Origin of the sequence: Mycobacterium sp. E2989, assembly GCF_001667595.1 — a bacterium.
Lineage (GTDB): Bacteria > Actinomycetota > Actinomycetes > Mycobacteriales > Mycobacteriaceae > Mycobacterium.
Genome location: NZ_LZJX01000001.1, coordinates 56,281 through 142,742, shown reverse-complemented (window position 1 = coordinate 142,742; position 86,462 = coordinate 56,281). Strand labels below are relative to the sequence as shown.

Annotated in this window: 73 protein-coding genes, 1 tRNA gene and 2 pseudogenes (1 of these 76 running past the window's edge); 26 read left to right on the top strand and 50 right to left on the bottom strand. The window is 70.2% G+C overall.

Going from position 1 to position 86,462, the window contains the following annotated elements; translation table 11 throughout:
- The 14 genes and pseudogenes from A5680_RS00640 to A5680_RS00575 form a co-directional block, all read right to left on the bottom strand.
- Positions 1-1,743: type I polyketide synthase (locus tag A5680_RS00640; RefSeq protein ID WP_304442363.1), on the bottom strand; the 1,743-nt coding region annotated here is incomplete at its 3' end.
- Between the two features lie 78 nt (positions 1,744-1,821).
- Positions 1,822-2,883, bottom strand: coding sequence for a type III polyketide synthase (locus tag A5680_RS00635; protein ID WP_067815049.1), 1,062 nt, complete (start codon positions 2,881-2,883; stop codon positions 1,822-1,824).
- A 109-nt stretch (positions 2,884-2,992) separates the two neighbouring features.
- The gene (argH, locus tag A5680_RS00630) at positions 2,993-4,411 is read right to left on the bottom strand and encodes an argininosuccinate lyase (RefSeq protein ID WP_055402769.1); all 1,419 of its coding nucleotides are present in this window, start codon (positions 4,409-4,411) and stop codon (positions 2,993-2,995) included.
- Entirely contained in the window at positions 4,408-5,628 is a 1,221-nt protein-coding gene (locus A5680_RS00625; protein ID WP_055402771.1) for an argininosuccinate synthase, read from the bottom strand. Before A5680_RS00625 ends, argH begins: the two co-directional genes overlap by 4 nt.
- 18 nt (positions 5,629-5,646) lie before the next feature.
- Entirely contained in the window at positions 5,647-6,141 is a 495-nt protein-coding gene (locus A5680_RS00620) for an arginine repressor (RefSeq protein WP_055402773.1), read from the bottom strand.
- Complete coding sequence (gene argF, locus A5680_RS00615; protein WP_055405788.1) at positions 6,138-7,067, bottom strand: ornithine carbamoyltransferase; 930 nt, start codon at positions 7,065-7,067, stop codon at positions 6,138-6,140. Before argF ends, A5680_RS00620 begins: the two co-directional genes overlap by 4 nt.
- Positions 7,064-8,248, bottom strand: a complete 1,185-nt coding sequence (locus A5680_RS00610) for an acetylornithine transaminase (RefSeq protein ID WP_067815047.1) — start codon at positions 8,246-8,248, stop codon at positions 7,064-7,066. The genes argF and A5680_RS00610 overlap by 4 nt, the downstream gene beginning before the upstream one ends.
- Complete coding sequence (gene argB / locus A5680_RS00605; protein ID WP_055402779.1) at positions 8,245-9,132, bottom strand: acetylglutamate kinase; 888 nt, start codon at positions 9,130-9,132, stop codon at positions 8,245-8,247. The genes A5680_RS00610 and argB overlap by 4 nt, the downstream gene beginning before the upstream one ends.
- The gene (argJ, locus tag A5680_RS00600) at positions 9,129-10,340 is read right to left on the bottom strand and encodes a bifunctional glutamate N-acetyltransferase/amino-acid acetyltransferase ArgJ (protein WP_055402781.1); all 1,212 of its coding nucleotides are present in this window, start codon (positions 10,338-10,340) and stop codon (positions 9,129-9,131) included. The genes argB and argJ overlap by 4 nt, the downstream gene beginning before the upstream one ends.
- A pseudogene (gene argC, locus A5680_RS00595) lies at positions 10,337-11,396 on the bottom strand (N-acetyl-gamma-glutamyl-phosphate reductase). The gene argJ and the pseudogene argC overlap by 4 nt, the downstream one beginning before the upstream one ends.
- Before the next feature lie 39 nt (positions 11,397-11,435).
- Positions 11,436-13,922 (bottom strand): phenylalanine--tRNA ligase subunit beta, encoded by a 2,487-nt coding sequence (pheT, locus tag A5680_RS00590; RefSeq protein WP_067815045.1) that lies wholly within the window; start codon positions 13,920-13,922, stop codon positions 11,436-11,438.
- On the bottom strand, positions 13,922-14,965 hold the full coding sequence (gene pheS / locus A5680_RS00585) for a phenylalanine--tRNA ligase subunit alpha (protein WP_067815043.1): 1,044 nt from the start codon (positions 14,963-14,965) through the stop codon (positions 13,922-13,924). The genes pheT and pheS overlap by 1 nt, the downstream gene beginning before the upstream one ends.
- Positions 14,966-15,084: 119 nt before the next feature.
- Complete coding sequence (locus A5680_RS00580) at positions 15,085-15,891, bottom strand: rhomboid-like protein (protein ID WP_055402790.1); 807 nt, start codon at positions 15,889-15,891, stop codon at positions 15,085-15,087.
- A 17-nt stretch (positions 15,892-15,908) separates the two neighbouring features.
- Positions 15,909-16,799, bottom strand: a complete 891-nt coding sequence (locus A5680_RS00575) for an adenylate/guanylate cyclase domain-containing protein (RefSeq protein WP_067815041.1) — start codon at positions 16,797-16,799, stop codon at positions 15,909-15,911.
- Between the two features lie 191 nt (positions 16,800-16,990).
- Between A5680_RS00575 and A5680_RS00570 the strand changes: the two genes are divergently transcribed.
- Positions 16,991-18,034, top strand: coding sequence for an oxygenase MpaB family protein (locus A5680_RS00570; RefSeq protein WP_067815039.1), 1,044 nt, complete (start codon positions 16,991-16,993; stop codon positions 18,032-18,034).
- Here the strand turns inward: A5680_RS00570 and A5680_RS00565 are convergent.
- From A5680_RS00565 to infC, 4 genes are all read right to left on the bottom strand, one after another.
- A complete protein-coding gene (locus A5680_RS00565; protein ID WP_067815033.1) occupies positions 18,021-18,812 on the bottom strand; it encodes an RNA methyltransferase in 792 nt (263 codons plus the stop codon). The genes A5680_RS00570 and A5680_RS00565 overlap by 14 nt on opposite strands.
- A 3-nt stretch (positions 18,813-18,815) precedes the next feature.
- The gene (gene rplT / locus A5680_RS00560) at positions 18,816-19,211 is read right to left on the bottom strand and encodes a 50S ribosomal protein L20 (RefSeq protein ID WP_046184507.1); all 396 of its coding nucleotides are present in this window, start codon (positions 19,209-19,211) and stop codon (positions 18,816-18,818) included.
- 67 nt (positions 19,212-19,278) lie between these two features.
- Complete coding sequence (gene rpmI, locus A5680_RS00555; protein WP_055402798.1) at positions 19,279-19,473, bottom strand: 50S ribosomal protein L35; 195 nt, start codon at positions 19,471-19,473, stop codon at positions 19,279-19,281.
- A 30-nt stretch (positions 19,474-19,503) separates the two neighbouring features.
- Positions 19,504-20,109, bottom strand: a complete 606-nt coding sequence (infC, locus tag A5680_RS00550; protein WP_082459830.1) for a translation initiation factor IF-3 — start codon at positions 20,107-20,109, stop codon at positions 19,504-19,506.
- Positions 20,110-20,517: 408 nt separating this feature from the next.
- On the opposite strand from infC, the gene lysX reads away from it, so the two are divergent.
- The 5 genes from lysX to A5680_RS00525 all read left to right on the top strand — a co-directional run bounded on the left by lysX (position 20,518) and on the right by A5680_RS00525 (position 27,851).
- Positions 20,518-23,871, top strand: coding sequence for a bifunctional lysylphosphatidylglycerol synthetase/lysine--tRNA ligase LysX (lysX, locus tag A5680_RS00545; protein ID WP_082970225.1), 3,354 nt, complete (start codon positions 20,518-20,520; stop codon positions 23,869-23,871).
- A 76-nt stretch (positions 23,872-23,947) separates the two neighbouring features.
- Positions 23,948-25,432: an alpha/beta hydrolase family protein gene (locus A5680_RS00540; RefSeq protein WP_197499705.1), complete on the top strand. Its 1,485-nt coding sequence runs from the start codon at positions 23,948-23,950 to the stop codon at positions 25,430-25,432.
- Positions 25,433-25,438: 6 nt separating this feature from the next.
- Positions 25,439-25,870, top strand: a complete 432-nt coding sequence (locus tag A5680_RS00535) for a DUF6653 family protein (protein ID WP_055402803.1) — start codon at positions 25,439-25,441, stop codon at positions 25,868-25,870.
- Between the two features lie 5 nt (positions 25,871-25,875).
- Complete coding sequence (locus tag A5680_RS00530) at positions 25,876-26,124, top strand: hypothetical protein (protein ID WP_067815026.1); 249 nt, start codon at positions 25,876-25,878, stop codon at positions 26,122-26,124.
- 29 nt (positions 26,125-26,153) lie between these two features.
- Positions 26,154-27,851 (top strand): serine/threonine-protein kinase PknH/PknJ, encoded by a 1,698-nt coding sequence (locus A5680_RS00525; protein ID WP_067815023.1) that lies wholly within the window; start codon positions 26,154-26,156, stop codon positions 27,849-27,851.
- Positions 27,852-27,858: 7 nt separating this feature from the next.
- Here A5680_RS00525 and uvrA read toward each other — a convergent pair whose 3' ends face one another.
- Entirely contained in the window at positions 27,859-30,762 is a 2,904-nt protein-coding gene (gene uvrA, locus A5680_RS00520) for an excinuclease ABC subunit UvrA (RefSeq protein WP_067815020.1), read from the bottom strand.
- 110 nt (positions 30,763-30,872) lie between these two features.
- Here uvrA and A5680_RS00515 point away from each other — a divergent pair, with 110 nt between their 5' ends.
- On the top strand, positions 30,873-31,559 hold the full coding sequence (locus A5680_RS00515) for an MBL fold metallo-hydrolase (protein ID WP_067815017.1): 687 nt from the start codon (positions 30,873-30,875) through the stop codon (positions 31,557-31,559).
- Positions 31,560-31,628: 69 nt separating this feature from the next.
- On the opposite strand, the gene A5680_RS00510 is transcribed toward A5680_RS00515, so the two are convergent.
- Entirely contained in the window at positions 31,629-32,072 is a 444-nt protein-coding gene (locus A5680_RS00510; protein WP_055402815.1) for a universal stress protein, read from the bottom strand.
- Between the two features lie 283 nt (positions 32,073-32,355).
- Between A5680_RS00510 and A5680_RS00505 the strand changes: the two genes are divergently transcribed.
- Positions 32,356-33,927, top strand: coding sequence for a glycosyltransferase family 39 protein (locus tag A5680_RS00505; protein WP_067815075.1), 1,572 nt, complete (start codon positions 32,356-32,358; stop codon positions 33,925-33,927).
- 53 nt (positions 33,928-33,980) lie between these two features.
- Positions 33,981-34,700: an MgtC/SapB family protein gene (locus A5680_RS00500; RefSeq protein WP_067815014.1), complete on the top strand. Its 720-nt coding sequence runs from the start codon at positions 33,981-33,983 to the stop codon at positions 34,698-34,700.
- A gap of 8 nt (positions 34,701-34,708) precedes the next feature.
- On the opposite strand, the gene A5680_RS00495 is transcribed toward A5680_RS00500, so the two are convergent.
- The 3 genes from A5680_RS00495 to A5680_RS00485 are packed head-to-tail and all read right to left on the bottom strand — an operon-like array spanning position 34,709 to position 40,425.
- Positions 34,709-36,118, bottom strand: coding sequence for an MFS transporter (locus A5680_RS00495; protein WP_055404961.1), 1,410 nt, complete (start codon positions 36,116-36,118; stop codon positions 34,709-34,711).
- Between the two features lie 57 nt (positions 36,119-36,175).
- Complete coding sequence (uvrB, locus tag A5680_RS00490) at positions 36,176-38,332, bottom strand: excinuclease ABC subunit UvrB (protein ID WP_055404960.1); 2,157 nt, start codon at positions 38,330-38,332, stop codon at positions 36,176-36,178.
- A 56-nt stretch (positions 38,333-38,388) separates the two neighbouring features.
- On the bottom strand, positions 38,389-40,425 hold the full coding sequence (locus tag A5680_RS00485; RefSeq protein ID WP_067815011.1) for a serine/threonine-protein kinase: 2,037 nt from the start codon (positions 40,423-40,425) through the stop codon (positions 38,389-38,391).
- 278 nt (positions 40,426-40,703) lie between these two features.
- On the opposite strand from A5680_RS00485, the gene A5680_RS00480 reads away from it, so the two are divergent.
- Complete coding sequence (locus A5680_RS00480; protein ID WP_197499704.1) at positions 40,704-43,295, top strand: FHA domain-containing protein; 2,592 nt, start codon at positions 40,704-40,706, stop codon at positions 43,293-43,295.
- 12 nt (positions 43,296-43,307) lie between these two features.
- Here the strand turns inward: A5680_RS00480 and A5680_RS00475 are convergent, their stop codons facing one another.
- Positions 43,308-44,054, bottom strand: coding sequence for an SDR family oxidoreductase (locus A5680_RS00475; protein WP_156349687.1), 747 nt, complete (start codon positions 44,052-44,054; stop codon positions 43,308-43,310).
- An 84-nt stretch (positions 44,055-44,138) separates the two neighbouring features.
- Here A5680_RS00475 and A5680_RS00470 point away from each other — a divergent pair, with 84 nt between their 5' ends.
- Genes A5680_RS00470 through A5680_RS00460 form a run of 3 tightly spaced genes read left to right on the top strand, consistent with a single transcriptional unit; the run spans position 44,139 to position 45,990 of the window.
- Complete coding sequence (locus A5680_RS00470) at positions 44,139-44,579, top strand: DUF402 domain-containing protein (RefSeq protein WP_055404957.1); 441 nt, start codon at positions 44,139-44,141, stop codon at positions 44,577-44,579.
- A complete protein-coding gene (ligD, locus tag A5680_RS00465; RefSeq protein WP_082970224.1) occupies positions 44,564-45,568 on the top strand; it encodes a non-homologous end-joining DNA ligase in 1,005 nt (334 codons plus the stop codon). The genes A5680_RS00470 and ligD overlap by 16 nt, the downstream gene beginning before the upstream one ends.
- A gap of 11 nt (positions 45,569-45,579) precedes the next feature.
- Entirely contained in the window at positions 45,580-45,990 is a 411-nt protein-coding gene (locus tag A5680_RS00460; protein WP_067815008.1) for a hypothetical protein, read from the top strand.
- Positions 45,991-46,018: 28 nt separating this feature from the next.
- On the opposite strand, the gene A5680_RS00455 is transcribed toward A5680_RS00460, so the two are convergent.
- The 4 genes from A5680_RS00455 to polA all read right to left on the bottom strand — a co-directional run bounded on the left by A5680_RS00455 (position 46,019) and on the right by polA (position 52,526).
- The gene (locus A5680_RS00455) at positions 46,019-46,984 is read right to left on the bottom strand and encodes a DUF2889 domain-containing protein (protein WP_067815006.1); all 966 of its coding nucleotides are present in this window, start codon (positions 46,982-46,984) and stop codon (positions 46,019-46,021) included.
- 6 nt (positions 46,985-46,990) lie between these two features.
- Complete coding sequence (coaE, locus tag A5680_RS00450; RefSeq protein WP_067815004.1) at positions 46,991-48,205, bottom strand: dephospho-CoA kinase; 1,215 nt, start codon at positions 48,203-48,205, stop codon at positions 46,991-46,993.
- 12 nt (positions 48,206-48,217) lie between these two features.
- The gene (rpsA, locus tag A5680_RS00445; protein WP_067815002.1) at positions 48,218-49,663 is read right to left on the bottom strand and encodes a 30S ribosomal protein S1; all 1,446 of its coding nucleotides are present in this window, start codon (positions 49,661-49,663) and stop codon (positions 48,218-48,220) included.
- A 202-nt stretch (positions 49,664-49,865) separates the two neighbouring features.
- The gene (gene polA / locus A5680_RS00440) at positions 49,866-52,526 is read right to left on the bottom strand and encodes a DNA polymerase I (protein WP_197281346.1); all 2,661 of its coding nucleotides are present in this window, start codon (positions 52,524-52,526) and stop codon (positions 49,866-49,868) included.
- A gap of 146 nt (positions 52,527-52,672) precedes the next feature.
- On the opposite strand from polA, the gene A5680_RS00435 reads away from it, so the two are divergent.
- Positions 52,673-53,128 carry a Zn-ribbon domain-containing OB-fold protein gene (locus A5680_RS00435; RefSeq protein WP_055405545.1) on the top strand — a complete coding sequence of 152 codons (456 nt, stop codon included), beginning with the start codon at positions 52,673-52,675 and terminating at the stop codon, positions 53,126-53,128.
- The gene (locus A5680_RS00430; protein ID WP_055405544.1) at positions 53,125-54,324 is read left to right on the top strand and encodes a lipid-transfer protein; all 1,200 of its coding nucleotides are present in this window, start codon (positions 53,125-53,127) and stop codon (positions 54,322-54,324) included. The genes A5680_RS00435 and A5680_RS00430 overlap by 4 nt, the downstream gene beginning before the upstream one ends.
- A 168-nt stretch (positions 54,325-54,492) precedes the next feature.
- On the opposite strand, the gene A5680_RS00425 is transcribed toward A5680_RS00430, so the two are convergent.
- A complete protein-coding gene (locus tag A5680_RS00425) occupies positions 54,493-55,107 on the bottom strand; it encodes an ANTAR domain-containing response regulator (RefSeq protein ID WP_156669602.1) in 615 nt (204 codons plus the stop codon).
- 113 nt (positions 55,108-55,220) lie between these two features.
- Here A5680_RS00425 and A5680_RS00420 point away from each other — a divergent pair.
- Positions 55,221-55,297: transfer RNA gene (locus A5680_RS00420), tRNA-Leu, on the top strand.
- A gap of 359 nt (positions 55,298-55,656) precedes the next feature.
- On the opposite strand, the gene A5680_RS00415 is transcribed toward A5680_RS00420, so the two are convergent.
- Positions 55,657-55,845: a hypothetical protein gene (locus A5680_RS00415; RefSeq protein WP_055404139.1), complete on the bottom strand. Its 189-nt coding sequence runs from the start codon at positions 55,843-55,845 to the stop codon at positions 55,657-55,659.
- Positions 55,846-56,069: 224 nt separating this feature from the next.
- Between A5680_RS00415 and A5680_RS00410 the strand changes: the two genes are divergently transcribed.
- The 6 genes and pseudogenes from A5680_RS00410 (at position 56,070) to cydC (ending at position 64,029) form a co-directional block, all read left to right on the top strand.
- Positions 56,070-57,410 carry an adenylate/guanylate cyclase domain-containing protein gene (locus A5680_RS00410; protein ID WP_055404138.1) on the top strand — a complete coding sequence of 447 codons (1,341 nt, stop codon included), beginning with the start codon at positions 56,070-56,072 and terminating at the stop codon, positions 57,408-57,410.
- A gap of 28 nt (positions 57,411-57,438) precedes the next feature.
- On the top strand, positions 57,439-58,035 hold the full coding sequence (locus A5680_RS00405; protein WP_156669603.1) for an HdeD family acid-resistance protein: 597 nt from the start codon (positions 57,439-57,441) through the stop codon (positions 58,033-58,035).
- An 86-nt stretch (positions 58,036-58,121) separates the two neighbouring features.
- Positions 58,122-59,594, top strand: coding sequence for a cytochrome ubiquinol oxidase subunit I (locus A5680_RS00400; RefSeq protein ID WP_067814993.1), 1,473 nt, complete (start codon positions 58,122-58,124; stop codon positions 59,592-59,594).
- Between the two features lie 26 nt (positions 59,595-59,620).
- Positions 59,621-60,661: a cytochrome d ubiquinol oxidase subunit II gene (gene cydB / locus A5680_RS00395; RefSeq protein ID WP_067814990.1), complete on the top strand. Its 1,041-nt coding sequence runs from the start codon at positions 59,621-59,623 to the stop codon at positions 60,659-60,661.
- Between the two features lie 62 nt (positions 60,662-60,723).
- Positions 60,724-62,337, top strand: coding sequence for a thiol reductant ABC exporter subunit CydD (cydD, locus tag A5680_RS00390; RefSeq protein WP_067814987.1), 1,614 nt, complete (start codon positions 60,724-60,726; stop codon positions 62,335-62,337).
- A pseudogene (gene cydC, locus A5680_RS00385) lies at positions 62,324-64,029 on the top strand (thiol reductant ABC exporter subunit CydC). Before cydD ends, cydC begins: the two are co-directional and overlap by 14 nt.
- Here cydC and A5680_RS00380 read toward each other — a convergent pair.
- The 10 genes from A5680_RS00380 to A5680_RS00335 all read right to left on the bottom strand — a co-directional run bounded on the left by A5680_RS00380 (position 63,963) and on the right by A5680_RS00335 (position 75,048).
- Positions 63,963-65,360 (bottom strand): bifunctional lysylphosphatidylglycerol flippase/synthetase MprF, encoded by a 1,398-nt coding sequence (locus tag A5680_RS00380; RefSeq protein ID WP_067814977.1) that lies wholly within the window; start codon positions 65,358-65,360, stop codon positions 63,963-63,965. The pseudogene cydC and the gene A5680_RS00380 sit on opposite strands and share 67 nt — an antisense overlap.
- A 143-nt stretch (positions 65,361-65,503) precedes the next feature.
- Positions 65,504-66,412: an acyl-CoA thioesterase II gene (locus tag A5680_RS00375; protein ID WP_055404132.1), complete on the bottom strand. Its 909-nt coding sequence runs from the start codon at positions 66,410-66,412 to the stop codon at positions 65,504-65,506.
- 47 nt (positions 66,413-66,459) lie between these two features.
- Positions 66,460-67,878: a pyruvate kinase gene (gene pyk / locus A5680_RS00370; RefSeq protein ID WP_055404131.1), complete on the bottom strand. Its 1,419-nt coding sequence runs from the start codon at positions 67,876-67,878 to the stop codon at positions 66,460-66,462.
- 75 nt (positions 67,879-67,953) lie between these two features.
- On the bottom strand, positions 67,954-68,373 hold the full coding sequence (locus A5680_RS00365; protein ID WP_067814974.1) for a DUF2752 domain-containing protein: 420 nt from the start codon (positions 68,371-68,373) through the stop codon (positions 67,954-67,956).
- A gap of 38 nt (positions 68,374-68,411) precedes the next feature.
- The gene (locus tag A5680_RS00360; RefSeq protein ID WP_067814972.1) at positions 68,412-69,776 is read right to left on the bottom strand and encodes a prolipoprotein diacylglyceryl transferase; all 1,365 of its coding nucleotides are present in this window, start codon (positions 69,774-69,776) and stop codon (positions 68,412-68,414) included.
- The gene (gene trpA, locus A5680_RS00355; RefSeq protein ID WP_156674965.1) at positions 69,776-70,618 is read right to left on the bottom strand and encodes a tryptophan synthase subunit alpha; all 843 of its coding nucleotides are present in this window, start codon (positions 70,616-70,618) and stop codon (positions 69,776-69,778) included. The genes A5680_RS00360 and trpA overlap by 1 nt, the downstream gene beginning before the upstream one ends.
- Entirely contained in the window at positions 70,585-71,847 is a 1,263-nt protein-coding gene (trpB, locus tag A5680_RS00350) for a tryptophan synthase subunit beta (protein WP_055404127.1), read from the bottom strand. Before trpB ends, trpA begins: the two co-directional genes overlap by 34 nt.
- Before the next feature lie 72 nt (positions 71,848-71,919).
- Positions 71,920-72,738 (bottom strand): indole-3-glycerol phosphate synthase TrpC, encoded by an 819-nt coding sequence (gene trpC, locus A5680_RS00345; protein ID WP_055404126.1) that lies wholly within the window; start codon positions 72,736-72,738, stop codon positions 71,920-71,922.
- Positions 72,739-72,833: 95 nt separating this feature from the next.
- Positions 72,834-73,517 carry a TIGR02234 family membrane protein gene (locus A5680_RS00340; protein WP_067814967.1) on the bottom strand — a complete coding sequence of 228 codons (684 nt, stop codon included), beginning with the start codon at positions 73,515-73,517 and terminating at the stop codon, positions 72,834-72,836.
- Complete coding sequence (locus tag A5680_RS00335) at positions 73,510-75,048, bottom strand: anthranilate synthase component I (RefSeq protein WP_067814964.1); 1,539 nt, start codon at positions 75,046-75,048, stop codon at positions 73,510-73,512. The genes A5680_RS00340 and A5680_RS00335 overlap by 8 nt, the downstream gene beginning before the upstream one ends.
- 51 nt (positions 75,049-75,099) lie before the next feature.
- Here A5680_RS00335 and A5680_RS00330 point away from each other — a divergent pair, with 51 nt between their 5' ends.
- A complete protein-coding gene (locus A5680_RS00330) occupies positions 75,100-75,570 on the top strand; it encodes a peroxiredoxin (RefSeq protein ID WP_055404123.1) in 471 nt (156 codons plus the stop codon).
- Here A5680_RS00330 and A5680_RS00325 read toward each other — a convergent pair.
- Positions 75,560-76,654 (bottom strand): calcium:proton antiporter, encoded by a 1,095-nt coding sequence (locus A5680_RS00325; RefSeq protein WP_055404122.1) that lies wholly within the window; start codon positions 76,652-76,654, stop codon positions 75,560-75,562. The genes A5680_RS00330 and A5680_RS00325 overlap by 11 nt on opposite strands.
- Before the next feature lie 105 nt (positions 76,655-76,759).
- Here A5680_RS00325 and A5680_RS00320 point away from each other — a divergent pair, with 105 nt between their 5' ends.
- Positions 76,760-78,277 carry a serine/threonine-protein kinase gene (locus A5680_RS00320; protein WP_067814961.1) on the top strand — a complete coding sequence of 506 codons (1,518 nt, stop codon included), beginning with the start codon at positions 76,760-76,762 and terminating at the stop codon, positions 78,275-78,277.
- Here the strand turns inward: A5680_RS00320 and hisI are convergent.
- The 8 genes from hisI to hisD are packed head-to-tail and all read right to left on the bottom strand — an operon-like array spanning position 78,274 to position 84,645.
- Complete coding sequence (hisI, locus tag A5680_RS00315; RefSeq protein ID WP_067814959.1) at positions 78,274-78,621, bottom strand: phosphoribosyl-AMP cyclohydrolase; 348 nt, start codon at positions 78,619-78,621, stop codon at positions 78,274-78,276. The two genes, A5680_RS00320 and hisI, sit on opposite strands and share 4 nt — an antisense overlap.
- On the bottom strand, positions 78,618-79,403 hold the full coding sequence (gene hisF, locus A5680_RS00310) for an imidazole glycerol phosphate synthase subunit HisF (protein ID WP_055404119.1): 786 nt from the start codon (positions 79,401-79,403) through the stop codon (positions 78,618-78,620). The genes hisI and hisF overlap by 4 nt, the downstream gene beginning before the upstream one ends.
- A 1-nt stretch (position 79,404) precedes the next feature.
- On the bottom strand, positions 79,405-80,205 hold the full coding sequence (locus tag A5680_RS00305) for an inositol monophosphatase family protein (protein WP_067814957.1): 801 nt from the start codon (positions 80,203-80,205) through the stop codon (positions 79,405-79,407).
- Positions 80,206-80,212: 7 nt separating this feature from the next.
- A complete protein-coding gene (gene priA, locus A5680_RS00300) occupies positions 80,213-80,947 on the bottom strand; it encodes a bifunctional 1-(5-phosphoribosyl)-5-((5-phosphoribosylamino)methylideneamino)imidazole-4-carboxamide isomerase/phosphoribosylanthranilate isomerase PriA (RefSeq protein WP_067814951.1) in 735 nt (244 codons plus the stop codon).
- On the bottom strand, positions 80,947-81,570 hold the full coding sequence (hisH, locus tag A5680_RS00295; protein ID WP_067814948.1) for an imidazole glycerol phosphate synthase subunit HisH: 624 nt from the start codon (positions 81,568-81,570) through the stop codon (positions 80,947-80,949). Before hisH ends, priA begins: the two co-directional genes overlap by 1 nt.
- Positions 81,567-82,199: an imidazoleglycerol-phosphate dehydratase HisB gene (hisB, locus tag A5680_RS00290; RefSeq protein WP_067814945.1), complete on the bottom strand. Its 633-nt coding sequence runs from the start codon at positions 82,197-82,199 to the stop codon at positions 81,567-81,569. Before hisB ends, hisH begins: the two co-directional genes overlap by 4 nt.
- Positions 82,196-83,332: a histidinol-phosphate transaminase gene (locus A5680_RS00285; RefSeq protein WP_067814942.1), complete on the bottom strand. Its 1,137-nt coding sequence runs from the start codon at positions 83,330-83,332 to the stop codon at positions 82,196-82,198. Before A5680_RS00285 ends, hisB begins: the two co-directional genes overlap by 4 nt.
- A complete protein-coding gene (gene hisD, locus A5680_RS00280; protein ID WP_156674967.1) occupies positions 83,329-84,645 on the bottom strand; it encodes a histidinol dehydrogenase in 1,317 nt (438 codons plus the stop codon). The genes A5680_RS00285 and hisD overlap by 4 nt, the downstream gene beginning before the upstream one ends.
- A 105-nt stretch (positions 84,646-84,750) precedes the next feature.
- Between hisD and A5680_RS00275 the strand changes: the two genes are divergently transcribed.
- Positions 84,751-85,173, top strand: a complete 423-nt coding sequence (locus A5680_RS00275; RefSeq protein ID WP_055404207.1) for a nitroreductase family deazaflavin-dependent oxidoreductase — start codon at positions 84,751-84,753, stop codon at positions 85,171-85,173.
- A gap of 116 nt (positions 85,174-85,289) precedes the next feature.
- Here A5680_RS00275 and A5680_RS00270 read toward each other — a convergent pair whose 3' ends face one another.
- Complete coding sequence (locus A5680_RS00270; RefSeq protein WP_067814938.1) at positions 85,290-86,318, bottom strand: zinc-binding dehydrogenase; 1,029 nt, start codon at positions 86,316-86,318, stop codon at positions 85,290-85,292.
- A gap of 40 nt (positions 86,319-86,358) precedes the next feature.
- Between A5680_RS00270 and A5680_RS00265 the strand changes: the two genes are divergently transcribed.
- Positions 86,359-86,462 carry the 5' portion of a TetR/AcrR family transcriptional regulator gene (locus A5680_RS00265; RefSeq protein ID WP_067814932.1) on the top strand. The gene runs 481 nt beyond the window's last position, so only the first 104 of its 585 coding nucleotides appear in the window; its start codon is at positions 86,359-86,361; its stop codon lies off the right edge, out of view.

The window sequence follows — 86,462 nt, the reverse complement described above, 5'->3', positions numbered from 1 at the left end:
CAGCAATTCGGCGCCCATGCCGACCCACTGCGAACCCTGGCCGGGGAACACGAACACCGTCTTGCCCAGCGGCCGCGCCCGGCCCACCACCGCGCCCGCGCCCGGGGTGCCGGCGGCCACGTCGGCCAGCTCCGCGACCAGGCGCGCGCGGTCGGCGCCCACCAGCACCGCGCGGTGCTCGAACAGCGACCGCGTGCAGACCAACGACCAGGCCACGTCGACCACCCGCAGCCCCGGGTCGTCGGTCACCCGCGCCAACAGCCGCGCCGCCTGGTTGGCCAGCGCGTCGGGCGAGCGGGCCGACAGCACCCACGGCGCGGGCGCGTCGTCGCCGGCCGCGGGTGCGGAAACCTCTTGCGGCGCCTGCTCGACGATGACGTGCGCGTTGGTGCCGCTGATGCCGAACGACGACACCCCGGCCCGGCGCGGCGCGTCGTCGGGCGCCGGCCATTCCCGCGCCTCGGTCAGCAGCGAAACCGCCCCCGCCGACCAATCCACGTGCGGCGTGGGCACATCCACGTGCAACGTCTTGGGCATCACCCCGTGCCGGATGGCCTGCACCATCTTGATCACCCCGCCGGCGCCGGCCGCCGCCGAGGTGTGGCCCATGTTCGACTTGATCGATCCGAGCCACAGCGGCCGGCCGGCCGAACGGTCCTGCCCGTAGGTCGCCAGGACCGCCTGCGCCTCAATCGGATCCCCGAGCGTGGTGCCCGTCCCGTGCCCCTCGACCAGGTCCACGTCGGCGGCGGCCAGGCGCGCGTTGGCCAGCGCGGCGCGGATCACCCGCTGCTGCGACGGGCCGTTGGGCGTGGCCAATCCGTTCGAGGCGCCGTCCTGGTTCACCGCCGACCCGCGCAGCAACGCCAGCACCGGGTGCCCCAGCCGCCGTGCGTCGGACAGCCTTTCCAGCACCAGCACCCCGACGCCCTCGGAAAATCCGGTCCCGTCGGCGGCCCCCGCATACGCCTTGCACCGGCCGTCGGAGGCCAGCGCCCGCTGCCGGCTGAACTCGATGAACATCGCCGGCGTCGCCATCACCGTCACCCCGCCGGCCAGCGCCAGGTCACACTCGCCGGCGCGCAGCGACCGCGCCGCCAGGTGCAGGGCCACCAACGACGACGAGCAGGCGGTGTCCACCGACACGGCCGGGCCCTCCAGGCCCAGCGCGTAGGCCACCCGGCCCGAGGCCACGCTCAGCGTCGAACCGCGCAGCCCGTAGCGCTCCAGGTGTCCGGGCACCCGCCCCTGCCCGCCATAGGACCCGTGGAAGATCCCCGCGAACACCCCCGTCGGCGACCCGCGCAGCGCGGCGGGGTCAATCCCGGCCCGCTCCAACGCCTCCCAGGACACCTCCAGCAACAGGCGTTGCTGCGGGTCCATCGCCAGCGCCTCGCTGGGGGCGATGGAGAAGAACGCGGCGTCGAAGTCGGCCGCGTCGGCCAGGAACCCGCCGCACCGGGCGTAGGACTTTCCGACCGCGTCGGGGTCCGAATCGAACAGGCCCGCCAGGTTCCAGCCCCGGTCGGTCGGGAACTCGGAGACCACGTCGCGGCCCTCGACGACCATCTGCCACAGCGCCTCCGGGGAATCCACCCCGCCGGGGTACCGGCAGCCCATCCCGACCACCGCGACGGGTTCGGTTGCGGCGGCGAGGTATTCGCGAGCCTCGCGCTTGAGCCGCTCGTTCTCCTTCAGCGATGCGCGCAGGGCCCTGACGAGCTCGTCGGAGTCGCCGGTCATGAGTCGCGGCCTGGGCGAGAAAGCGGGGTCATCGGTTCCATCGGTGAATCTTGGGGAGGCACAAGCAGAAACGCCCTGTCAGTGCCAGCGCAACAATACGAGCTCGGAGCAGAATCCGGGACCCATCGCGATCATCAGGCCGGGGCTTTCGCTGGGCGGCGGCTTGGCCAGGGTGTCCCGCAGCACGTGCAGCACCGAGGCCGAGGACAGGTTGCCGATCTCGCCGAGCGAGCGCCAGGTCAGTTCGAGCGCGTCCGGCGGCAGGCTCAGGCTCGCGTTGATCGCGTCGATGATCTTGGGGCCCCCGGGGTGGCTGACCCAGGCGCCGATGTCGGTCGTCGTCAGCCCGTGCGCGCCGAGGAACCCGGTGACGTCGCGCTCGATGTGCTCCTCGACCACCTCGGCCAGGTCCTTGGCCAGGACGAGCTCGAACCCGGCGGCGCCGACGTCGTAGCCCATGGTCCGCAGCGAATCGGGGTACAGCGTGCTGCGCGAGTCCAGGATGGCGGGCCCGCCGGCGGCGACCTTCTCGGCGCGGCGCTCGCCGACCCCCACCACGGCCCCCGCCCCGTCGGCGAACAGGGCGCTGCCCACCAAACCCGGCAGCGACGGCTTGTATCCCGGGTAGGTCAGCGAGCAGAGCTCGACCGAGATCAGGGCCGCGGCGGCGTCCGGCGCCCCCCGCAGGTAGTCGTTCAGCCGGGCCACGCCCGCGGCCCCGGCCACGCAGCCCAGCCCGAACAGCGGCACCCGGCGCACGTCGTCGCGCAGGCCCAGCCGGCCCGCGATCCGCGCGTCCAGGGAGGGCACCGCGAGGCCGGTGACCGTCGTGGTGATCAGCACGTCGAGGTCCTGGGGCCGCAGGCCGGCCTCGTCCAGGGCGCCCGACAGCGCCTCGCAGCCGAGGTCGACGGCGTTGTCGATGAAGATCCGGTTGGCCACGCCGAAGTCGGTCAGGGTGGGGTACCGCTCCAGGGGAAGCACCAGGTGGCGGCTGTTGACCTTGGCGCTGACGTGCAGCTGCCGGACGATGTCCTCGTAGCCTTCGAAGTCCGGGATGCTGACGAAGAAGTCGGTGAGCTCGCGCTGGGAGTAGCGGTACGGTGGCAAGGCACCGAACACGCCGGCGACGACGCTCATTGCTCCCACCCCCTGACGACGAAGATCAGGGTCGAAATGTTCACCCGGATCGCTTCCTGCGAGAAGTTTAATCGGCCCGGGAGCGCCCGGCACAGAAACCAAAGTCCTCTCATCGGCCACCGCCCAGCCGCGTTTTGAGCCGTTCGCACTCGGCCAGGACGGCTTCGAGCTGCTCGGCGACCCTGGCCGGCGCGGTTCCGCCCCGCCCGTCGCGCGACGACACCGAGCCCTCGATGGTCAACACGTCCCGCACCTCCGGCGTCAGCTCGGGGCTGATGGCGGCCAGCTCGTCGTCGGTCAGCTCGTCGAGCCCGACCGCGCGCCCCTCGGCCGTGCGCACGGCGGCCCCGGCCGCCTCGTGCGCGGACCGGAACGGCACCCCCCGGCGCACCAGCCATTCGGCGATGTCGGTGGCCAGCGTGTATCCGGCCGGGGCCAGGGCCGCCATCCGCTCGACGTCGAACGTCAGGCTGGCGACCAGGCCGGCCATCGCCGGCAGCACCAGCTCCAGCTGGGCCACCGAGTCGAACACCGGCTCCTTGTCCTCCTGCAGGTCGCGGTTGTAGGCCAGCGGCTGGGCCTTGAGCGTCGCCAGCAGGCCGGTCAGGTTGCCGATCAGCCGCCCGGACTTGCCGCGGGCCAGCTCGGCGATGTCGGGGTTCTTCTTCTGCGGCATGATCGAGCTGCCGGTGGACCACGAATCGTGCAACCTGACGTAGCCGAACTCCGTCGAACTCCACAGGATGAGGTCCTCGGCCAGCCGCGAGAGGTCCACCGCGATCATCGCGAACACGAAGGCGGCCTCGGCGGCGAAGTCGCGGGCCGCGGTCGCGTCGATGGAATTGGCCGCGGCGGCGTCGAAACCGAGCTCCGCGGCGATCGCGTCCGGGTCCAACCCCAGCGACGAGCCGGCCAGCGCCCCCGAGCCGTACGGGGACACGGCCGCCCGCTTGTCGAAGTCGACGATGCGGTCGACGTCGCGCAGCAGCGGGTGCGCGTGGGCGAGCAGGTGGTGGGCCAGCAGCACCGGCTGGGCGGACTGCAGGTGCGTCTTGCCCGGCATGATGGCGCTGGGGTGCGCGGCGGCCTGGGCGGCCAGCGCGGCCACCACCTCCAGGGCCGCGTCGGCGACCCGGCGCACCGCGTCGCGCAGCCACATCCGGAACAACGTGGCCACCTGGTCGTTGCGCGACCGCCCCGCGCGCAACCGGCCGCCCAGGTCGGGGCCGACCCGGTCGATCAGCCCCCGCTCCAGCGCGGCGTGCACGTCCTCGTCGGTCACCAGCGGCGTGAAGCTGCCGTCGGCCACGTCCTGCGCCAGGCTGTCCAACCCGGCCAGCAGCCCGTCGCGCTGCTCGGAGGTGAGCAGCCCGGCGTGGAACAGAATCACGGTGTGGGCGCGCGAGGCGACGATGTCGTAGGGGGCCAGCACCCAGTCGAAGTGGGTGGACTTGCTCAGGGCGGCCAGCGCGTCCGACGGTCCGTCGGCGAACCGCCCGCCCCACAGCGAGCCCTCGCGCGTGCTCACGTCGCGGTCGGACCTTCGTCGGCCGCCAGGTCGCGGCGGGACGCGATCTTCGACGACAGCCCGTGCACGTAGACGAAGCCCTTGGCGGCCGACTGGTCGAAGCTGTCGCCCTCGTCGTAGGTGGCCAGGTTGAAGTCGTAGAGCGACTCCGCGCTGCGCCGGCCGTTGACGGCGATGTGCCCGCCGTGCAACACCATCCGGATCTCGCCCGTCACGTGCTCCTGGGTCTTCGCCACGAACGCCTCCAGCGCGGTCTTCAGCGGCGAGTACCAGAGCCCGTCGTAGACCAGCTCCGCCCAGCGCTGGTCGGTGTGCCGCTTGAAGCGGCCCAGTTCGCGCTCCAGCGTGACGTGTTCGAGCTCGGTGTGGGCGGTGATCAGCACCATCGCCCCGGGGGCCTCGTAGATCTCGCGGCTCTTGATGCCCACCAACCGGTCCTCGACCACGTCGAGGCGGCCCACGCCCTGGCAGCCGGCGCGGCGGTTGAGCTCCTCGATGGCCTGTAGCACGGACACCGGTTTGCCGTCGATGGATACCGGGACCCCGCGCTCGAACCCGACGATCACCTCGTCGGGCGTGTTCCAGTTGATGGTGGGGTCTTCGGTGTAGGAGTAGATGTCCTTGGTGGGTGCATTCCAAAGGTGTTCCAGGAAGCCGGTTTCCACCGCGCGGCCCCACACGTTCTGGTCGATGGAGAACGGCGAGCGCTTGGTGACGTTGATCGGGATGGCGTTCTCCTCGGCGAACGCGATCGCCTTCTCCCGCGTCCAGGCGTAGTCGCGGACGGGCGCCAAAACCTCCAAATCCGGTGCCAGCGAAGCGAATCCGACCTCGAACCGGACCTGGTCGTTACCCTTTCCGGTGCAGCCGTGCGCGACGGTGGTGCCGCCGTGCTCGCGGGCGGCCGCCACCAGGTGCTTGGCGATCAGCGGCCGGCTGATGGCCGACACCAGCGGATAGCGGTCCATGTAGAGGGCGTTGTTCAGGATGGTGGGCAGGCAGTAGCCCTCGGCGAACTCGTCGCGGGCGTCGACGACGACGGCCTCCACCGCGCCGCAGTCCAGGGCCCGCTGGCGGACGACCTCCATGTCCTCGCCGCCCTGGCCGAGGTCGATGGCCACCGCGACGACCTCGCGGCCGGTTTCCTTGCCGATCCAGCTGATCGCGACCGAGGTGTCCAGACCGCCCGAATACGCCAGGATGACGCGATCCGACATGAACCAATCTCCTTAGTTTTAGGTGAGCTCTTCTAGGGTGCGGGCCAGCTCGGCGCCGGTCATCGGCTCCCGGGCGGCCACGAAGACGGTGTCATCGCCGGCGATGGTGCCGACGACGTACGGTAACGCCGCCCGGTCGATGGCGCTGGCCAAATAGTTGGCGCCGCCGGGCGGGGTGCGCAGCACCGCGAGGTTGGCGCTGGCGTCGGCCGACACCAGCAGCTCGCCCAGCAGCCGGGACAGCCGCGCGGTGCCGCCGGACACCCCGCGCACCGGGCTGCCGTCCTCGGGAACGATGTAGACGCCGACGCCGCCGTCGGCTCCGCGCAGCTTCACCGCGCCGAGCTCCTCGAGGTCGCGCGACAGGGTGGCCTGGGTGACCTCGATGCCCTCGTCGGCCAGCCGGGCCGCCAGCTCGCTTTGGCTGCTGATCGACGCCGACGACAGGATGGCCACGATGCGGTCCTGCCGCCCGGCCCGGGTGGTCTCGGCGGAAGCCTTCGAGCGGGTCATGAGCGTCGCTCCAGCAGCCACACCAGCAGCGCCTTCTGGGCGTGCAGCCGGTTCTCGGCCTCGTCCCAGACCACGCTGGCCGGCCCGTCCATCACCGCGTCGGTGATCTCGTCGCCGCGGTGGGCCGGAAGGCAGTGCAGCACAATCGCTTCCGGGTCGGCCAGGCCCAGCAGCCGCTCGTTGATCTGGAACGGACGGAATGGGGTGCGGCGGTCGAGCCCGTCGGCCTCCTGGCCCATCGACGTCCAGGTGTCGGTCACCAGCACGTCGGCGCCGCGCGCGGCCGCGTCGGGCTCGGCGCTGAGGGTGACCGAGCCGCCGGTCGTTTCCGCGCGTTCCGTCGCGGCCGCGACGAAGGCCGGGGCGGGGGCGAAGCCGTCGGGCGCGGCGATCGTGACGTGGATGCCGGCGGTCACCCCACCGAGCAGCAGCGAGTGGGCCATGTTGTTGGCGCCGTCGCCGAAGTAGGACATCCGCAGCCCCGCAAGGGATCCCTTGCGTTCGGCGATGGTCTGCAGGTCGGCGAGCACCTGGCAGGGGTGGAACTCGTCGGAGAGCGCGTTGACCACCGGCACGGTCGCCACCTCGGCCATGGCCTCGAGCCGGTCCTGTCCGAAGGTGCGCCACACGATGGCCTCGACGTAGCGGGACAGCACCCGCGCGGTGTCGGCCAGCGTCTCGTCGCGGCCCAGCTGCGTGCTGCGGGCGTCGACGACGACGGCGTGCCCGCCGAGCTGCGCGATGCCCACCTCGAAGGAGAACCGGGTGCGGGTGGAGTTCTTGTCGAAGAGCACCGCGACGCCGCGCGGGCCGTCCAGCGGCCGGCAGCAGAACGGATCCTTCTTCAGCTCGGCGGCCAGCTGCAGCACCTCGGCCTGCTCGGAGGGCGACAGGTCGTCGTCGCGCAGGAAATGGCGGGGCGTCATGCCGCGGCCTTGTCCAGGATGCCCGGCAGCGCGCCGACGAAGGCGTCCAGCTGGGCCTCGGTGATGATCAGCGGCGGGGCCAGCCGGACGACCTCGGGCGCGGCGGCGTTGACCAGGAATCCGGCTGCGCGCGCGGCACTTTCGGCCTCCTTGGCCCGCGGCGCGGTCAGCACCAGGCCCTGCAGCAGCCCCCGCCCGCGCACGTGGTCGATCAGCGGGTGGTTCAGGGACTCGACGCCGTGCCGCACCGACTTGCCCAGCACCTCCGCGTGCCGGATCAGGTCCTCGTCGGTGATCACCCGCAGCACCGCCCGCGCCGCAGCGGCGCAGATCGGGTTGCCGCCGAAGGTGCTGCCGTGCAGGCCGGGGGTCAGCAGCTCGGCGGCCCGCCCGACGGCCAGGCACGCGCCGATGGGCAGCCCGCCGCCCAACCCCTTGGCCATGGTCACGACGTCCGGGGTGATGCCGTCGTGCTGGTGGGCGAAAAACGCTCCGGTGCGGCCCATCCCGGTCTGCACCTCGTCGAGCACCAGCAGCGCGCCGTGCCGCGAGGTGATGTCGCGCGCGGCCCGCAGATAGCCCTCCGGCGGGACCACGACGCCGCCCTCCCCCATGATCGGTTCGAGGAACACCGCCGCGGTGGCGTCGTCGACGGCCGCGGCCAGCGCGTCGGCGTCCCCGTAGGGCACGTGCGTGACGTATCCGGGCAGCGGCTCGAACGGCGCCTGCTTGCTGGGCTGGCCGGTCAGTGCCAGCGAGCCCATCGTGCGGCCGTGGAAACCGCCCTGCGCCGCAACCAGTTTCGTGCGCCCGGTGAGCCGCGACAGCTTGAACGCGACCTCGTTGGCCTCGGTTCCCGAGTTGCAGAAGAACACCCGGGCGGGCGCGTCCGCGCCGAGCAGCGCCACCAGCTCCTCGGCCAGCGCGATGCCGGGTTCGCTGGCGTACAGGTTGGAGGTGTGGCCCAGCGTGGCCATCTGGTGGGTGACGGCCTCGATGACCGCGGGGTGGCGATGCCCGAGGACGTTGACCGCAATGCCGCCGAGCAGGTCCACGTAGCTGTTGCCGTCCACGTCGGTGACCACGGCGCCGTCGCCGCTGGCCAGGGCGAGCGGCGGGGTGCCGTAGTTGTTCATCATCACGGCTTCCCAGCGCTGCTTCACTGTTTCCCCTTGGCTCATGTGGGCACCACCTTGGTGCCGGTCCCCGCATCGGTGAAAAGCTCGACCAGCACGCAGTGTTCGACCCGCCCGTCGATGACGTGCGCGCTCGGGACGCCGGCGGTGACCGCCCGCAGGCACGCCTCGACCTTGGGGATCATGCCCGCCTCCAGCGTGGGTAGCAGTTGCGCGAGTGTGCCGGTGTCGATTTCGCTCACCAGCGAGCCGCGGTCGGGCCAGCTGGTGTAGAGGCCCTCGACGTCGGTGAGCATCAACAGCTTCTCGGCCCGCAGCGCCTCGGCGAGCGCCGCGGCGGCGGTGTCGGCGTTGATGTTGTGCACCACGCCCTCGGCGTCCGGGGCCAGCGTGGACACCACCGGAATGCGGCCCGCCGCAATCAGATCCAGCACCGCGGCGGTGTTGACCCGTTCGACGTCGCCGACCAGGCCGATGTCGGTGGCCACGCCGTCCACGGTCACGCTGCGCCGCACGGCGGTGAACAGTTGCGCGTCCTCGCCGGTGATGCCGACGGCGTAGGGCCCGTGCGCGTTGATCAGGTTGACCAGTTCGCGGCCCACCTGTCCGAACAACACCATCCGCGCCACGTCGAGCACTTCGGGTGTGGTGACCCGGAAGCCGCCCTTGAAGTCGCCCTCGATGCCCAGCCGGCGCAGCATGGCGGTGATCTGCGGGCCGCCGCCGTGCACGACGACGGGCAGGATGCCGCAGTTGCGCAGGAAGGCCATGTCGGCGGCGAAGGCGTGCCGCAGCGTGTCGTCGGTCATGGCGTTGCCGCCGTACTTGATGACGACGACCTTGCCGTACAGCTGCTTGAGCCAGGGCAGGGCTTCGGCGAGCACCTGCGCCTTGACGCCGGTCGGCAGCTGCTCCGTTGTGAAAGTCATGAGCTGTACGCCGAGTTCTCTTCGACATAGCCGTGCGAGAGGTCCGTGGTGCGGACCGCGGCGTGGCCGTCACCCACGCGCAGGTCGACGGTGATGTCGATGTCGGCGCCGGACAGGTCCACCTCGCGCGCGCCCGGCGCCCCGACACCGTCGACGCACACGGCGAAGCCGTTGAACGACACCGTGATTCGATCGGGGTCGAGGGGAATCGGCGCCATCCCGACGGCAGCCAGCACCCGGCCCCAGTTGGGGTCCGACCCGAACACCGCGGTCTTGACCAGGCTGTCGCGGGCGATCACCCGCGCGGCGGTCAGCGCGTCGTCCTCGGAGGCCGCCCCGGTCACCGTCACGGTGACGCGCTTGGTGACGCCCTCGGCGTCGGCCTGCAGCTGCGCGCACAGGTCGTCGCACACCCGCAGCACGGCGTCGTCGAGATCGGCCTGCGCGGGCGTGATCCCGCTGGCCCCGGACGCCAGCAGCAGCACGGTGTCGTTGGTCGAACACGCGCCGTCGATGTCGAGCCGGTCGAAGGTGCGGGCGGTGGCGCGGCGCAGCGCGGTGTCGAGCGCCGCGGCCTCGACGTTCGCATCGGTGGTCAGCACGCACAGCATGGTGGCCAGCGACGGCGCCAGCATGCCCGCGCCCTTGGCCATCCCGCCGACCGTCCAGTTGCTCCGGTGGTGCAGCGCAACCTGTTTCGGCACGGTGTCGGTGGTCATGATCGCGCGCGCCGCCTCGTCGCCGCCGCTCAGACCGCCGGCCATGTCCTGAACGATCGCGCGCACCCCGGCGAGCACCTTGTCCATCGGCAGCCGGTCGCCGATCAGCCCGGTGGAGCACACCGCGACCTCGATGGCCCCGGTTTGCGTCCCCCAGTCCGACAGCGCGGCGGCGACGGCCTCGGCGGTGGCGTGGGTGTCCTGGAAACCGCCGGGCCCGGTGCAGGCGTTGGCGCCGCCGGAGTTGAGGATCACCGCGCGCAGCGCGCCGGTGGTCAGGACCTGCTGGCTCCACAGCACGGGCGCGGCCTTGACCTTGTTGCGGGTGAAGACGCCCGCCGCCGCGTAGTCGGGCCCCTCGTTGAACACCAGGGCCAGGTCGGGGTTGCCCGACGCCTTGATGCCGGCGGCGATCCCGGCGGCCCGGAACCCGGCGGGCGCGGTGACGCCCTGTTCGCGCACCAGGCGCGCCTCGGCTGTGTGGGTCACGGGGCGACCCCGACCACCGAAAGGCCTTGTGCCTCCGGCCAACCCAGCGCGAGGTTCATCGCCTGCACCGCCGCGCCGCCGGTGCCCTTGACCAGGTTGTCGATGGCGGCGATGGCCACGAACGTCTCCGCGGCCTCGTCCACCGCGACGGCGACGTGTGCCGCGTTGCTGCCGATCACCGATCCGGTGCGCGGCAGTTGACCCTCGGGTAGCAGGTACACGAAAGGCTCTGCGTCGTAAGCCTTTTCGTAGGCGGCCCGCAGTTGTGAGAGCGGCGCGCGGGTCCGCGCCGTGCAGGTGGCCAGGATGCCCCGCGAGGTCGGGATCAGGACCGGGGTGAACGACACCGTGACGTCGCGGTCGGTGACCGCCCGCAGCCCCTGGGCGATCTCGGGCGTGTGGCGGTGGGCCCCGGCGATGTTGTAGGCCCGGGCGGACCCGATCACCTCGGAGCCGAGCAGGTCGGTCTTGGCCGCGCGGCCGGCCCCGGAGGTGCCGCTGACGGCCACCACGGTGACGGCGGGCTCGATCAGGTCCTCGGCCATCGCGGGGAGCAACGCCAGCAGCGCCGCGGTCGGGTAGCAGCCCGGCACGGCGATCCGGCGCGCGCCGCGCAGCCGCTCCCGCGCGCCGGGCAGTTCCGGCAGTCCGTAGGGCCAGCTTCCGGCGTGCGGGGAGCCGTAGAACCGCTCCCACGCCGCGGCGTCGGTGAGCCGGAAGTCGGCGCCGCAGTCGATGATCAGGGTGTCGGGGCCCAGCTGGTCGGCCAGGGCGGCCGAATGCCCGTGCGGCAGGCCCAGGAACACCACGTCGTGGCCGGCCAGCACGGCGAGTTCGGTGGGCTCGACCACGCGGGAGGCCAGCGGCGTCAGGTGCGGGTGGTGCTCGCCGAGCGTGCTGCCGGCGCTCGTCGCGGCGGTCAGCGACCCGATGGCGAGCCGGCCGTCGGCGTAGGCGGGATGCCCGAGCAAAAGGCGCAGGATCTCACCGCCCGCATAGCCGCTGGCCCCGGCAACCGCCACCCTCAATACGTCGGCCATTCCGCCGATTCTGCATGGTTATGCAATGCTTTGCAAATCCATTCCAGAGCGGCGCTCAGGCCCGCAGTTCGGCGCCGACCGCCTCGGCGGCGCGCCGCACCGCGGCGTCCCGGGCGGCGCTGGCGTCGTCCTCGGTCAGCGTGCGGTCCGGGGCGCGGAAACGCAGGGCGAACGTCAGCGATTTGCGGTCCTGCCCGACCTGCGGGCCGGTGAAGACGTCGAACAGTTGCAGGTCTTCCAGCAGCTCGCCGGCGCCCTCCCGCACGGCGTCGGCCACCGCCTGCGCCGGCACGTGCGCGGGCACCACCAGGCTGACGTCCTGGAAGACCGCCGGGAACGGCGACACCCTCGGCGCCGGCAACGCCTCGGCGATGGGAATGGCGTCGAGGTTGAGCTCGACGGCGCACGTGCCCTTCGGCAGCCCGGAGCGTTCGATCACCGCCGGGTGCAGCTGCCCGGCGTGACCGACCACGGTCTCCCCGACCAGCACCTCGGCGCACCGGCCCGGATGCCAGGGCAGCCGCTGCGCCGCCCGCAGCCGCACCTCGACCCCGCTGGCGCGGGCGACGATGCGCACCGCCTCGAACGCGTCGGCGGCCTCGGCCCGGCGGCCGGGCCCCCACGGGCCGCGGCGCTCGCGCAGCCCGGTCAGCACCGCCGCGACGTGCTGGGGCTGGCGGGGCAGCGAGGCGTCCAACAGGGCGATCTCGGTGTCCGTCGGTCGCCGGTGCACGGGGATGGGCCGCACGCCGCGCGTCTCGTCGGTCGGCTGCACCACCTGCGCCAGCGCGTACAGCGCGACGTCCACCAGACCCCGGGACACGTTGCGCACCAACGCCTCCAGCAGCGCCGGCAGCAGCGTGGTGGCCAGGTGCGGGCGGTCGGCCTCCAGCGGGTTGAGCACCTGCGTGGTGGCGCGGCGCGGATCGTCGGCCGGCAGCCCCCACAGGTCGAACACGCCCGCGGGCAAGAACGGCGTGGGCAGGATTTCGACGTAACCGTGTTGGGCCAGCGATTTGCCGATCGCGCGGCGCCGCTTCTGCCCCGCGGTGAGGCCACGGCCCGCGGGGGCCGCGGGCAGCACCGACGGGATGACCTCCAGGCCCTCGAGGCGCAGCACCTCCTCGACGAGGTCGGCGGGCTGCAACAGGTCGGGCCGCCAGCTCGGCGGCGTCACCGTGAGCGCCGCGCCGGAGTCGACCACCAGCGCGCCGATCTGCGCCAGGCGCCGCGCGGTGGTCCCGGCGGGGTAGGCCACCCCGGCGACGCGGTCGGGCAGGTCGGCGGGAACGTGGATCGGCGGAAGCGACCAGTCGTCGGTCGGGGGCTCGCCGCGCCAATCGGTCAGCTTCTCCGACACCGCTCCCCCGGCGATCTCGACGAGCAGGGTGGCGCACCGGTCCAGCGCGGCCACCGAGATCGCCGGGTCCACCCCGCGCTCGTAGCGCCGGGCGGCCTCGCTGGGCAGGTGCAGTCGGCGCTGGGTGCGCGATACGGCGGCGGGGTCCCAGACCGCCGCCTCCAGCAGCACGTCGGTGGATTCGGGGCGCACCTCGGTGCTGGCCGCGCCCATCACGCCGCCGATCGCCGCGGTCGCGCGGTCGTCGACGATGAGGACATCGGTCGGGTCGAGCCGGCGCTCGATGTCGTCGAGGGTGACCACGGTCTCGCCGGGCCGGGCGAACCGCACGGCCAGGCCCCCGGAGATGCGGTCGCGGTCGTGGGCGTGCATGGGGTGGCCGAGTTCGAGCATCACGTAGTTGGTGACGTCCACCGCCGGCGAGGTCGCGCGGATGCCGGCCAGCAGCAGCCGCCGTTGCAGCCACCACGGCGACACGGCGGCCGGGTCGATACCGGTCACCGGCCGCAGGGCGAACCGGCGGACACCGGTTTCGGGCTGCACGGTCAACGGCCAGGCCTCGCCGTTGGCGGGCAACTGCTTGACGTCCGCCGGGTCGACGAACTCGAGGTCGTAGGCGCAGGCGATCTCCCGCGCCAACCCGCGCACCGACATGCCGTAGCCGCGGTCGGGGGTGATCGCCAGGTGGAAGACCACGTCGTCCAATCCCAGCACCGCGGCGCCGTCGGCGCCCGGGTCGGCGGTACCGGCCGGCAGCACCAGGATCCCGGAATGGTCCGCGCCCAAGCCGAGTTCGGCCGCCGAGCAGATCATGCCGTCGGAGTCGCGGCCGTAGGTCTTGCGCGCGGTGATCGCGAAGCCGCCGGGCAACGTGGTGCCGGGCAGCGCCACCACCACCAGGTCACCGACGACGAAATTGGTTGCGCCGCAAACAATGTCGCGGGGCTCGGGCTCACCGACATCGACCCGGCAGGCGCGGATCGGCTTCTTGAACCCGGTGAGCTCCTCGATGCCGGCGACGCGGCCCACGGTCAGTGGGCCCTCGACCGGGCCGAGGGTGACCACCTCCTCGACCTCGTGGCCGATCCGCACCAGCGCTTGCTCGAGCTCCTCCGGGGCGACGTCCCAGCCGGGCGCGCCCGCGGCCACGACGTCGCGCAACCAGCTGTAGGCGATGCGCATCAGGCCCCCACCCCGAACGGCAACGAGAACCGGACGTCGCCCTCGACCATGTCGCGCATGTCCGGGATCCCGTTGCGAAACTGCAGCGTGCGCTCCAGGCCCATCCCGAAGGCGAACCCGGAGTACACCTCCGGGTCGATTCCCGCGGCCCGCAACACGTTCGGATGCACCATGCCGCAACCGCCCCACTCCACCCAGCCGGGGCCGCCCTTCTTGCCGACGAACCACACGTCGACCTCGGCGGAGGGTTCGGTGAACGGGAAGAAGTGCGGACGGATCCGGGTGCGCGCCTCGGGACCGAACTCGGCGCGGGCGAACGCGTCCAGGGTGCCGCGCAGGTGCGCCATGGACAGGCCCCGGTCCACCGCCAGCCCCTCGACCTGATGGAAGACCGGCGTGTGGGTGGCGTCCAGCTCGTCGGTGCGGAAGGTGCGCCCGATCGAGATGATGTAGACCGGCAGCTCGTGGGCCAGCAGCGTGCGCACCTGCACGGGCGACGTGTGGGTGCGCAGCAGCTGCCGGGAATCCTCCGGCGCGATGTAGAAGGTGTCCTGCTCGCTGCGCGCGGGGTGGTCCGCGGGGAAGTTCAGGGCGTCGAAGTTGAACTGCTCGGTTTCCACCTCGGGGCCCTCCGCGAGCTCCCACCCCATCGCGATGAAGGTGTCGGCGATGTGCTCGGCCAGGATGGTGATCGGGTGCCGGGCGCCGACCGGCTGCCGGCTCGACGGCAGCGTGACGTCGATGCCCTCGGCGGCCAGCACCGCCGCGTCGCGTTCTTCGCGCAGGGCCGCCAGCCGCGCGTCGTAGTCGCGCTGCACCTCGGTTCGCGCGGAGTTGACCCGCTTCCCGGCGTCGGCGCGCTCCTCCTTGGGGACGCCGCCCAGCGCCTGGCGCGCCAGCGCCAGCGGGGAGCGGTCGCCGAGGTGCTCGGTCTTCACCCGCGCCAGCGCGTCCAGGTCGCCGGCGAGCGCGATCGCCTCCCGGGCGGCGCCGACCGCCTCGGCCAGGGCGTCCGGTGACAGGTCGACGGGCTGAGCACCCACGCGGCGACACTCTCCTTGCTGATGAGGGGCGGGCTCGAAGTTGCCCAGCGGCAAGTGCCGATCATAGTGATGTGGTGCGTGTGGCCCGGCGGGCGCTTCGCCCTAAGGGCGGCGGTTGCCTAGCCGGTCGTGACGGGCTGCGGGCTCCTCAGCGCGGGGTCGCCCACCACGGCGCCGCGGCCGGTGACGATCTGCACCAGCTTGTGCGCGGCCAGGGCGCCGAGGACGCCGAACGCGGGCGCGGCGGCCATCGTGCCCCAGTGATGGGCCAGGATCAGGAAGCCGAAGCCCGACGAGGCCACCAGCATCCCGAGCCGCAGCGGCGTCCAATGGATGGGCTGGCGGAACCGGGCGGACACCAGCACGCCGAGGACGACGGCGGCGGTATGGCCGGCGTCGGTGAAATCGCCGCCGATGATCGCCGAGGCGAGCCCGGCCGACACCCACCAGCCGACCCAGGCGGCCCGCCAGCGCTGGGGAATGACCGCGGTCATCGCGCCGAGCACCGCCAGGGCGCCGTAGCTCATCCCGACATCGCTGGCCCGGGTGATGGACACCGGCATCCAGCCGAACTCGACGGCCGCGGCCAGGGCGGCGGCCACCAGCAGCGTCGCGCCGATGTGCCCGACGAGGAACGCCACCACCAGCCTGATGGTGCGCAGGTGCAGCTCGCCGAGCGCGAGCAGGCAGGTCAGGAAGGGCAACCAGAAGTACAGCGGACCGGCGTCGACGACCAGCGCGCTGCCCAGCAGCGTGCCCACGTGGCCGTGGGCCAGGTTGTGCAGGTTGGTGCTGGCCCGCTCGACCAGCACGTCATGGGCGTGCGGGCCGAGCGCCAGGATGGCGCAACTGATGGCGAGCAGCACCGCCACGTATCCCACCGTGAACTGGACCCGGGCGAGCCGGGCGAAGATGCCCCCAAACATTGCATCCATTATGTCGGCTAATTTGTTTCGGAAGTGTGATCGGGCGCTGTCAACTCCCTATGAGTCCTCAAACGATATATCGCCAAGTCGTTCGGAACGCCGGTGGCTTTGCCCGCAAAAACCGATTTACGTGCGCGTTTGGCGACGACGCCCATCGCGTCCAGTTCGCTCTGCGGGATCAGATCGAGTGTCGAACCTGACACCATCACCCCGCCCTTGGTGGCCCGTTCCATCACCCGCGCGGCGATGTTGACGTCGACACCGAGCCAGTCCGACGCCAGCCGCTGCGGCCGCCCGGTGTGGATCCCGACCCGCATCCGCGGCGTGTGCCCGGCCACCTCGACCGACTTCAACGCCTCCTTGGCGGCCAGCACGGCCCGCACCGCGACGGTGGGGTCGCCGAAGACGGCCATCAGGCCGTCGCCCATCCGCTTGACGATGTGGCCGCCGGCGTCCAGCAGCGGCGGCTCGATGGCCCGCGCCACCTGACGCAGCAGGGCGAGCGCCGCCTCGTCGCCGGCCTGCAGGGACCACGACGAGAAGCCGACCAGGTCGGTGAACACCAACGTCACCTCGGGATTGGCCGGCCGCCGGGACACCGACTCGGTCAGCGCCTGCCACACCTGCAGCAGCCCCAGGCCCACTTCGCGCGACACCGCCTCGCGGTCCCCCAGCAGCCGATCGGCGGCCCGGGCCGCCGCGCGCGGCCCGCCCTCGCCGGCCGTCGACAGCGGATCGCCGAACTCGGGATCGCCGGGCAGCAGCCGCCGGGCCCGGCGGATGAAGGCCACCGCGCCGGGGCTGTGGTTCCGGGTCTGCCACCACCGCACGGCGCCGCGCACCGAAGGATCGGAAGCCGTCACATCTTCGGGCCCGCCCGAGTCCGAATCGCGATGCGCGAGTTCCACTCGGCCAGGTTATTTCCTCGCGCCGCAGGCGGGCAACGAAGGCCCCGCCCGTTGTGTCACGGCTCGCAACGTATCGGCTGATCACAGCGGCGCCACACCGCTATCGAAGGTCGATAACACCTGCGGGCGCGCGGAGGGGAAATCGTAGACAACGTGCGTTGTCAAAGTTATCGTGAGCGCAGGAGGCCGAGATGACTGCCATTCCAAGGAAATCCGACGATCCGCTCGGGCCAGACTCCCTGACCTGGAAGTACTTTGGCGATCTGCGGACGGGAATGATGGGCGTCTGGATCGGGGCGATCCAGAACATGTACCCGGAGCTGGGGGCCGGCGTCGAGGAGCATTCGATCCTGTTGCGCGAGCCGCTGCAGCGGGTCGCGCGCTCGGTGTACCCGATCATGGGCGTCGTGTACGACGGTGAACGCGCCGCGGCGACCGGGCGGCAGATCAAGAGCTATCACCACACCATCAAGGGCGTTGACGCATCGGGCCGCCGTTATCACGCCCTGAATCCGGAGACGTTCTACTGGGCGCACGCCACGTTCTTCATGTTGGTGATCAAGGTGGCCGAGTACTTCTGCGGCGGCCTGACGGAGGCCGAGAAGCGGCAGCTGTTCGACGAGCACGTGCGGTGGTACCGGATGTACGGGATGAGCATGCGCCCGGTGCCCACGTCGTGGGAGGCGTTCTGCGAGTACTGGGACCGGGTTTGCCGCGAGGAGCTCGAGATCAACCAGGCGACGCTGGACATCTTCCAGATCCGGATCCCCAAGCCGAAGTTCGTGCTGATGCCCACGCCGATCTGGGACCAGATGTTCAAGCCGCTGGTCGCCGGCCAGCGATGGATCGCGGCGGGCCTGTTCGAGCCCGCGGTCCGCGAGAAGGCGGGCATGCGCTGGACACCGGGCGACGAGGTGCTGCTGCGGCTGTTCGGCAAGCTGGTCGAGCTGGCCTTTCTGGCGGTGCCCGACGAGATCCGGCTGCACCCGCGCGCGCTGGCCGCCTACCGCCGCGCCGAGGGGCGGCTGCCCAGCGACGCACCGTTGGTGGAGGCGCCGCCGTTCATGGCCCCGCCCCGCGACCGCCGCGGGCTGCCGATGCATTACTTTCCCCCGCGGCCCCGGTCCGCGCTGGACCCCGCCAAGGCGCTGATGGAACGCGCCGGGTCGCTGGTGCACGGGACGCTGTCGCTGGCGGGCCTGCGGCCGGCCCGGGGACGCGTCAGGGCCGCTTGAACGTGCCCAGCGCCTGCGCGCTCTGGTAGAGACAGATGGCCGCCGCCGAGGCCACGTTCAGGCTCTCGGCTCCCCCGGACATCGGGATGCGCATGCGATGATCGGCCGCTTGCGCGACTTCGGTTGGCAGGCCCTGCGATTCGGGGCCGAACAGCCACGCCGTCGGCCGGCCGAGCAACTCGCTGGCCTCGTCGAGGCGCGTCTCGCCATCCACCGTCGTCGCCAGCACCTGCAGCCCCGCGTCGCGCAGGGCACCCAGCGCGGCCGGGACGTCGGGCGCCGAGGCGACCGGAATCGAGAAGATGCTGCCCGTCGAGGCGCGCAGGCACTTGCCGTTGTACGGGTCGACGCCGTGCCCGCCGAGCAGCACGCCGTCGGCGCCCATGGCGTCGGCGATGCGAATGAGCGTGCCGGCGTTGCCCGGCTCGCCGATTTCGACGGCGACCGCGATCAGCCGCGGCGAACCGGCCAGCACGTCCGCCGGTTGGGTCGACGGCATTTCGCAGACGGCCACCAACCCGGTGGGGGTGACGGTGTCGGACAGCGCCTTGGCGGCCCGTTCGGTGACCGGATGAACCGGAAACCGCTGCGCGCCAAGCAAAGACGCATACCGTTGCGCGGCGGCCTCGGTGACGAAGACGTCGCGGACCAGGCCGCGGCCGGCCGCGGCCTCGACCAGGTTTGGGCCCTCGGCCAGGAATCGCCCCGCCCGCCGGCGCCCGACGTGGCGATGCAGTTTGACCGCCGCGGCGACCCGGGCCGAACGTTCGGTCAGCAGGGGCTAGGCGGCCTCTCCGGAGTCCGAAGGCGCGTTGACGTCCTCGGGCAGCGCGGCCCGGGCGACGTCGACCAGCGCGGTGAACGCCGCCGGATCGGTGATCGCGATGTCGGCGAGGTTCTTGCGGTCCACCTCGACGCCCGCGGCCTTGAGGCCCTGGATCAGGCGGTTGTAGGTGATGTCGTTGGCGCGCGCGGCGGCGTTGATCCGCGAGATCCACAACTTGCGGAACTCGCCCTTGCGCGCGCGGCGGTCGCGGTATGCGTAGTTCAGCGAATGCAGCTGCTGCTCTTTGGCTTTGCGGTACAGCCGCGAACGCTGGCCGCGATAGCCCTTCGAGGCCTTGAGAATGCTGCGCCTCTTCTTGTGGGCGTTGACCGCCCGCTTCACGCGTGCCATGGGTGTTCCTACTCTCTAAGTAATGGTCGGGGCCGGCAGCGGCGCCGCCGCTCGGCTTGTCGAACTGTCAGCCGTTCAGCAGCTTCTTGACGCGCTTGGTGTCGTTGGCCGCCACGGTGGTGCGGCCCTCCAGGCGGCGAGTCCGGGTGGACGGCTTGTGCTCGAACAGGTGCCGGCGGTTGGCTTTCTCGCGAAGGATCTTGCCGGTTCCGGTGCGCCGGAACCGCTTCGAAGCCCCGCTGTGGGTCTTGGCTTTTGGCATGTTTCCTCTTCGTTCTCGGTTCGTCTCTGATCAGTTGGGCGAAGGGGCGTCGGTGGCCGCATCGCCGTCCGGCGCCGCGACGTCCCCGGGTCCCTCGGGGTGCCGCGCCCTGGCGCGGGTCTTCGCGCCGCGGTGCGGGGCCAGCACCATCGTCATGTTCCGGCCGTCCTGCTTGGCGGACGTCTCGACGAAGCCGTATTCGGCCACGTCCGCGCCCAGCCGCTGCAGCAGGCGGTAGCCCAGCTCGGGCCGCGACTGCTCGCGTCCGCGGAACATGATGGTGACCTTCACCTTCGAACCCGCCTCCAGAAAGCGGATCACGTGGCCCTTTTTGGTCTCGTAATCGTGATCGTCGATCTTGGGTCGCAGCTTCTGCTCTTTGACGACGGTCTGCTGCTGGTTCCGGCGGGATTCGCGCGCCTTTTGCGCCGCCTCGTATTTGAACTTGCCGTAGTCCATGATCTTGCAGACCGGGGGTCTGGCGTTCGGGGCGACTTCGACAAGGTCGAGATCGGCGTCCGCAGCGACGCGCAGTGCGTCTTCGATGCGCACTATGCCTACCTGCTCTCCCCCGGGGCCGATCAATCTGACTTCAGGTACGCGGATGCGCTCGTTGACGCGGGTCTCAGTGCTGATGGGGCCTCCCTTGTTGGGCTGATAGGTGTCCTAGCATCGCGGCCGGGACCCGGCTCCGGGGGGTTCAGCGGCGGAAACACCACACCACCAGCAGAAAAGCCCTGCAATCGCAGGGCCCAATGCCGACCGATCGCGGCCTGAAGTCAAGCCGCCCGCGTTGCTCGCGGAACAGACATGCGCGATGTCTGTGACCGGACCGCCAGGCCTTGAAATTCTCGTGGCCCGCGGTGGGAGTGGGACTCCACTTACTGTTCCTGGCCTTCGCCGGGATGGTCGCGAACGCCAGTTTAGCAGCCACGGGGCCGCTTTCCGCACTTCGCCCTCGACCCCACCCGCACACTCGGGCAACCCGGCGAACTATTGCTGGCCAGTCTTAGCGCTTCGCCAAGCTTTTCACGGTTTGAGGGCATATCCTCGCGGTCTGTGACTCTCGCTTCATCTCGTTCGGGCTCCCGTTCGGGGCCCCGCGGCCGGTCGCATTCCCGGTATCGCTGGGTACCGGCGGCGGCCGGGTGGATCGTGGGCGTCATCGCCACCGTGTCGCTGCTGGCCAGCGTGTCCCCGTTGATCCGGTGGGTCATCAAGGTCCCTCGCGAGTTCATCAACGACTACCTGTTCAACTTCCCCGACACCAGCATCGCGTGGTCGTTCGTCCTCGCCCTGCTCGCCGCGGCCCTGACCGCGCGCAAACGGATCGCCTGGCTGGTGCTGCTCGGCCAGATGATCCTGGCCGCGGGGCTGAACGCCGCCGACATCGCCGCGGGTGACAACACCGCGGCCGAGACCTTCGGCGAGAACCTCGGGTTCGCGGTGCACATCGTCGCGATCGTGCTGCTGGTGCTGGCCTACCGGGAGTTCTGGGCCAAGGTCCGCAAGGGCGCGCTGGTCAAAGCGGCCGCGGTGCTGGTGGCCGGCGACGTGATCGGGATCCTGGTGTCCTGGGGACTGGTGGAACTGTGGCCGGGAACGCTGGCGCGCCAGGACCGCCTGCCCTACGTCGCCAACCGGGTGGTCGGCTTCGCGCTGGCCGACCCGGACCTGTTCACCGGCAAGCCGCACGTCTTCCTCAACGCGATCTTCGGCCTGACCGGCGCGCTGGCGCTGATCATGGCGACCATCGTGCTGTTCCAGTCCCAGCGCGCCGAGAACGCGCTGACGGGCGAGGACGAGTCCGCCATCCGCGGCCTGCTCGAGCTGTGGGGCAAGAACGACTCGCTCGGCTACTTCGCGACCCGCCGCGACAAGTCGGTGGTGTTCGCCCAGAGCGGCCGCGCCGCCATCACCTACCGCGTCGAGGTGGGCGTGTGCCTGGCCAGCGGCGACCCGATCGGCGACCCGCGGGCCTGGCCGCAGGCCATCGACGCGTGGCTGGGGCTGTGCCAGACGTACGGTTGGGCGCCGGGGGTCATGGGCGCCAGCACGCAGGGCGCGCGGGTCTATCGGGAAGCCGGGCTGAACGCGCTCGAGCTGGGCGACGAGGCGATCCTGCGGACCGCCGACTTCAAGCTGTCCGGACCCGACATGCGCGGGGTGCGCCAGGCCGTCACCCGGGCCCGCCGCGCCGGGCTGACGGTGCGGATCCGGCGGCACCGCGACATCTCCGCCGAGGAGATGGCCCAGACCATCACCCGCGCCGACGCCTGGCGCGACACCCAGACCGAGCGGGGCTTCTCCATGGCGCTGGGCCGGCTCGGCGACCCGGCCGACGGGGACTGCCTGCTGGTCGAGGCGATGGACCGCGACGGCGCCGTGGTGGCGATGCTGTCGCTGGTGCCGTGGGGCACCACCGGCGTCTCCCTGGACTTGATGCGCCGATCCCCGCAGTCGCCCAACGGCACCATCGAGCTGATGGTCAGCGAGCTCGCCCTGACCGCCGAAAACCTTGGCATCAGCCGCATTTCGCTGAACTTCGCGATGTTCCGCTCGGCGTTCGAGCAGGGCGCCCAGCTCGGCGCGGGCCCGGTCGCGCGGTTGTGGCGGGGGCTGCTGCTGTTCTTCTCGCGGTGGTGGCAGCTGGAGACGCTGTACCGCTCGAACATGAAGTACCAACCCGATTGGGTTCCGCGCTACGCCTGCTACGAGGACGCCCGGCTGATCCCCCGGGTCGGCGTCGCGTCGGTGATCGCCGAGGGCTTCCTGGTGCTCCCGTTCACCCGGCGCGAGCGCGTGCACACCGGACACCACCCCGCCGTGCCCCAGCGGCTGGCGGAGTCGGGCCTGCTGCACCACGACGGCTCCGCCCCCGACGTCAGCGAGTTGCAGCAACGCCGCGACGACGCGGAGCAAGAGGAGTCCTGGGCCCGGCTGCCCGAGCAGGTGCGGGTGCGGCTGGCCAAGCTGAAGATATTGCGGCGCAACGGTATTGACGCCTACCCGGTGGGCTCTCCGCCCAGCCACACCGTCGCCAGGGCGCTGGACGCGGACGACCAGGAACCCGTGTCGGTGTCGGGCCGGATACTGCGGATCCGCGACTACGGCGGGGTGCTGTTCGCCCAGCTGCGGGACTGGTCGGGCGAATTGCAAGTGCTGCTGGACAATTCACGCCTGGAGCGCGGCCGGAACGCGGATTTCACCGCGGCCATCGATCTCGGCGACCTGGTCGAGGTGACCGGGCACATGGGCTATTCCAAGAACGGCACCCGCTCGTTGATCGTGCGCGACTGGCGGATGATCGGCAAGTGCCTGCGGCCGCTGCCGAACAAGTGGAACGGGTTGACCGACCCCGAGGCGCGGGTGCGCACCCGCTACGTGGACCTGGCGGTCAATCCCGAGTCGCGCGAGCTGATCACGGCGCGGGCCAGCGTCCTGCGCTCGGTCCGGGAGACGTTGTTCGCCAAGGGGTTCATCGAGGTCGAGACGCCGATCCTGCAGCAGATCCACGGCGGGGCCACCGCCCGGCCGTTCGTCACCCACATCAACACCTACGACATGAACCTGTTTCTGCGCATCGCGCCGGAGCTCTACCTCAAGCGGCTGTGCGTCGGCGGGGTGGAGCGGGTGTTCGAGCTGGGCCGGGCCTTCCGCAACGAGGGGGTCGACTTCAGCCACAACCCGGAGTTCACCCTGCTGGAGGCCTACCAGGCGCACGCCGACTACCTGGTCTGGATCGACGGCTGCCGCGAGCTGATCCAGAACGCGGCGCAGGCCGCCAACGGGGAGCAGACCGTCCTGCGCGGTGACGGCGCCGACGGCCGCCTGCAGCCGGTCGACATCTCCGGGACCTGGCCGGTGAAAACCGTGCACGACGCCGTGTCCGAGGCGCTCGGGGAACGCGTCGATCCGGACACCCCGTTGTCCGTGCTGCGCAAGCTGTCCGACGCCGCCCACATTCCGTACCGGGCGCACTGGGACGCCGGCGCCGTGGTGCTGGAGCTCTACGAGCACCTGGTCGAGGACCGCACCGAGGGGCCGACGTTCTACATCGACTTCCCCACGTCCGTCTCGCCCCTGACCCGGCCGCACCGCAGCCGGCGCGGCGTCGCCGAACGGTGGGACCTGGTGGCGTGGGGGGTCGAGCTGGGGACCGCCTACAGCGAGCTCACCGATCCGGTGGAACAGCGGCGCCGCCTGCAGGAGCAGTCGCTGCTGGCCGCCGGGGGCGACCCGGAGGCGATGGAGCTCGACGAGGACTTCCTGCAGGCCATGGAGTACGCGATGCCGCCCACCGGCGGGCTCGGCATGGGCATCGATCGGCTCGTCATGCTCATAACCGGCCGCAGCATCCGCGAGACGCTGCCATTTCCGCTGGCCAAGCCCCATTGATCGGCCCCGGACGCGCGGGCCGTCCCAGGGCGAACATTCGGTGAATATGTTCCAGGGGGGTTAACAATAGATCACAATGAATGCCGTGACCGCGTCGACGACCAACGCCACGACGCAGTTGCTGGCAAGTAGTCACACGTCGCTGATGCACGGCTGGCTGCCCACCACGATCCAGGTGTTCACCGCGGTGGTGCTCGCGCTCGCCGTCGGCTGGCGGTCGCGCCGGTGGCGGACGGTGTGGTTGCCGGGAGCTGCGCTGACCGGTGCCGCCGCGGCCTACCTCACGCACTGGTACATCGTCGACCGCGGCCTGTCCGACGACCCCGCGCCGGCCGCGCTGTGGGTCTGGATCGCGTTGACCGGGACGGCGGGGGCGGCGCTGGTCCTGGGCTGGCGCGGCGCGCGCCGCTGGCGGCGCGGGGCCGGGCTGCTGGCCGTGCCGTTGTGCGCGCTGTGCGCCGCGCTGGTGCTCAACCTGTGGGTCGGCTACTTCCCCACCGTGCAGGCGGCGTGGAACCAGCTCACCTCCGGTCCCCTGCCCGACCAGACCGACCCGGCGACCGTGATCGCGATGGCCGCCAAGCGGGCGCGTCCGCCGCACGGCAGCGTGGTTCCGGTGGCGATACCGGCGGACGCATCGCATTTCAAGCATCGCGGTGAGCTGGTTTACCTGCCGCCCGAATGGTTCACCAGCAACCCGCCGCCGGCCCTGCCGACGGTCATGATGATCGGGGGCCAGTTCAACACCCCCGCGGACTGGACCCGCGCGGGCAACGCGGTCAAGACGATCGACGACTTCGCGGCCGCCCACGACGGCAAGGCGCCGGTGCTGGTGTTCGTCGACTCCGGCGGCGCGTTCAACAACGACACCGAATGCGTCAACGGCGCCCGCGGTAACGCCGCCGACCATCTGACCAAAGACGTTGTGCCGTATATGGTTTCGAAGTTCGGCGTGAGCCACGACCGAACCAACTGGGGCGTCGCCGGCTGGTCGATGGGTGGGACCTGCGCCGTCGACCTGACGGTCATGCACCCCGACATGTTCAGCGCGTTCGTCGACGTCGCCGGCGACTTCTTCCCCAACGCCGGCACCAAGGCGCAGACCATCGCCCGGCTGTTCGGCGGAAACGCCGACGCCTGGGCGGCTTTCGACCCGACCACGGTGATCAGCCGGCACGGGCCGTACAGCGACGTGGCGGGCTGGTTCGCGATCTCCGCGGACGGGCCGCCGGCGGCGCGCCACGACCCGATGATGACCGACAGCGGCGCGATCCGCCTGGCCGGCCGGGAGGCCGCCGCCGACCCGGGCAACCAGACCGCGGCCGCCTACTCGCTGTGTGCGCTCGGGCGCGCAAACGGCATCGACTGCGCGGTGCTGGCGCAGCCCGGCAAGCACGACTGGCCCTTCGCCGACCGGGCCTTCGCCGCCGCGCTGCCGTGGCTGGCCGGCCGGCTGGGCACGCCGGGCATTCCGCGGACCGCGTTGCCCGGCACCGCCCCGCCCGCGCTCACCACCCCGGTCGTCGTCCCGGCCGACCGGTCCAACCCCGCCCGGCGGTAGCCGCCGGTGCCCATCGTCGCGCGCGTTCGGCGTGCCGTCTTTGCGCGGCACTGCAACCCGTGGAGCGCCTGGACCCGTTGGGCGAGCACCCCGTTGATCGTGGTGCCGGTGTGGACGCGGCGCTGGCGCGACGCGGCGTGGATTGCGTTGTGGCTGGCCGTGAATCCGTTCGTGTTCGGCAAGCCGGCGCACCGGCGGGCGTGGTCGACGCGGGCGATGCTGGGCGAGGAGTTGTGGATCAGCCGCCGTCCCCGCGACGCGGCCATGGCGGTCAGCGCGCTGACGTCGGTGGCCGCGCTGGGCGCCGTCGTCGCCGCATGGCGCCGGCGGGCACTGCCGGCGGCCACGGCCATCGCGATCCAGATGGCGCTGACGCTGGTGTACTGGGAGCAAATGGTGCGGTATCTGCAGCGCGAGCGACGGGCTTCAGTAGCGTAGCGACCATGCGCGACGAACCAGCAACGCCCGGCACCACCGCGCCCGATCCCGGGTACGACAGCGCGGGCGTACCGACCTTCGAGTCCGTGCGCGAGAAGATCGAGAACCGCTACGCGACGGCGGTGGGCGGCGCGGAATTGGACGCCGAATCCCCCGAGGGCCGTTCGGTCGCCGAGCAATACGACGAGCGGGAGCGCGCCGCCGCCGAACGGTTGGCCCAGATCCGCGAGTCGATGCACGCGGACGAAGGCTAGGAAGTCGGCTTGGCGTCGGGGGGACGTCGATGAGTGAAACGCGGCCGGGTTCGCGGATCGGGAGCCGGTTTGGGCCCTACCAGTTGCGGCGGTTGTTGGGCCGCGGCGGGATGGGCGAGGTCTACGAGGCCTACGACACCGTCAAGGACCGGGTGGTGGCGCTGAAACTGATGTCCGAGCAGGTGAGCTCGGACGACTCCTTCCGCCGGCGCATGCAGCGCGAGGCCCGGACGGCGGGCCGGCTGCAGGAACCGCACATCGTGCCGATCCACGATTTCGGCGAGGTCGACGGCCAGGTGTTCATCGACATGCGCCTCATCGAGGGGCGTGACCTGGGCACGGTGCTGAGCCGCACGGGGCCGCTGCCGCCACCGCGCGCCGTCGCGATCGTCGAACAGGTCGCCGCCGCGCTCGATGCCGCGCACCGCGCCGGAGTCATTCATCGCGACATCAAACCCGAGAACATCCTGCTCGCCGAGGGCGACTTCGCCTACCTGGTCGACTTCGGCATCGCCGCCGCGGCCACCGACGAGCGGGTGACCAAGACCGGCGCCGCCATCGGCAGCTGGAACTACATGGCGCCCGAGCGATTCGGCAACGACGACCCCACCTACCGCGTCGACATCTACGCCCTCGCCTGCCTGCTTTTCGAATGCCTCACGGGCACAAGGCCGTTCCAGACGACCAGCCTCAGCAGCCTGATGGCCGCACACCTGGCGCAGCCGGTCCCCCGCCCGAGCCAGCGAAACCCCGCCGTGCCCGCGGCGTTCGACGAGGTGATCGCCCGCGGGATGGCCAAGGACCCGGGCGCCCGATACCTCACCGCGGGCGATCTGGCGAAGGCGGCCCTGCACGCGCTCAGCACGCCGGATCAACGCGAGGCGACCGAATTGATCCAGCACAGCCGCCATTTCGCGCCGCCACCCCCGACGTGGTTCCCCACCCCGCCGCCCTGGGCGCCACCCGCGCCACCCAGGCGCAGGCTGGGCCTGGTCATCGGCGCCCTCGCGCTCGTCGTCGCCGTCATCGCGGGCACCGGGGTGTGGTTGGCGGTAGACAGGTCCTCGGCCACGCAACCCGACAACCCCACCACGACGAGCCCGACCGAAGCGACCTCGACCGCGAGCGCGGTGACCACCAGCACGGCGCCCATAGTTGGTCCCGCACAACTGGATTCGCTGCTGCTGCCGGTCGACCAGGTCAACGTCCTCATCGGCACCACCGGCATCGTCGTCGACCACAGCGTGACGGAGATGACCGACCCCGGCCCCGACAACACGCTGTCGGACGAGAAGTGCCTGGGCGCGCTGATGGGGTTCCAGACCCGGACGTACAAGAGCAGCGGCTACACCGCGACGCTGGCCCAGCTGATGAAGAAGCCGCAGAGCAAACCGGCCTACGTCGTGGTCCAGGGCGCGGTGATCTTCGCCACCGCCGACCAGGCCCGCAAATTCGTGACCGACCAGTGGCCGCAATGGCGGGATTGCGGGGGCAAGACGGTGACCCAGCCCGCCGACAAGGCCCCGCTCGAATGGACCTTCGGTCAGATCAGCGGCAATCCGCCCAACATCGCCCTGCAGCACACGCTGGCCAACAGCCCGGTGGTGTGCCAGCACGTCCTGTCGGCGGTGTCGAACGTCGTGCTCGATGTCAACGCCTGCGCGCCCGGAATCATCAACCAGGGCAGGCAGATCGCCAACCAGATGGCGGCGAAAATCCCGGGCTGAGAGCCGATCAGGCGGTCACCTTGCGTCGCCGGGTCGACCGCCGCGGCGGCGCGGCGCGGCCGATGACCTCGGCGAGGAACTTGCCGGTGTAGCTCTCCGGCACGGCCGCGATGTCCTCCGGGGTGCCCTCGGCCACCACGGTTCCGCCCTCGGCCCCGCCCTCGGGCCCCATGTCGACGATCCAGTCCGACGTCTTGATGACGTCCAGGTTGTGCTCGATCACGATCACGGTGTTGCCCTTGTCCACCAGGCCGTTGATGACGCTGAGCAGCTTGCGGATGTCGTCGAAATGCAGGCCGGTGGTGGGCTCGTCGAGGATGTAGATGGTCCGCCCGGTCGAGCGCTTCTGCAGTTCGGCGGCCAGCTTGACGCGCTGCGCCTCACCCCCGGACAGCGTCGGCGCGGGCTGGCCCAGCCGGACGTAGCCGAGACCGACGTCGACCAGCGTGCGCAGGTAGCGGTGGATGCCGGTGATCGGCTCGAAGAAGTCCGCCGCCTCCTCGATCGACATGTCCAGCACCTCGGAGATGGTCTTGCCCTTGTAGTGCACCTCCAGCGTTTCGCGGTTGTAGCGTGCGCCATGGCACACCTCGCACGGCACGTAGACGTCGGGCAGGAAGTTCATCTCGATCTTGATGGTGCCGTCGCCCGTGCACGCCTCGCAGCGGCCGCCCTTGACGTTGAACGAGAACCGGCCCGGTTGATAGCCACGGACTTTCGCCTCGGTGGTGGCCGCGAACAGGGTGCGGATCTTGTCGAACACCCCGGTGTAGGTGGCCGGGTTGGACCGCGGCGTGCGCCCGATCGGCGACTGGTCCACCCGCACCAGCTTGTCCAGGTGGTCCAGGCCCGTCACCCGGGTGTGCCGCCCCGGCACCAGCCGGGCGCCGTTGAGCCGGTTGGCCAGCACCGTGGCCAGGATGTCGTTGACCAGCGTGGACTTGCCGGAGCCGGACACCCCCGTCACCGAGGTGAGCACGCCGAGCGGGAACGAGACGTCGATGCCGCGCAGGTTGTGCTCGCGGGCGCCGACGACGGTGAGCTGGCGCTTGCGGTCTGTCGGACGCCGGATCGCCGGCATCTCGATGGCCTCCTTGCCCGACAGGAAGGCGCCGGTGATCGAGTCCTTGTTGGCCAGCAGCTCGGCGTAGGTGCCGCTGTGCACGATCTGGCCGCCGTGCTCACCGGCGCGGGGACCGATGTCGACGATCCAGTCCGCGTGCGCGATGGTGTCCTCGTCGTGCTCGACGACGATCAGGGTATTGCCCAAATCCCTTAGCCGCGTGAGGGTTTCGATGAGGCGCCGGTTGTCACGCTGGTGCAGGCCGATGGACGGCTCGTCGAGCACGTACAGCACGCCCACCAGGCCGGACCCGATCTGGGTGGCCAGCCGGATGCGTTGCGCCTCACCACCGGACAGCGTGGCCGCGGCGCGCGACAGCGACAGGTAGTCCAGCCCGACGTCGAGCAGAAAGCCCAGCCGCGATTGGATTTCCTTGAGCACCTGGCCTGCGATCGCCTGTTCGCGCGGGCCCAGGGTGAGGGCGTTCAGGAAGTCCGAGCAGTCCGAGATCGACAGCTCGGACACCTCGGCGATGGACTTCTTGCCGTGCCGGCCCGCGGCGAGCGTCACCGCCAGGATCTCCGGCTTGAGCCGGGTGCCCTCGCACTCCGGGCAGGGCACGTCACGCATGAAGCCCTCGTAGCGTTCCTTCATCTGCTCGGATTCGGTCTGGGCCATCTTGCGTTGCAGGAACGCCAGCACACCCTCGAAATCGGCGTAGTAGGAACGGGTTCGGCCATACCGGTTGCGGTAGCGCACGTGCACCTGGTGGTCGCAGCCCTCGAGGATCGCCTTGCGCGCCTTGGGCGGCAGCTTGCGCCACGGCGTGTCGACGTCGAAGCCCATCTCCTCGCCGAGGCCGGCCATCATCCGGGTGAAGTACTCGGCGGTGTGGCCGGTGGACCACGGCGCCACCGCGCCCTCGGCCAGCGTGCGCTCGGGGTCGGGCACCACCAGGTCGGGGTCGACCTCCTTGCGGATGCCCAGGCCGGTGCACTCGGGGCAGGCGCCGTAGGGCGAGTTGAACGAGAACGAACGCGGCTCCAGGTCGTCGACCGCTAGCGCGTGGCCGTTGGGGCAGGCCAGCTTCTCGGAGAACCGCTGCTCACGATTGTGGGCGTCGTGCTCGTGGTCGACGAACTCCAGCACGACGATGCCGTCGGCCAGGTTGAGCGCGGTCTCCACCGAGTCGGTGAGCCGCTGCTTGGCGCTGGCCTTGACGGTGAGGCGGTCCACCACCACCTCGATGTCGTGCTTCTCCTGCTTCTTCAGCTTGGGCGGGTCGGTCAGCGGATGCACCACGCCGTCGACCCGCACCCGGCTGTAGCCCTGCGCGTTCAGCTTCTCGAACAGGTCGGCGAACTCGCCCTTGCGGGTGCGCACCACCGGCGCGAGCACCAGGAAACGGGTGCCCTCCGGCATCGCCAGCACCTGGTCGACGATTTGCTGGGGCGTCTGGCGGGCGATCCGCTCACCGCAGACCGGGCAGTGCGGGGTGCCGGCGCGCGCGTAGAGCAGCCGCAGGTAGTCATACACCTCGGTGATGGTCCCGACGGTCGACCTCGGGTTGCGGTTGGTCGACTTCTGGTCGATCGACACCGCCGGGGACAGTCCCTCGATGAAATCGACGTCCGGCTTGTCCATCTGCCCCAGGAACTGCCGCGCATAGGCCGACAGCGACTCCACGTACCGGCGCTGGCCCTCGGCGAAGATGGTGTCGAACGCCAGCGACGATTTGCCCGAACCCGACAGCCCGGTGAAGACGATCAGCGCGTCGCGGGGCAGGTCGAGGTCGACGCCACGCAGGTTGTGTTCGCGGGCGCCCTTGATGATCAGGCGGTCAGCCACGCTGCCCTCTCTCGGTGAATCCTCTACGTACTGCGGCGGGTATGCGCACGGCGCATTCCATGCTATGTGCCCGTACCGACAAGCAACGTTTGACCAGTAACGTGGCCGCTATGACTGCCTCGGTTGTGCCTAGCGACGACTACACCGGACACGTCGACCCCGGTACCGCGGCCCGCCGGACCCTACCCGGCGCCACGATCCTAAAGGCCTCGGTGGGCCCCATGGACAACAACGCGTATCTGGTGACATGTTCCGCTACCGGCGAAACCCTGTTGATCGACGCCGCCAACGACGCGGACGTGCTGATCGGCCTGATCCGGGAGCACGCACCGAAGGTCTCGCTGATCGTGACCAGCCACCAACACTTCGACCACTGGCAGGCGCTGCAGGCCGTCGCCGCGGCCACCGGGGCACCCACCGCCGCCCACGAGATCGACGCCGAGCCGCTGCCCGTCAAACCCGACCGTTTGCTGGCGGGCGGGGACACCGTGCAGATCGGCGAGCTGCGCTTCGACGTCATCCACCTGCGCGGGCACACGCCCGGCTCGATCGCGCTCGCCCTCGACGGGCCCGCGACGGGCGGGGTGACCCAGCTGTTCACCGGCGACTGCCTGTTCCCCGGCGGCGTCGGCAAGACGTGGCAGCCGGGCGACTTCACCCAGCTGCTCGACGACGTCACCGCCCGGGTGTTCGACGTGTACGACGACTCCACCGTCGTCTACCCCGGCCACGGCGACGACACAACGCTCGGCGCCGAGCGCCCCAACCTGGGCGAATGGCGCGAGCGGGGCTGGTGAGGCGGGCGTGTGGCGATCGCGAGCGCGGCGTAGCCGGGCGAAGCGGGTCGCCACCCATCGGGCTCGACGCTAGTTCGTGGTGTGCACGATCAGCACGTCGACCTTGGCGCGCCGCGACACGTTGGCGGGCACCGAGCCGAGCAGCCGGCCCGCGATCGTGCTCAGGCCGACGTTTCCGACGACCAGCAGGTCGGCCTTCTCGTCTTCGGCCAGCTTGACCAGCGCGTCCACCGGGGCGCCCTCGATCGGGCGCTCCTCGACGTTCTTGGCGCCGGCCTTGTGCGCCCGCTCCTTGGCGTCCTGCAGGATCGCGTAAATCGGCGCGGTGCCGGACACCTTGTAGCTCTCGTTGCGCAGGGCGTCGGCGGCCCGGCCGTCCTCATGCTGGGGCAGGTACGCCGACGCGACGATCAGCTTGGCGTCCGGCCCGGCGATCTGCGCTGCCTTGTCTACCGCACGCATTGACGAGTCCGAGCCGTCGGTTCCCACCACTACAGTCCGATAGGCGCCCATTTACCCTCCCAGTTTCGGTTGGTCAGCCAACCCAAGACAGTATCGCGTTTGCCCGTTGGACAGGGAACAGATTAGCGACACCGCATGCCACGGCGTGTCGGCAATTTGCGGCCTCGCGCCGCGTCATCCGACAATATCGGCGATGGCGAATCAATCAAATGCTCAGGCCCGGGGCGTAAAGCGTTGCATAACGCCGCTTTTCGCCCCAATGCCGGTGCCGCGGAATTGGCGGGGGCCGATTTGTGAGCCGTCCTGACGATTCCCCTTTAGGGTGACAAGCATCATGTCCATGCCCACCGTCGAGCAGCGCGCCGCGGACGAAGTCGAGGAGCCCGCGCCCGCGCGTCCGGCCGGCAGGTTGCTCGATCCGTGGGCGATCGCCGTGTTGGCGGCCGTCGTCAGCGGCGCGTGGGCCTGCCGACCCTCGCTGTGGTTTGACGAGGGCGCGACCATCTCGGCCGCCGCGAGCCGCACCCTGGCGGAGCTGTGGCGGCTGCTGGGCCACATCGACGCCGTTCACGGGCTGTATTACCTGCTGATGCACGGCTGGTTCGCGCTGTTCGGACCGACCGAGTTCTTCTCGCGGGCGCCCAGCGCCCTGGCGGTCGGCGCCGCCGCCGCCGGCGTCACGGTGTTCACCCGCCAGTTCGCGACACGACCGACCGCCGTGTGCGCGGGCGTGATCTTCGCCATCCTGCCGCGCACCACCTGGGCGGGGATGGAGGCGCGGCCCTACGCCTTCGCGGCGGCCGCCGGGGTCTGGCTCACGGTGTTGCTCGTCGCCGCCGTCCGGCGCAACGGGCCGCGCTGGTGGGTCGGCTACGCGCTGGCGTTGATGCTTTCGATTCTGCTCAATCTGAACATGGTTCTGCTGGTGGCCGTTTATGCCGTAATGGTGCCGCTGTTGGCGCCCGAAAAAGCGCGCAAATCCACGGTCATTCGGTGGGCGATCAGCTCGGCGGTCGCGGTCGCGGCGATGACGCCGTTCATGCTGTTCGCCCACGCGCAGGTTTGGCAGGTCAACTGGATTTACCCGGTCAGTTGGCATTACGCGTTCGACATCATCCTGCGGCAGTATTTCGACCACAGCGTCGCGTTCGCCATTGTGTCCGCCGTCCTCATAGTGGCGGCCGTCGCCGCCCGGCTGGCGGGGGTGCGGCCGCCGGCCGGGGACATCCGCCGGCTGCTGATCGTGTGCTCGGCGTGGCTGGTGATCCCCACCGCCCTGGTGGTCGTCTATTCGGCCGTCAGCGAACCGATCTACTACCCGCGCTACCTGATCTTCACCGCGCCCGCGATGGCCGCCGTGTTGGCGGTCTGCGTCGTCACGATCGCCCGCAGAACCTGGCCCATCGCCGGTGTGCTGCTGGTCTGCGCCGTCGCCGCGGTGCCGAACTACCTGTTCGTCCAGCGCTGGCCGTACGCCAAGGAGGGCTGGGACTACAGCCAGGTCGCCGACTTGATCAGCTCCCACGCCGCCCCGGGCGACTGCCTGATGGTGGACAACACCGTGCCGTGGCGGCCCGGGCCGATCCGCGCGCTGCTGGCCACCCGGCCGGCCGCCTTCCGGTCGCTGATCGACGTCGAACGGGGCGCGTACGGGCCGAAGGTGGGCACGCTGTGGGACGGCCACGTCGCCGTGTGGCTGACGACGGCCAAAATCGACAAATGCCCGGCGATCTGGACCATTACCAATAAAGAACCGTCGCTGCCCGACCATCAATCCGGACCGGCATTGCCGCCGGGGCCCGCATTCGGCCGGGCGCCGGCGTATCGATTCCCGAGTTACCTCGGGTTCCGCATTGTCGAACGATGGCAATTCCATTACTCGCAGGTGGTCAAGTCGACGCGCTGATTTGGCGCTTTTCGGGCGGCGTGAACCGCAATTTGTTGGGTAGTTGACTACCCATGCACAGTTGGCTGGCCGCGCCGTTGCTGGGCGGCAACGTCCAGGGGCTTCGGCACCTCATCGAGCTGTTCGCCGCGTTCGGATTGACCACGCTGATCGGCCTGGAGCGCACCGTTCAGGGCAAGAGCGCCGGGCTGCGCACCCAGACGATCGTGGGCACCTCCGCGGCGCTGATCATGCTGGTGAGCAAGTACGGGTTCGCCGACGTGCTGTCGAACGGCACGGTCGCGCTTGACCCGTCCCGCATGGCGGCCCAAATCGTTTCCGGCATCGGCTTTTTGGGGGCCGGCATCATCATCACCCGGCGCGGGGCGGTGCACGGGCTCACCACGGCGGCCGCGGTGTGGGAATCGGCCGCGGTCGGCATGGCGGTGGGCGCGGGGTTGCTGTTGCTGGCCATCGCCGTCGTGGCGCTGCACTTCGTCAGCGCCCTCGTCTTCAAGGCCGTCGAGGGTCGCCTGACGGCGCAGCTGCGGGGCACCGTCCGGGTGCAGATCATCTACGAGAACGGTCGCGGCATGCTGCGGGAGGTGCTGCGGATCTGCGGGCAGCGGAACTGGCAGCTCACCGAGCTGGACGCGGACGCGCACGACATCGACGACGGCGAGGTGCGGGTGACGATGACCCTGTCGGGCGCCAAGATCGGGAACGCCCAGCAGGTGTTCGGCGAGGTCGACGGGGTGGTGGCGGTGCTGAAAACCGAGGACGACCCCGACTGAGCCAGGGGCTAGCCGACCGGCTGCGGCCGGCGGGCCCCGCGCGTCGCGCCATAGGCCGCCGCCACCCCGGCGGCGCTCAACGCGGTGAACACCGTGAACAGCCAGTGCGCCGCCATCCCGTCGCCGCCCTTGGCGGTGTTGACCACCACCCCGGCCAGGCCGGCCGCGATCGCCGCGGAGACCAGCTGGACGGTGTTGATCGCGGCCGATGCGGCGCCGCCCTCGGCCGGGTCGTCGACCGCGGCCATCGCGCGCGCCGACAGGTGCGGCCAGGCCATCCCGATCCCGACGCCCGCCACCAGCAGCGCCACCGCCCACAGCGCGGCGGTCCAGGGGGACCCGTCGCCGCGGCGGGCGACCGCGGCCAGGGCCATCCCGGACGCGGCCACGATCGGCGCCGCCACGATCACCCGCGCGACGGTGCGGGGGCGATCCAGCGACGCGCTGAGGATCTCGCTGACCGTCCAGCCGAGCGCCAGCGCCGCCCCCAGGAATCCCGCCGCTATCGGCGTCAGATGCGCCAACCGCTGACCGAACAGCGGCACGTAGGTGTTGACCATCGCGGCGCCCATCAGCACGCCCATGGTCAGGTAGATCCACTTCAGCGGGCCGGGTCCGAACACGCTGGGCGGCAGGATCGCCGCGTGCGTCCGCCAGTCCACGAGCACGAACAGGCCCACCAGCGCGACGCCGGCGCCCAGCAGCGCGAACGTCGCCCACGCGTTGTGCGGGATCTGGGCGACGCTGACCGCCAGCGCGGCGGCGCCGATCAGCAGCAGCGACCGCACCGGCACGTTCATCGGCGCCACGGCGCCGCCGCCCCCCACGCGGGCCAACGCGACCGGCACCAGCATGGCCATCAGGCCGGTCAGCACCGCCATCGCGACGAAGGCCCACCGCCACAAACCCAGCTGGGCGAACAGGCCACCCGTGGTGGGGCCGACCACCGTCGCCACACCCCACATCGCCGACACCAGCGCCGAGCTGCGCGTCCACAGCTCACGCGGCAAGGCCGTGTTGATCACCGCGTATCCGAGGCCGGCGAGCAGCCCGCCGGCCACGCCCTGCAGGGCGCGCCCAGCTATCAAAACCTGCATGTTGGGCGCCGCCGCGCAAACCAGGCTGGACACGCCGAACACGGCGAGCCCGGTCAGGTAGGACGAGCGCGGCCCGGCGCGCACCAGCATCGGATTGACCATCGCCGCGGCCACCACGGAGCCGACCAGGTACAGGGTCGTCACCCAGGCGTAGAGCCGGCTGCCGCCGATTTCGGCGATGGTGTTGGGCAACAAGCTGGTGGTCAGGAACTCGTTGGTGGCGTAGAGCGCCACCCCGCCGGCCAGCAGGACGGACGTCCTCAGGTACCTGGCCCCCAGCAGCTGACGCCAGCCGCCGGTACCGGTCGCGGTGTCGGTCACCCTTCTACCGTATGGGGCGGTTCGGGGTGGGAAAACTGAATTCCGGTGCCAGCAAACTCATTTCAGGCCGGCGGCGTCCATCCCCCGCAGTTCCTTCTTCAGGTCGGCGATCTCGTCGCGGAACCGCGCGGCGAGCTCGAACTGCAAGTCGCGCGCGGCGGCCATCATCTGCGCGGTGAGGTCCTTGATCAGGTCGGCCAGCTCGGCGCGCGGCATGCTGGTCGTGTCGCGTCCCTCGAACACGCCGGCGCTGACGGCGCGGCCCGGCTCGCCCTGGGCGCGCCGGCCGCGGGACATGCTGCGCCCGGAGCCGATTTCGACTGTCTCGCTGTCGTCGGCCTCGCGATAGACCTGGTCCAGGATGTCGGCGATCTTCTTGCGCAGCGGCTGCGGATCGATGCCGTGGGCCTCGTTGTAGGCGACCTGCTTGGCCCGCCGCCGTTCGGTCTCGTCGATGGCCTCCTTCATCGAGTCGGTGATCGAGTCCGCGTACATGTGCACTTCGCCGGAGACGTTGCGGGCGGCGCGGCCGATGGTCTGGATCAGGCTGCGCGAGGACCGCAGGAAGCCCTCCTTGTCGGCGTCCAGGATCGCCACCAGCGACACCTCGGGCAGGTCGAGACCCTCCCGCAGCAGGTTGATGCCCACGAGCACGTCGTAGTCGCCCAGCCGCAGCTGGCGCAGCAGTTCCACCCGGCGCAGCGTGTCCACCTCGGAGTGCAGGTAGCGCACCCGGATGCCCATCTCCAGCAGGTAATCGGTGAGGTCCTCGGCCATCTTTTTGGTCAGCGTCGTCACCAGCACCCGCTCGTCGGCCTCGGTGCGCTTGCGGATCTCGCCGATCAGGTCGTCGATCTGCCCCTTGGTGGGCTTGACCACGACCTTCGGGTCCACCAGGCCGGTCGGCCGGATCACCTGCTCGACGAACTCCCCGCCCGCCTGGCTGAGCTCGTAGGGGCCCGGGGTGGCCGACAGGTAGACCGTCTGGCCGATCCGGTCGGCGAACTCCTCCCAGGTCAGCGGGCGGTTGTCGCACGCCGACGGCAGCCGGAACCCGTATTCGACCAGGTTGCGTTTGCGGGACATGTCGCCCTCGTACATGCCGCCGATCTGCGGCACGGTGACGTGCGACTCGTCGATGACGAGCAGGAAGTCCTCGGGGAAGTAGTCGAGCAGCGTCGCCGGCGGCGAGCCCGGGCCGCGACCGTCGATGTGGCGGGAGTAGTTCTCGATGCCCGAGCAGAAGCCGACCTGGCGCATCATCTCGATGTCGTAGTTGGTGCGCATGCGCAGCCGCTGGGCCTCCAGCAGCTTGCCCTGGCCCTCCAGCTCGGCCAGCCGCTCGGCCAGCTCCTGCTCGATCGTCGAGATGGCGTGCGCCATCCGCTCGGGGCCGGCCACGTAGTGGGTGGCCGGGAAGATCCGCAGCGAGTCGACCTGGCGGATCACGTCGCCGGTCAGCGGGTGCAGGTAGTACAGCGCCTCGATCTCGTCCCCGAAGAACTCGATGCGCACCGCCAGCTCTTCGTAGGACGGGATGATCTCCACGGTGTCGCCCCGCACCCGGAACGAACCACGGGTGAAGGACAGGTCGTTGCGGGTGTACTGCACGTCGACGAGCAGCCGCAGCAGCGCGTCGCGGGGCACCTCGGTGCCGACGCCGAGTTCCACCGAGCGGTCCAGGTACGACTGCGGCGTGCCGAGGCCGTAGATGCAGGACACCGACGCCACCACGACCACGTCGCGCCGCGAGAGCAGCGACGACGTCGCGGAGTGCCGCAGCCGCTCCACGTCATCGTTGATCGAGCTGTCCTTCTCGATGTAGGTGTCGGTCTGCGCGATGTACGCCTCCGGCTGGTAATAGTCGTAGTACGACACGAAGTACTCAACCGCGTTGTGCGGCAACATCTCTCGCAGTTCGTTGGCCAGCTGGGCGGCCAGCGTCTTGTTCGGCGCCATGACGAGCGTGGGCCGCTGCAGCCGCTCGATGAGCCAGGCGGTGGTGGCCGACTTCCCGGTGCCGGTGGCGCCGAGCAGCACCACGTCGCGCTCCCCCGCCCTGATCCGGCGTTCGAGCTCGTCGATGGCGGCGGGCTGGTCGCCGGCGGGCGCGTGCGGGCTGACGACCTCGAAGTGGCCGCCGACGCGCACGACCTCGTCGACCGCGCGGTATTCCGAATGTGCGACTACCGGGTGTTCCGTGGCGAAAGCCATGCCACCAGCGTAGAACCGCGCACCGACAAGTGTCGCGGAGCCGGTCTGGCCGCCCACTATCCCCCGGGCCGGCTCCAGGTTCGGGTGACGGGATCGCACTGCAGCAGGTGCCCGTCGTTCGACGTGGTCATGGCGAACACCGAGGTCCCGGGCCGGTCGCACGAGCTGCCCGCGGCGTGCACGCCCATCGTGATCGGGGCCTTGGCCCAGCTGTTGCCCTCGCAGACGATCTGCTCGCTGTTGGTCGGGTCGTAGGCCAGCTTGCCGACGTCGCCGCAGACCCCGCCGAGCACGGGCGGCGCCGGGGCCGCCGCGGCGGCCGACGTGCTGACGGCCTGGGCGGGATCGCCCAGGCTGACGCCGGCCGGCACGTCACCGACGCGGGTGGCGACCACCGGCACCCGCACCACGGCGCCCTGCGCGCCGCATTCGTTGCTGAGCACGGTCTCGGTCACGGTGCCGCGCAGCGTGCCGTCGGCCTGGGGCGCCAGCGACCACGCGAGCGTCTCCTGCTGGGTGGCCGCGCCCTGGCCGTCGGGCGGGGTGCACGCCAGCCGGTCCTGCTGCGGGGCGCCCTGCCAATAGCCGGCGACGAAGTGCAACGTGTCCGTCTTGCCGCCGTCGGCCGTTTGGTGGGTGGCGTTGTCCAGCCGGGCCCCGGTGGCCGCGCAGCCGTTGGTGGTGCACACCGAACGGAACGCCCACCAGCCGGTGGCGGGGCCGTCGTGGCGGATCGCGACGCCGTTGGTGGTCCGCTTGCTCTCGTCGTAGTCCAGTTTGTAGGCCCCGTTGAGCGCCGGTCCGCCGGACCGGGACGGCGCGGCACTCGGCGCCGGGACGGACGGTTTCGACGCGAGCGCCGGGTTCGCCGGCGGGGTGTCCGGCTCGAACGAGTACAGGATCGACCCGGTGGCCGCGACGGCGACGAGCATCGCGCACACCAACCCGACCCCCCACCGGGTCCGCGCCGAGAAGCGGTGGTTCATCGCCGCCGCCACGGCGCGCGGTCCGCGCCGTCGCCGCGTCATCGACACGGCGCGGGGCCCGGGACCCGGGGCGGGCGCGGCGGCCTCGTCGAGCCGCTCGCCGACCGCGTCGGCGAACGCGCGGCACCGGTCGAACCGGTCCTCGGGGCGTTTGGCCAGCGCCGTGCGGAACACGTCGTCGAGATGCGCCAGCTCCGGGCGGAAATCGCTGAGCCGGGGCGGCTGTTCGTGCAGGTGCTGACTGATCACCGCGATCGGGTTCGAGTGCTGAAACGGGGGCGCGCCGGTGAGCAAGTGGAAAGCCGTTGCGGCCAAGGCATATTGGTCCGCGCGCCCATCGATGTTGGATCCCGTTAACTGTTCCGGCGCCGCGTAGGCCACCGTTCCCACCGCGACGTTGGTCTCGGTGATCCCGCTGATGTCACCCAGGTGCCGCGCGACCCCGAAGTCCGCCAACAGGATTCGGCGCTCGCCGGCCTCGGGATGGGTGAGCAGGATGTTGGCCGGCTTGACGTCGCGGTGCAGCAGCCCGCGGTCGTGGGCGTAGTCCAGCGCCCCCGCGACGGCCCGGACGATGGCGCACACCTCACCGACCGGCATGCCCTCCGGGTGAAGCTCCTTGACCAGCCGGGCGGCGTCGGTGCCCTCGACGTAATCCATGGAAATCCAGAGGTGACCGTTGAATTCGCCGCGGTCGTGGACGCCGACGATGTGGGGATGCCACAGTGTCGCGGCGAGATCGGCCTCGCGGTTGAACCTTTCCCGGAACTCGGGATCGGCCGTGACGGCCTCCGCCAGCACCTTGATCACGTCACGGCGTGGCAGCCGGGGATGCAGCGCCAGATACACCTCGGCCATGCCCCCGGCACCCAGCTGCCGCAGGATCGTGTAGCCGGCGAACGGCGCGCCGCTGTTTATCGAAAGGCGGGCGCTATCCGCCTCGAGGGGCTCCGCGTTCGGCGTGGAAGCGACCGGCGGGACGCGGCGGAAGAGATGGGCGATGGTCACCGCGGGCAGCGACTGAAAACCCGCGCGCAGCGCCGCGCGATTACTCAGCAACCGCCGCCCGGCGCCGATGCGCCGGGTGGTGCCCTTGCCCTCGTCCATCCGTTGCCCCACCCCCTCGTTCCGATCCCGGCCTGCCGCAACGCGACACGGCACGCAACACCGGGGCGCGTGCAGGCCTCGGCGCCCCGGCCGGCACGACGATGTGCGCGGCGCGCCCGGAAAAGGCCTCGGCGCAACCCCTTACGTTCAGATGATGCCGGATTCCGCTGGGGAGTCCGCCTCGCCAAGCTATGAAACGGTTATGAGTGAGCGGACCGACACATAGCGAAATCACAGCCGCTCCCAATAGAACCCCCCGGCGGCGCACAGATACTTGAGTGGTGACCCGCCCCGCCCCGCCCGTCCTGACGATTCGGCACGACGGGTCCCTACGATCCTTCGCGGCCGGCCACGAGGTGGTCGTCGGCCGCGACACCGAAGCCGACGTGCGCATCGCCGATCCCCGGATTTCGCGCGCCCACCTGATCCTGCGGTTCGACCAAGGCCGGTGGCTGGCAATCGACAACGGCTCGCTGAACGGGACCTACCTCAACGGCTACCGGATGCCGGTCATCGACATCCACGACGGCCAGAGCATCCACGTCGGCAATCCGCGCGGACCGCTGCTGACCTTCGCGATCGGACCGCGCCAGGGCTACGCCGACCGGCCGGGCCGGGCCCTGCCGAATCCGGCGGCCGGGCCGCCGACGCTGGCCTGGTCCGCGCTTCCCGAGCAAACCAATCCCACCCGGGCGCCCCGGCCGCCCGGAGCTCCGCGGAATCCACTGTCCCGGCAACCGATTTCGCGGCCCCGTCGGGCACCGGCCCCCGCCGTCCCGCTGCGCGGTGTCGCGCCCGCCGAGCGGACCGTCGTCCACGCGCCGACGCCGCCCGCCGAACTCACCGTGGTCGACGCCAAGACGGCCGACGTGTCGAACCTCGCCACGCGCTTTGTGAAGTTGCTCTCACCGCGCTCGTCGGCGGCCGCGGGCAGCCCGGGCGCCCTGACGATCGGTCGCGCCGCGGAGAACGACATCGTCGTTTCCGACGTGCTGGCGTCGCGCCGGCACGCGACGCTGGTGCAGACGCCGCTGGGCACCGAGATCCGGGACAACAGCATCAACGGGACCTTCGTCAACGGCACCCGGGTCGGCTCCGCGATCCTGTCCGACGACGACGTCGTCACCATCGGCAACGTCGACCTGGTCTGCCGCGAAGGCACCCTGACCCCTCGCAGCGAAACCGCAACCCGCACCGGCGGTCTCGAGGTGCGCAACGTCGAATACGTCGTCGACAACGGCAAACAACTGCTGGACGACATCTCGCTGATCGCGAGGCCCGGAACCCTGACCGCGGTCATCGGGGGGTCGGGCGCCGGCAAGAGCACCCTGGCGCGGCTCATCGCCGGCTACACCACGCCCAGCTCGGGCTCGGTCACCTTCGAGGGCCACGACATTCACGCCGAATACGCGTCGTTGCGCAGCCGCATCGGCATGGTCCCGCAGGACGACGTGGTGCACCGGCAGCTGACCATCAACCAGGCGCTCGGCTACGCAGCCGAGCTTCGCCTGCCGCCCGACACCAGCAAAGCCGACCGGGCCAAGGTCGTTGCACAGGTCCTCGACGAGCTCGACCTGACCAAACACGCCGACACCCGGGTGGACAAGCTGTCCGGCGGTCAGCGCAAGCGGGCCTCGGTGGCGCTCGAGCTGCTCACCGGGCCGTCGCTGTTGATCCTCGACGAGCCGACCTCCGGCCTCGACCCGGCGCTCGACCACCAGGTGATGATGATGCTGCGGCAGCTGGCCGACGCCGGCCGGGTGGTGATCGTGGTGACGCACATGCTGTCCTACCTCGACACCTGCGACCAGTTGCTGTTGGTGGCCCCGGGCGGCAAGACCGCCTATTGCGGCCCGCCCGATCGGATCGGCGCGGCGATGGGCACCACCAACTGGGCGAAGATCTTCACCCAGGTGGGTGCGGACCCCGAGGAGGCCAACCGGCGGTTCGTGGAGCAGCGTGACGCCGCGAAGCGGCCGCCGAAGCTGTTGCCGGACAAGGCCGACGAGCCGGGCGCGCTGGGCGAACCGGTGCATACCAGTGTGCGGCGCCAGATCTCGACGGTTGCCCGGCGGCAGATCCGCCTGGTGGTCGCCGACCGCGCCTACTTCGTCTTCCTGGCGCTGTTGCCGTTCATCCTGGGTTCGCTCTCGCTGACGGTGCCGGGCGCCAACGGGTTCCATCCGCCGGGCGCGAATGCGGGGACGCCCGACGAGGCGGCGCAAATTCTGGCCCTGCTGATGCCCGCCGCCGCGTTCATGGGCACCGCGCTGACCATCCGCGACCTGGTCGGCGAGCGGGCCATCTTCCAGCGCGAACAGGCGGTGGGGCTGTCCACCACGGCCTACCTGCTCGCCAAAACCGCGGTGTTCTGCGGGTTCGCCGTTCTGCAATCGGCGATCATCACCGCGATCGTGGTGATCGGCAAGAGCGCGCCGACGCGGGGCGCCGTCCTGCTCGGCCAGTCGACCGCCGGGGCGACGGTCGAATTGTTCGCGACCGTCGCGGCCACCTGTGTGGCGTCGGCCATTCTGGGCCTGGCGATTTCGTCGCTGGTCCGCTCCAGCGAGCAGATCATGCCCCTGTTCGTGGTGACGGTGATGGCGCAGCTGGTGCTCTGCGGTGGCATGGTCCCGGTGACCGGACGGCTCGGGCTGGACCAGCTGTCGTTCGCGATGCCCGCGCGTTGGGGCTACGCCGCGGCCGCGTCGACGGTCGACCTGCGGCACCTGGTGCCGGATTCGCTGCTGTCCCAGGACCGGTTCTGGCGGCACACGCCGAAGGTGTGGCTGCTGGACATGGGCATGCTGGCCGCGTTGTCGGTGTTCTACGCCGGTTTCGTGCGGTGGCGGATCCGCCTGCGCCGATAGTCCGGGGCACCCCTAGATTTGCTCGGCACCACCGTCGACGAAGACCTCGCTGCCGGTCATGAAGCTGCTGTCGTCCGACGCCAGGAACAGCACCGCCGCGGCGACCTCCTCGGGCCGGCCCAGGCGGCCCATCGGGACCTTGGCCGCCTCGCCCTCGCGTATCTCGTGCTCGCGCCCGGCCGGCGCCAGCCCCAGCAGCCCCGGCGTCTCGACCGGTCCGGGGACGATCGTGTTGACCCGAATGCCCCGGTCCACGAGTTCGGCGGCCCAGGTGCGGCCGAACGAGCGGATCGCCGCCTTGGTCGCCGCGTAGACGCTGAACGCCGGGGTGCCGTTGTAGGCGGCGGTCGAGCCGGTCAACACGATCGACGCCCCGCGGTTGAGCAGCGGCAGCACGGTTTGCACGGTGAACAGCGTGCCGCCCACGTTGGTCATGAACGTGGTGGTGAAGTGTTCGACCGAAATCTCGCCCAGCGCCGCGAATTCCCCGCCGCCCGCGTTGGCGAAGAGCACATCGAGGCCCGCTCCGCGGGCTGCGATCACGCCGGCGACCGCCGCCAGGTCGTCGGGGTCGGCCACGTCGGCGCGGATGCCCGTCGCGCGTTCGCCGATCGAGGCCACCGCGGCGTCGATGGTGTCCTGGTTGCGACCGGTCAGGATGACGTAGGCACCCGCGTCGGCCAGCCGCCGCGCCGCCGCCAACCCGATGCCCGAATTCCCGCCGGTGACAAGGGCCGTCTTTCCGCTGAGGTCGCTCACCATGACTAGAGTAGGGGCATCCATCCGCCGAAGCACGAGACGTTCGACCTGATCGCCCGCACCAACACCGATCCCAAGGGCATCGTGCGGGAAGTGGACGACTACGCGGTCCACCCGTGGGGCCTTTACGTGGCCCGGCCCACCCCCGGCCGCGCCCAGTTTCATTACCTCGAGTCGTGGCTGCTGCCGTCACTCGGCTTGCGCGCCACGGTCTTTCACTTCAACCCCGGCCATGAGCGCGATCAGGACTACTACCTCGACGTCGGCGAGTACACGCCCGGACCCGAGGTATGGCGCTCGGAGGATCACTACCTCGACATCGTCGTGCGCACCGGCGACCGCGCGGAGCTGGCCGACGTCGACGAGTTGCTGGACGCCGTCCGGCACGGCCTGTTGACCCCGGAGGCCGCGGAGCGGGCGGTGCGGCGCGCCGTGGAGGCCGTAGCGGGGTTGGCCCGCAACGGCTATGACCTCTCCCGCTGGCTGGCCGGCCACGGGATGGAGCTGACGTGGCGCCAGGCGTAGCGGCGGGCCTGCCCGAAGCGGTGCGCGCGGCGCTGCGCGACGAGCCGGTGCCCGACTGGCGGTCCCCGACGCTGGCGACCCTGACCGACAAGCGGTTCTCCGACCCGCGATGGATCTTCGAGCGCAAGTTCGACGGCATGCGGTGCCTGGCGTTTCGGGACGGCGACCGGGTGCGGCTGTTGTCCCGAAACCGCCAGCCGCTCAACGGGACCTATCCGGAACTGGTCGACGCGCTGGCCGCCCAGCCCGCCACCCGCTTCGTGCTGGACGGCGAGGTGGTGGCGTTCCAGGGCCGCCGCACCAGCTTCGCCCGGCTGCAGGGCCGCCTGGGCATCACCGACCCCGACGTGGCCCGCGCCTCGCCGATCCGCGTCTCCTATTACGTCTTCGACCTGCTGCACCTGGACGGCAAGTCGACGCTCGACGCACCGCTGGTGTGGCGTAAACGGTTGCTGCGCAACGCGATTCAATTCGGCGGACCGCTGCGCTACACCCCGCACCGCATCGAGGACGGCCTCGCCGCCTACCGCGCGGCCTGCGAGCGCGGCGACGAGGGCGTGATCGCGAAGCTGGCCGAGTCGACGTATGAAGGCGGCCGCTCGAAGAATTGGCTGAAGTTCAAGTGCGTGCGCGACCAGGAATTCGTGGTCGGCGGCTACACCAGCCCCAGGGGCAGCCGGGTCGAGCTGGGCGCGTTGCTGCTGGGCTACTACGACGGCCGCGACCTGGTGTACGCCGGCAAGGTGGGCACCGGCTTCGACGAGCCCACGCTGCGCCGCCTGCACCGGCGGCTGTCGGCCCTCGCGCGGGACACGCCGCCCTTCACCCGCGGCCTGGTGCGCGAGGCCGGCGCCCGGTGGGCCCGCCCCGAATTGGTGGTCCAGATCGGCTTCACCGAGTGGACCCGCGACGGGAAGCTGCGCCACCCGCGCTACCTCGGCATCCGCACCGACAAGGACGCCGGCGACGTGGTGCGGGAGAGCGGGTAATGTCAGCAGCTATGACTTGCACCGGCCGCAGGTTGCTGCCGATCATCGCGATCATTGCCGTTGGCGCCCAGCTGAGTCCGGCGATCGCGCGGGCGGACCTGCACAACATCACCTACCGCGCCCGGATCGACGCGCTGACCACCGGCAGCCAGGCCACCTTTATCATCAACGGCGGCCAGACGAACACCACCAACCTTCCGTCCATGCCCGGCAACGCATTCGAGGCCAACACGGTGTTGCCCGACCCGGCGCAGGCCGGCATGCGGATAGTGCTGCATTTCCCGTACTCGGCGAACGTGCACTGCGAGATCGACGTCGACGACAACGTTTTCACCCAGGCCGACCAACTGGTCAAGCCCGCACCCGGCAACGCCGACCCGAACAACGGCGCGCTGGCCTGCGGCGCACCGCTACCCGGCTGAGGTCGATTGCCCGACTCCTCACCTCTGCTCACCGGCTATCTATCAGGGCGTCCAGATCGGCGATCGTGCGCAACGTGTCGTTGAGGTGGGTGCAGGTGCTGGTGCCAACGAATTCGCCGCGGACGCGGTCGCGCAACTCGGTGAGGGACATGCCGCGGATGCGGGACGCACTACCGATCGCCCCGGGGCATTCCTGCCACGGCAACACCCGCACCTCGGCGCTCACCTCGGTGATGACCCGCGCCGAGGTGTCGACCGTGCCGGCGACGGTGTACTCATGCACAATCGTCTCCATCAAGTCGTCATCCACGTGAGAGTCGCGGAAGTGGGCCTGGAACCGCGCCGACGCGGAGTCGGCGTCCGCCAGATCCAGCCGCCGGTACCTGCGCATCCCACGCGCTCGCAGCGGCTCCACCTCGTGTAGTCCGCTCAGCGGCGGCGCCACCGGGCCGCGGCCCGTCGGGATGACATCGTGCCGCCGGGTGTATGCGATCAGCGACGCGTCCGGTGCGAAACCGGCGCAGATCCCAGCCATCCGGTCGGCGATGCCCGGCGGCATCTTCTCTTCGATGCCCTCGATGATCGCCACGTATTGGGTGGCGTATCCGGACACCAGGGTCGCACCGACCCAGTCGTCGAGCAGCAGGTGCAGCAGGGTGGCCTGCTCTGCCTGCTGCGGGAACAGCCGGCCAACCGTCGCCCGGAATCCGGCGCCGACCCGACAGCCCAGCAGCGCGTCCAGACAAGCGGTCGACGCGATGTCGTCGACGACCTGATCGGTGAGGTGTGCCCGCACTCGGACCTGGCCGAGTACCTCGACACGTCCGTCCTCGGCGCCCACCACGTCGCGCGCCCGCAGGTCCGCCATTGAGCCGCGCGCCCCATCCGGATGGGTGTCGATGGTGCTGGTGCGCCGCCGCCGGCCAGCCACCAGCCGCGGCGCCTCGTCGCCGTAGGGCCGTCGCGGGCCCAGGATGTGCTCGACGAATGGCATGGCGGCTCAGGGCTTCCAGCCAGTGGTGTCGGCCCATTCCCAGGCTTGCCGGTAGGCGTCACGAAACCACGGTTCTTTGGCGGTGATATAGCGCATGATGTCGCCGCCGGCGGCTGCGTCGGCTTCCCGTTTCATCCGCGAATACTGCTCGCGCACGTCGGCATTCGCATTGAGCCAGTCGACGAAGAGCAGAGCGAACTGCTGATTGGGCCAGCCCGCGACCCGGATGTGTACGTTGGTCGGCCTTCCAGGATCGGCCGAGGCGTGAATTCGCTTGTGCCACAACGCGGTATCGTCACTGTGGTCGAAATCCTGCACGGTGCTGCGGGCGTCGGGCTTGGCGGCGTCGGCTGTGATGTGTTCCAGGCGCGGATAACCCACCGACAACAACGACTCGGCGACTTCGTCCGCCACGGCCAAGGATTCGACGGTGACCTGCACGTCGATGACGTCCTTGGCGGGCAGGTCCGCCACGGCGGTCGAACCGATGTGGTCCACCCGGATGGCCCGGTGTCCGCAGGCTGTCTTCAGCCGGTTGACGATGCGCTGCGCCTCGTCGCGCCAGCTCGGATCGGGCGGCACCACCCGCACCGGCGCCCGGGCGACCTGGCGTCGGCTCAGGTTGTGCGCGAAGGGCAGTATGCGGTTGTCCCACACGTCGTGGGCGCGTTGCACCAGGTCGTCCGGGCTGCCGGAGTTGTCCACCCAGATGTCGGCGACGGCACGGCGCTGCTCGTCGCTGGCCTGCGCGGCGATCCGGGCGCGGGCGTCGGATTCGGGCATGCCGCGCTGCTCGATGAGCCGCCGCAGCCGCACCTCGACGTCGGCGTACACGATGACCACGAGCGGGAACAGCGGCGCCATCCCGGATTCCACCAGCAGCGGAATGTCCTCGACGACAACCGAATCCTCTGGCACCGAGGCGATGATCTCGGCGCGGCGCTTGCCGACCAGCGGGTGCACGATGCCGTTCAGCCGCTGCCGCGCCTCGTCGTCGGCAAAGGCCTTGGCCGCCAAGGCGGGACGGTCCAGTGACCCGTCGGGCAGCAGGATGTCGTCGCCGAACGCCGCCACGAGCGCCTTCAGGCCCTCGGTGCCCGGCTGGACCACCTCGCGCGAGATCACGTCGCCGTCGACGATGACGGCCCCGCATTTGGCGAAGGTGGCCGACAGGGCCGACTTGCCGGCGCCGATGCCGCCGGTCAACCCGATACGCAGCATGCCTGAACGCTATTACGCGTTGCCGGCGAGCTTCTCCCGCAGAGCGGCCAACTGGGCGTCGCTGGCCAGCGACCCGCCGGCCGCCTTCTCCTCGCGCGCACCGCCGTTGGCCGACGACTGCTCGGCGCCGTGCCCGGCCGCCTCGGCCGCGGCGAACTTCTCCATCTGCGCGGTGTGCATCTTGTGCCGGCGCTCGGCCTCGGCGTACCGGGCCTCCCACTCGGCGCGCTGGGCGTCGAAACCTTCGAGCCATTCGTTGGTCTCGGCGTCGAAGCCCTCGGGGAAGATGTAGTTGCCCTGCTCGTCGTAGCTGTCGGCCATGCCGTACTTCGCCGGGTCGAACTCCTCGGTGTAGTCCTCGTTGGCCTGCTTGAGCGACAACGAGATCCGGCGGCGCTCCAGGTCGATGTCGATGACCTTGACCATGGCGTCGTCGCCGACGGCGACCACCTGGTCGGGCACCTCGACGTGGCGCTCGGCGAGCTCGGAGATGTGCACCAGGCCCTCGATGCCCTCCTCGACGCGGACGAACGCGCCGAACGGCACCAGCTTGGTGACCTTGCCGGGCACGATCTGGCCGATGGCGTGCGTGCGGGCGAAGTGCCGCCACGGGTCTTCCTGAGTCGCCTTGAGCGACAACGACACCCGCTCGCGGTCCATGTCGACGTCGAGCACCTCGACGGTGACCTCGTCGCCGACCTGAACGACCTCCGACGGGTGGTCGATGTGCTTCCAAGACAGCTCGGAGACGTGCACCAGACCGTCAACGCCGCCAAGGTCGACGAACGCGCCGAAGTTGACGATCGAGGACACCACACCCTTGCGGATGGCGCCCTTCTGCAGCTGGTTGAGGAACTCGCTGCGCACCTCGGACTGGGTCTGCTCGAGCCACGCGCGCCGCGACAGCACCACGTTGTTGCGGTTCTTGTCCAGCTCGATGATCTTGGCCTCGATCTCCTTGCCGATGTACGGCTGCAGATCGCGGACGCGCCGCATCTCCACGAGCGACGCGGGCAGGAAGCCACGCAGGCCGATGTCGAGGATCAGGCCACCCTTGACCACCTCGATGACGGTGCCCTTGACGGCCTCGTCCTTCTCCTTGAGCGCCTCGATGGTGCCCCAGGCGCGCTCGTACTGCGCGCGCTTCTTGGACAGGATCAGCCGGCCCTCTTTGTCCTCCTTGGTGAGAACCAGGGCCTCGACCTCATCGCCGACGGAAACGACCTCGCTGGGGTCGACATCGTGCTTGATGGAGAGCTCGCGGGCGGGGATGACCCCTTCGGTCTTGTAGCCGATGTCGAGGAGCACCTCGTCCCGGTCCACTTTGACGATCGTCCCCTCCACGATGTCGCCATCGTTGAAGTACTTGATCGTTTTGTCTATTGCGGCAAGAAAGTCCTCGCTGGAACCGATGTCGTTGACGGCTACTTGGGGCGAGGTGACGGTGGGACTCGGCATGTGGTGGGTTGCTCCGGACAGGTTGGGTCGTAGGGACAAAATTGGGATTTACCTATTGAGGCTACTCGACTGCGTACACGCTGGCCAAACTCGGCCGCCACCTGCTGACGCGAAAGTAACGCCAGGGCGAATTTCGGGCCGATTTTCCGCCCCCAACGCTACCCCGCGGGCCGTGGGGCGCGGCACCGTCCGGGTCGCCGCGCTAGTGCGCCGCGGAGTCCCAGGAGCGGCCGTAACCGACGGAGACCTCGAGTGGCACGTCGAGCGGGTAGGCGCCGCCCATCTTCTCCCGCGCCAGCGCCTCGAGCTGGTCCCGCTCGCCGGGCGCGATTTCGAACAGGAGTTCGTCGTGCACCTGCAGCAGCATGCGGGATTTCAGCCCCGCCTCGGCGATCGCCTTGTCGACCTCGATCATCGCGACCTTGATGATGTCGGCGGCGCTGCCCTGGATGGGGGCGTTGAGCGCCGCCCGCTCGGCGGCCTCGCGCACCTGGCGGTTGCTGCTGTCCAGCTCGGGCAGGTAGCGGCGGCGGCCCAGCACCGTGGAGGTGTAGCCGTCCTTGCGGGCCTGCTCGACGATGTTCATCAGGTAGTCGCGCACCCCGCCGAACCGGGCGAAGTACGCATCCATCTGCTCCTTGGCCTCCTCGGTGGAGATCTTGAGCTGCTGCGAGAGCCCATAGGCGCTCAACCCGTAGGCCAGGCCGTACGACATCGCCTTGACGCGGCGGCGCAGCTCGGCGGTGACCTCCTCGATCGGCACGCCGAACGCCCGCGAGGCGACGAACGAATGCAGGTCCTCCCCCGTGTTGAAGGCCTCGATCAGGCCCTCGTCGCGGGACAGGTGGGCCATGATCCGCATCTCGATCTGGCTGTAGTCGGCGGTCATCAGCTCGGCATAGCCGTCGCCGACCACGAAGGCATCCCGGATCCGCCGGCCCGCCTCGGTGCGGATCGGGATGTTCTGCAGGTTCGGCTCCGTTGACGACAGCCGGCCGGTGGCCGCGATGGTCTGGTTGAACGTGGTGTGGATGCGCCCGTCGGAGGCCACCGAGTTCAGCAGCCCGTCGACGGTCACCTTGAGCCGGGTGACGTCGCGGTGGGCGAGCAGGTGTTGCAGGAACGGGTGGCCGGTCTTGTCGTACAGCGACTGCAAGGCGTCGGCGTCGGTGGTGTAGCCGGTCTTGGTGCGCTTGGTCTTCGGCATCTCCAGCTCGTCGAAGAGCACCGTCTGCAACTGCTTGGGCGAGCCCAGGTTGATCTGCTTGCCGATCACCGCGTAGGCCGCCTCGGCCGCGTCCCGGATCTGGTGGGCGAAATCGCTTTGCAGCTCGCCGAGCAGATCCAAATCGACTGCGATGCCGGTGTGTTCCATACCGGCGAGCACCCGCTGCACGGGCAGCTCCATGCCGCCCAACAGCGACGTGGAGTTGATGCGGGCCAGCTCCTCGTCGAGCGCGTCGGCCAGGTCCAGCACCGCCACGGCCCGCAGGATCAGGGTCTGCACCGCCTGGTCGTCGGTGCCCTCCGTGTCGTCGAGCAGCGAAAGTTGTTGCTGCTCAGCAGTTTCCGCGCGCAGTTCGCGGCGCAGGTAGCGCAGCGAAAGGTCCTCGAGCGAGAAGCTGCGCTGCCCGGGCCGCACCAGGTAGGCGGCCAGCGCGGTGTCGGAGCTGACGCCGGCCAGGGTCCAGCCGCGGCCGGCCAGGTCGTGCATCGCCAGCTTGGCCTCGTGCAGCGCCTTGGGCGGGCCCGGGTCGGCCAGCCAGGACGCCAGCGCGGCCTCGTCGTCGGGATCCAGCGCGGAGGTGTCGATGTAGCGGCCCTCACCGTCGGCCGAGACGATGGCCAGTGCGGTGGCGTCGGCGTCGTACGCCAGGTGGGTGCCGACGACGGCCAGGCCGAAGCGCTTGCCCGAGCTGTGCTCGGCCAACCACACGGCCAGCTCGCCCGGCTGCAGCGCGCTGCCGCGCACGTCGAAGCCCGCGTCGACCTCGGGCTCGACCGCGGCCAGCGTGTCGAACAGCCGGTCGCGCAGCACCCGGAATTCCAGGTCGTCGAACAGCCGGTGGATGTGGTCGCGATCCCACGGCAGCATGCGCAGCGTGTCCGGGGTCTGCGCCAGCGGCACGTCCTTGACGAGGTCGGTGAGCTCGCGGTTGCGGATCACGCCGGCCAGGTTGGCCCGCAGCGCGTCGCCGACCTTGCCGCGCACCGACTCGACGTTGTCCACCAGCCCCTGCAGCGAGCCGTATTCGGCGATCCACTTGGACGCGGTCTTCTCCCCCACGCCCGGGATGCCGGGCAGGTTGTCGCTGGGATCGCCACGCAGGGCGGCGAAGTCGGGGTACTGCGTGGGGGTCAGCCCGTACTTCTCGACGACGGCCTCGGGCGTGAACCGGGTGAGTTCGCTGACGCCCTTGCGGGGGTAGAGCACCGTCACGTCGTCGCTGACCAACTGCAGCGAGTCCCGGTCCCCGGTGACCACCAGCACGCGGTAGCCCTCGTTCTCGGCCTGGGTGGCCAGCGTCGCGATGAGGTCGTCGGCCTCGAAGCCGGGCTCGGCCAGCACCGTGATGCCCAGCGCGTTCAGCACTTCCTTGGTGATGTCGATCTGGCCGTGAAACTCGTCGGGCGTCGACGAGCGGTTCGCCTTGTACTCCGGGTACCGCTCGGAGCGAAAGGTCTGCCGGGACACGTCGAACGCCGCGGCGACGTGCGTCGGGGCCTCGTCGCGCAACAGGTTGATCAGCATCGCGGTGAAGCCGTACACCGCGTTGGTGGTCAGGCCGCCGCGGGTCTTGAAGTTCTCTGCGGGCAGCGCGTAGAACGCCCGAAACGCCAGCGAATTGCCGTCGAGCAACATCAGTGTCGGCTTGGTGTTTTCGTCGGTCTGCTGAGCGGGCGGAGCGGGCACGGCTATCACTCTAGGCACCCCGACCGACGAGCCCGAGGCTGCCGCAGAACTGCAACACGTTTCAGTTTTGGATTGGCGCTGGGTAGTCTGGCCGAGTGCCAGAGGTCACCAGCCAACAACCCGCGATCGACGGATGGTTCGCCACCGACTCGACTACTGAGGGCGCCGGTCGCCCCCACCTGATCGGCGGGAAGTGCCCCGAGTGCGGCACCTACGTGTTCCCGCCGCGGGAGAACAACTGCCCCAACCCGGGCTGCGCCAGCGACACACTGGAGGCCGTCGCGTTGTCGACCCGCGGGACGCTGTGGAGCTACACCGAAAACCGGTACCCGCCGCCGGCGCCCTATCCCGCCCCGGATCCGTTCGAGCCGTTCGCGATTGCCGCCGTCGAGCTCGCCGACGAGGGACTCATCGTGCTGGGCAAGGTGGTTGAGGGCACCCTGGCCGCCGACCTGAAGGTCGGCATGGAGATGGAGCTGACCACGATGCCGCTGTTCGTTGACGACGACGGCGTGGAGCGGATCGTGCACGCTTGGAAGGTTGCGCCATGACTCCCGAACCGCTCTACATCCTGGGCGCCGGCATGCACCCATGGGGCAAGTGGGGCCGCGACTTCACCGAGTACGGCGTAGTGGCCGCCCGTGCCGCCCTGGCCGAGGCCGGCCTGGACTGGCGGCAGATCCAGCTGGTCGCCGGGGCCGACACCATCCGCAACGGCTACCCGGGCTTCATCGCCGGGTCGACGTTCGCCCAGAAGCTGGGCTGGAACGGCGTGCCGGTCAGCTCGAGCTACGCGGCGTGCGCCAGCGGGTCGCAGGCGCTGCAGAGCGCACGCGCCCAGATCCTGGCCGGGTTCTGCGACGTCGCGCTGGTGATCGGCGCCGACACCACGCCCAAGGGCGCGTTCGCCCCCGTCGGCGGGGAACGCAAGAACGACCCCGACTGGCAGCGGTTCCACCTGATCGGCGCGATGAACCCGGTGTACTTCGCGCTGCTGGCGCGCCGCCGGATGGACCTCTACGGCGCGACGCCCGACGATTTCGCCCAGGTGAAGGTGAAGAACTCCCGGCACGGGCTGCAGAACCCGAATGCCCGCTACCGCAAGGAGGCCTCGGCCGACGACGTGTTCGCCAGCCCGGTGGTGGCCGACCCGCTGCGCCAGCTCGACATCTGCGCCACCTCCGACGGCGCGGCGGCCCTGATCGTGGCCAGCGCCGAGTTCGCCCGCAAGCACCTCGGCTCGCTCGACGGCGTCCCGTCGGTGCGCGCGGTCAGCACGGTCACCCCCCGCTACCCCCAGCACCTACCCGAATTGCCCGACATCGCAACGGATTCCACCGCCGCGGTGCCCGCACCCGACCGGGTGTTCAAGGATCAGATCCTCGACGCGGCCTACGCCGAGGCGGGCATCGGGCCCGAGGACGTCAGCCTGGCCGAGGTGTACGACCTGTCCACCGCGCTGGAGCTCGACTGGTACGAGCACCTTGGGCTGTGCCCCAAGGGTGAGGCCGAGGCGCTGCTGCGCAGCGGGGCGACCACCATCGGCGGCAAGGTCCCGGTCAACCCCTCGGGCGGGCTGGCGTGCTTCGGGGAGGCCATTCCCGCGCAGGCCATCGCGCAGGTCTGCGAGCTCACCTGGCAGCTGCGCGGGCAGGCCACCGGCCGGCAGGTGGAGAACGCCACGGTCGGCGTCACCGCCAATCAGGGCCTGTTCGGTCACGGCTCGTCGGTGATCGTGGCGCGCTAGCTGTAAGCGGCCGCCGGGTCGACGGTCAGCGCGGCACGTCGCAACGCGGTTTACGAAATCCAGTGTGCGATGGCGGCTTTGCGCGTGCGCTCAGGGCGCGAATCCTGCGCTTCTGGCGCCCTGGACGCACGCTCGAGGCCCTGAGCGCACACTCGGCGGGTCGAAAAGCTACTCGTCCTCGGAGCCGAGGGTTTCCAGCACGACCTCGGCGACCCGCTTCATCGTGGTCCGCCGGTCCATCGCGGCGCGCTGAATCCACTTGAACGCCTCGGGTTCGGTCATGCCCTGCTTGGTCTGCAGCAGGCCCTTGGCGCGCTCGACGAGCTTGCGGGTCTCCAGCCGGTCGGACAGCGTGGCCACTTCGCGTTCCAGCTCGGTGATCTCGCTGAACCGGCTGACCGCCAACTCGATAGCCGGAATCAGGTCGCTGATCGTGAACGGCTTCACCAGGTAGGCCATCGCCCCGGCGTCGCGGGCGCGCTCGACCAAGTCGCGCTGGCTGAACGCGGTCAACACGACGATCGGCGCGATGCGCTTGCTGGCGATCTCCGATGCCGCGTCGATCCCGTCGCGCCGCGGCATCTTCACGTCCATGATCACCAGGTCGGGTTGATGCTGCTCGGCCAGCTCGACGGCTTCCTGCCCGTCGCCGGCCTCCCCGACGATCTCGTAACCCTCCTCTCGCAGCATCTCGGCGAGGTCCATTCGGATGAGCGCTTCGTCTTCCGCGATCAGGACCCGGCGCGGCACGGCGGCGTCGGTGTCGGTCGTGGGGCCTGTCATGACGGACATTGTGTCGTGAACGCCTCGAACCAGCGACCTCGGGGGCGGTCAGGCGGCCGCCCGCGCCCGATCCTCTATGGTGGGAGGCTGCCTCTAAGGTAGGAGGCCGGCCAGCCCTCGTATCCCAACTGGCAGAGGAAACGGATTCAAAACCCGTCCAGTGTGAGTTCGAATCTCACCGAGGGCACCACCACGGCACTCGCCGCTCGTTCGCAATCGGCGCCTCCCCGCCCCCGCACCCGGCAAACCGGCTCGTGGCTAGCCGGCCGCTTTCCGGTACTCAAGTCCCGGCTCTCCAGCCACGCCAAAGCGTGGATGCGGTAAATACCGCCAAATGCGTGCCAAAGGTATGGACTTCCGCGAATTTGAATACTCCGCGCATTTACCACTAGGCGCGAAATTCGGCGCGCGCTATGAATTCAATTTATTTCGCGACGGCGGCACGCACGGGCCGAATTTATTGGCGACCGACCCCACCCCGCGGGCAAAAGATCCGGGACTCGACCGTCGCCGCGGGCCCTTTCCCAGGGGCCCAGGCGAGCCGCCTCGTCAGCGGCTGATGCACACCTGTTCTTCGGAGTGCACCACGTTGACCTGCATCGGATCACTCTGCATGGAGTCGGTTGCCACTCGCAACAACGAGGCCGCGCCGCCACATCCCACCCCGCACGCGGGGGTCGCCATCGCAATTCCCGCCAGGACCAGCACGAGCCCGATCTTCCTGCTGAGAATCCCCATGATGCGCCCCTTTGGTTAGAGGAACACGTGACCCACTTCACAGCCCGACATATGTTTAATAACACTTCGGACAAATTTTGAAACCCCCCAAACGCAAATTTTTTTTGGGAATTTTTTTGCACCCGATACGGCCGGGCGCCAAAGCGGCCTCCGCCCCGGCGCCGCGGCCGCGTTTCCTCGGTCCAGGGGCCGACAAACACCGAGGTCAGCGTTACGCTGTCAGCGTGGCGGCTAAGAAGTGCGGCGCCCCACCGGTGGCAGATGGCTCAACGAGCCGCCCCGACTGCGTGGCAGCGGTGCGGGCGCAGACGCGCGACCGCAATCAGCACTACGCGGCCAGCGCCGCCCGCCGGGCCCGGATCCTGACCATCACCGCGTGGCTCGCCGTCATGGTGAGCGTGAGCTTCGTGCTGGTGCAGATCCTCAGCGGCACGTGGCTGTGGCAGGTCAGTTCGATCAACGTCCTCGGCGCCATGGTCTTCGCGATGGTCCCGTGGCTGCAGCGGTTCGGCGAACTGGTTGCGCCGCTTACCTTCCTGGGCGCGGCCTACGTGTCGGTGTTTGCCAGCTGTGTCGACGTCGGCACCGGTTCGGGGGCCGAGTTCTTCTTCCTGGTGGGCGCGTGCATCGTCGTGCTGCTGCTGGGAATCGAACACATCGTGTTGGCGTCCGCGCTCGCCGCGGTCGCCGCCGGCCTGATCATCGCCGTCGAGTTCCTGATCCCCCGCGACACCGGGCTGCAGCCGGCCTGGGTCCAGGCGGCCGGGTTCGTCGTCACGACGGTGTCCAGCGTGGTGATGGTCGTCGTCACCGTGTGGTTCGCCCTGCGCGACACCGCGCGCGCCGAGGCCGTGATGGAGGCGCAGTACGAGCGCTCGGAGGCGCTGCTGGCCAACATGTTGCCGGCCAGCATCGCCGAGCGGCTCAAGGAGCCCGGCCGCGGCATCATCGCCGACAAGTACGACGAAGCCTCCGTGTTGTTCGCCGACATCGTCGGCTTCACCGAGCGGGCCAGCGGCACGGCACCGGCGGAGCTGGTGCGCTTCCTCGACCACCTCTACAGCGCCTTCGACGCGCTCGTCGACAAGCACGGGCTCGAGAAGATCAAAGTCAGCGGCGATTCCTACATGGTGGTCAGCGGCGTTCCCCGCCCCCGGCCCGACCATGCCCAGGCGCTCGCGGACTTCGCGCTCGACATGGCCAATGTTGTGGCCGGACTTCAGGATCCGCACGGCAACCCGGTTCCGCTGCGGGTGGGGATGGCGTGCGGGCCGGTGGTCGCCGGTGTCGTGGGGTCCCGCCGCTTCTTCTATGACGTGTGGGGCGACGCGGTCAACGTCGCGTCCCGGATGGAATCCACCGACTCGGCGGGCCGAATTCAGGTGCCCGAGGCCATGTACGAGCGCCTGCGGGACGAGTTCGTGCTGCAGGAGCGCGGCCACATCGACGTCAAAGGCAAAGGCCTGATGCGCACCTGGTACCTGATCGGGCGCAAGGCGCCCAGCGAAACCACCGACGTGACCACCGATCTGCTGGCCGCGGATTCGCGCACCGCCAACGTATAACCCAAGTGCCCTATACCGGGGGCGGCGTTTGTGTCACACTGCGGCCATGCAAACCACACCTGGACCTCCCCCCGCTCCAAGTCTGTTGCCGCACCTGTGGAAATCGGCCCTGTTGTCGGGAATTCTGTCGCTGGCCCTCGGCGTCCTGGTGCTGGCGTGGCCCGGAATATCCATCGTCGTGGCCGCGACCGCCTTCGGCGTCTACCTGCTGATCACCGGCGCCGCACAGGTGTTCTTCGCCTTCAGCCTGCATGTCTCGGCGGGCAGCCGGATCCTGTTGTTCATCAGCGGTGCCGCCTCACTCATCCTGGCGCTGTTGGCGTTTCGCCATTTCGGTCAGGGCTACGCAATCCTGTTGCTGGCCATCTGGATTGGCATCGGGTTCATCTTCCGCGGCGTCGGCACGACGATCTCGGCCATCCAGGACCCGCTCCTACCCGGCCGGGGCTGGACGATTTTCATCGGCGTGATCAGTCTGCTCGCCGGCATCGTGGTCCTCGCTTCGCCTCTGGAATCGATTGTGACGCTGGCGCTCGTGGTCGGCGTGTGGTTCGTGGTGATCGGCATTTTCGAGATCATCTCCTCCTTCGGCATCCGCAAGGCTTCGCAGACGCTGACCGGTTGAGGGGCGACCGGTAGCGCCGGCCCCGGCACTTCTACTACACTTCGTAGTAGCCGTGCGTACGGCTACGCAGTTTCGGGAGATGGCAGATGAATGTCGTCGATATTTCGCGGTGGCAGTTCGGTATCACTACCGTCTACCACTTCATCTTCGTGCCGCTCACCATCGGTTTGGCGCCGCTGCTGGCCGTCATGCAGACGGTGTGGGTGGCCACCGGCAACACCGCGTGGTACCGCCTCACGAAGTTCTTCGGCAAGGTGTTCCTGATCAACTTCGCCATCGGCGTGGCGACGGGGATCGTCCAGGAATTCCAGTTCGGGATGAACTGGAGCGAGTATTCGCGGTTCGTCGGCGACATCTTCGGCGCGCCGCTGGCGATGGAAGGCCTGTTCGCCTTCTTCTTCGAGTCGACGTTCATCGGGTTGTGGATCTTCGGGTGGGGCCGGCTGCCGAAGCTGATCCACCTCGCCTGCATCTGGATCGTCGCGATCGGTGTGAACGTGTCCGCCTTCTTCATCATCGTGGCGAACTCGTTCATGCAGCACCCGGTCGGCGCGCACTACAACCCGGCGACGCATCGCGCCGAGCTGGACAGCATCACCGCGCTGCTTGGCAATAACACTGCGCGGTGGGCGTTTACGCACACCGTCACCGGCGCGCTGCTGACCGCCGGGACGTTCGTCGCGGCGGTCAGCGCGTGGTTCCTGGTCCGGTCACGGCGCCCGGCGACGGCGACCCCTGCCGGTGAATCGGATGCGCGGACCATGTTCCGCCCGGCGGCGATCCTCGGCTGCTGGGTGGTGCTGCTCGCCGCGGCCGGCCTGTTCTTCACCGGCGACCGCCAGGGCAAGCTGATGTTCGTGCAGCAACCGATGAAGATGGCGTCGGCGGAGTCGTTGTGCAGCACCGCAACCGATCCGGACTTCTCCATCCTCACCGTCGGCACGCACAACAACTGCGACAGCATCACCCGCGTGATCGAGGTGCCCTACGTGTTGCCGTTCCTCGCCGAGGGCCGGACCAGCGACGTGACGCTGCAGGGCGTCCGGAACATCCAGCAGGACTTCGAGGGTCGGTTCGGCCCAAATGACTACCGGCCCAACCTGTTCGTCACCTACTGGTCGTTCCGCGCGATGATCGGGTTCCTCGCCGTCCCGGTGTTGTTCGCGCTGGCGGCGCTGTGGCTCACCCGCGGCGGCCGGGTGCCCAACCAGCGATGGCTGTCGTGGCTGGCGCTGGTGACCATTCCCACGCCGTTCCTGGCGAACATCTCCGGGTGGGTGTTCACCGAGATGGGCAGGCAGCCATGGATCGTCGCGCCGAATCCGACCGGGGACCAACAGGTTCGGTTCACCGTCCGGGAGGCCGTCTCACACCTGGCTCCCGGCATGGTCATCACCTCGCTGGTCACCTTCACCCTCGTCTACGCGGTGCTCGCGGTCCTGTGGTTCTGGTTGCTCAAGCGGTACATCACCGAGGGCCCGCGGGAACACGACGCCGAACCGGCCCCCGCGCCGGCACCCGGCGACGACGAGGTGGCGCCGCTTTCGTTCGCCTACTAGGCCCGAGCACGGAAAGGAGCTGACCGATGGGACTGCAGCAGTTGTGGTTCGGCATCATCGGGTTGCTGTTCCTCGGTTTCTTCGTCCTGGAGGGCTTCGACTTCGGCGTGGGCATGCTGATGGAACCGCTCGCCCGGGTCGGCGTCGGCGAGGCCGAACCCATCCGGCGCACGGCGCTCAACACGATCGGTCCGGTGTGGGACGGCAACGAGGTGTGGCTGATCGTCGGCGGCGCAGCGATGTTCGCCGCGTTCCCCGGCTGGTACGCCACGGTGTTCTCCACGCTGTATCTTCCGCTGCTGGCCATCCTGTTCGGCATGATCTTGCGCGCGGTGGCGATCGAGTGGCGCGGCAAGGTCGACGACACGAAGTGGCGGGGCTGGGCCGATTTCGGCATCGCCGCCGGTTCCTGGCTGCCCGCTATCCTGTGGGGCGTGGCGTTCGCCATCCTGGTCCGCGGCCTCCCCGTGGACGCGACCGGCCACGTCCACCTGTCGGTCACCGACGTGCTCAACGCCTACACCCTGTTGGGCGGCTTGGCGACGGCCGGGCTGTTTCTGTTCTACGGCGCGGTGTTCATCTCGCTGAAGACCTCCGGCTCCATCCGCGACGACGCCCACCGGCTGGCGGTGTGGCTGTCGGTCCCGGCGACCGCACTGGTGGCGGGATTCGGGATCTGGACGCAGCTGGCCTACGGCAAGCAGTGGACCTGGCTGGTGCTGGCGGTCGCGGTGGTGGCGCAGCTGACCGCCGTGCTGGTGGTGTGGCGGCGCGCCTCCGACGGCTGGGCGTTTGCGAGCACCGCGATGGTCGTTGTGGCGGTGGTGATCCTGTTGTTCGGCGCGCTCTACCCCAACCTGGTGCCCTCCACGCTGAACAAGCAATGGAGCCTGACGATCTACAACGCCTCGTCGACGCCGTACACCCTCAAGGTGATGACGTGGGTGACCGCGTTCATGGCCCCGCTGACGGTGGTCTACCAGGCATGGTCGTATTGGGTGTTCCGGCAACGGATTTCCGCGGATCGGATACCGCCGTCCATCGGGCTGGCGAGGCGCCCGTCCTGAGCGCACCCGGCTCGCGAGCGCGGGGCCCCGTGGACCCGCGGCTCTGGCGGGCATCGACGGCCTTGCGCCGCTACCTGAGCGCCACGGTCTGTTGCGGCGTGGTGATCTCCGGCTGCGCGATCGGCTCGGCGATCGTGCTGGCGCGCGTGGTCGCCCGCGCGGTGAGCGATCACGGGGCGCCCGGTCTGCGGGCCTGGCTCGGCCCGTTGTCGATTCTGGTGCTGCTGTGGACCATTCGCACGGTCGCGCACTGGCTGCAAGCGCGGTTGGGCCAGCGGGGCGCCAGCGCCGTCATCGCCGACCTGTCCGGTCAGGTGCTGACGGCGGTGACCGCCCGCCAGCCCGGTGAGCTCGCCGCCCAACGGGATGCCGCCGCGGTGGTGGTCACCCGGGGTCTCGACGGCCTGCGGCCCTACTTCACCGGGTACCTGCCGACGTTGCTGCTCGCCGCGATCCTGACCCCGGCGACGGTCGCCGTGATCGCGGTGTACGACCTCAAGTCGGCGGCCATCGTGGCGATCACCCTGCCGCTCATCCCGATCTTCATGGTGCTGATCGGCCTGGCGACGGCCGACCGGTCCGCGGCGGCCCTGGCCGCCATGACGACGCTGCAGGGGCGGCTGCTCGATCTCATCGCCGGGATCCCCACGCTGCGGGCCCTGGGCCGCGGCCGCGGCCCGGAGCGCCGCATCGCCGAACTCGCTGCGGCGCATCGCCGCTCGGCCATGGCGACGCTGCGGATCGCCTTCCTGTCGGCGCTGGTGCTGGAATTGCTGGCGACACTCGGCGTCGCGCTGATCGCGGTGGGGATCGGGCTGCGGCTGGTGTTCGGCGAGATGACGCTGGCGACCGGCCTCACGGTGCTGTTGCTGGCACCCGATGTCTATTGGCCGTTGCGCCGGATCGGCGTGGAATTCCATGCCGCGCAGGACGGCAGGACCGCCGCCGACCGGGCCTTCGCGCTCATCGGCGAGCCGGCCCGAACGACGACGCCACATCGGACGGTGACCGCCCGCGGCGCCGAGATCCGCCTCGACGCGCTCGGCGTGGCCGGGCGCGACGGCGACGCGCCGTGCGGGCTCACCGCGCTCATCGAGCCGGGTTCGGTGACGGTGCTGACCGGGCGCAACGGCGCCGGCAAAAGCACGGCGGTGCAGGCGATCATCGGTATCACCGCGCCGTCATCGGGCCGGGTCATGGTGGGCGGCATCGACGTGGCCGATCTCGAGCCGGGCGCGTGGTGGCGCCAGCTGTCCTGGCTGCCGCAACGCCCGGCGCTGATCCCGGGCACCGTCCGAGACAACCTCGCACTCTTCGGCGACCTCAGTGATCTCGAAAGCGCCTGCGCCGCATCCGATTTCGATGCGGTGCTGGCCGACCTGCCCGACGGGCTGGACACCGCGCTCGGCCGCGGCGGCGTCGGCCTGTCGCTGGGTCAGCGGCAGCGGCTCGGCCTGGCCCGGGCGCTCGGGTCGTCCGCGGCCGTGCTGTTGCTCGACGAGCCCACCGCGCACCTGGACGCCCGCGCCGAGGAACGGGTGCTGCGGGCCATCGTGGACCGCGCCCGTTCCGGCGCCACCGTGGTGGTCGTCGGGCACCGCGCACCGGTGCTGGCCATCGGTGACCGGGTGGTGGAGGTGGCCGCCGGCAGGGGGGCGCGTTATGCCCCGGTCTGATCCGTTGTTGTCCGCCCTGCCGCTGCTGCGTCCGCGGCTCCCCCGCATGCTGGCGGCGGTCGCGCTGGGCGCGCTGTCGCTGGGCAGCGCGCTGGCGCTGGCCGGCGTGTCGGCCTGGCTCATCACGCGGGCCTGGCAGATGCCGCCCGTGCTGGACCTGTCGATCGCGGCCGTCGCGGTGCGCGCGTTCGCGATTTCGCGGGGCGTGCTGCACTACTGCGAGCGATTGGTGACCCACGACGCCGCGCTGCGCGCGGCCGGTAGCGCCCGCACGGGGATCTATCACCGGCTGGCCCACGGACCGGCGGCGGCCACCGTCCGGCTGCACAGCGGCGAACTGGTCACCAGGGTGGGCTCCGACGTCGAAGAGCTGGCCAACGTGTTGGTGCGCGCCGTGGTGCCGATCGGGGTCGCGGCGGTGCTGGCGCTGGCGGCGACCGCGGTGGTCGCGGTGATCTCGCCGCCCGCCGCGGCGGTGCTGGCGGTCTGCCTGCTCATCGCGGGCGTCGTCGCCCCGCGGCTGGCCGCCAAGGCGGCGGCCAGGCAGGAAATCGTTGCCCGGCAGCATCATTCCGAGCGTGACACCTCGGCGATGATCGCTCTGGAACACGCGCCCGAGCTTCGCGTCGCGGGGCTGCTGCCCCGCGTGATCGCCGAATCTCAACGCGGCCAACGGGCCTGGGGTGCGGCCCTCGACGCGGCCGCGAGGCCGGCCGCCGTCGCCGAAGCCGTGCCGACGGCCGCGATCGGGGCCAGCGTGCTGGGCGCGGTGCTGGCCGGGATCGCTTTGGCACCCTCGGTCGCGCCCACCACGCTGGCCGTCCTGATGTTGTTGCCGCTGTCCGCGTTCGAGGCGATGACCCCCTTGCCGGCCGCCGCGGTCCAGCTGACGCGCTCGCGCATCGCCGCGCGCCGGCTGCTCGACCTGACCGCGGCCGACCCCCCGGAATCCGGAAAGCCCACCGCGGCCCCGCCCGGGCCCGCCGCCGTGCTGTCCGCCGACATCCGGTCCGGCCACGCCGCGGCCCGGTCGAACCGCGTCACGCTGGACCTGCCGCCGGGTTCGCGGCTGGCCGTCACCGGCCCCAGCGGATCCGGCAAGACCACGCTGTTGATGACCCTCGCCGGCCTGCTGCCGCCGCTGCAGGGGCGGGTGACGCTCGACGGCACCGACCTGACCGAGTTCGACGAGGACGACTTGCGCCGCGCCGTCAGCTTTTTCGCCGAGGACGCCCACCTGTTCGCCACCACCGTCCGGGACAACCTGCTGGTCGCCCGCGGCGACTGCCCCGACGACGAGTTAGCGGCCGCACTGGACGCCGTCGGGCTGGGCGGCTGGCTCGCCGGTTTGCCCGACGGCCTGTCGACGGTGTTGACCGGTGGCGCACAAGGGCTTTCGGGCGGTCAGCGCCGGCGCCTGCTGCTGGCGCGGGTCGTGCTCTCACCCGCCCGAATCGTGTTGCTCGACGAGCCGACCGAGCATCTGGACGCCGCCGACGCGGAACCGATCCTGCGCGAGCTGCTGGGGCCGGCGGCCGCCTTGTTGCCGGCCGATCGGACCGTGGTGGTGGCGACTCATCACTTGCCCGACGACATCGGCTGTCGCCGGCTGCACATCGATGCGCTCAGAGATGCCGCCGGCGCGGCATGAACTCCAGCGACAGCAGCACGATCAACAGCTGGACGATCTGAGTCATCGAGACCAGCGCGTAGCGCCGGGCATCCAGCGCGTGGAACTTGCGCACGTACCGGTACAGCGACTCGAGCGCGATCAACGGGTCGAGGACGTGGATCAGCCGATAAAAGACCCGCTGCAGGCGGCTGCGGTTCTTTTCGTCGAAGATCTCCGGGAAGGCCGCGAATGCGAGCGAAAGCCGTTGTGCCCCACTCTCTTTGCTGGCCATGATCATGTCGATGCTGAGCCGTTCGTCGATGCCGTTGGGCGCCCCGCGCCGGCGCCACGGCACGTCGAGGGTGATGTCGCTGCCGCCGCCGGCCGTCGCGTAGCGGTGAAATCCCTGCACCTTGCCCGAGGCGTCCCTGGCGATGATCAGCTGGATGCCCGGGAACCGGCCCTCCAGCACGCCGTCCAGGTTCATGTGGAAGCCGCGGTCGGCGTGGGCCGCCTTGCTCGACGACCGCACCACCTCGGTCAGCTCCGCGAGCCGCCTGTCGTCGAGTTCCTGTTCGGCGACGATCTCCGTGGTGACGCCGCAATTGTGGGAACGCTTGACGGCCTGACGCAGGTTGCGGAACTTGCGGCCCACCATGTCGAACCGGGTGACGTCGACGACCACGTCGCGCCCGATCGGCACGGCGCGCAGCGACTGCCCGATCACCGCGGTGTCGTTCCATAAGGCGAGCCGCCGCTCGCCGCAGCCGACGACCGCGATGCGCCAGCCGTGGGTGTGGCACATGGCGGCGAAGTCGGCGACCAGCTCGGGGAATCGCGTCTCATCGCCGATCGGGTCACCGCTCACCACCGCGATGCCCAGGCGCGTCCGGTAGGCCAGCGCCGCGTTGCCGTCGGCGGTGAAGTGGTAGCTCTTGCCGGTCTGCATCGTGAACGGGGCGAGCGGGTCGTCCCTGGTGGCCTGGATCAATTTCCAGACCCGCGGCAGGTCCTCGGGGCGCGGGTGCGACGACGTCGGCCACATCAGCACCATGCCCGAACTGGCGATCACCAGGTCGCCAAGCAGGTCGAAGGACAGCACGTGCAGGCCGACGCCCGCCAGCACGAACAGGGCCGCCGCGACGGCGTGCAACGCCGTCACGGGACGGCCGAGGAAAATGCCGCGGGCGATCCACGCCACCGCGACCAGCACCGTCAGCGACCAGGCCAACCGATCGGTGTAGTGCCACGCCGGCTGGTGGTGGTGGCGGACCAGGATTTCGGCCAGCCAGCAGGTGGCGCTCAACAGGGCCAGCGCGCCGATCAGCCGGGCCGCCCGCGAATCGACGGAGACGACCACGCGTTCGCGCGCGCGGGCCTTCGCTGAGACGTCGACCACCGGCCCGCTCACACTCACCTCCCGATGCGCTGACGCTCCAGCTGGGCGGCTGGTTGCCGCCGCTGCACCGAATACCCGGCTGCTACGAACTTACGCCCGATCCCGGCCCTGCCGGGCCCGATTCACGCCGATGTCCTGCGGGTATTCCGCCCTGTCTATCGGCCCGACGGCGGAAAGTATTTCAACACCCCTTCTTGCACCACCGTCGCCAGCAGCTGTCCGGAACGATCGAAGAAGTGACCGGTGCCCAGCCCGCGCGAGTCCGCGGCCACCGGCGACGACGTCGAATACAGCACCCAGTCGTCGAAGTTGACCGGCCGGTGAAACCAGACGGAATGGTTGGCGGATGCGGCGAAGATGCGGTCGAACCCCCAGGACAGCCCGTGGGTGGTGATCACGGAGTCCAGCACCGTGGTGTCCGAGGAGTACACCATGGTGGCGGTGTGCAGGACCGGGTCACCGGGCAGCGGGCCGCCGGCCTTCATCCACACGCGATTGTGCGGGAGCCGATCGCCCTTCTCGCGCATCACCCAGGCCGGGTCGTTGGTGTAGCGCCATTCGATCGGCTGCAGCGCGTTGACGAAGTGCGGGACGGTTTCCTCGTAACCGCGCAGCAGCTCGCCGATCGGCGGCTGCGTTTCGGGCTCCCCCACCTGCGGCGGGTCGACGCCGTGTTCGAGGCCGCGGCCGCCCGCCATGTAGGAGATCATCGCCGACGACAGCAGCATGCCGTCCTGCACGGCGTCGACGCGCCGATTGGCGAAGCGCCGCTCGTCGCGCAGGCGGGTGACGTGGAATTCGAGGTCCTTGCCGGTGTCGCCGCCGTTGATGAAGTGCACGGACAGCGCGCTGGGCGGCAGGTCCTCCCGAACCAGCGTGCGGCTGCTCGCCACGAACGATTGGGCCATCAGCTGACCACCGAATGTCCGCATCGGGTTCTTGCTGGGATGAGACCCGACGAACCGGTCGTCGGCGACCCGGTTGAGGTCGAGAATGGCCAGCAATTCCTCGAAATCAGAATTGGTGCTGATCGCGGCCTCTCCTTCGGGTCGGGCTAGCTTCATTGCCCGACTCCTCCTCGGTCCGCTACACGGACCGCATCGTCGTCGGGCTAGACGTCGTCTTCCCCGATCCGGTGCACGTGGATGAGGTTGGTCGACCCTACTGTGCCAGGTGGCGCGCCGGCCACGATCACCACCAGGTCACCGCGCTTGTAGCGACCGAGTTCCAGCAACGACTTGTCGACCTGGCGAATCATGCCGTCGGTGGAGGTCATCATCGGGACGATGAACGTCTCGGTGCCCCAGGTCATGGCGAGTTGGCTGCGCACCTCGGGCCAGGCGGTGAAGGCCAGCAGCGGCAACGGGGTGTGCAGGCGCGCCAGCCGCTTGACGGTGTCCCCGGATTGGGTGAAGGCGACCAGCGCCTTGGCGTCGAGGCGCTCGCCGATGTCGCGGGCGGCGTAGGAGATCACCCCGCGCTTGGTGCGCGGCACGTGCGTCAGCGGCGGGGCGGCGGTGGAGTTGTCCTCGACGGCGCAGATGATGCGCGACATGGTGCGGACGGCCGCCAGCGGGTACTTGCCCACCGACGTCTCCCCGGACAGCATCACCGCGTCCGCGCCGTCGAGCACGGCGTTGGCGACGTCGGAGGCCTCGGCGCGCGTCGGCCGGGAATTCTCGATCATCGACTCGAGCATCTGGGTCGCCACGATGACGGGTTTGGCGTTCTCCCGGGCCATCTGGATGGCCCGCTTCTGCACCAGCGGCACCTCCTCGAGCGGCAGCTCGACGCCCAGGTCGCCGCGCGCCACCATGATGGCGTCGAACGCGAGCACGATCGCTTCCAGATTGTCGACGGCCTCCGGCTTCTCCAGCTTGGCGATCACCGGCACCCGCCGGCCGACCCGGTCCATCACCTCATGGACCAGCTCGACGTCCGACGGCGAGCGCACGAAGGACAGCGCGACCAGGTCGACCCCGAGGTCGAGCGCGAACGTGAGATCCTCGATGTCCTTCTCCGACAAGGCCGGTGCGGACACGTTCATGCCGGGCAGCGACATGCCCTTGTTGTTGCTGACCGGGCCGCCCTCGACGACGGTGCAGAAAACGTCGTCGCCGTCGATGGCATCGACGACCAGACCGACGTTGCCGTCATCGACCAGCACCCGGTCACCGACGACCGCATCCTCGGCCAGCCTCTTGTAGGTGGTCGACACCCGGTCGTGCGTGCCCTCGCAATCCGCGACGGTGATGCACACGGTTTCGCCGTCGGCCCAGTACGTGGAACCGGTGGCGAATCGCCCCAGCCGGATCTTGGGTCCCTGCAGATCGGCGAGCACACCGACCGCGCGCCCGGTGGTGTCGGACGCGGCCCGCACCCGCTCGTAGGCGGCCTTGTGGTCGGAGTAGTCGCCATGACTGAAGTTCAACCGGGCGACGTCCATTCCCGCCTCGACCAGCGCCAGAATCAGCTCGTCCGAATTCGTCGCAGGGCCAAGGGTGCAGACGATCTTCCCGCGTCTACTCACGCCGAACCAGCATAGTCGGGTGGGCCCCCCGCGGTCCGACGGAACGGGGTGTTGCCAGGTGAGCGATCGGCCACGCTAAACCGCGGGAAACAGCGGAAAGCCGGGCAGGTTACGCAGCACCGTCCACGCGATGACGGCGACCGCCATCGCCAGCCAGGCCGGCGTTGACAGCGCCGGTTGGCCGCGGCGCCGGCGCACCAGCAGCCATCCGGCCAGCATCGGGATGCCGACCAGCAGGAAGATGTTGTCGTTGACGGCGGCGATCAGGTCGCCGTGCAGCAGGTCGTGCGTCATGCGCAGGCCACCGCAGAACGGGCAATTCCAGCCGGTGAGCCATTTGAAGGGGCACTGCGGATACACCGAATTCGTGTTGTGCGGGTCCACCAGGCCGACGTAGCCGAGCGCGCCGCCCAGCACCACGGCGGTACCCGCGGCGATGTATCGGCGCTGACGCCGCTGTTCCACCGGTTGTCCGGCGGAATCCGTTTGCGTCACGCTCTCAGCATGCCAGACCGCGCCGGCCGCCAGCGGTGCTACGGCCGGTTCCTGCGCAGCCGCCAGCGGCTGCGGGTTGCCTTGTACGGCTCGGCGGTCGCGGCGGGTTCGGCGGAGTCATGCGCCGGCTTGGGCTCGGGCTCGTCGGCTTCGGGCTCTGCGGCTTCTTCGGCTTCTTCGGTTTCGGCTTCGGCTTCGTCGGGCTCTTCGGCCTCGGCTTCGGGCTCTCCGGGCCCTTCGGGTTCGGCCTCGTCCGCCTCTTCCGCTTCTGCCTCGGGCTCTTCCGCCGCAGTCTCTTTAGCTTCGGGCTCTTCAGCTTCGGGCTCTTCGGCCTCGTCCTCGTCGGCGTCTTCGCCGGCGACTTCGGGCTCTTCGGGCTCTTCGGCCTCGTGCTCGTCGGCGTCTTCGGGTTCTTCGGCGCCTTCGGCCTCGTCCGCCTCGCCGTCATCGTCGTCGGCAGCCGCCGCAACCGTCGCGGTCGACGTGCCGGCCGCGGCAACCGTCGCGAGCTCACGCGCCGGTTCCTCCGCGGCCTCCTCGTTACCACGCAGGCTCTCGGGGTCCTCTCGACCCTTGGGCGCGACCATGATGTACACCACGGCCCCGATGAACACGAAAGTCGATGTGAACGAATTGATCCGGATGCCCGCGATGTGCGTGGCGGTGTCATCGCGCAGCAATTCGACGCCGAACCGCCCGATGCAGTAGCTGGCCACGTACAGCGCGAACAGCCGCCCGTGGCCGAGCGTGAATCGCCGGTCCGCGTAGATCAGAATGGCGAAAACCAGTACGTTCCAGATCAACTCGTAAAGGAACGTCGGCTGCACGACGAGCGCCACCTGCCCGGTCGAGACGCCGTCCAACGAGTGCGGGTCGACGTACCCCGAGGGGTCTCGGCGATAGAAGATCTCCAGCCCCCACGGCAGCGTGGTTTCGCGGCCGTAGAGCTCCTGGTTGAAGTAGTTGCCCAGCCGGCCGATGGCCTGCGCCAGGACGAGGCCGGGGGCCACCGCGTCGGTGAAGGCGGGCAGCGGGATGCCGCGCCGCCGGCAAGCGATCCACGCGCCCACGCAACCGAGCGCCACCGCGCCCCAGATGCCCAGCCCGCCGTCCCAAATGCGCACGGCCGCACCGATGCCGGCGCCGCCCGGGCCCCAGTACGTTCGCCAGTCGGTGGCCAGGTGATACAGCCGGCCGCCCACCAACCCGAACGGCACGACCCACAACGCGATGTCATAGATGACGCCGCGCTGGCCGCCGCGGGCCTCCCACCGGCGGTCGCCGATCAGCAGCGCCACCACGATGCCGATGATGATGAACAACGCGTAGGCGCGGATGGGCAGCGGCCCGAGGTGCCACACCCCCTGGGGCGGGCTGGGGAAGTACGTCGGCGGCATCGTCATCAGGTCGCCGCCCGCTGCCGGACACCGGCGGCCAGTTCTTCGGTCAGCGCGCGCAACGCGGGCAACCCGCCGTCTCCGAGCGCCGACACCAGCGCCGAACCGACGATGACACCGTCGGCGTAGCTGCCGATCTGGGCGGCCTGCTCCCGCGACCGCACCCCCAGGCCGACGCCGACCGGTATGTCCGACACCGCCTTGACCCGCTGCACCAATTCCGGCGCAGCGTGCGACACGGCGTCGCGCGCTCCGGTTACCCCCATCGTGGAAGCAGCGTAGACGAATCCGCGCGACGCCTCGACCGTCATCGCCAGGCGCTGCGGCGTCGACGACGGCGCCACCAGAAAAATGCGATCCAACCGATGCTCCTCAGCTGCCGCCAGCCACCGTCCGGCTTCGTCGGGGATGAGGTCCGGGGTGATCAGGCCGTTTCCGCCGGCCGACGCGAGATCCCGCGCGAACGCGTCGACCCCATAACGCAACACGGGATTCCAGTAGGTCATCACCACGGCGCGCCCGCCGGCCGCGCTGATCGCCTCGACCGCGGCGAGCGTGTCCCGCACCCGCACCCCCCCTTGCAGCGCGGCCTCGGTGGCGCGGGCGATGGTCGGCCCGTCCATGCCCGGATCCGAATAGGGCACCCCGACTTCGATGAGGTCACAACCGGATTCCACCAGGGCGCGCATCCCGTCCACCGAGGTCGGCACGTCGGGGTAACCGGTGGGCAGGTAGCCGATCAGGGCCGCGCGATTGTCGTTGCGGCACGCCTCGAAGACCGGCCCGAGCCTGCTGGCATGTTTTTGTTCCACGGTCACCGCTCGCCCGGCCCCATCAGGCCGAACCATTTCGCGGCCGTCTCGACGTCCTTGTCCCCCCGCCCCGAGAGGTTCACCACGATGATCGCGCCCCGCCCCAACTCCAGGCCCAACTGCACCGCGCCGGCCACCGCGTGTGCCGATTCGATGGCGGGGATGATGCCCTCGGTGCGGCACAGCAGCGCGAACGCGTCCATCGCCTCCGCGTCGGTGATCGGCCGATACTCGGCGCGCCCGATCTCTTTGAGATACGCGTGCTCGGGCCCCACCCCGGGATAGTCCAGACCCGCTGAGATGGAATGGGATTCGATGGTCTGGCCGTCCTCGTCTTGCAGCAGGTACGAGAACGAGCCCTGGAACGCGCCGGGCGAACCACCGGCGAAAGTCGCCGCGTGCCTTCCGGTTTCGACCCCGTCACCGGCCGCCTCGAAGCCGACCAGACGCACGCCCGGATCGTCGATGAACGGGTGGAAGATGCCGATGGCGTTGGATCCGCCGCCGACGCAGGCCACCACCGCGTCGGGCAACCGGCCCGCCTGGGCCTGGATCTGCACGCGTGCCTCTAGGCCGATGATGCGCTGGAAATCGCGCACCATCGCCGGAAAGGGGTGCGGGCCCGCCGCGGTGCCGAAGCAGTAGTAGGTGTTGTCGGCGTTGGTCACCCAGTCACGAAACGCCTCGTTGATGGCGTCTTTGAGCGTTTTCGAGCCGCTCTGCACCGACACGACCTCGGCGCCCAGCAGGCGCATCCGCGCCACGTTGAGCGCCTGACGCGCGGTGTCGACGGCGCCCATGTAGATGACGCATTCCAGCCCCAGCAGGGCGCACGCGGTGGCGGTGGCGACGCCGTGCTGCCCGGCGCCCGTCTCGGCGATGACCCGGTTCTTGCCCATCCGCTTGGCCAGCAACGCCTGACCGAGGACGTTGTTGATCTTGTGAGAACCGGTGTGGTTCAAGTCTTCTCGTTTGAGGAAGATGCGCGCCGAACCGGCGTGCTCGGACAGCCGGGTGGCCTCGTACAGCGGCGACGGCCGGCCGGCGTAGTTGGCCTGCAGGTCGTCCAGGGTGTCCAGGAAATCGGGGTTGATGCGTTCCTTCTCGTAGGCGGCGGTGACCTCTTCGATCACCGCCATCAACGCCTCCGCGACGTAACGGCCGCCGTACACGCCGAAATGACCACCCGGGTCAGGTTCATGGGGGGTGGGTTCGGCGACGGCTGCACTCGGAAGGGGAAGGTCCGGGCGGGACAGATTGACCATCACCAATGCTCTACGCGGATACGGCTCATGGGGTTCAACGTTTCGGCGCCGGTGCTGCTCAAGACTCGACGACTAGCGTGAGGGTTTCGGACAGGACGGGTGGGTGCCCGCGGTCACCAGGTCGGCGACGGCGGCGCGCGGGTCACCGCTTTTGACCAGACCCTCGCCGACCAGAACCGCGTCCGCGCCGGCGCCGGCGTAGGCCAACAGATCCCCGGTGCCGCGGACACCGGACTCGGCGATCCTGATCACGTTGCTGGGCAGGCCCGGAGCGATGCGCGCAAAGCAATCCCGGTCCACCTCCAAGGTGGCGAGATCGCGCGCGTTGACACCGATTACGTTGGCCCCGGCCTTCAGCGCCCGGTCGGCCTCTTCCTCGGTGTGCACCTCGACAAGGGCCGTCATGCCCAGTGATTCGGTGCGGTCCAGCATCGACACCAGGGCCGACTGGTCCAGCGCGGCGACGATCAGCAACAACATGTCGGCGCCGTGCGCGCGGGCCTCGTGGATCTGATACGGCTGGACCACAAAGTCCTTGCGCAACACCGGTATCGAGACCGCGGCGCGAACCGCGTCGAGGTCGTCGAGCGATCCGTGGAACCGCCGCTCCTCGGTCAGGACGCTGATGATGCGGGCCCCGCCATCCTCGTACGCGCGAGCCAATTTCGCCGGATCGGCAATGGTCGCCAGGGAACCCGCGGACGGGCTGGCCCGCTTGACTTCGGCGATGACACCGATGCCCGGCTCGCGCAGGGCGGCCATCACGTCGCGCGGCGGCGGCGCCGCGGCGGCGGCGGCCTTGATTTCGGACAGGCTGATGAGCGCTTCGCGCGCGGCGACGTCGGCCCGGACTCCCTCGAGGATGGAGTCAAGCACGGTAGCCGGACTCATGCCTGTTGCTTCCCTTCGCGCGGTCACCCATCGCCAATCTGGTAGCCGATTGCGACGACGTGAATGAAGGGTAGCGGCACTCGGCTCGCGGCCCGTCACCGACCCTCGGTGTCCGACTTGCGATCGGTCGGGTCCCCCGTCGGGTCGGCGCCCTCGTCAAGCGCGTCCCAGATCATCCGCTCCGACATTTCCGGCGTCTCCGGCTGCTCCAGCATCGCGCCGTCGCCCCCGTCGCGTAGCACATTCGAGCGGCGCGTCGCCGGCGCCGCATACTTTTCCGCGCTCAACCGGGCCGACCCGGAGTCTCCGGCCGACCGCAACAGCAGCACCGCCGCGACCAGGGTGCACACCGCGGCCGCCACCGCGATGCCCGCGCCCCAGTACCGGCGTTCGCTGCCGACCAGCGACATCACCGCGACGTGCGCCAGATCCGCCCCGCGCACCGCGACGTCGGGCAGCGCCCACAAACTGACCCCGAGATATCCGACCGCCAGGCTGGCCAGCGCCAGCAGCCCGGCCAGCACCCGCAGCTGCCAGCCGCGCACCGCGATCGCCGCCACGGCCGTCGCGAGCATGAGCACCGCCAGCGGCACCAGCGCCGTCGACCAGGCCGCACCGGACAGCGTCACCTCGCGCGGCGGACCCAACCCGTCGAACGACCGGATCACCACCCACGGCAGCCGCGACGCCGCCCATAACGCCGCCGCGGATGCCACCAGCAACACCTGGGCCACCCGGACGGCCAGCCGGGCCCGCCGATTCGGCCGCGCGTCAGTCATGGTGACCGGTGTCGGGCGCGTTCAGGGTCTCGGCGGCGGCGATCGCGTTGAGCACGGCACGCGCCTTGTTGGAAGCCTCGGTGTACTCGTACGGACCGTTGGAGTCGGCCACCACCCCGCCGCCGGCCTGCACATAGGCGGTGCCGTCGCGCATCAGCGCGGTGCGGATGGCGATCGCGAAGTCGGCGTTGCCGGCGAAGTCGAGGTAGCCGACCACGCCGCCGTAGAGGCCGCGGCGCGTCTTCTCCACCTCCTCGATCAGCTCCATGGCGCGCACCTTCGGCGCGCCCGACAGCGTGCCGGCCGGGAAGCAGGCCGTCACGGCGTCCAAGGCGGTCCGGCCCTCGGCGAGCATCCCCGTCACCGTCGACACCAGGTGCATCACGTGGCTGTAGCGCTCGATGTGGCTGTAGTCCTCGACGCGCACGGTGCCCGGCGCGCAGACCCGGCCAAGGTCGTTGCGGCCCAAGTCAACCAGCATCAGGTGCTCGGCCCGTTCCTTCTCGTCGGCCAGCAGCTCCTTCTCCAGCAGCTGGTCCTCCTCGTCGGTCTGCCCGCGCCACCGGGTTCCGGCGATCGGATGCGTCATCGCCCAGCCGTCGTGCACGGTGACCAGCGCCTCCGGGCTGGAGCCGACCACCGAAAAGTCGATTCCCCCAGCGCCGTTCGGGACATGCATCAGGTACATGTAGGGGCTGGGGTTGGTGACGCGCAGCATCCGGTACACGTCGATCGGGTCGACGTCGGTGTCCATCTCGAAGCGCTGGGACGGCACCACCTGGAAGGCCTCGCCTGCGGCGATCTGCTCGACGAGGTAGTCGACGATCTTGCCGTACTCCTCGACGCTGCGCTGCGCGCGATAGCGCGGCTCGGGCCGGTCGAACGTGCCGACCGTGGACGGCAGCGGCTGGCCGAGCGCCGCGGTCATCACGTCCAGGCGGGCGACCGCGTCGTCGTAGGCCTCGTCGACCCGCTCGTCGGTGCCGTTCCAGTTCACCGCGTTGGCGATCAGCGTGATGGTGCCCTCGTGGTGGTCGACGGCGGCCACGTCGGTGGCGAGCAGCAGCAGCATGTCCGGCAGGTGCAGGTCGTCGACGGCCAGCTCGGGCAGGCGCTCCAGGCGCCGCACCATGTCGTAGGCGAACAACCCGACCATGCCCCCCGACAGCGGCGGCAGCCCGGGCAGCGCCGCGGTGGCCAGCAGCTCCAGGGTGGCCCGCAGCGCGTGCAGCGGGTCGCCGCCGGTGGGCGCGTCCTGCGGCACCGCGCCGAGCCAGACCGCTTCGCCGTCGCGGACGGTCAGCGCCGACGGCGCCCCGGCGCCGATGAACGACCAACGCGACCAGGATCGGCCGTGCTCGGCGGATTCCAGCAGAAACGTGCCCGGGCGATTTGCGGCGAGCTTGCGGTAGGCCGACAGCGGCGTCTCGCTGTCGGCCAGCACCTTGCGGGTCACCGGAACCACCCGATGCTCGGCGGCGAGCTGGCGGAAGTCCTCTCGTGAGGTCGTCGCGGCGAGGTGGGCGTGCACCGAACCATCCTCGCAGATGCATTTGCCCAGCCCGGGCGTAGCCTGACGCCCATGAAAACTGGTGACACCGTCGCGGACTTCGAACTTCCCGACCAGACGGGAACGCCCCGCAAGCTCAGCGACCTGCTTTCCGGCGGGCCGGTGGTGCTGTTCTTCTACCCCGCCGCGATGACGCCCGGCTGCACGAAGGAGGCCTGCCACTTCCGGGACCTGGCCGCCGAATTCGCCGCCGTGGGCGCCAACCGGGTGGGCATCAGCGCCGATCCGGTGCAGAAGCAGGCCAAGTTCGCCGACCTGCAGAAGTTCGACTACCCGCTGCTGTCGGACACCGAGGGCACCGTCGCCACGCAGTTCGGCGTCAAACGCGGCCTGCTCGGCAAGCTGCTGCCGGTCAAGCGCACCACCTTCGTCATCGACACCGATCGCACCGTGCTCAACGTGATTTCCAGCGAATTCAGCATGGACACCCACGCCGACAAGGCGCTCGAGACGCTGCGCGGCCGGTCGGCGCCTACGGGCTGATCGCCAGGAACACGTACGCGGCGAGCAGCACCAGATGCAGCTCACCCTGCAGCCGGGTGGCGCGCCCGGGCACGACCGTCAGCATGCTGATCACGACGGTCAGCGCCAGCAGCACCAGCTGGATGGGCCCCAGGCCGAGCACCAGGGGCCCCTTGAGCCAGATGGACGCCAGCGCGATCACCGGGATGGTGAGCCCGATGCTGGCCATCGCCGAGCCGTACGCCAGGTTCAGGCTGGTCTGGATGCGACCCTGGCGCGCGGCGCGCGCCGCCGCCAGGGTTTCCGGCAGCAGCACCAGCGCGGCGATCACCACGCCGACGAAGGACTGCGGAAACCCGACCGCGGTCACCGCGCGCTCGACGGCCGGCGATTCCTCCTCGGCCAGCCCCACCACCGCGACGAGCGCCACCAGCAGCAGCCCCAGGCTGCCCAGGGCGGCGCCGCGGCTCGGCGGTTCGGCGTGGCTCTCGTCCTCGAACAGCCGCTTGCGCTGGCCCTTCTGGGCGATCGGCAGGAAAAAGTCGCGGTGGCGCACCGTCTGGGTGAAGACGAACACCAGGTACACCAGCAGCGACGCGACCGCCGCGAACGCCAGCTGGCCCGGCGAGAACTCCTTGCCCACTTGGCTGGTGGTGAACGCGGGCAGCACCAGGCTCAGCGTCGCCAGCGTGGTGACCGTGGCCAGCGCGGCGCCACTGCCCTCGGCGTTGAACAGCGTGACGCCGTAGCGCCGGGAGCCGAGCAGCAGCGACAACCCCGCGATGCCGTTGGTGGTGATCATCGCCGCCGCGAACACGGTGTCCCTGGCCAGCGTCGCGGCCTCGTTGCCCCCGGACGCCATCAGCGAGACGATCAGCGCCACCTCGATCACCGTCACCGCCGCCGCGAGCACCAGCGAGCCGAACGGCTCCCCGACCCGGGCCGCGACCACCTCCGCGTGATGCACGGCGGCCAGGACGGCGCCGATGAGCAATGCCGCCGCCAGCGCGACCAGCGTCGGGCCCAGCTTCTCGCCCCAGATCACGGCCAGCACGGCGACGGCAAGCAGCGGCACGACCGCGGTCCACGACACCCGTCTCAACATCGACCGCCATTCTCATCGAAGGCACCCGATCGGTCGACTTCTCCCCGCCCGATCACGGTCCCGATTTACCGGCCCGTGCAACGGCGGCCTCAGTAGCATGCTCACATGCCGACGACCGAAGGCCTCGCCGAAGGAGAGGTGTTCGCCGGTTACACGATCGTGCGGCGCCTGGGGGTCGGCGGCATGGGGCAGGTGTATCTGGCGCAGCACCCGAGGCTGCCCCGCCGCGATGCGCTCAAGGTCCTGCCCGGCGAGCTGACCGAGAACGACGAATTCCGCCAGCGCTTCAACCGCGAGGCCGATCTGGCCGCGAACCTGTACAACGAGCACATCGTCGGAATCCACGACCGCGGGGAATACGAAGGGCAACTGTGGATTTCGATGGACTACGTCGAGGGGACCGACGCAGCACAGCTGCTGCGCGAGCAGTATCCGTCCGGCATGCCCGCGGCCCACGTCGTCGAGATCGTCTCCGCGGTGGCCGACGCGCTGGATTACGCGCACGCCCGCGGACTGCTGCACCGTGACGTCAAGCCCGCCAACATCCTGCTGGGCTCCCCGCAGGCGGGCAGGCGCCGGATCCTGCTCGCCGATTTCGGAATCGCCCGCGAGCTGGACGAGATCAGCGGGCTCACCGCGACGAACATGTTGGTGGGCACCACCGCCTACTGCTCCCCCGAGCAATTGCAGGGCGCGGAGCTGGACGCCAGCACCGACCAATACGCGCTGGGCTGCACCGCGTACAACCTGCTGACCGGCACGGCGCCGTTCCACCACTCCAACCCCGCCGTGGTCATCAGCCAGCACCTGTCCGCGCCGCCGCCGCGCCTGAGCCAGTCGCGGCCCGACCTGGCCGCGCTCGACCCGGTCATCGCGAAGGTCCTCGCCAAGCACCCGAGCGAGCGGTACGCCAGCTGCACGGATTTCGCCGCCGCGCTGGCCGGGCGCCTCGACGGCGCGGGACGCACCGAAGTGATCGCCGCGCCCACCGAAGTCATCGCGTCAACGCCGGATGTCCGCGCCCCCGAGCCCGAAACCCCTTCCGCACCAATGGAAACCGCGCCATCGCCGCGGCGGGGCGGCCGGTCGGGCTCGACGACACTGGTGGCGGCGCTGATCGCCATCGCGCTGGTCGGAATCGCCGCCGTGGTCGGCATCCTGCTGGTTCGCGGCCACGCCAACCAGCCGAACACCAATCCCCCTGCGACGTCGGCGGGCGGGCCGACTCCGGCCCCCACGCTCAAGCTGTCGGGGCAACTCACCGATCGGGCGGGCGTGCTCGGCCCGCTCGAATCCGACGCGGTGAACCGGGCGCTGACCAAGCTCTACGACGGTCGGGGCACCCGGCTCTGGGTGGTCTACGTCAACGACTTCGGCGGCCGCAAACCCTTCCGATGGGCCGAAGACACCATGCGCGCCAACGGTTTCACCGACAGCGACGCAATCCTGGCCGTCGCCACCGGCGAGTCGACGTTCTCGTTTCGAGTGCCGGACGCGGTGGTCAACAGGACGGCCATCGACGTCGAACTGATCCGCCGCCGCATCGAGCCCGCCGTGGCGCGGCACGAGTGGGCCCGCGCCGCGATCGCCGCGACCAACGGGCTGGACTCGGTGCCGGGCTAGGCCTCGGGTTGCAGCAGCACGTCGGCGTCGAAGCAGCTGTGGTCGCCGGTGTGGCAGGCGCCGCCGACCTGGTCGACCGTCAGCAGCACGGCATCGCCGTCGCAGTCCAGTCGCACCGCGTGCACGTATTGGGTGTGCCCCGACGTCGCCCCCTTGACCCACTGCTGGCCGCGCGACCGCGAAAAGTAGGTTGCCTCACGGGTTTTAAGCGTCCGCTCCAGCGCGGCGTCGTCCATCCAGGCGACCATCAGCACGTCACCGGTGCCGCGCTCCTGCACCACGGCGGTGAACAGGCCGTCGGCGTTGCGCTTCAGCCGCGCGGCGATCTGCGGGTCGAGCGTCATCGCACGGTGATCCCTTCCGCCGCCATGGCCGCCTTCACCTGCCCGATGGTCAACTCACGGAAGTGAAAGACGCTGGCCGCCAACACCGCATCGGCGCCCGCGGCGACGGCGGGTGCGAAGTGCTCGACGGCGCCTGCGCCGCCGCTCGCGATCACCGGCACCGTGACCGCCGAACGCACCGCTTTGAGCATCGGCAGATCGAACCCGGCCTTGGTGCCGTCGGCGTCCATCGAGTTCAACAGGATCTCGCCCACCCCCAGATCGGCGCCGCGCGAGGCCCATTCGACGGCGTCGATCCCCGTCCCACGGCGCCCGCCGTGGGTGGTGACCTCCCAGCCCGACGGTGTCGGCGGCGAGTCGGGCGGCACCGTGCGGGCGTCCACGGACAGCACGATGCATTGCGAGCCGAACTGCCTTGCCATTTCCTCGAGCAGGTCGGGCCGGGCGATGGCGGCGGTGTTGATCGAGACCTTGTCGGCCCCGGCGCGCAGCAACACGTCGACGTCGGCCACCGTGCGCACCCCGCCGCCGACGGTCAGCGGGATGAACACCTGCTCGGCCGTGCGCCGCACGACGTCCAGCATGGTCGATCGCTCGGACGACGACGCGGTCACGTCGAGAAAGGTGAGCTCGTCGGCGCCCTCGGCGTCATAGGCCGCGGCGAGCTCGACGGGATCGCCCGCGTCGCGCAGGTTTTCGAAGTTGACGCCCTTGACCACCCGGCCGGCGTCGACGTCCAGGCACGGGATCACCCGCACCGCAAGGCCACTGGCGGCGGACATGTCAGTAGTCCTCCGGCCGGCCGGTGCCGCGCAGCAACTCGAGTATCTCGGCGTGCGCGGCGGGCCCCGCCGCCAGCGCGGAGTCGGACGCGGGCGTCCAGTGTGCGCCGTGGATGTCGGTGACGACGCCGCCGGCCGCCCGGACCAGCGCGACCCCGGCGGCGTGATCCCACACGTGCCCGCCGAAACTGATCGAGGCGCCGAGGATGCCGTCGGCCACGTAGGCCAGGTCCAGGCCGGTCGAACCGTGCATGCGCAACCGCGAGGAGACCCGGCTGAGGTTCTCCAGCACCGCGATCCGGTACCTCCCGGGGAACCGGCCCCGCGCGTCGGCGCTGAACGAGCCGGCGCCGACGAGCGCGTCGGACAGGTCGACGGGGGCCAGGGGCGGTTGCGCCGCACCGTTTTTCATCAGGGGGCCGCCGACCACCGCCGTGTAGCGCTGGTCCACGAACGGCAGCCAGGTCAGCCCGGCCACCGGATCGCCGTGGTGCAGCAGGCCCAGCAATATCCCGGCCATCGGCGACCCGGCCGCGTAGTTGAACGTGCCGTCCACCGGATCGAGCACCCACACCCATTCCGAGTCGACGTCGGCCCCGCCGTATTCCTCGCCGTGCACACCGATCCCGGTGGTCTCCTCCAGCGCGCCGACCACCTGCCGCTCGATCGCCAGATCGACGTCGGTGGCGAAGTCGTTGCCCTTCTTCTGCACCGCCGAATCGGCGCGGTGGCCGGCGACGAACGGCTCGGTGGCGTCGTCGAGGATGGCCGAGGCCTTGGCCACCAACGCGTCCAGGTCCATCGCGGCCCTACCCGGCCACCGCGGCCAGCGCCTGCGGCAGCGTGAACCGCCCGGCGTAGAGGGCCTTTCCGACGATGGCGCCTTCCACCCCGTGTTCGGTGAGGGTGGCGATGGCGCGCAGGTCGTCCAGGCTGGACACCCCGCCGGAGGCGATCACCGGCGCTTCGGTGCGGTCGGCGACGGTGGCCAGCAGGTCGAGGTTGGGGCCGCCGAGCGTGCCGTCCTTGGTGACGTCGGTGACGACGAACCGCGAACACCCTTCGCCGTCAAGGCGTTCCAGCACTTCCCACAGGTCGCCGCCGTCGGTCTCCCAGCCGCGCCCGCGCAGCCGATGCTGCCCGTCGATGATCTGCACGTCCAGCCCGACGGCGACCTTGTCGCCGTGTTCGGCGATCGCGCGCGCGCACCACTGCGGGTTTTCCAGCGCCGCGGTGCCCAGGTTGACCCGGGTGCAGCCGGTGGCCAGCGCGGCGGCCAGAGAGTCGTCGTCGCGGATGCCGCCGGACAGCTCCACGTTCACGTCGAGCTTGCCGACCACCTCGGCCAGCAGCTCGCGGTTGGAGCCGCGCCCGAACGCCGCGTCCAGGTCCACCAGGTGGATCCACTCGGCGCCGTCGCGCTGCCAGCCCAGCGCGGCGTCCAGCGCCGAGCCGTACTCGGTCTCGCTGCCGGCCTTGCCTTGGACCAGCCGGACGGCGCGGCCCTCGACCACGTCGACCGCGGGTAGCAGAATCAGCGGCATTACGACAGTCCCTCAATCCAGTTGCGCAGCACGGCCGCACCGGCGTCGCCGCTCTTCTCCGGGTGAAATTGGGTGGCCGACAACGGCCCTAGCTCGACGGCGGCCAGGAACGGCACCTGGTGGGTGGCCCAGGTGAGCACGGCCTCAGGCGATCCCTCCCAGCGCTGCGCCGCGTAGGAGTGCACGAAGTAGAACCGGGTGTCGGCGTCCAGCCCCTTGAACAGGGCGGTGCCCGCGCCGGCGTCGACCACGTTCCAGCCCATGTGCGGAATGACCGGGGCGTCCAGCCGGGTGACCGCGCCCGGCCACTGGCCGCAACCCGTTGTCCGCACGCCGAATTCGACGCCGGTGGCGAACAGGATCTGCATGCCGACGCAGACCCCGAGCACCGGGCGCCCGGCGGCCACCCGATCGGCGATGATGCGGTCCCCCCCGACCTTGCGCAGGCCGGTCATGCACGCCTCGAAGGCCCCGACGCCCGGCACCACGAGGCCGTCGGCGGCCGCGGCGGCGTCGGCGTCGGCGGTCACCTCGACCGACGCGCCCGCCCGCTGCAGCGCGCGCTGGGCCGACCGTAGGTTGCCCGAGCCGTAATCCAGGACGACGACGGATGGTGTTGTCACAGAACACCTTTGGTGGACGGCACGTCCGACACCCGCGGATCGGGCTCGACGGCCTGCCGCAACGCGCGGGCCACGGCCTTGTACTGCGCCTCGGTGATGTGGTGCGGGTCGCGCCCGTACAGAACGCGCACGTGCAGCGCGATACGGGCGTTCATCGCCAGCGACTCGAACACGTGCCGGTTGATGACGGTGTGGTAGGGCACCGAGCTGCCGGCGATGGTGGTGTGCCGCAGGTGATCCGGCTCGCCGGTGTGCACGCAGTAGGGCCGGCCGGACACGTCGACGATGGCGTGGGCCAGCGTCTCGTCCATCGGGATGAAGGCGTCGCCGAACCGCCGGATGCCCTTCTTGTCACCGAGGGCCTGCCCCAGCGCCTGGCCCAGCGCGATCGCGGTGTCCTCGATCGTGTGATGCCCCTCGATCTCGACGTCGCCCTTGGTGCGCACGCTCAGGTCGAAGCTGGCGTGGGTGCCCAGCGCCGTCAGCATGTGGTCGTAGAAGGGCACGCCGGTGTCGACGTGGACCTGTCCGCTGCCGTCGAGATCCAGCTCGATGACGATGTCGGATTCCTTGGTGCGGCGCTCGATACGCGCGCGCCGCGTCGCTTTTCCTGCTGCGGTGGTGGTCACGGGGCTCCTACGGGGGTGGCTGGGGCGAGTTCGGTGGCGGCGATCGGGGCGCTGGCCCGCAGGAACGCGTCGTTCTCCTCGGCGAGTCCGGTCGTCGCGCGCAGATAGCCGGGGATCCCGACGTCGCGGATCAAGATGCCGGCCTCCAGATAGCGCCGCCACGCCGCGGGAGCGTCGGCGAACTGCCCGAACAGCACGAAGTTCGCGTCGCTGGGGATCACCCGAAAACCCATGCGCGTCAACGCGTTCGAGACGCGTTCGCGTTCGGCGATCAGCGCCGCGACGCTGCTCAGCGTGTCGTCGGCGTGCCGCAACGCGGCCCGCGCCGCCGCCTGGGTGACCGACGACAGGTGGTACGGGAGCCGCACCAGCAGCATCGCGTCGATCACCGCGGGCGTGGCGATCAGATACCCGAGCCGCCCGCCGGCGAAGGCGAACGCCTTGCTCATGGTGCGGGTGACGATGAGCTTGGTCGGATACTCCCGCACCAGCCCCACGGCGCTGGGCTGTGAGGAGAACTCGCCGTACGCCTCGTCGACGATCAGGATGCCGGGCACCGCGTCGAGCAGCCGGCGCAGATCGGGCAGCGAAACGCTTTGCCCGGACGGGTTGTTGGGGCTGGCGATGAATACCACGTCGGGTCGGCGCTCGCTGACGGCGGCGACGGCGGCGTCCACGTCGAGGCTGAAGTCGTCGGCGCGCACCCCCTCCAGCCATTCCGTGCGGGTGGCGTCGGAGATGATCGGGTGCATCGAGTAGGACGGGACGAACCCGATCGCGGTGCGCCCGGGCCCGCCGAACGCCTGCAGCAGTTGCTGCAGGATCTCGTTGGAGCCGTTTGCCGCCCAGACGTTTTCCGTCCCGAGGGGCACCCCGGTCTGCGCGGTGAGATAAGCGGCCAGGTCGCGACGCAGGGCAGACGCGTCCCGATCCGGATAGCGATGCAGGTCCGCGGCCGCCTCGGCCACCGACCGCACCACGTCGTCCACCAGCGCCCGGCTGGGCGGGTGCGGGTTCTCGTTGGTGTTCAGCCGCACCGGGACCGCCAATTGCGGTGCGCCGTACGGTGTTTTGCCGCGCAGGTCATCGCGCAGCGGCAGGTCCTCGAGGGTGGGGTTCTCCGGTGCGGTCATCGCTCGAACCTCCGCCGGATCGCCTCGCCGTGCGCCGGCAGGTCTTCGGCCTTGGCCAGCGTGACCACGTGGCCCGAGACGTCCTTGAGCGCGGCCTCGGTGTAGTCGACGACGTGGATGCCGCGCAGGAAGGTCTGCACGGACAGGCCGCTGGAGTGACGGGCGGAACCCGCCGTCGGCAGCACGTGGTTGGATCCGGCGCAGTAGTCGCCGAGGCTCACCGGCGAGTAGGGCCCGACGAAAATCGCTCCGGCCGAACGGATTCGGGCGGCCACCCGCGGCGCGTCGGCGGTCTGGATCTCCAGGTGCTCGGCGGCATAGGCGTTGACCACCCGCACCCCGGCGTCCAGGTCGTCGACCAGGATGATCGCCGACTGGCGGCCGCCGAGCGCGGCGGCCACCCGGTCGCGGTGCACGGTGGTGCGCAGCTGTTCGGCCACCTCGGCGGCGGTGGCGTCGGCCAGGTCGGCACTCGGGGTGACCAGCACGCTGCCCGCCATCTCGTCGTGTTCGGCCTGGCTGATCAGATCGGCGGCCACGTGCGCCGGGTCGGCGGTGTGGTCGGCGAGGATGGCGATCTCGGTGGGGCCGGCCTCGGCGTCGATGCCCACCCGCGAGCGGCAGAGCCGCTTGGCGGCGGTGACGTAGATGTTGCCGGGTCCGGTGATCATGTCGACCGGCGCCAGCTCGGCGCTATCGGTGTCGGTGCCGCCGTAGGCCAGCAGCGCCACCGCCTGCGCGCCGCCGACGGCCCACACCTCGTCGACCCCGAGCAGCCGGGCGGCCGCCAGGATGGTGGGGTGCGGCAGGCCGTCATAGCGGGCCTGCGGCGGGCTGGCCACCACCAGCGAGCCGACACCGGCGGTCTGCGCCGGCACCACGTTCATCACCACGCTGGACGGGTAGACGGCGTTGCCGCCGGGCACGTAGAGGCCGACCCGCTCGACCGGGACCCACCGCTCGGTCACCGTCGCGCCGGGGCCGAGGGTGGTGGTGACGTCGGCGCGGCGCTGGTCGGCGTGCACGGCGCGGGCGCGCTCGATCATCACCCGCAGGGCGTCGACGACGTCGGGGTCCAACCCGGCCAGCGCGGCCTCGAGCGCCGCCTCGGGCACCCGGACGGACGCCGGCCGTACCCCGTCGAACGACTCCCCGAACTTCAGCGCCGCCTCGGCGCCCCGCTCGGTCACGGCCGCCACGATCGGCCGCACCTTGGGCAGCACGCTTTCCACGTCCGCACCGCCGCGCGGCAGCGCGGCCCGCAGGCGGGCAGCCGTCAGCTCGACGCCCCGCAGGTCGATGCGGGCCATCACGGGCGCGGAACCGGTACTCATCGCCTCCATTGTCCCAGAGCAACTCAAGTCGATTTCCGACCGGTACAGTGCCGATCAAAGGCCCACACAACGCAGGGAGCCGTCATGTCCGCGAAGGATCACCCCAACAACGCCCCGGGCGTCCCCATGGTGTTCCCGCCTTGGTTCGAGCGTTTCCAGATCAAGTATTTCAACCCGGCGGTCAAGCCGATCGCCCGTTTTCTGCCCGGGACCGCGACCATCAAGCACCGCGGCCGCACCTCCGGCACGCCGTACGAGACGATCATCACCCCCTATCGCAAGGGCAACGTGCTGGCGATCGCGCTGGGCCACGGCAAGACCAACTGGGTCAAGAACGTGCTGGCGGCCGGCGAGGCCGACGTCCAGTTCGGCCGCAACCGCGTGGTGCACATCACCAACCCGCGCATCCTGCCGGCCGGCACCGAGGGTCCCGACGCCGAGCGCCTGCCGCGGATGGCCCGCATGCAGCTGCGCCGGATCGGCGTGTTCGTCGGCGACATCGCCTGACTTTCTTCACGGCGTCCCGCGTGCGCTGACGGCTTTCCGCGTGCGCTGACGGCGGGATTCCCGCGATTTCCCCGCCCTGGGCGCACGCGCGAGGCCGTAAACGCACACCCGACCACCTACGCCCGGGTGAAGACCGTCTTGCCGGTCATCGCCGGCCAGGCCGAGGGGGCGTCTTCCCAGGCGACGACGCGGTCGACGGCCGGCGCCACGTTCAAGCCGCCCGCCAGCAGTTCGAGCACCCGCGGGATGACCGTGCGCGCGCTGACGCGTCCGGTGATGAACCGCACGCCGCGCGAGTACATCGGCAGCAACGGCATCTCGACCCGGTATTCGGGGTAGATGCCGGTGTCGGTGCACACGCCGTCCGGCCAGGTCGCCCGCAGCGTCGCCGCCAGCAGCGCCGGATCGCTGGTGGTGTGCACGGTGACCGGGTAAGCGCCCCACGACTTGTCGGGTTTGGCAGCGTCGTGGGCCACCGCGCCGAGCTTCTCCGCGGCGGCCAGCCGCTGCGGGTCGGTGTCGACGTAGTCGACGTGGGCGCCCAGCGCCGCGGCGATCGCCGCCGAGTACAGGCCGATCGACAGGCGTCCGAGCACGAGGACGCGGCGATCGACCGGGTCGAGCGCGTCCAGTTCGGCACCGAACGGCCCGACGGTGCGCCAGCCGTCGGGAATGTTGTCCGACAGGGACGCGACCGAAACGGGGTCGACGCCGTCGGGCAGCGGGATCAGCATCGCGTCGGCGTACGGGACCAGCACCAAGTCGGACATGAAGCCGCCGCCGTCCAGGCCGGCGATCGGCGCCATCCCGTAGGCCGCCATGAACGGCACGGCGCTGCACGAACCGGTGACGCCGCGGCGGCATTCGCGGCAGTCCCCGCAGTTGATCTGGAACGGCACCACGACGCGGTCGCCGACCCGGGCGCCCCTGACGGCGTCGCCGACGGCGACGACCTCGGCCAATCCCTCGTGCCCCACCGCGTACCCCGGTGGCAGCGGTAGCCGCCCGTTGCACACCGCGACATCGAGGTCGCAACACGCCACGGCCAGCGGCCGGACCAGCGCCTGCTCGGGCGCGCCGAGCTGGGGTTCGGGCACCTCCCGCCACGAGTACCGCCCGGTGTCTTCGTATGTCAGCTGCCTCATCTCTGCATTCTTGAGTGATCATTCAAGTAAAGTCAAGAGCATGCCGAGACCGGATCGCAGCCGCACCGCGTTGATCGAGAAGGCCGCCACCCTGTTTCGCCGGCAGGGCTACGCGGCGACCGGCCTGAATCAGATCCTCGAGGA

What these genes read in the sequence shown, in the direction of transcription:
- A5680_RS00635 (WP_067815049.1), bottom strand. Translation starts at nt 2,883, where the DNA reads ATGAGCGTCGTCGCCGGCGTGTTCGGTGCCTTGCCACCGTACCGCTAC.
- A5680_RS00625 (WP_055402771.1), bottom strand. Translation starts at nt 5,628, where the DNA reads ATGTCGGATCGCGTCATCCTGGCGTATTCGGGCGGTCTGGACACCTCG.
- A5680_RS00620 (WP_055402773.1), bottom strand. Translation starts at nt 6,141, where the DNA reads ATGACCCGCTCGAAGGCTTCCGCCGAGACCACCCGGGCCGGGCGGCAG.
- argF (WP_055405788.1), bottom strand. Translation starts at nt 7,067, where the DNA reads ATGACGCCCCGCCATTTCCTGCGCGACGACGACCTGTCGCCCTCCGAG.
- A5680_RS00610 (WP_067815047.1), bottom strand. Translation starts at nt 8,248, where the DNA reads ATGAGCCAAGGGGAAACAGTGAAGCAGCGCTGGGAAGCCGTGATGATG.
- argB (WP_055402779.1), bottom strand. Translation starts at nt 9,132, where the DNA reads ATGACTTTCACAACGGAGCAGCTGCCGACCGGCGTCAAGGCGCAGGTG.
- pheT (WP_067815045.1), bottom strand. Translation starts at nt 13,922, where the DNA reads ATGCGCATCGCCTACAGCTGGTTGCGCGACGTCGTGGCCGCGGGCGCG.
- A5680_RS00580 (WP_055402790.1), bottom strand. Translation starts at nt 15,891, where the DNA reads ATGTTTGGGGGCATCTTCGCCCGGCTCGCCCGGGTCCAGTTCACGGTG.
- A5680_RS00570 (WP_067815039.1), top strand. Translation starts at nt 16,991, where the DNA reads ATGACTGCCATTCCAAGGAAATCCGACGATCCGCTCGGGCCAGACTCC.
- rplT (WP_046184507.1), bottom strand. Translation starts at nt 19,211, where the DNA reads ATGGCACGCGTGAAGCGGGCGGTCAACGCCCACAAGAAGAGGCGCAGC.
- rpmI (WP_055402798.1), bottom strand. Translation starts at nt 19,473, where the DNA reads ATGCCAAAAGCCAAGACCCACAGCGGGGCTTCGAAGCGGTTCCGGCGC.
- A5680_RS00540 (WP_197499705.1), top strand. Translation starts at nt 23,948, where the DNA reads ATGAATGCCGTGACCGCGTCGACGACCAACGCCACGACGCAGTTGCTG.
- A5680_RS00530 (WP_067815026.1), top strand. Translation starts at nt 25,876, where the DNA reads ATGCGCGACGAACCAGCAACGCCCGGCACCACCGCGCCCGATCCCGGG.
- A5680_RS00525 (WP_067815023.1), top strand. Translation starts at nt 26,154, where the DNA reads ATGAGTGAAACGCGGCCGGGTTCGCGGATCGGGAGCCGGTTTGGGCCC.
- A5680_RS00515 (WP_067815017.1), top strand. Translation starts at nt 30,873, where the DNA reads ATGACTGCCTCGGTTGTGCCTAGCGACGACTACACCGGACACGTCGAC.
- A5680_RS00510 (WP_055402815.1), bottom strand. Translation starts at nt 32,072, where the DNA reads ATGGGCGCCTATCGGACTGTAGTGGTGGGAACCGACGGCTCGGACTCG.
- A5680_RS00505 (WP_067815075.1), top strand. Translation starts at nt 32,356, where the DNA reads ATGTCCATGCCCACCGTCGAGCAGCGCGCCGCGGACGAAGTCGAGGAG.
- A5680_RS00500 (WP_067815014.1), top strand. Translation starts at nt 33,981, where the DNA reads ATGCACAGTTGGCTGGCCGCGCCGTTGCTGGGCGGCAACGTCCAGGGG.
- uvrB (WP_055404960.1), bottom strand. Translation starts at nt 38,332, where the DNA reads ATGGCTTTCGCCACGGAACACCCGGTAGTCGCACATTCGGAATACCGC.
- A5680_RS00485 (WP_067815011.1), bottom strand. Translation starts at nt 40,425, where the DNA reads ATGGACGAGGGCAAGGGCACCACCCGGCGCATCGGCGCCGGGCGGCGG.
- A5680_RS00460 (WP_067815008.1), top strand. Translation starts at nt 45,580, where the DNA reads ATGACTTGCACCGGCCGCAGGTTGCTGCCGATCATCGCGATCATTGCC.
- A5680_RS00455 (WP_067815006.1), bottom strand. Translation starts at nt 46,984, where the DNA reads ATGCCATTCGTCGAGCACATCCTGGGCCCGCGACGGCCCTACGGCGAC.
- coaE (WP_067815004.1), bottom strand. Translation starts at nt 48,205, where the DNA reads ATGCTGCGTATCGGGTTGACCGGCGGCATCGGCGCCGGCAAGTCGGCC.
- rpsA (WP_067815002.1), bottom strand. Translation starts at nt 49,663, where the DNA reads ATGCCGAGTCCCACCGTCACCTCGCCCCAAGTAGCCGTCAACGACATC.
- polA (WP_197281346.1), bottom strand. Translation starts at nt 52,526, where the DNA reads ATGTTGCTCGACGGCAATTCGCTGGCGTTTCGGGCGTTCTACGCGCTG.
- A5680_RS00430 (WP_055405544.1), top strand. Translation starts at nt 53,125, where the DNA reads ATGACTCCCGAACCGCTCTACATCCTGGGCGCCGGCATGCACCCATGG.
- A5680_RS00425 (WP_156669602.1), bottom strand. Translation starts at nt 55,107, where the DNA reads ATGACAGGCCCCACGACCGACACCGACGCCGCCGTGCCGCGCCGGGTC.
- A5680_RS00415 (WP_055404139.1), bottom strand. Translation starts at nt 55,845, where the DNA reads ATGGGGATTCTCAGCAGGAAGATCGGGCTCGTGCTGGTCCTGGCGGGA.
- A5680_RS00400 (WP_067814993.1), top strand. Translation starts at nt 58,122, where the DNA reads ATGAATGTCGTCGATATTTCGCGGTGGCAGTTCGGTATCACTACCGTC.
- cydB (WP_067814990.1), top strand. Translation starts at nt 59,621, where the DNA reads ATGGGACTGCAGCAGTTGTGGTTCGGCATCATCGGGTTGCTGTTCCTC.
- A5680_RS00375 (WP_055404132.1), bottom strand. Translation starts at nt 66,412, where the DNA reads ATGAAGCTAGCCCGACCCGAAGGAGAGGCCGCGATCAGCACCAATTCT.
- A5680_RS00360 (WP_067814972.1), bottom strand. Translation starts at nt 69,776, where the DNA reads ATGACGATGCCGCCGACGTACTTCCCCAGCCCGCCCCAGGGGGTGTGG.
- trpA (WP_156674965.1), bottom strand. Translation starts at nt 70,618, where the DNA reads ATGGTTCGGCCTGATGGGGCCGGGCGAGCGGTGACCGTGGAACAAAAA.
- trpB (WP_055404127.1), bottom strand. Translation starts at nt 71,847, where the DNA reads ATGGTCAATCTGTCCCGCCCGGACCTTCCCCTTCCGAGTGCAGCCGTC.
- trpC (WP_055404126.1), bottom strand. Translation starts at nt 72,738, where the DNA reads ATGAGTCCGGCTACCGTGCTTGACTCCATCCTCGAGGGAGTCCGGGCC.
- A5680_RS00340 (WP_067814967.1), bottom strand. Translation starts at nt 73,517, where the DNA reads ATGACTGACGCGCGGCCGAATCGGCGGGCCCGGCTGGCCGTCCGGGTG.
- A5680_RS00330 (WP_055404123.1), top strand. Translation starts at nt 75,100, where the DNA reads ATGAAAACTGGTGACACCGTCGCGGACTTCGAACTTCCCGACCAGACG.
- A5680_RS00325 (WP_055404122.1), bottom strand. Translation starts at nt 76,654, where the DNA reads ATGTTGAGACGGGTGTCGTGGACCGCGGTCGTGCCGCTGCTTGCCGTC.
- A5680_RS00320 (WP_067814961.1), top strand. Translation starts at nt 76,760, where the DNA reads ATGCCGACGACCGAAGGCCTCGCCGAAGGAGAGGTGTTCGCCGGTTAC.
- hisI (WP_067814959.1), bottom strand. Translation starts at nt 78,621, where the DNA reads ATGACGCTCGACCCGCAGATCGCCGCGCGGCTGAAGCGCAACGCCGAC.
- hisF (WP_055404119.1), bottom strand. Translation starts at nt 79,403, where the DNA reads ATGTCCGCCGCCAGTGGCCTTGCGGTGCGGGTGATCCCGTGCCTGGAC.
- A5680_RS00305 (WP_067814957.1), bottom strand. Translation starts at nt 80,205, where the DNA reads ATGGACCTGGACGCGTTGGTGGCCAAGGCCTCGGCCATCCTCGACGAC.
- priA (WP_067814951.1), bottom strand. Translation starts at nt 80,947, where the DNA reads ATGCCGCTGATTCTGCTACCCGCGGTCGACGTGGTCGAGGGCCGCGCC.
- A5680_RS00285 (WP_067814942.1), bottom strand. Translation starts at nt 83,332, where the DNA reads ATGACCGCACCGGAGAACCCCACCCTCGAGGACCTGCCGCTGCGCGAT.
- A5680_RS00275 (WP_055404207.1), top strand. Translation starts at nt 84,751, where the DNA reads ATGTCCGCGAAGGATCACCCCAACAACGCCCCGGGCGTCCCCATGGTG.
- A5680_RS00270 (WP_067814938.1), bottom strand. Translation starts at nt 86,318, where the DNA reads ATGAGGCAGCTGACATACGAAGACACCGGGCGGTACTCGTGGCGGGAG.